The 115,343-nt window shown below is 45.4% G+C and carries 106 protein-coding genes and 1 tRNA gene (2 of these 107 cut by a window edge); 52 read left to right on the forward strand and 55 right to left on the reverse strand.

Annotation, left to right across the window (positions count from 1 at the left end; genetic code table 11):
* Positions 1–403, reverse strand: the beginning of a protein-coding gene (cysK, locus tag L1076_RS10010) for a cysteine synthase A (protein ID WP_038865751.1). The gene continues 566 nt to the left of window position 1, outside the view; 403 of the gene's 969 nt are visible here — the first part of the coding sequence; its start codon is at positions 401–403; its stop codon lies off the left edge, out of view.
* A gap of 164 nt (positions 404–567) precedes the next feature.
* Complete coding sequence (gene cysZ, locus L1076_RS10015) at positions 568–1,311, reverse strand: sulfate transporter CysZ (RefSeq protein WP_237303560.1); 744 nt, start codon at positions 1,309–1,311, stop codon at positions 568–570.
* 250 nt (positions 1,312–1,561) lie between these two features.
* Here cysZ and zipA point away from each other — a divergent pair, with 250 nt between their 5' ends.
* The 3 genes from zipA to L1076_RS10030 all read left to right on the forward strand — a co-directional run bounded on the left by zipA (position 1,562) and on the right by L1076_RS10030 (position 6,517).
* Positions 1,562–2,497, forward strand: a complete 936-nt coding sequence (gene zipA, locus L1076_RS10020; protein ID WP_237303561.1) for a cell division protein ZipA — start codon at positions 1,562–1,564, stop codon at positions 2,495–2,497.
* A 90-nt stretch (positions 2,498–2,587) separates the two neighbouring features.
* The gene (gene ligA, locus L1076_RS10025) at positions 2,588–4,600 is read left to right on the forward strand and encodes an NAD-dependent DNA ligase LigA (protein WP_038865748.1); all 2,013 of its coding nucleotides are present in this window, start codon (positions 2,588–2,590) and stop codon (positions 4,598–4,600) included.
* Positions 4,601–5,110: 510 nt separating this feature from the next.
* Positions 5,111–6,517, forward strand: a complete 1,407-nt coding sequence (locus L1076_RS10030; RefSeq protein WP_038865747.1) for a porin — start codon at positions 5,111–5,113, stop codon at positions 6,515–6,517.
* 40 nt (positions 6,518–6,557) lie between these two features.
* Here L1076_RS10030 and L1076_RS10035 read toward each other — a convergent pair whose 3' ends face one another.
* The 6 genes from L1076_RS10035 to bcsE all read right to left on the reverse strand — a co-directional run bounded on the left by L1076_RS10035 (position 6,558) and on the right by bcsE (position 12,300).
* Complete coding sequence (locus L1076_RS10035) at positions 6,558–6,740, reverse strand: hypothetical protein (RefSeq protein ID WP_038865745.1); 183 nt, start codon at positions 6,738–6,740, stop codon at positions 6,558–6,560.
* A 634-nt stretch (positions 6,741–7,374) separates the two neighbouring features.
* Positions 7,375–7,836: an NfeD family protein gene (locus L1076_RS10040; protein WP_045409083.1), complete on the reverse strand. Its 462-nt coding sequence runs from the start codon at positions 7,834–7,836 to the stop codon at positions 7,375–7,377.
* A gap of 3 nt (positions 7,837–7,839) precedes the next feature.
* Complete coding sequence (locus L1076_RS10045) at positions 7,840–8,760, reverse strand: SPFH domain-containing protein (protein WP_038865742.1); 921 nt, start codon at positions 8,758–8,760, stop codon at positions 7,840–7,842.
* Between the two features lie 161 nt (positions 8,761–8,921).
* Entirely contained in the window at positions 8,922–10,544 is a 1,623-nt protein-coding gene (gene bcsG, locus L1076_RS10050) for a cellulose biosynthesis protein BcsG (protein WP_237303562.1), read from the reverse strand.
* The gene (locus L1076_RS10055) at positions 10,544–10,720 is read right to left on the reverse strand and encodes a hypothetical protein (protein ID WP_237303563.1); all 177 of its coding nucleotides are present in this window, start codon (positions 10,718–10,720) and stop codon (positions 10,544–10,546) included. Before L1076_RS10055 ends, bcsG begins: the two co-directional genes overlap by 1 nt.
* Entirely contained in the window at positions 10,717–12,300 is a 1,584-nt protein-coding gene (gene bcsE / locus L1076_RS10060) for a cellulose biosynthesis protein BcsE (RefSeq protein ID WP_237303564.1), read from the reverse strand. Before bcsE ends, L1076_RS10055 begins: the two co-directional genes overlap by 4 nt.
* Positions 12,301–12,778: 478 nt before the next feature.
* On the opposite strand from bcsE, the gene L1076_RS10065 reads away from it, so the two are divergent.
* From L1076_RS10065 to L1076_RS10090, 6 genes are read left to right on the forward strand one after another with little or no spacing between them, the layout of a single operon-like run.
* Complete coding sequence (locus L1076_RS10065; RefSeq protein ID WP_038865736.1) at positions 12,779–12,976, forward strand: hypothetical protein; 198 nt, start codon at positions 12,779–12,781, stop codon at positions 12,974–12,976.
* Positions 12,973–13,746: a cellulose biosynthesis protein BcsQ gene (bcsQ, locus tag L1076_RS10070; protein ID WP_237303565.1), complete on the forward strand. Its 774-nt coding sequence runs from the start codon at positions 12,973–12,975 to the stop codon at positions 13,744–13,746. The genes L1076_RS10065 and bcsQ overlap by 4 nt, the downstream gene beginning before the upstream one ends.
* A gap of 3 nt (positions 13,747–13,749) precedes the next feature.
* Entirely contained in the window at positions 13,750–16,383 is a 2,634-nt protein-coding gene (gene bcsA / locus L1076_RS10075; protein ID WP_237303566.1) for a UDP-forming cellulose synthase catalytic subunit, read from the forward strand.
* Complete coding sequence (gene bcsB, locus L1076_RS10080; RefSeq protein ID WP_237303567.1) at positions 16,373–18,664, forward strand: cellulose biosynthesis cyclic di-GMP-binding regulatory protein BcsB; 2,292 nt, start codon at positions 16,373–16,375, stop codon at positions 18,662–18,664. The genes bcsA and bcsB overlap by 11 nt, the downstream gene beginning before the upstream one ends.
* Positions 18,661–19,767, forward strand: a complete 1,107-nt coding sequence (gene bcsZ, locus L1076_RS10085) for a cellulose synthase complex periplasmic endoglucanase BcsZ (RefSeq protein WP_237303568.1) — start codon at positions 18,661–18,663, stop codon at positions 19,765–19,767. Before bcsB ends, bcsZ begins: the two co-directional genes overlap by 4 nt.
* The gene (locus L1076_RS10090) at positions 19,758–23,525 is read left to right on the forward strand and encodes a cellulose synthase subunit BcsC-related outer membrane protein (RefSeq protein WP_237303569.1); all 3,768 of its coding nucleotides are present in this window, start codon (positions 19,758–19,760) and stop codon (positions 23,523–23,525) included. The genes bcsZ and L1076_RS10090 overlap by 10 nt, the downstream gene beginning before the upstream one ends.
* A gap of 104 nt (positions 23,526–23,629) precedes the next feature.
* Here L1076_RS10090 and L1076_RS10095 read toward each other — a convergent pair whose 3' ends face one another.
* The 3 genes from L1076_RS10095 to L1076_RS10105 form a co-directional block, all read right to left on the reverse strand.
* Positions 23,630–24,484: a co-chaperone YbbN gene (locus L1076_RS10095; protein ID WP_038877553.1), complete on the reverse strand. Its 855-nt coding sequence runs from the start codon at positions 24,482–24,484 to the stop codon at positions 23,630–23,632.
* A gap of 455 nt (positions 24,485–24,939) precedes the next feature.
* Positions 24,940–25,767: an SDR family oxidoreductase gene (locus L1076_RS10100; RefSeq protein ID WP_045409070.1), complete on the reverse strand. Its 828-nt coding sequence runs from the start codon at positions 25,765–25,767 to the stop codon at positions 24,940–24,942.
* Positions 25,768–25,804: 37 nt separating this feature from the next.
* Positions 25,805–26,722 carry a TIGR01777 family oxidoreductase gene (locus tag L1076_RS10105; RefSeq protein WP_045409068.1) on the reverse strand — a complete coding sequence of 306 codons (918 nt, stop codon included), beginning with the start codon at positions 26,720–26,722 and terminating at the stop codon, positions 25,805–25,807.
* Between the two features lie 258 nt (positions 26,723–26,980).
* On the opposite strand from L1076_RS10105, the gene L1076_RS10110 reads away from it, so the two are divergent.
* The 6 genes from L1076_RS10110 (at position 26,981) to yfcE (ending at position 30,236) form a co-directional block, all read left to right on the forward strand.
* Entirely contained in the window at positions 26,981–27,715 is a 735-nt protein-coding gene (locus L1076_RS10110) for a DUF1538 domain-containing protein (protein WP_038865727.1), read from the forward strand.
* Positions 27,712–28,503, forward strand: coding sequence for a DUF1538 domain-containing protein (locus tag L1076_RS10115; protein WP_038865726.1), 792 nt, complete (start codon positions 27,712–27,714; stop codon positions 28,501–28,503). The genes L1076_RS10110 and L1076_RS10115 overlap by 4 nt, the downstream gene beginning before the upstream one ends.
* The gene (locus L1076_RS10120) at positions 28,493–28,843 is read left to right on the forward strand and encodes a P-II family nitrogen regulator (protein WP_045409063.1); all 351 of its coding nucleotides are present in this window, start codon (positions 28,493–28,495) and stop codon (positions 28,841–28,843) included. The genes L1076_RS10115 and L1076_RS10120 overlap by 11 nt, the downstream gene beginning before the upstream one ends.
* Positions 28,840–29,247 carry a CBS domain-containing protein gene (locus L1076_RS10125; protein WP_038865724.1) on the forward strand — a complete coding sequence of 136 codons (408 nt, stop codon included), beginning with the start codon at positions 28,840–28,842 and terminating at the stop codon, positions 29,245–29,247. The genes L1076_RS10120 and L1076_RS10125 overlap by 4 nt, the downstream gene beginning before the upstream one ends.
* A 163-nt stretch (positions 29,248–29,410) precedes the next feature.
* Entirely contained in the window at positions 29,411–29,620 is a 210-nt protein-coding gene (locus L1076_RS10130) for a hypothetical protein (RefSeq protein ID WP_080774343.1), read from the forward strand.
* 70 nt (positions 29,621–29,690) lie between these two features.
* Positions 29,691–30,236, forward strand: a complete 546-nt coding sequence (gene yfcE / locus L1076_RS10135) for a phosphodiesterase (protein WP_038877557.1) — start codon at positions 29,691–29,693, stop codon at positions 30,234–30,236.
* A gap of 59 nt (positions 30,237–30,295) precedes the next feature.
* Here the strand turns inward: yfcE and L1076_RS10140 are convergent, their stop codons facing one another.
* Genes L1076_RS10140 through L1076_RS10155 form a run of 4 tightly spaced genes read right to left on the reverse strand, consistent with a single transcriptional unit; the run spans position 30,296 to position 32,800 of the window.
* On the reverse strand, positions 30,296–30,574 hold the full coding sequence (locus L1076_RS10140; RefSeq protein ID WP_005436938.1) for a SelT/SelW/SelH family protein: 279 nt from the start codon (positions 30,572–30,574) through the stop codon (positions 30,296–30,298).
* A gap of 23 nt (positions 30,575–30,597) precedes the next feature.
* On the reverse strand, positions 30,598–31,353 hold the full coding sequence (locus L1076_RS10145) for a sulfite exporter TauE/SafE family protein (protein WP_237303767.1): 756 nt from the start codon (positions 31,351–31,353) through the stop codon (positions 30,598–30,600).
* A gap of 47 nt (positions 31,354–31,400) precedes the next feature.
* The gene (gene toxS, locus L1076_RS10150; RefSeq protein WP_038865718.1) at positions 31,401–31,916 is read right to left on the reverse strand and encodes a transmembrane regulator ToxS; all 516 of its coding nucleotides are present in this window, start codon (positions 31,914–31,916) and stop codon (positions 31,401–31,403) included.
* Between the two features lie 11 nt (positions 31,917–31,927).
* On the reverse strand, positions 31,928–32,800 hold the full coding sequence (locus L1076_RS10155; RefSeq protein WP_038865717.1) for a transcriptional regulator: 873 nt from the start codon (positions 32,798–32,800) through the stop codon (positions 31,928–31,930).
* A gap of 271 nt (positions 32,801–33,071) precedes the next feature.
* Between L1076_RS10155 and htpG the strand changes: the two genes are divergently transcribed.
* From htpG to hemH, 3 genes are all read left to right on the forward strand, one after another.
* Entirely contained in the window at positions 33,072–34,976 is a 1,905-nt protein-coding gene (gene htpG / locus L1076_RS10160) for a molecular chaperone HtpG (protein ID WP_237303570.1), read from the forward strand.
* A 318-nt stretch (positions 34,977–35,294) separates the two neighbouring features.
* Complete coding sequence (gene adk, locus L1076_RS10165) at positions 35,295–35,939, forward strand: adenylate kinase (RefSeq protein WP_038865715.1); 645 nt, start codon at positions 35,295–35,297, stop codon at positions 35,937–35,939.
* A 141-nt stretch (positions 35,940–36,080) separates the two neighbouring features.
* On the forward strand, positions 36,081–37,043 hold the full coding sequence (gene hemH / locus L1076_RS10170) for a ferrochelatase (protein WP_042604281.1): 963 nt from the start codon (positions 36,081–36,083) through the stop codon (positions 37,041–37,043).
* An 85-nt stretch (positions 37,044–37,128) separates the two neighbouring features.
* Here the strand turns inward: hemH and L1076_RS10175 are convergent, their stop codons facing one another.
* A complete protein-coding gene (locus tag L1076_RS10175) occupies positions 37,129–38,517 on the reverse strand; it encodes a peptide MFS transporter (RefSeq protein ID WP_237303571.1) in 1,389 nt (462 codons plus the stop codon).
* 332 nt (positions 38,518–38,849) lie between these two features.
* On the opposite strand from L1076_RS10175, the gene rfaH reads away from it, so the two are divergent.
* A complete protein-coding gene (rfaH, locus tag L1076_RS10180) occupies positions 38,850–39,350 on the forward strand; it encodes a transcription/translation regulatory transformer protein RfaH (protein WP_038865712.1) in 501 nt (166 codons plus the stop codon).
* A 104-nt stretch (positions 39,351–39,454) separates the two neighbouring features.
* Here the strand turns inward: rfaH and asnB are convergent, their stop codons facing one another.
* From asnB to nagA, 4 genes are all read right to left on the reverse strand, one after another.
* Positions 39,455–41,119, reverse strand: coding sequence for an asparagine synthase B (gene asnB, locus L1076_RS10185; RefSeq protein WP_038865711.1), 1,665 nt, complete (start codon positions 41,117–41,119; stop codon positions 39,455–39,457).
* Between the two features lie 229 nt (positions 41,120–41,348).
* A complete protein-coding gene (locus L1076_RS10190; protein ID WP_038865710.1) occupies positions 41,349–42,938 on the reverse strand; it encodes a cation:proton antiporter family protein in 1,590 nt (529 codons plus the stop codon).
* A gap of 81 nt (positions 42,939–43,019) precedes the next feature.
* Positions 43,020–44,234: an ROK family protein gene (locus L1076_RS10195; RefSeq protein ID WP_038865709.1), complete on the reverse strand. Its 1,215-nt coding sequence runs from the start codon at positions 44,232–44,234 to the stop codon at positions 43,020–43,022.
* Between the two features lie 2 nt (positions 44,235–44,236).
* Positions 44,237–45,373 carry an N-acetylglucosamine-6-phosphate deacetylase gene (gene nagA, locus L1076_RS10200; protein ID WP_104027674.1) on the reverse strand — a complete coding sequence of 379 codons (1,137 nt, stop codon included), beginning with the start codon at positions 45,371–45,373 and terminating at the stop codon, positions 44,237–44,239.
* Between the two features lie 489 nt (positions 45,374–45,862).
* Between nagA and nagE the strand changes: the two genes are divergently transcribed.
* Positions 45,863–47,437 (forward strand): N-acetylglucosamine-specific PTS transporter subunit IIBC, encoded by a 1,575-nt coding sequence (nagE, locus tag L1076_RS10205; RefSeq protein ID WP_038865705.1) that lies wholly within the window; start codon positions 45,863–45,865, stop codon positions 47,435–47,437.
* Positions 47,438–47,673: 236 nt separating this feature from the next.
* Entirely contained in the window at positions 47,674–49,344 is a 1,671-nt protein-coding gene (gene glnS, locus L1076_RS10210) for a glutamine--tRNA ligase (RefSeq protein ID WP_038865703.1), read from the forward strand.
* 53 nt (positions 49,345–49,397) lie between these two features.
* Here glnS and L1076_RS10215 read toward each other — a convergent pair whose 3' ends face one another.
* Positions 49,398–49,985, reverse strand: coding sequence for a type II secretion system protein (locus tag L1076_RS10215; RefSeq protein ID WP_039976314.1), 588 nt, complete (start codon positions 49,983–49,985; stop codon positions 49,398–49,400).
* A gap of 71 nt (positions 49,986–50,056) precedes the next feature.
* Positions 50,057–50,506 carry a ferric iron uptake transcriptional regulator FcrX gene (gene fcrX, locus L1076_RS10220; RefSeq protein WP_010643296.1) on the reverse strand — a complete coding sequence of 150 codons (450 nt, stop codon included), beginning with the start codon at positions 50,504–50,506 and terminating at the stop codon, positions 50,057–50,059.
* Between the two features lie 199 nt (positions 50,507–50,705).
* Here fcrX and L1076_RS10225 point away from each other — a divergent pair, with 199 nt between their 5' ends.
* On the forward strand, positions 50,706–51,209 hold the full coding sequence (locus L1076_RS10225) for a DUF4442 domain-containing protein (RefSeq protein ID WP_038877569.1): 504 nt from the start codon (positions 50,706–50,708) through the stop codon (positions 51,207–51,209).
* A gap of 54 nt (positions 51,210–51,263) precedes the next feature.
* Here the strand turns inward: L1076_RS10225 and fldA are convergent, their stop codons facing one another.
* From fldA to L1076_RS10240, 3 genes are all read right to left on the reverse strand, one after another.
* Entirely contained in the window at positions 51,264–51,797 is a 534-nt protein-coding gene (fldA, locus tag L1076_RS10230) for a flavodoxin FldA (protein WP_038865696.1), read from the reverse strand.
* A 48-nt stretch (positions 51,798–51,845) separates the two neighbouring features.
* Positions 51,846–52,067, reverse strand: a complete 222-nt coding sequence (locus L1076_RS10235) for a DUF2788 domain-containing protein (protein ID WP_005446406.1) — start codon at positions 52,065–52,067, stop codon at positions 51,846–51,848.
* Between the two features lie 112 nt (positions 52,068–52,179).
* Positions 52,180–52,947 carry an alpha/beta fold hydrolase gene (locus tag L1076_RS10240; protein ID WP_038877575.1) on the reverse strand — a complete coding sequence of 256 codons (768 nt, stop codon included), beginning with the start codon at positions 52,945–52,947 and terminating at the stop codon, positions 52,180–52,182.
* Between the two features lie 92 nt (positions 52,948–53,039).
* On the opposite strand from L1076_RS10240, the gene seqA reads away from it, so the two are divergent.
* Both seqA and pgm read left to right on the forward strand, forming a co-directional pair.
* Positions 53,040–53,582 (forward strand): replication initiation negative regulator SeqA, encoded by a 543-nt coding sequence (gene seqA / locus L1076_RS10245; RefSeq protein ID WP_038865694.1) that lies wholly within the window; start codon positions 53,040–53,042, stop codon positions 53,580–53,582.
* 92 nt (positions 53,583–53,674) lie between these two features.
* Entirely contained in the window at positions 53,675–55,321 is a 1,647-nt protein-coding gene (gene pgm, locus L1076_RS10250; RefSeq protein WP_186175037.1) for a phosphoglucomutase (alpha-D-glucose-1,6-bisphosphate-dependent), read from the forward strand.
* Between the two features lie 203 nt (positions 55,322–55,524).
* Here pgm and L1076_RS10255 read toward each other — a convergent pair whose 3' ends face one another.
* Entirely contained in the window at positions 55,525–56,277 is a 753-nt protein-coding gene (locus L1076_RS10255) for a DUF1853 family protein (protein ID WP_186175038.1), read from the reverse strand.
* Positions 56,278–56,409: 132 nt separating this feature from the next.
* On the opposite strand from L1076_RS10255, the gene L1076_RS10260 reads away from it, so the two are divergent.
* The gene (locus L1076_RS10260) at positions 56,410–57,168 is read left to right on the forward strand and encodes a Nif3-like dinuclear metal center hexameric protein (RefSeq protein ID WP_038877579.1); all 759 of its coding nucleotides are present in this window, start codon (positions 56,410–56,412) and stop codon (positions 57,166–57,168) included.
* 201 nt (positions 57,169–57,369) lie between these two features.
* Here L1076_RS10260 and L1076_RS10265 read toward each other — a convergent pair whose 3' ends face one another.
* Positions 57,370–58,659, reverse strand: a complete 1,290-nt coding sequence (locus L1076_RS10265; protein ID WP_038865686.1) for a citrate synthase — start codon at positions 58,657–58,659, stop codon at positions 57,370–57,372.
* Positions 58,660–59,054: 395 nt separating this feature from the next.
* On the opposite strand from L1076_RS10265, the gene sdhC reads away from it, so the two are divergent.
* The 8 genes from sdhC to sucD all read left to right on the forward strand — a co-directional run bounded on the left by sdhC (position 59,055) and on the right by sucD (position 68,680).
* Positions 59,055–59,447, forward strand: a complete 393-nt coding sequence (sdhC, locus tag L1076_RS10270; protein ID WP_005446421.1) for a succinate dehydrogenase cytochrome b556 subunit — start codon at positions 59,055–59,057, stop codon at positions 59,445–59,447.
* Complete coding sequence (sdhD, locus tag L1076_RS10275; protein ID WP_038865684.1) at positions 59,441–59,785, forward strand: succinate dehydrogenase, hydrophobic membrane anchor protein; 345 nt, start codon at positions 59,441–59,443, stop codon at positions 59,783–59,785. Before sdhC ends, sdhD begins: the two co-directional genes overlap by 7 nt.
* A complete protein-coding gene (sdhA, locus tag L1076_RS10280; RefSeq protein WP_038865683.1) occupies positions 59,786–61,552 on the forward strand; it encodes a succinate dehydrogenase flavoprotein subunit in 1,767 nt (588 codons plus the stop codon).
* A gap of 18 nt (positions 61,553–61,570) precedes the next feature.
* A complete protein-coding gene (locus tag L1076_RS10285) occupies positions 61,571–62,281 on the forward strand; it encodes a succinate dehydrogenase iron-sulfur subunit (RefSeq protein WP_038865681.1) in 711 nt (236 codons plus the stop codon).
* 93 nt (positions 62,282–62,374) lie between these two features.
* The gene (gene sucA, locus L1076_RS10290; protein ID WP_038877581.1) at positions 62,375–65,200 is read left to right on the forward strand and encodes a 2-oxoglutarate dehydrogenase E1 component; all 2,826 of its coding nucleotides are present in this window, start codon (positions 62,375–62,377) and stop codon (positions 65,198–65,200) included.
* Between the two features lie 28 nt (positions 65,201–65,228).
* Positions 65,229–66,437 carry a 2-oxoglutarate dehydrogenase complex dihydrolipoyllysine-residue succinyltransferase gene (odhB, locus tag L1076_RS10295; protein WP_237303572.1) on the forward strand — a complete coding sequence of 403 codons (1,209 nt, stop codon included), beginning with the start codon at positions 65,229–65,231 and terminating at the stop codon, positions 66,435–66,437.
* A 204-nt stretch (positions 66,438–66,641) separates the two neighbouring features.
* Positions 66,642–67,808, forward strand: a complete 1,167-nt coding sequence (gene sucC / locus L1076_RS10300; RefSeq protein WP_038877583.1) for an ADP-forming succinate--CoA ligase subunit beta — start codon at positions 66,642–66,644, stop codon at positions 67,806–67,808.
* Positions 67,808–68,680, forward strand: coding sequence for a succinate--CoA ligase subunit alpha (sucD, locus tag L1076_RS10305; RefSeq protein WP_038877586.1), 873 nt, complete (start codon positions 67,808–67,810; stop codon positions 68,678–68,680). Before sucC ends, sucD begins: the two co-directional genes overlap by 1 nt.
* Positions 68,681–68,741: 61 nt before the next feature.
* On the opposite strand, the gene znuB is transcribed toward sucD, so the two are convergent.
* Both znuB and znuC read right to left on the reverse strand, forming a co-directional pair.
* Complete coding sequence (znuB, locus tag L1076_RS10310) at positions 68,742–69,527, reverse strand: zinc ABC transporter permease subunit ZnuB (RefSeq protein ID WP_038879265.1); 786 nt, start codon at positions 69,525–69,527, stop codon at positions 68,742–68,744.
* Positions 69,520–70,308, reverse strand: a complete 789-nt coding sequence (znuC, locus tag L1076_RS10315; protein ID WP_038865671.1) for a zinc ABC transporter ATP-binding protein ZnuC — start codon at positions 70,306–70,308, stop codon at positions 69,520–69,522. Before znuC ends, znuB begins: the two co-directional genes overlap by 8 nt.
* A gap of 78 nt (positions 70,309–70,386) precedes the next feature.
* Between znuC and znuA the strand changes: the two genes are divergently transcribed.
* From znuA to L1076_RS10340, 5 genes are all read left to right on the forward strand, one after another.
* Entirely contained in the window at positions 70,387–71,268 is an 882-nt protein-coding gene (gene znuA / locus L1076_RS10320) for a zinc ABC transporter substrate-binding protein ZnuA (RefSeq protein WP_039975575.1), read from the forward strand.
* Between the two features lie 211 nt (positions 71,269–71,479).
* Positions 71,480–74,854 carry an AraC family transcriptional regulator gene (locus tag L1076_RS10325; protein WP_237303768.1) on the forward strand — a complete coding sequence of 1,125 codons (3,375 nt, stop codon included), beginning with the start codon at positions 71,480–71,482 and terminating at the stop codon, positions 74,852–74,854.
* Positions 74,855–75,616: 762 nt separating this feature from the next.
* Entirely contained in the window at positions 75,617–75,844 is a 228-nt protein-coding gene (locus tag L1076_RS10330; protein ID WP_033005426.1) for a FeoA family protein, read from the forward strand.
* Positions 75,844–78,120, forward strand: a complete 2,277-nt coding sequence (gene feoB, locus L1076_RS10335) for a Fe(2+) transporter permease subunit FeoB (protein WP_042606115.1) — start codon at positions 75,844–75,846, stop codon at positions 78,118–78,120. The genes L1076_RS10330 and feoB overlap by 1 nt, the downstream gene beginning before the upstream one ends.
* Positions 78,117–78,347 (forward strand): FeoC-like transcriptional regulator, encoded by a 231-nt coding sequence (locus L1076_RS10340; protein WP_038865666.1) that lies wholly within the window; start codon positions 78,117–78,119, stop codon positions 78,345–78,347. Before feoB ends, L1076_RS10340 begins: the two co-directional genes overlap by 4 nt.
* A gap of 92 nt (positions 78,348–78,439) precedes the next feature.
* Here L1076_RS10340 and L1076_RS10345 read toward each other — a convergent pair whose 3' ends face one another.
* The 3 genes from L1076_RS10345 to argS all read right to left on the reverse strand — a co-directional run bounded on the left by L1076_RS10345 (position 78,440) and on the right by argS (position 81,441).
* Positions 78,440–78,961 (reverse strand): YqhA family protein, encoded by a 522-nt coding sequence (locus L1076_RS10345; protein WP_237303573.1) that lies wholly within the window; start codon positions 78,959–78,961, stop codon positions 78,440–78,442.
* Positions 78,962–79,111: 150 nt separating this feature from the next.
* A complete protein-coding gene (locus L1076_RS10350) occupies positions 79,112–79,540 on the reverse strand; it encodes an HIT domain-containing protein (RefSeq protein WP_054756977.1) in 429 nt (142 codons plus the stop codon).
* Positions 79,541–79,707: 167 nt separating this feature from the next.
* Positions 79,708–81,441 carry an arginine--tRNA ligase gene (gene argS / locus L1076_RS10355; RefSeq protein ID WP_038865662.1) on the reverse strand — a complete coding sequence of 578 codons (1,734 nt, stop codon included), beginning with the start codon at positions 81,439–81,441 and terminating at the stop codon, positions 79,708–79,710.
* Between the two features lie 220 nt (positions 81,442–81,661).
* On the opposite strand from argS, the gene L1076_RS10360 reads away from it, so the two are divergent.
* Entirely contained in the window at positions 81,662–82,261 is a 600-nt protein-coding gene (locus tag L1076_RS10360) for a VOC family protein (protein ID WP_237303574.1), read from the forward strand.
* A gap of 75 nt (positions 82,262–82,336) precedes the next feature.
* On the opposite strand, the gene purU is transcribed toward L1076_RS10360, so the two are convergent.
* Complete coding sequence (gene purU / locus L1076_RS10365; protein WP_038879279.1) at positions 82,337–83,170, reverse strand: formyltetrahydrofolate deformylase; 834 nt, start codon at positions 83,168–83,170, stop codon at positions 82,337–82,339.
* 217 nt (positions 83,171–83,387) lie between these two features.
* On the opposite strand from purU, the gene L1076_RS10370 reads away from it, so the two are divergent.
* The 7 genes from L1076_RS10370 to rnd all read left to right on the forward strand — a co-directional run bounded on the left by L1076_RS10370 (position 83,388) and on the right by rnd (position 90,867).
* On the forward strand, positions 83,388–85,313 hold the full coding sequence (locus L1076_RS10370; RefSeq protein WP_038879281.1) for an ATP-dependent DNA helicase: 1,926 nt from the start codon (positions 83,388–83,390) through the stop codon (positions 85,311–85,313).
* A 45-nt stretch (positions 85,314–85,358) separates the two neighbouring features.
* Positions 85,359–86,060, forward strand: a complete 702-nt coding sequence (gene tsaB, locus L1076_RS10375) for a tRNA (adenosine(37)-N6)-threonylcarbamoyltransferase complex dimerization subunit type 1 TsaB (RefSeq protein ID WP_038879283.1) — start codon at positions 85,359–85,361, stop codon at positions 86,058–86,060.
* Between the two features lie 53 nt (positions 86,061–86,113).
* The gene (locus L1076_RS10380; RefSeq protein ID WP_005428720.1) at positions 86,114–86,419 is read left to right on the forward strand and encodes a hypothetical protein; all 306 of its coding nucleotides are present in this window, start codon (positions 86,114–86,116) and stop codon (positions 86,417–86,419) included.
* 25 nt (positions 86,420–86,444) lie between these two features.
* The gene (locus tag L1076_RS10385; protein WP_038865656.1) at positions 86,445–87,002 is read left to right on the forward strand and encodes a Slp family lipoprotein; all 558 of its coding nucleotides are present in this window, start codon (positions 86,445–86,447) and stop codon (positions 87,000–87,002) included.
* Positions 87,003–87,008: 6 nt separating this feature from the next.
* Entirely contained in the window at positions 87,009–87,863 is an 855-nt protein-coding gene (locus L1076_RS10390) for an alpha/beta hydrolase (RefSeq protein WP_045409026.1), read from the forward strand.
* Between the two features lie 106 nt (positions 87,864–87,969).
* Positions 87,970–89,661, forward strand: coding sequence for a long-chain-fatty-acid--CoA ligase FadD (gene fadD, locus L1076_RS10395; RefSeq protein ID WP_038865654.1), 1,692 nt, complete (start codon positions 87,970–87,972; stop codon positions 89,659–89,661).
* Between the two features lie 87 nt (positions 89,662–89,748).
* Complete coding sequence (rnd, locus tag L1076_RS10400) at positions 89,749–90,867, forward strand: ribonuclease D (protein ID WP_038865653.1); 1,119 nt, start codon at positions 89,749–89,751, stop codon at positions 90,865–90,867.
* Between the two features lie 108 nt (positions 90,868–90,975).
* Here the strand turns inward: rnd and minE are convergent, their stop codons facing one another.
* The 3 genes from minE to minC are packed head-to-tail and all read right to left on the reverse strand — an operon-like array spanning position 90,976 to position 92,734.
* Positions 90,976–91,239 (reverse strand): cell division topological specificity factor MinE, encoded by a 264-nt coding sequence (gene minE / locus L1076_RS10405; RefSeq protein ID WP_005437690.1) that lies wholly within the window; start codon positions 91,237–91,239, stop codon positions 90,976–90,978.
* Positions 91,240–91,241: 2 nt separating this feature from the next.
* Positions 91,242–92,054 carry a septum site-determining protein MinD gene (gene minD / locus L1076_RS10410; protein WP_005437688.1) on the reverse strand — a complete coding sequence of 271 codons (813 nt, stop codon included), beginning with the start codon at positions 92,052–92,054 and terminating at the stop codon, positions 91,242–91,244.
* 17 nt (positions 92,055–92,071) lie between these two features.
* A complete protein-coding gene (gene minC / locus L1076_RS10415) occupies positions 92,072–92,734 on the reverse strand; it encodes a septum site-determining protein MinC (protein ID WP_038865652.1) in 663 nt (220 codons plus the stop codon).
* Positions 92,735–92,931: 197 nt separating this feature from the next.
* Here minC and L1076_RS10420 point away from each other — a divergent pair, with 197 nt between their 5' ends.
* The 4 genes from L1076_RS10420 to L1076_RS10435 all read left to right on the forward strand — a co-directional run bounded on the left by L1076_RS10420 (position 92,932) and on the right by L1076_RS10435 (position 96,686).
* A complete protein-coding gene (locus L1076_RS10420) occupies positions 92,932–93,213 on the forward strand; it encodes a YcgL domain-containing protein (protein ID WP_038865650.1) in 282 nt (93 codons plus the stop codon).
* Between the two features lie 51 nt (positions 93,214–93,264).
* Positions 93,265–94,236, forward strand: coding sequence for a lytic murein transglycosylase (locus L1076_RS10425; RefSeq protein ID WP_038865648.1), 972 nt, complete (start codon positions 93,265–93,267; stop codon positions 94,234–94,236).
* Positions 94,237–94,306: 70 nt separating this feature from the next.
* Entirely contained in the window at positions 94,307–95,251 is a 945-nt protein-coding gene (locus L1076_RS10430) for a LysR family transcriptional regulator (protein WP_038879297.1), read from the forward strand.
* 235 nt (positions 95,252–95,486) lie between these two features.
* Complete coding sequence (locus L1076_RS10435) at positions 95,487–96,686, forward strand: NupC/NupG family nucleoside CNT transporter (RefSeq protein WP_042606107.1); 1,200 nt, start codon at positions 95,487–95,489, stop codon at positions 96,684–96,686.
* A 373-nt stretch (positions 96,687–97,059) separates the two neighbouring features.
* Here the strand turns inward: L1076_RS10435 and L1076_RS10440 are convergent, their stop codons facing one another.
* Together L1076_RS10440 and folD are read right to left on the reverse strand one after the other, a co-directional pair.
* Positions 97,060–97,356: an endonuclease domain-containing protein gene (locus L1076_RS10440; protein ID WP_042606119.1), complete on the reverse strand. Its 297-nt coding sequence runs from the start codon at positions 97,354–97,356 to the stop codon at positions 97,060–97,062.
* A 1,195-nt stretch (positions 97,357–98,551) separates the two neighbouring features.
* Positions 98,552–99,412, reverse strand: coding sequence for a bifunctional methylenetetrahydrofolate dehydrogenase/methenyltetrahydrofolate cyclohydrolase FolD (folD, locus tag L1076_RS10445; protein WP_042602204.1), 861 nt, complete (start codon positions 99,410–99,412; stop codon positions 98,552–98,554).
* A 203-nt stretch (positions 99,413–99,615) separates the two neighbouring features.
* Here folD and L1076_RS10450 point away from each other — a divergent pair.
* Together L1076_RS10450 and L1076_RS10455 are read left to right on the forward strand one after the other, a co-directional pair.
* A tRNA-Arg gene (locus L1076_RS10450) sits at positions 99,616–99,692 on the forward strand.
* 113 nt (positions 99,693–99,805) lie between these two features.
* Positions 99,806–100,399, forward strand: a complete 594-nt coding sequence (locus tag L1076_RS10455) for a hypothetical protein (protein WP_038865642.1) — start codon at positions 99,806–99,808, stop codon at positions 100,397–100,399.
* A gap of 38 nt (positions 100,400–100,437) precedes the next feature.
* Here L1076_RS10455 and L1076_RS10460 read toward each other — a convergent pair whose 3' ends face one another.
* The 17 genes in view from L1076_RS10460 to L1076_RS10540 are tightly spaced (at most 20 nt apart) and all read right to left on the reverse strand, a layout consistent with a single transcriptional unit that may run on beyond the window.
* Complete coding sequence (locus L1076_RS10460; protein ID WP_038865640.1) at positions 100,438–101,661, reverse strand: beta-ketoacyl-ACP synthase; 1,224 nt, start codon at positions 101,659–101,661, stop codon at positions 100,438–100,440.
* Complete coding sequence (locus L1076_RS10465; RefSeq protein ID WP_237303575.1) at positions 101,658–102,383, reverse strand: 3-ketoacyl-ACP reductase FabG2; 726 nt, start codon at positions 102,381–102,383, stop codon at positions 101,658–101,660. The genes L1076_RS10460 and L1076_RS10465 overlap by 4 nt, the downstream gene beginning before the upstream one ends.
* A complete protein-coding gene (locus L1076_RS10470) occupies positions 102,380–102,844 on the reverse strand; it encodes a hotdog family protein (protein ID WP_237303576.1) in 465 nt (154 codons plus the stop codon). The genes L1076_RS10465 and L1076_RS10470 overlap by 4 nt, the downstream gene beginning before the upstream one ends.
* Positions 102,837–104,024: a beta-ketoacyl-[acyl-carrier-protein] synthase family protein gene (locus L1076_RS10475; RefSeq protein ID WP_054756892.1), complete on the reverse strand. Its 1,188-nt coding sequence runs from the start codon at positions 104,022–104,024 to the stop codon at positions 102,837–102,839. The genes L1076_RS10470 and L1076_RS10475 overlap by 8 nt, the downstream gene beginning before the upstream one ends.
* Before the next feature lie 20 nt (positions 104,025–104,044).
* Complete coding sequence (locus tag L1076_RS10480; protein ID WP_042602236.1) at positions 104,045–104,656, reverse strand: DUF3261 domain-containing protein; 612 nt, start codon at positions 104,654–104,656, stop codon at positions 104,045–104,047.
* A gap of 11 nt (positions 104,657–104,667) precedes the next feature.
* Complete coding sequence (locus L1076_RS10485; protein WP_237303577.1) at positions 104,668–107,010, reverse strand: MMPL family transporter; 2,343 nt, start codon at positions 107,008–107,010, stop codon at positions 104,668–104,670.
* The gene (locus L1076_RS10490; RefSeq protein ID WP_038865630.1) at positions 106,982–107,593 is read right to left on the reverse strand and encodes an outer membrane lipoprotein carrier protein LolA; all 612 of its coding nucleotides are present in this window, start codon (positions 107,591–107,593) and stop codon (positions 106,982–106,984) included. The genes L1076_RS10485 and L1076_RS10490 overlap by 29 nt, the downstream gene beginning before the upstream one ends.
* Complete coding sequence (locus L1076_RS10495; protein WP_038879318.1) at positions 107,593–108,039, reverse strand: acyl-CoA thioesterase; 447 nt, start codon at positions 108,037–108,039, stop codon at positions 107,593–107,595. The genes L1076_RS10490 and L1076_RS10495 overlap by 1 nt, the downstream gene beginning before the upstream one ends.
* Positions 108,039–109,592, reverse strand: a complete 1,554-nt coding sequence (locus L1076_RS10500) for an aromatic amino acid ammonia-lyase (protein ID WP_039975609.1) — start codon at positions 109,590–109,592, stop codon at positions 108,039–108,041. The genes L1076_RS10495 and L1076_RS10500 overlap by 1 nt, the downstream gene beginning before the upstream one ends.
* Complete coding sequence (locus L1076_RS10505) at positions 109,576–111,309, reverse strand: glycosyltransferase (RefSeq protein ID WP_237303578.1); 1,734 nt, start codon at positions 111,307–111,309, stop codon at positions 109,576–109,578. The genes L1076_RS10500 and L1076_RS10505 overlap by 17 nt, the downstream gene beginning before the upstream one ends.
* Position 111,310: 1 nt before the next feature.
* Positions 111,311–111,670 (reverse strand): 3-hydroxyacyl-ACP dehydratase, encoded by a 360-nt coding sequence (locus L1076_RS10510; protein WP_045463721.1) that lies wholly within the window; start codon positions 111,668–111,670, stop codon positions 111,311–111,313.
* A gap of 13 nt (positions 111,671–111,683) precedes the next feature.
* On the reverse strand, positions 111,684–113,054 hold the full coding sequence (locus L1076_RS10515) for an AMP-binding protein (RefSeq protein WP_237303579.1): 1,371 nt from the start codon (positions 113,052–113,054) through the stop codon (positions 111,684–111,686).
* Positions 113,055–113,059: 5 nt separating this feature from the next.
* Positions 113,060–113,620 carry a hypothetical protein gene (locus L1076_RS10520; RefSeq protein ID WP_237303580.1) on the reverse strand — a complete coding sequence of 187 codons (561 nt, stop codon included), beginning with the start codon at positions 113,618–113,620 and terminating at the stop codon, positions 113,060–113,062.
* Positions 113,620–113,877 carry an acyl carrier protein gene (locus tag L1076_RS10525; RefSeq protein WP_038865615.1) on the reverse strand — a complete coding sequence of 86 codons (258 nt, stop codon included), beginning with the start codon at positions 113,875–113,877 and terminating at the stop codon, positions 113,620–113,622. The genes L1076_RS10520 and L1076_RS10525 overlap by 1 nt, the downstream gene beginning before the upstream one ends.
* A gap of 15 nt (positions 113,878–113,892) precedes the next feature.
* Positions 113,893–114,165 (reverse strand): phosphopantetheine-binding protein, encoded by a 273-nt coding sequence (locus tag L1076_RS10530; protein ID WP_038865613.1) that lies wholly within the window; start codon positions 114,163–114,165, stop codon positions 113,893–113,895.
* A gap of 10 nt (positions 114,166–114,175) precedes the next feature.
* Complete coding sequence (locus tag L1076_RS10535) at positions 114,176–114,937, reverse strand: lysophospholipid acyltransferase family protein (RefSeq protein WP_039975620.1); 762 nt, start codon at positions 114,935–114,937, stop codon at positions 114,176–114,178.
* Positions 114,934–115,343, reverse strand: the 3' portion of a protein-coding gene (locus L1076_RS10540) for a beta-ketoacyl synthase chain length factor (protein ID WP_237303581.1). It continues 331 nt past the right edge of the window; 410 of the gene's 741 nt are visible here — the last part of the coding sequence; the start codon falls outside the window, past its right edge — the gene reads right to left on this strand; the stop codon is at positions 114,934–114,936. Before L1076_RS10540 ends, L1076_RS10535 begins: the two co-directional genes overlap by 4 nt.

Genomic DNA, 115,343 nt, shown 5'->3' on the forward strand with positions numbered 1-115,343 from the left:
GGTTGCTTGCTACGATTTCTTCGGCTTTCGCAATCGCACCTTTCATGCCTTTTGCTGCTTCAGTTAGCTCCAGATTTGCACCGAGTGCTTTTAGCAGTTTACGACGCTCAAGACTCATTGACTCTGGCATCGTTAGCGTTAGCTTGTAACCGCGAGCGGCCGCTACGAATGCAAGCGCAACACCTGTGTTACCACTGGTCGGCTCTACTAGCTCAACACCAGGTTTAAGCGTGCCTGCTTTTTCCGCTTCCCAAATCATGTTGGCACCAATACGGCACTTAACGCTGAAGCTTGGGTTACGTGCTTCGATTTTCGCCAAAACTTTACCTTTGCTCACTTTATTCAAGCGAACAAGAGGCGTATTACCAATAGTAAGAGAGTTGTCTTCGTAGATCTTGCTCATAGTGATGTTCCTTCATTACACGATTTGTGAATATGACTAGAAGAATATGCGGTATGAAAAAAAGGGAAAAGGATTAAAAAGTTATATCTTATGAGGTTGGTCGAGAATTGAACAAAATAACAGAGGAGGCTTATTCGGCCTCCTCTGATTGATTCAAAACTGCGCTATTGCTGGTGTTTAAACTCAGCTACCCACATTGCAGTTGCACCACATACAGCAACAGGCATAACAATGAGGTTGAGAATTGGAATGGTGGTAAATACGGAAACCAAAACACCAAACCCATAAGCTTTACCTTGCTTTTGTTTCAATTCGTAACGCATGTCATTGAACGGCACTTTGTGGTTATCAAATGGATAGTCGCAGTATTGGATCGCCAACATCCAGGCTGTGAAGAAGAACCATAAGAAAGGTCCAACCGTTTGACCCAGAGCAGGAATCAACAACAACAGGAATAAACCAATCGCTTTTGGCAATACATACAGCAGTTTTCGCCATTCACGAGCCATAACACGAGGTACATCTTTGACCAATGCTGCAAACCCATCGTCATTGACTTTCTGACCAGTCAGCGACTCTTCTACTTTTTCAGCAAGCAATCCGTTGAATGGTGCGGCGATAAAGTTCGCTAAGGTGCTGAAAAAATATGAAAAGGTGGCGAGAATCGTTAGGACGAGAATTGGCCACAAGAGGTAAGTCAACCAAGACAGAAACTCAGGGAGTTGCCCAATCCAGCCTTCAATCCAAGCGTCTAAGTGAGAGAAAAGATAGAAGATAGCACCACCAACTAGCAATATATTCGCCAGCAGAGGGAGAACGACAAAACGTCTGATCTCTGGAGAGAGCGCCAATTGAATTCCGTATAGGAAATAACCAAAACCGGTTCTTTGTTGAATGTTCGACTTCATATCTATTTTATTTCTTGTGAGTGAAAACTCATTGTACCTGTCGATACTTTTCTTTCAATGCCCTAACAAATGAGGTCTTGTAAAGTGGAATCGTGGCAAGAATCACAACAAAAAACGGAACTTCTTGCATTAAGTTGTTCTAAACCTGCATATAGTTTTGGTAAAGTAAACGCATCATTCAGATTTATTGCACTTGGGTTACTGCTCAAGGATGTGCGAGTAGTAAGAACAGGTAGATTGAGAGTAAATAATGCAGGAATTGCGATTCGTACTCATTGTTGTTGGCGCATTAGCCATCGCCGCATTGCTTTTTCATGGCCTATGGACAAGCAAAAAAGAAGGCAAAGCGAAGTTTGGTAACAAACCACTTGGTAAGTTGGATGTTGACCAAGAAGAAAAAGAACCTCAAGAACAAGAGCGAGATTTTGCTCCTGCTCCAGAAGATGATTTCGAGATTATCCGTAAAGATCGCAAAGAGCCAGACTTTGGGATGGAAACCTCGTTTGACAACAAGTTCGCCTCAGACCCTCTGATTGATGATGTTCTTGATGTAAAAGAGAAAGAGCATAAAGAAGAACCTGAGATCCCTGCTTTTGTTGCAACTAAAGCGGAACAAGAGCCTGAGCCAGAAATTGTTGAGCCTGTTCAAGCGACGTTCGAAGAAGAGATTATCGAGCCAGTGTTCGAAGCACCTGAAGTTGTCGAACCAGAAATCGATGTTGCACCAGTTGTTGTAGAGCAACCTGAAGAGCCAAAACCAGAACCTGAAATGCAAGTCATTGTGTTGAACGTTCACTGCGCTGGCGATGAGCCGTTCATCGGTACTAAGTTGTTCGATAGCATGCAGCAAAATGGATTGATTTACGGTGAGATGAATATCTTCCATCGTCATGTTGATTTGTCTGGTAACGGTAAAGTGCTCTTTAGTGTCGCCAACATGATGCAACCGGGCACATTAGAACATGGTGACCCTGCTGAATTCTCTACCAAAGGTATCTCGTTCTTTATGACATTACCTTGCTACGGTGAAGCAGATCAAAACTTCAACCTAATGCTGCGTATTGCACAACAAATTGCAGACGATATGGGTGGTAATGTCCTTGATGACCAACGAAACCTAATGACGCCGGACCGATTGGCATCTTATCGTCGTCAAATAGTTGAGTTTACTGCCGCTAGCGCATAATCTTAACACCAAATAAAGAGAGGGCTCCGTTAGGAGCCCTTTTTCATAGAATTCTCAACCTCATTTATTGAATACACACGGGGCTTTAATATGTCTGAACCAGTACTTCAGCGACTAGAAGAACTCAAAGAATCGTTGCATTACCACGCTGTTCGTTACTACGTGGAAGATAACCCTGAGATTCCAGATGCAGAATACGATCGTATGATGCGCGAGCTTATGGATATTGAAGCCGAACACCCAGATCTTGTTACAGTGGATTCTCCAAGCCAGCGTGTAGGTGGTCAGCCGTTATCTGAGTTCAGCCAAGTGACGCACGAAGTTCCAATGCTGTCTTTAGACAATGCTTTCGACGATGGTGAACTGGATAGTTTTCATAAGCGCGCTCAAGATCGTGTTCCTGACCAAACTATCAAGCAGTATTGCTGTGAACCTAAGTTAGATGGATTAGCTGTAAGCTTGCTGTACGAGAACGGTGTACTTGTACAAGCAGCAACGCGTGGTGATGGTGCGACAGGTGAAAATATTACTGAAAACGTACGTACTATCAGCGCGATTCCACTTAAGTTGCAAGGCAAAGACTGGCCTGCTCGTCTTGAAGTTCGTGGCGAAGTATTCATGCCGAAAGCAGGTTTTGACAAACTTAACGAGACTGCTCGCAAAAAAGGCGAGAAAGTGTTTGTGAACCCACGCAATGCAGCTGCGGGAAGCCTGCGTCAATTAGATTCGCGCATTACTGCTTCACGGCCATTGAGCTTCTACGCGTACAGTGTTGGTGTTGTGGAAGGCGCAACGTTAGCATCAAGCCATTACGAGCGATTCCTTCAAATCAAATCTTGGGGTTTGCCAATGTGCCCTGAAACCAAGCGAGTCGATAGCTTGGAAGAAGTGAAAGCCTACTATCAAGATATTCTGACTCGTCGTGAAGCATTAGCTTATGAAATCGACGGTGTCGTAATAAAAGCTGATGACATTGCTATTCAAGAGCGATTGGGCTTTGTTGCTCGAGCACCTCGTTGGGCTATCGCATACAAATTTCCGGCTCAGGAAGAAATTACAACGTTAAACGAAGTCGAGTTCCAAGTGGGTCGTACCGGTGCGATTACTCCAGTAGCGAAGCTTGAGCCTGTCTTCGTTGGTGGTGTAACCGTCAGTAATGCAACCCTACACAATGCAGACGAAATTGAACGTTTAGAGGTAATGGTTGGTGATGAAGTTGTGATTCGTCGTGCTGGTGATGTTATCCCACAAGTTGTTTCGGTGATCAAAGAGCGTCGTCCTGAAACTGCGCGAGAAATTATTTTCCCTGAAGCGTGTCCTGTATGTGGCTCTCATGTTGAACGTATTGAAGGGGAAGCGGTAACACGTTGTACTGGTGGATTAGTGTGCCAAGCACAACGTAAAGAAGCACTAAAACATTTTGTTTCTCGTAAAGCCCTTGATGTTGATGGTCTTGGCGACAAAGTGATTGAACAGCTCGTTGACCGAGAAATGGTTGAGACACCAGCAGATCTGTTTAAGTTGTCGGCCGGAGTGTTGACAGTCCTAGAGCGCATGGGCCCTAAATCGGCAACCAACGTAGTTAATGCTCTTGAGAAATCAAAATTGACAACATTACCGCGTTTCTTGTACTCGCTAGGTATTCGTGAGGTAGGGGAGGCGACGGCTGCCAACCTAGCGCAACACTTCAGGTCACTGGATTTGATTCAGGCAGCGACAGAAGAACAGTTAATTGAAGTTCAAGATATTGGCGTTATTGTTGCCAAACACATCACGACCTTCTTTGGTGAAGAGAAAAACCAGGTTGTTGTACAGGATTTGTTGAATCAAGGTATTAATTGGCCTGAGATTGCCGCTCCGCAACAAGGTGTTGAGTTGCCGTTAGAAGGCAAAGTTGTTGTATTGACGGGCACGCTTTCACAGCTGGGACGTTCTGAAGCGAAAGAAGCGCTGCAGAATCTAGGTGCAAAAGTGACGGGTAGCGTTTCAAAGAAAACCGATATTCTTTTTGCTGGAGAGAATGCTGGCTCTAAGCTAGCGAAAGCTCAAGAGTTGGGTGTTGAGGTTAAAACCGAACAAGACTTGCTCAATTTGATGAAATAACTCCCATCAAAAAAGATAAAAAATAACTAAAAGCCCTAAATGACAGTCATTTGGGGCTTTTTCTTGCCAATTAAAAAGTGACAAAATTAGCGCTATTTTCCTATTGAAATCATTTCAGTGATCAAGATCTCTCCTTTAATTTTTCCTCGTATCTAGCAGTAACTCTGCGATCAACTTCAAATTGACGTTTCCGTATTGGCCATAAGTTATTGATAAATAGCATCTTTGTGTCGCTCTGTAGTTTGGGTGTTAAAAATAAGATCTGGATCAACAAGTTATATGGAACTTTGGCGTTGGTCATATTTTTTTAGAAAAAAAATAAGTTCCGTTTGGATGTTTTTAGATGCGAAGTTAGTCTTAGAAGCGTGGATACACGGTGTGTATGCAGGAACTAAAAAGAACCAATTTAGAAATATTGAGGTTCACTCAGGAATTTACTTCTCTCCTTCGGCGGCCAACTTAAGGTGAGATAGAAAAATACAGCTATATCCATTTTTAGGAGTTTTTTCCATGGACAAATTTTTCAAGGTTTCAGCACTAACCGCAGCAATGTTTGGTGCAGTAGCGGTAGCTCCAGCTACGGCTTCTACTGAAAGTGCTGCTGGTGGTGAGTATGTAGAGAAAGTTAACGAGTTTATGAGCGACTCATCATTGAACGCAATGTTCGTTGTTGATACTCGTTCTCGTACACGTACTAGCGGTAAGCCTGGTGGTGAAAATGGCGATCGTTGGAGTCGTCTAAACTACTCATCTTACAATGCAATTATTGACTTCACTTCTGGCTACCATGACGGTTGGTTAGGTGCTGACGTCGCTGCTTACTACTCTGGTGACCTATACAATGATAGCTTGAAAGGCGCAGACGGCTACCTATGTAACGAAATCTCTACGTGTACTAACCTAGACTGGGGTGCAGGTGACGGTGATCAGCTTAAAGTTTACAAAGCGGCTCTGAAATTTAAGACTGGCGAAAACTTTAACGCTCGCGTCGGTATGCTACAAGCTGGTGGCAACGGTACAATCGGTAACGTTTGGAGTTTTGTACCTGGTACGTACCGTGGTTTCGAGCTAAACGCGAAACTTGGTGATTTCAACCTAAGCTACTTCGGTGCAGACCAATTCACAGCACCTTGGTTACTACATGAAGATGATTACGCGCCAGCGCTATGGTCAGACACTTCATGGAGCTACCTACACTCTCTAGGCTTGAACGGTAACATCACTGACGCTCTATTCTTCCAAGTTGGTCTTGGTCAAGCGACAGGCGTTAAATACGCGAACGGTATCGATTGGGGTGCAGGTCAAGTAACTAGCTACCATGACGACACTGATAACACATCATACAAAGCTTACTTGAAGTACACAGTAAGTGACCGCACTACTCTTGCATTCGACTTCTACGGTGTTGATGATGATGTGAAATACGATGGTCTAGGTTTCCATACTGGTCTATCTCTAAACCAATCTTTCGGCAAGCTATCTTGGATGTCTGAGCTACGCTACACAGATACAGACAACCGTTCGGATTTCGTTCCACGTACTATCCATACTTACGGTATGAACAACGGTACTTGGTCACAATGGTGGGATGCACTATCTGACTGGAACAAAGCTGGTGAGCTAGCTTGGTACAACCGTCTTTCTTACAACCAAGGTAACGGTTGGAACTACTACCTAGGCTTGGGCTATGGTTCTGGTGCAGATTCTGCAGCGAGTGGCGCATCAGGTGACTGGGATTACGAGAGCGAGTACGCAGTTAACGCAACGGTTTCTTACTCTCTACAAAGTGGTTCTCTTAAAGGTACAACCGTTCGTCTACACGGTACTATCCTAGAGCGTGACGAGTTTGCTGGTGCAGCAGACGCGGACGAGACAGATCTACGTCTACAAGTTCTTATCCCATACAGCTTCCACTAATATTCAGAAGCTAAGAAAAAGGAGCCATTCGGCTCCTTTTTTATTTCACTTTTTTTCCGTCATACATTTTGCAATAGAGTGGCGGCAGCATGTGTACGTTGCCATTAGGCAGTTCACATTTTATTTCTGGTGCTAATGTTCTACCACCTGAAGCTCCATTTGCTAGCGAGGTCAAAGGCATTAAAGCTGCAATCGCGATTAACAATCCAGTTACCAGTTTCATATTATTTACCTTGTAATCTAGAACGTATTTTGCTTTTTAAATTCAATTTAATTACTTGGAATAGGCCTACAAACTAAAAGTAATTAGAGCAGAGAGTTTTACTCGTTTTCATGCCCTGATTTTAGTTGTCCCATGATCCACCTTGAAAGCGGCACATCTCGCTAGGAATATGGGAAATATCTCCACTTGGTAGAGTACACTCGACAATAGGCCCCAGGTTGGTGGTTCCTCCATTCCCGTTGTTATAGGCGAATGAAGAAAACGCAAATATGCTGCACGCTAAAAATAAAAAAAACTTCTTCATAGTACTTCCTCTTACTTACCTTAAAAAAATATAAGCACTTAATAGACATGCTTATGCGTTAAGTATGTATAGAGACCTAGAAAGATCAAAATTAAATTCAACAAGGTTTTATTTTTTAAAATAAATTTAGATTTTGAAAAAGTAATTATATTTCGCTATGTGTTTGAATTATTAAAATTGAAAATTTAAAATTAGGTAGAAAAGAGAGGATGTTGATAATATTTCTATCACTTAATTTACATAATTAATTTAAATAAGTGGATGAAATAAAAGAGGTAGTGGGATTAGGAATAGAATAGGGCGCATAGCACCCTATTATTTTGACAAACATCATCGAGAAATAGGTTTTATCTTAAGAATTATGCCATCAACAGCAATAATTTCGACTCGAGTTCCTGTTGGTAAATCGTGTTCTGACTCAGCAGACCAAGTAGTATCTGCCACTCGTAAGCGGTTCATCCCCACCGTGAAGTCTTCATCTAACGTCACGATACTGCCGACTAATTGCTTCTGTTTTTGGTTAAGATCGCGCGCACTGTCGCTCTTGCGATCTTTCGACCATTGTTTTCGCCACCATAGCCAAGTTGTCACCAAGCTGAATGCCGCAAAGGCTAACCACTGCATTTGCCAGCCGATTGGTAGCACAGATAAAATCGCACCTACGATCAATGCAGAGATGCCAAGCCATAGGAAGTAGCCTGCTGTGCCGAGTAACTCAACAGCTAACAATGCGAGGCCGAAAGCAATCCAATGCCAGAAAGTGATGCCTTCTAATAAACTAAATAAGTCCATAGGCTAGCCTTTGTCTTTGCTTTGTTGGAACATTTCAGCAATACCAGCAACAGAGCCCATTAAACCAGTTGCTTCGATTGGTAGCATGATGATTTTCCCATTTTCTGCTTGGCCAATACTCTTCAATGCGTCGGTATAGCCTTGAGCAATAAAGTAGTTCACCGCTTGAACGTCACCTTTAGCGATGGCTTCTGACACCATGTAAGTCGCTTTTGCTTCCGCTTGCGCCGCACGTTCGCGGGCTTCTGCGTGTAAGATCGCAGACTGCTTTTCACCTTCCGCTTTTAAGATCTCTGATTGTTTTTGACCTTCTGCTCGTAAGATTTCTGCTTGGCGCACACCTTCAGCTTCTAAGATCTCTGCACGTTTATTACGTTCTGCTTTCATCTGAGCATTCATTGCAGCAGTCAGATCTGCTGGTGGCTGAACGTCTTTGATTTCTATACGAGTGACTTTCACTCCCCATGGGTTTGTTGCTTGGTCAACAATAGAGAGAAGCTTGGTGTTGATCATGTCACGCTGGCTGAGCATTTCGTCCAGCTCCATTGAACCAAGTACGGTACGGATGTTGGTTAATGTGAGGTTACGAATAGCATGTTCTAGATCGTTAACTTCATAAGCCGCTTTGGCTGCGTCGATAACTTGAACAAAGCCGACTGCGTCGATGACGACATTCGCATTATCTTTAGAAATAACCTCTTGAGCTGGAATGTCGAGAACGCGTTCCATCATATTGATCTTCTGACCAATTCTATCAATAAACGGAATAATTAAGTTCAGGCCCGGTTTAAGTGTGTGGGTATAACGTCCAAAGCGTTCAACCGTCCAGTTGTTCCCTTGAGGTACAGTCTTAATCGCAGAGGCAAGAATAATAACGGCTAGAGCAACGAAAATACCGATGGTGATCAATGAGTCAATTGGCATGTGCTATTCCCTTAAGTGCATAATGTTTAATCCATTCTTACTTATTTATGCGTATTAAACAATCGTAGAAATGAGAGCTTGGATAGATAACAGGCAGAATAAAGGCCGGAATACACCAGCCTTTATTGTTGCTAAAAATTCATGCCGTTAACATGTGAATGCTATTTAGTTGGGTATTCAATCCAACTGGTACCATCTAATGAGACGTAGTACTTACCATTTACCTCAATTACGGTTGAGCCAGAGTTTTGAGCGACCACACGGGTTTCTGGTAAGTTGCCAGCCAATTCGCTCGGGTTGAATGATTCCTTATCATAAATGTTTTGTTCAAGAATATTCGATACCAATTGTGATAGAGCTAAGTAGCTTGAAGGCGCTTTAACGTGCTTAGTATTGCCTTGGCGTTGAATTCCTTCACCGAAGACTTTAATCCCAACCGGTGTGTGAACGATGGTCGGCGCTGGAATTTCACGCATACCAGAGATCTGCATTCTATCACCTCGCATACCGGCGCCATGTTCTGGCACTAATGCAACAACAATATTACGTTTGGAGGCTTTTAGCTCTTGGAAGAACGAGTAAAGATCATCAAGAAGATTCTTTAGGCGTTTCTTGTAACTCACCATAGACGTTGTCGAGTTTGCATTGATGATGCGGTTACCATCATGCAATGAAATAGTGTTATACAACGCAACCACTTTCTCATCATCGCTTTTGATTCGTTGCTGCCACCAGTCATCAAGCACCTGTTTATCACGGAAGATAGAGGAGCCATCGAACGACTTTTGGTAAGGCTTGAACCCTTCTTGAGACATCAGGTTCGTTTTTAGATCGCCATCTTTTTTGATCAGTTCTAAGAAGCTATCGAACACACCGTTGTGGTTCATCAACAGATTTTCTTTGAAGCCGAGATCTTTCAGGTTATCGAACAAGTAACATTGCTTTGGAGCAGGCTCGAACAATTTACTGTGTTCTTGCTGGCCACAACTTGCTCTCAGCAGCCTTACAACGGCTGGTCCGCTGTAGGATGTTGCCGCGCTGAAGTTATCAAACATGACATCAAATTCTTTGAACAACGGGTGATCGGCCAAACCAGCAATCTCGATGTCATCCCAAGCGACGGAACAGATGCTCAAGAACAGCAAATCAAACGGAGCATCTTGTGCACTATCAGGGCTGAACGAGACACGTCGTGACGCTTCTTTCGCAAAGAAATCTGCTGTCATACTGTTTAGCGACTCATCGTTGATTTCTGTGACTTGAGGTTGTGCCGTTTCCGCCACTTCCGTAGTTGCTGGTAGCGCAGGTTGAGTTGTCTCAACGGTGACTGAACTCTGTGGCGTTTTTGGAATGCTGACGTAAATCATCGCGATGACAACGAATACAGAAACACGTAAAAACTTACTCAGAATGAAATACGCTGCGCACAAAGCAAACAACCCAAGCAATGCTTGAACAGAGATGAAGCGTCCCATGAGTTCGACAAGATAGCTAAACTCAAACTGCATCAACTGACCCGCCTGAGCCCATAATCGCTCTAGCGGGGGTAAGAAAGAGTCATAATGCAGTAGCCATGCAGCGATGATCACTGCGATAACATGTCGCAGGACATTCAATGCTTTGATTGGCACTGGTAACAGAATAAAGAGCAAGAGCGCAAAGTTTTCTAGCGGATGGAAATCGATGGTCCCTTGGAGGAAAAGGGCTACTTTGGCAATAAAATAAATGTTCCACCAACCCAATCCAATTGTGAATTGAGCAGGCTGTTTAGAGTGTGAAGTCATCACTTAAGCTTCTTGTTTTTGTTTACAGAAAGATCTTGCTCAAAGTACTGAGCGCGTTTTAAGTATCTATCGTAGAATCGCTTTATCGCGCTGACTGCATCACGCAGAAAGTAGCCTAGGATTAATCCGATACAAAGGCTAATGCCTACGGTGAGCACAAAGTCATCAATGTTCATTCCTGCTCCTTAATGTTGATGGCTTTCTTTACTGCGAACAAAGCAGGTACCTCGCTCATCGGCTTTTTCGTTACCGCGAAAATCTGCTTCTCAGTGGTCAAGCTTGATACCTCCTCAGAGATGCTGACTTCATCCTCTAGGATGTATTTTAGTTCAGCTTCGATGTCATAATGGGTATCGAAGGTGCGCGTTGAGTGAAACAGATCTCGAGGTGGAAACTCGAAAATATTATTAAGAGCAACATCGATGTCGTTATGACGAATAGCACTGAACAAAACATAAAGTGCTTTGTTACACGCGGTGACGACATCACCATCTCGTCGGATGTGGCACAAACGCAGACATTCTTCAGGGCTCATTCCCGGCAGCAAATTCAACTTAATCAGAGCAAAGTTGACGTTAGAACGGCTCGAACTGGCGATCACATCTGTACAGTATTGACTGAAGTCTCTGTTATGCAGGTAACCTTTGCTGCCAAATTTAACGTCGTACTTTAGTAAGGCCTCTAAGCTTTGAGGTAACGCACGCGTCAGCATTTGTCCTTGTATGGCCTCTACCTGAGTCATAAAGCGCATCTGAGGCACCTGCACCGGTGAAATCAGGTTTACGCCAGCACGAAGTAGAAACTTTTCGTCCGCATATCGTAAACATTGTTGTGTTTCTCTGATCACGAGCTTGAGTTGTCTGCCCGCTTTCGTGCGCAGTCGGTAGCAATCCAATGCCAACTGTTGTACTTCGCTTTGGCTTGAGCAGTTGAAAACAATGGTTGATGCTCTTGGGCTGTCTAACATCTCTAATAGCTGTTGGTTATTTTCTGCTAGGTGCATTCCTTTCGGAACTTTTGTGCTATCACCTAAGGCTTCTTTCGTAATGTAAAGTCGTTCGCTATCGGCTTTGTCTTCTGTAACGTCGTTCGTTTGCAACTTCTCATAGGGTGTCGCGAGCAAGTGGCCGTCATCATCAAAAGATAGGATGTATTCTTCTTCTGATTTCACCCCATGCTTGTTGGACCAAAAGTCGACAAAGTAACTGTATCGTGTTTCATCTAATGCGCTCATCGTCGCGAGACCGGCGAGGTATTGATTATTCGTCAACAACTTAGGCTTAAGTATCGATGTCGCCAAATGACCATAGATACATATATTGATTATGAGCGATTTTTTATGAGCGAATTCATTAATTGTTTTTAGGAATATGCCTACATCTTTGTCGCTGCAGTGAGATAAAATCGAGTCGGGAATAAACAAAATATAGTTAGAGTTCTTAATGATATTTATTTTGTGAATGTCTTTGGCGAGAATAATTGGGTTTAACTTCTTTTTATGGTTTTTATTACTTACAAAGTAGACCTTATCAAGATAACTATCAGATAAGTCATTGAATTTTTGTGATGCTTTGCGATTTAGGCCGGATAGGAAGGTTTCTTTATTGGTGAAACTTGTAAGCGAAGTGTTGTGACTTTGGTCTGATGCACTAGTTAAGAATTCAATTGTCATGTGTTTGTGAGAAAATAAATTGACGTATACCGATTTACTTGCTCGATCACTGGTAATTGCGGACAGACCGTTTATTAATGACATCAAAATAGCCTTTTAATCAGATGGTTATGTTCAATCTTGGTTGTCTTTATCGTTGTGCTGTATGTAAAACGTTACAGAAAAAAATGCCAGTGTGACAATAAAATGACGCGAAGATATTAAACGAAATTGATCAAAAATAAAATTAGATATAGCATTATCTGCCTTGATGTTTATAAGTTTAAAATTAGGCATTTGCAAATCAATATATTTAAAGTTCGCCTATAGTTTTATCTTATATGTCGTAAACGGATAATTACAACTCATCTTCATAACCTCAGTTTCTGAAGCCTAACATCGTATAGGAATTTAATAATCATGTGATCAATGACTTAGGTTGTTCACATTTTTTCTCATTCTATAAATATGTGATGCACGGGTTAGGTGCGTCAAATTTTCATCATCGTATTTGATAAAAATTTAAGCAAGATAGGAATGTCTTAGCGCTTTATCAGATACGTGGATAACGTGGAAAGATGTCGTGACAGAGCCAGCAAAAGACATTAATTCGATCTACTCTTCATATGACTTAACTCAGCATCAATATGTTGAGACGACAGAAAACGAGTCGTATCTCAATGTGAAAAGTAAATGGTTGGTTTTTCAATCTCAATCGACCAAAGACAGTGGCGTTGGGATCAAAAACAAACAAGCAGGTATTGAAACGGAAGCGATATGAAGCGCCTTCTTTTTGTTAGCCTGAGGTGCGGGTGTGGATCAACCACGGTAACCGCAAACTTGGCTCAAGCTTTAGTCAAAATTAACAAGCAGGTTCTTGCGATCGACGCAGTGCCTGAGAATCTGTTACGCCTTCATCTTGGCCTTCCTTATGAAGAGCAAGACGGTTGGGCAGCACGTGTGTTGTCTGGCGATGCTTGGGTAGAGGCCGGGTATCAAAGCCCGCAAGGCGCTCTGTTGCTGCCATTTGGCGAATTGGATGCCGATCAAAAGGGTCAGTTCGCTCAATCTTATCAATACCTTCAAGCGCTTGGTCGCTCAACGTTGCAAGTCACAGATGCAGAGCAATGGCAGTTGTTCCATGGTGATATGTCTTACCTCATGACTCCAGAAATGAACGCGTTTGTTGAGTCGATGGACATGGTGTTTGTGGTTATTAACGCTGACGCAATGAACTACGCAGCGTTACAAACGGCGCTTAGCCACTCGCCTCAACTCAGCAACCTGCTTGACTCTGGTAAGCTGCGTTACATTCTCAATCAATATCAGCCTGAGACTGAGATTGGTCGAGATTTCATGCTGGTGTTTAAGAAGGAACTTCAAGCGTCGTTAGTGCCTGTTCTCATGCACCGTGATACGGCATTGGCTGAATGCGCCGCCAATTTGACGACCGTTCAGCATTACTCTCCGACGAGCCAAGCAGCGAAAGATTACCAGTCTTTGGCATTTTGGTGCGTTTCTACGCTTGCTGCTGCAACTTCTCAGGGCTAATGCATGCGTAGCCTTAACCTTATCTTCCAAAGCTGGATAGTCGACCAATTTCAGTCGCACAAGCAGGCGTATGAGCAAGCTTGGGAGTGCAAAACCAATTGGTTGGGCAACATTGTGCTTTCTGTTTGGTTTTCATTGAGCTTTGTTTTCCTAAAACCTGTGATTTCTGGTGTTCCCTCTTGGAAGCTGCCTCTGGTCTATTTCCCACAAGTTAACTATGCCGCTCCTCGCTTGTTTGACCCGATTCGATTTGTTGTCCAGAGCGTTTGGTTACTGTGTTTTAAGCAAAGTGTGGCGTCCGCTTGGTCTCATCAAGCCAGTAGTGTCGTGATGCATCTTGCTGAGAAAATCCGCAATGCTTTCTACTTGTCGTTTGAGCTGGTGGCGAAAAGTGTTCGTTGGTTAGAAAAGGCCGCAAACCAAGTTAAAGATCCTGAAGTTCGTGAACGCATGAAAGCCAGCAAGTCTGCGATGGCCTTGAACTACGCATTGTTGTTCCTCGTTGTGTTGATCGCGTTGCTCTGTTTTACAGTGCCATTCGGTTACCAAGCACAGACTGTATTTGTGCTTTTATTGTGGGCACTTGCCATGATGGTGCGACGCATGCCGGGACGCTTTCCGACCATGTTGCTCATCATTCTTTCGGTGACAGCATCTTGCCGTTATCTCTGGTGGCGTTACTCATCAACCTTAAACTGGGACGATCCTATTGCACTGATCTTAGGGGGTATTTTGCTTTTGGCAGAAACCTATTCTTGGATCGTGTTGATGCTGGGTTACTTCCAGAATATATGGCCGCTTAACCGTAAGCCGCTTTCGATGCCACAAGATCAATCGACTTGGCCAACCATCGACTTGATGATTCCGACTTACAACGAAGATCTCGATGTGGTTAAAGCGACGGTGTACGCCTCAATGGGTGTGGACTGGCCAAAAGACAAATTAAAAATTCACATTCTCGATGATGGTAAACGAGACAGCTTCCGTGACTTCGCAAAGAGCGTAGGGGTTAACTACATTCGCAGGCCAACTAACGAGCATGCGAAAGCAGGTAACATCAACTATGCGTTAAAGCAGACGGATGGTGAGTTTGTGGCGATCTTCGACTGTGACCACATTCCAACTCGAGCATTCTTCCAGCTCACTATGGGCATGTTCCTCAAAGATCCGAAGTTAGCGCTGATTCAAACTCCGCACCACTTCTTCTCTCCGGATCCGTTTGAACGTAACTTGTCGAACTTCCGCAATGTGCCTAACGAAGGCAACTTGTTTTATGGGTTGATTCAAGATGGTAACGATTTGTGGGACGCGACGTTTTTCTGTGGCTCGTGCGCTATTTTGCGCCGTGAACCGCTTGAAGAAGTAGGTGGGATTGCAGTTGAAACCGTAACGGAAGACGCACATACGTCACTGCGCATGCACCGATTGGGCTATCGCTCTGCTTACCTTAAGCAGCCGATATCAGCGGGTTTAGCGACAGAAACCTTATCGGCACACGTAGGGCAACGTATTCGCTGGGCGAGGGGCATGGCGCAGATCTTCAGGGTCGACAACCCGCTCACCGGTAAAGGGCTGAAGTTGTCGCAGCGGCTTTGTTACGTCAATGCCATGCTGCATTTCTTATCCGGTATACCGCGTATTGTGTTTTTGATTGCACCTCTGGCGTTTTTGTTGCTGCACTCTTACGTCATTTACGCACCAGCATTGGCGATCATCCTGTACGTTTTGCCGCATATGATCCACGCCAGTATGACCAACTCACGCATGCAGGGTGACTATCGTTACTCCTTCTGGGGAGAAGTGTATGAAACCGTGCTTGCTTGGTACATCGCAAGACCAACCACCGTCGCTTTGTTTGCGCCTCATAAAGGGACATTCAATGTAACGGCGAAAGGGGGCTTAGTTGAAAAATCGCATTACGACTGGGTGATCTCTCGACCGTATTTGGTGCTCGTGGCACTGAATATTCTTGGTTTTGCCGTGGGCCTGTATCGAATGGGGTGGGGGCCCCAGGATGAGGTCGGCACTGTCATCGTGAACTTAGTATGGACGATGTACAACTTGCTGATCTTAGGTGCAGCGGTCGCGGTTGCGGTAGAAGCGAAACAGGTACGAAAAGATCACCGCGTAGAGGTGGCAATTCCTGTTGCGGTGAGATTGCATTCTGGGCATTTGATTCAAGCTCAGATGAAAGACTTTTCATTGGGGGGCGTCCGCATAGAAATCGATGGCGTTGACGAACAAACTTGCCAGTACTTACTCGGTCAGTCACTCGAAGTGATTCTGAATCGTGGTGGACAAGAATTCGTGTTCCCGATGACGGTTGCCTATGCTCATAAAGGCATGTTCGGTATGCAACTCAATGAATTGTCGCATCAACAACAAATCCAATACGTCCAATGTACATTTGCGCGAGCAGATACATGGGCGAAATGGCAACAAGGCTATCAAGCAGATAAGCCACTATCGAGTATGCAAGCCGTTCTACAAGTCGGCTTTAATGGATACAAGCGCTTGCTACAACACTGCCCGAAATTTGTCGTGGTCAGTGTGGATGCACTTTTATTTTGTATCGAATTTATTTGGTCACTTCGACCTCGCTATGTCCCAATCAGGACCACAAGTCATGCTAAATAATAAAAAACTAACAGCGTTGACGACGGCAATCACTCTGATGTGTATGTCGGGCAGTCTCGCGGCACAAGAAGTAAAACAGCAATTGTCGGAACCCCAAGCTCAGCAACAAGGCGCGGAAAATGCCACCGTCTTTAAGCGAGTTGTTCCATTTACTCAATTGGGCTACAGCGGCTCAATTGCGATTCAGGGCAGTGAAGCGAACGCTTATGTTGGCTTTGGCTCTCGCCTTGATGAGGTGGTTTCAAAAGCCACGTTGTACTTTGATATTACGCCTTCGCCAGCGTTACTTGCCTTGGTTTCACACGTCAAAGTGTATTTGAACAACGAGTTGATGGGCGTGGCGTCTATCGTTGATGGCCAGCAGGGTAAAAAGCTCAGTCTTTCTATGCCGCTGGATACGCGTTACTTCAGTAACTACAACCAAATTCGTTTTGAGCTGATTGGTAATACTCAAAAAGACTGTGCCAACCCGAATGATTCCAGTATTTGGGCCGAGATCAGCCAAAGCAGCCGCATCGAAATGTTTGTGCAAAAAACGCAGCTAGAAAGCGATTTGAGCTTATTGCCTGCGCCTTTCTTTGATGTTCGTGACTTTAGCCAACTTAATTTGCCTGTTGTGATGGGCGATAAATATGACTTAGACGAAGTCAAAGCCGCTGGTGTTTTGAGTTCCTACTTCGGTTCTTTAGCGGCTTGGCGTGGTGCGCAGTTCCCTCTGAGTTTCGACACTTTGCCAGAGCGCAACGCCGTGGTGTTTATCACCAACGACAACAAACCTGAATTCCTAAAAGACTTCCCAGATACGGATGGCCCGCGTGTCCAGGTGATTACCCACCCAACCGACCCATACGTGAAGCTATTGCTGGTGATTGGTCGTGATAGTGCTGACCTAAACACCGCAGTACGTGGCTTGGCATTGGGTAACCAGATTCTTACCGGCCCAATTGCCAAGATCAACGAGGTGAAGCAAATCAAACCTCGCGTACCTTACGATGCACCAAACTGGGTGAGCACAGATCGCCCGGTTGCGTTGTCTGAATTGGTTGAGCAAAAGAGCATGCTGCAAGTAGAAGGTCGCACACCACCGCCTATCAGCGTGAGCCTACGTTTGCCACCAGATCTGTTTACTTGGCAGAGCCGTGGTATTCCAATGGATCTGAACTACCGTTACTCACCGCCGACGGAAGACCATTCTGGCTCCCGTCTCACGTTGAGCATTAACGACCAGTTCATCGAAGCCTTTAACCTGACGACTGCTGGCCAAGGTGGCGACTCTAACCGCGTCCGTGTGCCATTGTTGGATGACAGCATTCTGAGCAGCGACGACCGTGTTCGTATTCCGGCATTCAAAGTGGGTAGCAAAAACCAGATCGATTTTGAATTTGGCTTTGCCTCTGTCACAGATGGTCAGTGTCAGGTCACTCAACCAAGCAAACAATATGCCGTGGTTGATGGCGACTCTACGCTCGACTTTAGCGGCTTCCCGCATTACATCGAAATGCCAAACATGCGTGCGTTTGCAACGTCTGGTTTCCCGTACACACGCATGGCGGATCTGTCTGAAACCGCTGTTGTGGTGCCAAAAAACGCACCAAAAGAAGCACTGCAAACCTTCTTGAATGTGATGGGATCTTTGGGCGGTGATTCTGGCTACCCAGGCATCCAAGTATTGTTGACCGATAAGTGGGATGCACAAGCGCTAAAAGACAAAGATATCTTGAGCATTGGTGTGGTGCGTTCATTAGAAGAAGCTGCGAACGACCCAGACCAAGTGAATTTGGTGGTTGAAGCGGGCGAGCGTCAAATTCGTCTACCAAGCAAGAATGAACAGCAGCTTGGCATGAACTGGATGGACCCAAGCGATGCGAACCAAGTGCCGGCTGATTATGTTTCGGTGGAAGCAGGCGGCTCCTTTGCTGCGATTTATGGCATGGAATCACCTTACACAAATAATCGCAGTTTAGTGTCTATCATGGCTGCTCATCCTGCCGATTTTGCTACGGTTGATGAAGCTCTCGCGGATTCGGGCAAAGTGGAGCATATGTTTGGCTCTGTGGTGACACTAAGAAACGATGAGGTCGCGAGCTATAACGTCGGTTCTCACTACTTTGTGGGTGAGCTGCCAGTGTGGCAATTAGTTTGGTTCCACTTCTCAAATCACCCAATTATCGTGGCATGCTTTGCTGCGCTATTGATGGTGATCGTGACTATTGTGCTTTGGCGTGTTCTGCGTCAGGTTGCTTCAAAACGTCTAGAGAAGACAGAGGAGGAAGAGGAATGAAAAAGCTGATTGCACTTATCATGCTACTGACTTCTCCTCAGCTGTGGGCAAACACCTGTGACTGGCCACAATGGGACACATTCAAGTCGGTTTATATCGAACAAGGCCGAGTCGTGGATGGTAGCGATGAGCGTATTATCACCACATCGGAAGGCCAGTCCTATGCGTTGTTCTTTGCTTTGGTTGCCAATGATCAAAAAGCGTTTGCCGAGGTATTAAACTGGACTCAAGTGCATTTAGCTGGTGGCGACCTTACGGCAAGATTGCCAGCTTGGTTATGGGGCAGAAAAGCGAACGGCAGTTTTGGTGTGTTAGATTCCAATGCTGCATCGGATTCCGACCTTTGGATTACTTACGCTTTGGTGGAAGCGGGTCGACTGTGGGATAACTATTATTACCAATCGCTTGGTCATCTGCTTGCTAGTCGTATTCTACGGGAAGAGACTGTGACCATTGACGGTTTGGGCACCGTGTTACTGCCTGCACCAACAGGGTTTGAGTTTGGTGATCGCTACCGTGTGAACCCGAGCTATGTGCCGTTACAGTTGATTGCACGAATGGAAGCTCTGTATCCGCAATATTCATGGGACGGCATGTATAAAGCAAGCGTGCAAATGCTAATGCAAACCATGCCAAAAGGTTTCAGTCCTGATTGGGCAACGCTCAGCCAAGGTCAGTACAGTGCTGACTCGGTGACTGGGCCAATTGGCAGTTACAACGCCATTCGTACCTACTTATGGGCGGGTATGCTTGATGACCAAGTCGCAGAAAAAGCTCAGCTGATTCAGCAAGTACAGCCCTTTGTCGCAGCGACTAAAGCGCTCGGCGCACCACCACGAGAAGTGAATACAGAAACGGGTGAGTACACTCAAGTTGGCAGTGCAGGGTTTTCTGCTGCTGCATTGCCTTTGTTGGCGGCGTCTGGTGAGTCTGAGCTGCTCAAAGCACAAGCAAGCCGAGCGCAGCAAGAGCTTATCTCGGACAGAAACGACCATTACTACGACAATGTTTTGAGCTTGTTTGGCCTAGGCTGGCATCAGGCACGCTACCGCTTTGGCAAACAAGGTGAACTGTTGCCTGCATGGAGCGAGCAATGCCAATAGCAAGACGTGCTTCGTGGTTGATCTCGCTGGCCATGATGGCGAGCGGGATTGCTCCTGTTTATGCACAAAGTTTTAGCTCAAAGCCGCTTAGCAAAGCGCAGTTAGCCGCAGTGTACCAACCAGTTGAAACGGTTCAGTTCTCGACGTCTCTTGCTCGGGTAAATTCGGTGGAGTGGCTGGTTGAACAACTGAAACTGGCGGATGCAATAGGACGCGACGACATTGTTGAAAGTACATTAGAGCGATTGTTTGCGATTGAGGAAGGCAACCCGATTGGCTTGTATTACCAAGCCAATATGTACTTAAAGCGTAAGCAACCTGAGTTGGCGAAGCAGACGTTTCAGCGTTTAACTAAAAAATCGCCAAATTCTCCACAAGCCAAAGACTTGGCTGCCATCATGTCTCTTCAAGGAGATAAGAAAGGCGATTACCAACGAGCTAAGCTGCTTGCTAAATCTGGCCGTTACGAAGAAGCCATCCAAGCGTATAAAGTCATTTTTCCAAACGGCATGCCTTCTGCTGCATTGCAGTTAGAGTTTCTTCAGCTGCAAAGCAATCTTGATGGAAGTTGGCAGGTGGTAAAACAAGGTTTAGAGTGCTTAAATGCAGATTACCCGGGTGTGCCTCAGTTTCAACTCGCATTGGCGAATCACATCCGCAAAGAGAACCCAGCTGACCCATGGATTTTGGATACCTACAAAAAGCTCGCTTTAGCGCCAGTCATTGGCAGCAGTGCAGCGACATCTTGGCTGCGTGCTCTCGATCAACTGCCGATCTCAGAACAAGTGGTTCAACAATACGCGATTCTTGCGAGTTACTATCCATCAGATCTTGAGATTCAACGCGCCAACCAAGGCGCGAAGAAGCGCTGGGAAACCGAGCAAGATCTACGTAAGGACCCAACCTATCTTGCCAAATTGAAAGGTCTCAAACTGCTGGATGAAGACAAAACCTTGCAAGCTGAGAAGCAGTTGCGTTATGCGATGACGACGCGTCCGAACGACCCAGAAATATTGGGTGGTATGGGCAAGGTCTATCTGCGTAAAGGTCAGCAACAAAAGGCGCTTGAGTACTTTGAACGTGCACAGCAGTTAGATAAAGACCCGGATAGCGCCTCGAAATGGGCCACTCTGATTGAAACCTCGCAATATTGGGCTTATTTGGATCAAGGTGATGCACTGGCTGAGAAAGGGCAGTTTAAACAAGCTGAAAGCCTTTACCGTAAAGCCATTCAGTCGGATAAAACACAGCCTTATGCTTTTACCTCTTTAGGGGCGCTTTACTTAGCACAAAAGAATTATGCCGCAGCAGATAGATCTTATATCCAAGCACTAAAACTGGAAGCGCTGAACGGATCTGCCTTACGTGGACGACTCGATGTTCGTATTGAGCAGCAGGACTGGGCGGGCGCGGCTTCGCTTGCACAGCGTTTTTCTCCAGCACAAAAACAGGTGGTGTCTGAGAAAATCAATGGCATTCAATCTGAGATCATTCTGGCGAGATTGCGCATTGCAATAGCGAAAGATGACCAAGTAGGTATGCAATCTGCAGTGGAAGAATTGATTGAGCTAAAACCAACATCGCCTTGGTTGAGACTGGACATCGCCGATGTGGTTCACTCTATGGGTGATAAACGTCGTGCCGACAGGCTGATGTCTGAATGGGCGACGAACAGCACTGATCCGGAAATGAAGTTCGCGTATGCCTTGTATCTCGCTCAAGATTTTAAAGTCGATGCGGCGATTTCTGAGTTAGAGAGTGTGCCGAAGCGCGAGGTTACCCCAGCCATGGAGCGTAACCTCACACGCTTAAAGCTCAATGCCGATTTACAAGATTTATCCTCGCGTTATCAGGCCTCACCGAAGACGGTTACTACCATGTTGACGTCGCTTGAGTCTCAATATGCTGGGCAAGTTCAACCTCTAGCGAGGCTTGTAAGTGCTTGGGTAGAGATTGAAAAGGTCAATGAAGCGCAGCGTATTTATCAAAGTATTCGCCCCTCAAGCAAATGGTCTACCGACGAAAAACTCGCTTACGGCAGTATGATGGTGAGCCTGAATCAGTTTGACGATTTCGACCAATGGTACGAAGGCTTGGCGTTGAGTAAAGACCAGCAAGCAGTCAGTGCCTCTGAAGCGCTGCAATTTGATGAACTCAAAACACGTCGTACTTTAGCGCAAGCGGATTTGTTACTCGCGAATCAACGACCAGAGCAAGCAATGGCTTTATATGAACGTATCTCATCAAAACCTGAACCATTCAAGACGCAAGCTCAGGTGGGGTTGCTGCAAGCTAGCGCACAGAGTGGGGATGAGGCAACCTATCACGACTTGCATCTGATCTTGAATAAGAAGCGTGACACGCTGAATGCTGTTCAGCTGATGACGGTTGCTTCGGTATTCAATCAACTTGGTTACCGCAATGATGCGAACACCCTGAACCGCTTGCTCGATGATACACAGGGCGCTGACGCTCTGGCGTATCGCAACAGCATGTCTATTGCGATGGACAATCAGCAATGGACGTTAGCGGAAGAGCGCGGACGTCAGGCATTGAATAGTGATCGAATTGAAAAAAGTGCAAAACCAGATGAAGCAAGTCTAGAGACGCTTACTTTGCGTGAGTTGTATGACACAGCAGATGACTACTGGCTAACGCGAAATGTTAAGTCGGACATCGATACGCTCCATGACCGCAGTGATGGTCATGTACTTATCGGTTGGGATTACAGTGCGCGTGATGGGCGTAACTCATCCAACCAAGTGCCAATCGAAGCGCGTATTCCGATTGAATCACTCGATGGGCATCTGTTGCTGAGAGCGGATTACGTATCTATCGATTCAGGCGAGCTAGATTACTACGAGAAGGAACCTGAAAAATTCCCAACTACAACAACGGTTCAAAATGATGCATCGGGTATGGCGCTTGGTGTGGGTTGGCAAGCCAAAGATTGGCAAGTGGATATCGGCACTACACCGATTGGTTTTGACCATACTACTTGGGTAGGCGGGGTCAGTGTGGATGGTGATCTCGGGGACTTCGGATGGACAGCAGAAGCGTCTCGCCGACCTGAAACCAGCAGCACACTTTCTTATGCTGGAATGACAGTACCGAGTGGAACCAGTGATCCTCAAGGCAAAAAATGGGGTGGTGTAGTTCGAACTGGCGTTAAGCTCAATTCGAGCTGGGATATAGGTGGCCCTTACGGTTTTTGGAGCAGCCTGCAATACCATACACTGACGGGTGAAAACGTTGAAGACAACACTCGCCTCGGTGTGCTTGGTGGGGCTTACTACAAACTGATCGCAACGGATGATCAGCGCCTGAGTATTGGCACTAACTTGATGTACCTCGACTATGACAAAAACTTGGGTGAATACACACTTGGTCATGGTGGCTACTACAGCCCGCAAAGTTATTTCTCTGTGTCATTGCCAGTCAACTATTACGGTCGCTACGACAGCACATGGTCGTATCAATTGAGTGCTTCCATTTCTAACTCATGGACAGAAGAAGATGCGCCTTATTTATCTTCTGGTGATAGTTCTGAGCGTGGTGGCGGCTTTGGTGCTTCGCTGCAAGCAGCCGTTGAGAAGCGAGTGAGTAAACGTTGGTATATCGGTGCGCTGGTGGATCTACAGCGTTCAGAGTTTTACACGCCAAACCATTTCATGCTGTACGGAAAATACACCTTCAATGACCGCTGGCAGCCGATTGAATACCCACCTGCGGTACCTACGCTGTACAGTGATTTTTAGTACCAGTCTCTCTCGCAACGAGTATTGCAGGAATGGTAGAAACAACAAAGGCCGGAGGTTTCCGGCCTTTTCTATTTGAGCTGTCCTGCTTTAAATCGATTCGCTTAGTACAAGATCGAGTAAAGTTGACGGCGGTACTTACTTGCCAGTGCGTTGCCTTGGCCAAGTGCGCTCAAGATATCCATAAAGACTTTCTTCACTTCACCATCTTGTGCGCCTAGGTTGGTCTTAAGAATGTTCCAAAGTAGCTCTAACGCTTCTTCATCGCGGCCCACTTGGTTGTACTGAACGGCAAGTTCACACGCCAATTCAATGTTATCAGGGTTTGCTGCTAGCTCTTGTTCAAGACGCTGAAGCTCTGGGCTTTCCGCTGCTTGAAGATGCAGGTCTAACTTCGCGATCAAACCTTTGTAGTAGTTGTCTTGGTATTCCAGTGGAATCGCGCTTAACAGCGTTTGTGCCAATTCAAACTGTTTGGTTTCCAGCAAGCAATCTGCCATCGCCAGTTTCACGTCGCCGCGGTTTTGAAGCTCTTCCGATAGCGTTTGTAGAATCGCTAACGCCTGAGCATGTTCACCTTGTTGGAGCAATTCACTTGCTTGCTTCAACTGCATCTCATCTTGGCTTGGTAGATGCTTTTGCAGCATTGCTGTAATCGCATCAATAGGCTGAGGACCACCCATACCATCGACGGCTTGGCCGTTCATGAATAATGCGATGGTTGGTAGCACTTGCACGCCAAATTGAGAAGCAAGAGCAGGTTGCTGTTCACAGTTCAATAGAGCAAGGGTAAATGCGCCGTTGTATTGCTGAGTCAGCATTTGTAGATCAGGAATCACTTGTGCGCTTTCTGGTTGAGCGCTCGCCCAAAAGTGGATCAATACAGGCGTGTTCATTGACCCTTCAAGCGTTTCACGGAAGTTTTGTTCTGTTAACTCAACGATAAATGGGGATTGCATCAGAGTATCCTTGCTTTTTGTTTCTTGTCGTTGATTGTAGATATGGAGTTGATATTTGGGAAATTCAAGCGATAGAAAGGAAAAACGCTGCCGAAGCAGCGTATTCCTGATAGCAAGCGAAAGTGCTATTAAATTTGGCTAGTCCAGCACGCTTTAGAAAGTCTTGTTAGACGTTATAGTGGTGTGCTGGGTGTGGTATCAAAATAGGATGAACATGGTCAACACTACACCCACACTAAGCCAGTTAAGCTGATTTAATGTCATTATTGTCTCGCGAAAATACAAAACAGAAAGGGTGGCGATACCAAATCTAAAGTGAGTATCCACATCGCGTTCAGGCACGATGGATGAAGATACTAACCTAGAAATTGATTCGAACATTGAGGCTTTCTTAACCTACATGCTCATAATGACATCACATTGTTACGGTAAAATTACATCGTGATAAAAATTTTTTATGCTGCTTGTCGCAAAATCTTATCAAGAATACGAGTTGGTAACAGGCGCTTCAATACCGCAAAAACTTTGGTCGGTGTGGTGATTCGGTAACGGATTTTGGGTTTATCACTGGTGAGTGCGTGGAGCACCGGCTCAATACAAGACTCAGCTGGAAGGACAAATTTGTTGTTCGACTTGTCGTTATCCAAACGCTGCTTTTGTCCTTCGTAAGCCGCTCTGTGGGCACTGTTTTCCACATCAATCCACTGCTCAAAAGCTTTTAAGGCATTTTGTCTAAACTGGGTTTCTATTGGGCCAGGTTCGATCAGTGCAACTTTGATGTTGGTGTCCATCAATTCCAAACGTAGCGTGTCTGTCCAGCCTTCAAGAGCGAACTTAGAGGCGTTATAGGCACCACGATATTTCATCGCCGCAAACCCTAGCACAGAGCTGTTTTGGATGATTCTTCCTTCACCCTGTTTGCGCATGTGTGGCAACACTTCTCTTACGAGTTGGTGCCAGCCAAAAAAGTTGGTTTGAAACTGCGCTTGAAGTGCTTCTGTCGGTAGATCTTCTAATGCGCCAGGTTGTCCGTAAGCGCCATTGTTAAACACGGCATAGAGTGTCCCCTCGGCCAGTTCCAGAGCTGTTGAAACTCCAGCAGAAATACTTTGAGGATCATTAAGATCTAACTGAATGCAGATTAAGCCTTCACTGGTTAAGCGTTGAACGTCTTGCTCGTTGCGACACGAGGCAATAACGTGAAAGCCCTCTTTTTGTAAAGCGTGGGCACACACGTAACCGATGCCTGTAGAGCATCCGGTGATTAAAACTGACTTTTTCATAGTAAGGGGCTCACTGGGAGGTAGTGAGCCTTATGATTCAACAACTTCTGTCTTGAAGCAAGTTCTTGAGTGCGGGTTCAACTCTTGAGTAGCTGAACTTGAAACCAAGCTCGGTCAGTTTCTTAGGCTTAGCGCGAATGCTATCGAACAGTAAGCACGATGACTCTCCCATCGCCATGTTCATCACCCATTTAGGAGTAAACAGGATATGCGGTCGCTTGAGGGTTTTCGCCAGTGTACCGCTAAAGATTCGGTTGCTGACAGGGTGGGGGGCGCACAAGTTGAACTCACCATGAGCATGTGGGGTTTCAAGTAGGTACATGATAGCGCGAACCATATCCAGAATATGAATCCAAGGCATGTACTGTTTACCGCTTCCCATCGGCCCACCTACACCTAGTTTGTAGGGCATCAGCATTTTTGCCAACGCGCCTCCATTTTGACCGAGGACAACACCAGTACGAATTAAACACACTCGTGTTTGTTCAGATTCTGCACGTTTGGCAATTTGCTCCCAACGAGCACACACAGAGTGAGCGAAAGCATCGCTATTCACGTGTAAGCACTCATCAAACGGGTGGTCTTGCTGGTCACCGTAATAGCCAACCGCAGAGCCGCTAATAAATACCACTGGTGGCTCGGTACTGGCGTGAATCAATTCAACGATCCGCTCGGTCACTTTCCACCGACTGTTACAAATGACCTCTTTCTGCTCCTTGCTCCAGCGTTTATCTGCAATCGGTTCGCCGGCAAGGTTAATCACCGCATCGACGTCATTGAGATCTTCAATCGAATCAAGGGAGTCGAGGTATTCTATATTACCGACATCAGCATGCTGTAGGCGTTGCTTCGCCTGCTCTGGGGTGCGAGTAAGCAGCATGATTTGATGCGTGGTAAGCAGTTTAAGTAACTCAGAGCCAATAAAGCCTGTACCACCGGTCAGTAATATCTTCATGTTATCCCTTTGATTGTAAAACTATTCAAACATTATAGTCGTTAACGGCCTAGCATGATCATTTCAATGACTTGCGTTGTCGATTTTATTATTAGTTCCTAAGCAGTTAGAAGCGTTTTGTTGTGAAGCGATGTGAAGCTCACAATTTGAATAAATGTAACAAGATGTTATTAATCATCGAGTGCGGCTCACACTTAGTTGCAGGAAACTGTGTCATGCTGACTTTAAAGGAAGATGACATTAGGGTAGGAGGCGTATATGGAAGCATTTTTTGCTCTGTTTCGAGCCTTACTCAGCAGTGCTCGCGACCTACTACCTATCGTTCTTGTTATTACCTTTTTTCAGCTCGTTGTTTTGCAAGAGCCACTCCCTAATCTTGTCTCCATTCTATTTGGCCTTCTTTTGGTTATTCTCGGCTTGACCTTCTTTATCTTTGGTTTGGAGCTTGGGTTATTCCCGATTGGCGAAAACATGGCGCAAGCTTTTGCCAGTAAAGGCAGCGTGTTTTGGCTGCTGATTTTCGCATTCTGCTTAGGCTTCGGTACAACCATTGCTGAACCAGCATTGACTGCTGTAGCGGAAGAAGCTTCGGAGGTGGCGGCTGAGGGAGGGATGATTGCCAATACTGAGCAATCAATGGAGGAATACGCAGATGGCTTGCGCTTAACGGTTGCTTTGTCGGTGGGCGTGGCGATTGTATTAGGCGTACTTCGGATTCTAAAAGGTTGGCCGATTCAGTACATGATCATCGGAGGCTACATCGGCGTTGTGATACTGACGGGATTTGCGCCGGAATCTATCATCGGTGTGGCTTACGATTCTGGCGGTGTGACGACTTCTACCATCACGGTGCCTCTGGTTACTGCTCTTGGGGTTGGGCTCGCATCGGCGATCAAAGGACGCAATCCCATGATTGATGGGTTTGGACTTATCGCTTTTGCCTCCTTGTTACCGATGATGTTTGTGATGGTTTATGGGATGGTGGTGGCATGATTTCCTTTGCACATTTCATCGATACTTTTATCTCAACCATCACTGATGTGGTTCCTATCGCGACCATTATCTTCGGTTTTCAGTTGGCAGTGCTGCGCCGTCCAGTTTCAAACTTACCCAAAGTAATACTTGGCTTTGGGTACGTTATTTTAGGGTTATCGTTATTTTTGCTTGGTTTGGAAATGGCGCTGTTTCCACTTGGTGAAACCATGGCGACTCAATTGACTGCACCAGCCTTCTTGCTGGAATTTAAAGTCTCAATCGGCCAAGCCTTGAGTTGGGTTGATTATTACTGGGTGTACATCTTCGCTTTCTTTATCGGTTTTAGTACCACCATAGCGGAGCCTTCTCTTATCGCGGTCGCCATTAAAGCTAATCAAGTGTCTGGTGGCAGCATCAGTGTGAACGGGTTACGTGTTGCTGTTGCTTTAGGTGTCGCGGTTGGCATTGCGTTGGGCAGTTACCGAATCGTAGTGGGCGATCCGATTCATTATTACATCATTGCAGGTTACATCGTGGTGGTGATTCAAACCTTTTACGCGCCGAAGCTAATCGTTCCTTTGGCTTACGATTCGGGTGGCGTGACGACGTCTACGGTCACAGTGCCTTTGGTGACTGCACTTGGCTTGGGGTTGGCATCGACGGTTCCGGGACGAAACCCCATGATAGATGGCTTTGGTTTGATCGCCTTTGCCAGTTTATTCCCAATAATTTCTGTCATGGGCTATGCCCAAATCACCCAGTGGTTAAACAAAGAGACTGCGGAGGAAAAAGAGAATGCGCTTTAAACTAATACTGGCCTTTGTAGAGGATAGCAAGACCGACAAAGTGCTGGATGCGGCTCGTGATGCAGGGGCAACGGGTGCTACGGTGATTAACAACGCTCGAGGGCAAGGTTTAAACCAAAAACGCACCTTCTTTGGATTGACTTTAGAAGTGCAAAAAGACGTGTTGTTGTTTGTTGTTGAAGAGCATTTATCCAGGCACATACTAGAGACAATCAGCGAGGTCGGAGAGTTCGACCAAGAGTCAGGCCAAGGCATTGCCGTACAAATTGATATCGAGGATGCGGTTGGCGTCGCGCACCAAGTAGAAAAACTGACCAAAGTGGTAGAGGACGAATTATGAGTAATCACGAGTTAATTCGAGTCAGAGACGTGATGGCTGCAACGTATATCATTGTAGATGGGTTAATCACGGTTCATGAAGGTATTACGTTAGCGAAAAGGAGTGAAGTTAAAGCGCTGGTGATTAATAAGCGTGATAGCGATGATGAATATGGCATTGTTCTGATGAACGATATCGCTAAAAAAGTACTGGCAAAAAATCGTTCTCCGCAACGAACCAATCTTTATGAAATCATGACTAAACCAGCACTGTCCGTCGATCCCAATATGAATGTGAAATATTGCGCACGCTTATTTGAACGATTTGGTATTAGTCGCGCACCAGTGATTGAAAATGGTGAGGTCATTGGCATGGTGAGTTACAACAACATTGTGATTAATGGTATGGCGAGAGAAGAGGTATAGGCGGCTCTTTTCGTTAATGGCTCAATAGAGGGTAAGAACGGAAACATTCTCATCACAGCGACAAATAGCAAACCGAGTAATAATTACTTATTTGTGCCATTGCATATCCGTAAACTGAGGCTTATTCTTTGAGAATTAAAGAAATAATTGAGGATGTCATGTCATGCCGCTAGTTGCTTGCCCTGTGTGCGAGAAGCAAATATCAAAACGAGCTCACACCTGTCCAGGATGTGGAGAGCCAGACCCACTAAACCACCTAGCCAAGTCTAAGTTTTTATCGATGATATTTTGGGCTGTAATCCTTGTGGGGGCCGGTTATTTTGCTTGGTTCTACTTGGTGCCAATGTTGGTTGAAATGCTTCGTAATCACTAGTTTTGTACTTTGGTTGAGCTTCTATAAGAATGCCGTAGAATACCCTCATACATTTTGAGGAGACGATGTCGTGAAACTATTTTTTGCCTCAGACTTGCATGGCTCTTTGCCGGCAACCGAAGAAACTATCCAGCTTTATTTGGCCTCTGGTGCTGACCATCTCATCTTATTGGGTGATACGTTAAACCACGGGCCAAGAAATCCAATCCCAGAAGGTTACAACCCGCCACAAGTCGCAGAGTTACTTAATCAATATAGTGAGCAGATCATCTCTGTTCGTGGTAATTGTGACAGTGAAGTTGACCAAATGCTGTTGAACTTCCCAATGATGACGGAATACGCATGGCTGCTATTGGAGTCGGGTAAGCGTATGTTCCTCACTCATGGTCATTTATACAACAGTACAAAACGCCCGCCATTGCGTGAAGGCGACATCATTGCTCATGGTCATACTCATGTTCCAGTGGCAGAGATGCAAGAAGGTGCGATCATCTTTAATCCGGGATCAATGACCTTCCCAAGAAATGGCTTGTCACGTAGCTATGGTTTGATGGAAGGCAACACACTAACGGTGCAAACGCCAGAAGGTGAAGTGTTAGCTCAGACTACGATTTAATTTTCGTGTCATTGAATAAATCGGTAATTAGATAAGTAATCAAGGGGGCCATTGGCTCCCTATTTTGTATCTGAATGACCTAAATCGCGTTCTGGATCGATGATATCTCTTACGCGTTGCTTTAGGATTTTGGCTTCAGGGAAACCTCCGTCTTTTTTACGTTCCCAAATCTGGACGCCATTGCAAAAAATCTCAAAACGGCCACCCGTATCAGGATGTAAGCTGACGGTTTCAATCTCTTCACTGAATGTATGAAGCAATTCTTGCGATAGCCAAGTTGAACGCAACATCCAATTGCACTGACGACAGTAGTGAATGTCTATGATGGCTTTATCCATTTCTAATTTCCTTTCTTTAAATACTAAAGCAACAGCTTGATGCCGACTGCAAAGGTGAGGATTTCAAACGCGATTTTGATAACTCGATTGCTGTACTTTGTCGCCGCCCATGCACCTAAGCTGCCGCCTAAAAATGAACTCACTAATAAAACCGGTAACCAGGCCCAATGAATTGGCGCTCCGGCTTGTACCACTGCGACGCCACCGATACCATTCCAAAACAGACCGACACAAATCATTGTATAGGCCACCGCTTGCTTGTAGTCGTAACCAAACCAACGCACAAGGAAAAGGGTAACAAACAAGCCAGAGCCAGCAGTCAACGAGCCATTCACTATACCAATGAACATCAAACCTAACCCGCCGACTATCCAGCCAAAGGTATCACGATGAGTTGGTATCTCTGTCTGACCTAGTTGTTTCTTAAAGCGAGAGTAAATTCCAAGAGCAAGGATCATCGCCCCGAGCATTTTCTCGGCGATGTTATCAGGAATTTGGACAATCAGGTTTGCGCCAATTACAACGCCAATGCTGCCCACCAGAATCAGATAAAGCGCGACTTTAGGTTTTATAGTCCCGGCTTTTAGATGCGTACTCGCAGCACCAAGTCCAAGGGCAACGGAAGCGACTTTATGCGTTCCTAGTGCGACGGAGAAAGGCAAGCCAAGGAAGATCAATAACGGAAATTGCAGTAACCCAGCGCCACCACCAGAGAGGGAAGCGAGCGTATTTGCGATAAGAGAACCAAAGAAGAGGGTAAGGGTATCTAGCCAGTCCATGTCCAAAATAAAAGGGGGCATCTTGCCCCCTTATCATCGAATCAAAATCAGTTTCTAAACAGTACCGTAGAACCGTGGTTCAGGCTAGTCAGTAGTAACGTTTTTTCGTTCACGACATCAATGCGACGGCTCTGTTCGGCATCTAGCTTAAAGATTTGAGTAATGAGACGAAGTTGCGATTCAGAGAAGTCTTTGGACTGAGAGGCCGAAATATCTTTGAACTCAGCAGGCGATACCAACAAATAATTGTCGCTCACTTCCCATCGACCTTTTTCCGAAATGTTGATGGTTGACTCCGCCGTTGAGTCTTGCGCAAACAATCGAATATTTGCTACACGGATGTAGTCACCGTTTGGTAAATACTTCACGTTCGATTCAACATTGACTTTGCGTAGTGGTCCTACAGTATCGTCTGGCAAGTTATCAGTGATCAGTGTGACCATGGTAGATTGCCACTCGTTTGCTGTCAGTACTTGTTCTACTTTTAGGTCACTGCCCCAATATAACCAGCCACTAAAAAGGATAGATACGGCTAAAACCGCAGATGCTATTTTAATCTTCATTTCAGCCTCCTTTAGTTGCAGATGTCTGTTGGGTCATTACGACCAGCGAAGATTCGCAGCGTCACATTCTCGTATGAATGGTCGCTATCATGAATATAGTTAAGTATCAGTTGATTGTTCTGGCCGCCAGTGGCGATAACTTCGACTGGCGAAGACTCTTCCGCATGATGCTCCACATAACGTTTGATGCACTGCTCAATGGATGGCAGCCAATCGTTCAATTGTGGGTGATTAATGGGTGTCATAACGGGGACGTTATGGTACTCACCAACTTGACGGAATTGAGACTCTGCAGGATTAGTTAGTAACAATACGCACACTGGCAATAGCAGAGCGACAATAACAAGCACGCGCGCGATCCAGTGGTTTGTTTTTGGTGCTGGCGTTGTTTTTGGTGTTTCTAATGACGCTTCAAGTTCAACAGGTGCTTCAGCAATTGTTTCCGTCGAAGATTCTGTGAATTGCTCTAAATCTACGACAGGTGCTTCGTTTTCATTCTCTGGATCATCAAGTTCAGGGAGAGAATCAGAAGACAACGGGCTTAAACGTTCAACAGAACAAATCAATTGGTAACCGCGTTTAGGGACTGTTTTTACGAATTCTGGCGATTTAGTTGAATCCTTCAACATTTTTCGCAGGGTAGAAATTGCTTGAGTTAGGCTTGAGTCATCCACCTCGAAGCCTTGTTCGCGCCAAACAAACTCATGCAACTCGTTACGTGTTAATACTTCGTTAGGTCTCTCTGCCAACAACAGGAGTATACGGCTTTCGTTGCTTCCTAATCGTACAACTTCGTTGCCACTTTGTTGGTCAGCGAGCGAATTACTATTTGGGTCAAAGACAAATCTTTGAGCAAGCAGAAATTTGGTGCCGATGTTAGTCATTTAGTTCTTCTTAGATGGATGATTCTGAAATTATAGTGATTTGCGTCACAAAAAATGGCGTACGCAAAAGGACATGTGCTCGTTTTAGATGCTTTTAGACAAATAGGATAATTAAAATTTTCTAAAAAAACACCGTTTTTAGCAATATTGACCTTGAATTTACATTTGTCAGCCACATGTTAAATGACATCGTGGTAAAGCTGTTTTTATAAGGCAGCGGTTAGGACTTTGTCATTTAAAGTCTTTTTAATTTAGAAGTTATGGAGCAAACATGAGCGACACCGTATCCCCAAACAAAGAAACTCGTGGCTTTCAATCAGAAGTAAAGCAGTTACTTCACCTGATGATCCATTCTCTTTATTCAAACAAAGAGATTTTCCTACGCGAGTTGATCTCAAATGCATCTGATGCATCTGATAAATTACGCTTCCAAGCGCTATCTAACCCAGATTTATATGAAGGGAATGCCGACCTTGGTGTAAAGCTTGCGTTTGATGAAAAGGCTAACACACTTACGATCTCTGATAACGGCATCGGCATGACGCGTGACGACGTGATTGAGCACTTAGGTACTATCGCGAAATCTGGCACGGCAGAATTCTTTTCGAAGCTGTCTGATGATCAAAGTAAAGACTCGCAGCTGATTGGTCAGTTTGGTGTTGGCTTTTATTCAGCGTTCATCGTTGCTGACGCGGTGACTGTGCGCACTCGTGCTGCGGGTACTGCTGCTGACGAAGCGGTTCAATGGCAATCTGCGGGTGAAGGTGAGTACACCATTGAAACCATTACGAAAGACTCTCGTGGTACCGACATTGTTCTTCATATGCGTGAAGAAGGTAAAGAATTTCTAAATGAATGGCGTCTGCGTGATGTCATTAGTAAATATTCTGATCACATTGGTATTCCAGTTGCAATTCAAACCACTGTTCGTGATGACGAAGGTAATGAAACGGGTGAGAAGAAGTGGGAGCAAATCAACAAAGCTCAGGCACTTTGGACCCGCAGCAAGTCGGATATCTCTGAAGAGGAGTATCAAGAGTTTTACAAACACGTTTCTAACGATTTCGCCGATCCGCTTACGTGGAGTCATAACCGTGTAGAAGGTAAGAACGATTATACCAGCCTGCTTTACATCCCAGCGAAAGCGCCATGGGATATGATGAACCGCGACCATAAGTCGGGTCTAAAGTTGTACGTGCAGCGCGTATTCATCATGGACGACGCTGAGCAGTTTATGCCATCTTACTTGCGTTTCATCCGTGGTTTGATTGACTCGAATGATCTGCCATTGAACGTGTCTCGTGAAATTCTTCAAGATAACAAGGTCACTCAGTCACTTCGCAACGCATGTACCAAGCGTGTACTTACTATGCTTGAGCGTATGGCGAAGAATGATGATGAAAAATACCAATCATTCTGGAAAGAGTTCGGCCTTGTCATGAAGGAAGGCGTTGCAGAAGACATGGCAAATAAAGAGAAAGTTGCTGGTCTATTGCGCTTTGCGTCTACTGAAGTGGACTCTGCTGAACAAACCGTTGGTTTGGCTTCTTACATTGAACGCATGAAAGAAGGCCAAGATAAGATTTACTACCTAACGGCAGATAGCTACGCAGCCGCGAAGAACAGCCCGCACCTAGAGCAGTTCAAAGCGAAAGGCATCGAAGTTATCTTGATGTTTGACCGCATCGATGAGTGGCTGATGAACTATCTAACCGAATTTGATGGTAAGCAATTCCAATCGATTACCAAAGCGGGTCTTGATCTGAGTAAGTTTGAAGACGAAGCAGAAAAAGAAAAGCAGAAAGAAACGGAAGAAGAGTTTAAGTCTGTAGTTGAGCGAACTCAGTCATACCTTGGTGACCGCGTGAAAGAAGTTCGTACGACTTTCAAGCTTGCTACTACGCCTGCAGTTGTCGTGACTGACGATTTCGAAATGGGTACACAGATGGCGAAGCTTCTTGAAGCGGCCGGTCAAGCAGTACCAGACGTGAAGTACATCTTCGAAATCAACCCAGAGCACGCACTTGTTAAGCGTATGGCAGATGAAGCCGATGAAGAAGCATTTGGTCGCTGGGTGGAAGTGTTGTTGGGCCAAGCGATGCTGGCTGAACGAGGTTCGATGGAAGACCCGACGCAATTTGTCGGTGCCATCAACAAGCTTTTGACTAAGGTTTAATAACCAAAAATCAATGAAAAGCTCGCGAAATGCGAGCTTTTTGTTTGTAAACGCATAGATTCACACTTTGATTGTTGAGTTAGTAATCAATAAAACTCGAAAGCAGGCATCGCTAACATTCTTTAGTCTTAATCTGCTCATTGCTTAGTGAACCTGTGTTAGAATCTCGAACTTGAATGTGAGTAATAAGGCGTGTATTTTGGCTCGCCTAAATGTTATACCGAAACTTATCGTTGCGACTGCCTCGACGGGTTGCGGCCCAAGAAGCCAGCTATTGTGAGCTTCGGTATAAATCTTAAATATTAAAGAGGATAAATCATGCGCATCATTCTTCTAGGTGCTCCAGGTGCTGGTAAAGGCACACAAGCAAACTTCATCATGGATAAATACGGTATTCCACAAATCTCTACTGGTGATATGCTTCGTGCTGCTATCAAAGCAGGTACAGAGCTTGGCAAACAAGCTAAAGCTGTTATCGACGCTGGTCAGCTAGTTTCTGATGAAATCATCCTTGGCCTTATCAAAGAGCGTATTGCTCAAGACGATTGCGCGAAAGGTTTCCTACTAGATGGTTTCCCTCGTACTATCCCTCAAGCTGATGGTCTAAAAGCAATGGGTGTTGATGTCGATTACGTAATCGAATTCGACGTTGCTGACAGCGTAATCGTTGAGCGTATGGCTGGTCGTCGTGCACACCTTCCATCAGGTCGTACTTACCACGTTGTTTACAACCCACCAAAAGTGGAAGGTAAAGATGACGTAACTGGCGAAGATCTTGTTGTACGTGATGACGACAAAGAAGAAACAGTACGCGCACGTCTGGGTGTTTACCACGAGCAAACTGCACCACTTATCGAGTACTACGGTAAAGAAGCAGAAGCAGGTAACACTAAGTACCTTAAGTTTGACGGTACTAAGCAAGTTGCAGAAGTAAGTGCAGATATTGAGAAAGCACTAGCATAATTTGCTAGCGGCAAAATTTAATATTTTGATATATTTAAAAGCGACCTTAGGGTCGCTTTTTTTTATTCAGCTTGTTTGAACGGTGAACCAATTTCTTATACTCATCGTACAATCAACGCCGTTTACCATGAATAGGATGTTATGAAAAACAATAATAAGCAAGGGGTGTTACTGGTTAACCTTGGCACTCCCGATGAGCCGACCGCACCGGCAGTAAAGCGTTTTCTCAGTCAGTTCCTTCATGATCACCGTGTTGTCGATATGACTCGTTGGCTGTGGTGCCCAATCCTTCACGGTATTATTTTGCCAGTACGCGCGCCGAAAGTTGCAAAACTCTACCAATCTGTATGGATGGAAGAAGGCTCGCCTTTGATGGTGCACTCTAAGCGACAAGCAGAGAAGCTCGCAGTCGCGTTAGACATGCCTGTGGAATTAGGAATGACTTATGGTACCCCAAGTCTTCTAAGTGGTTTTGAAGCCCTGCAAGCGCAAGGTGTCGAAGAAGTGGTCGTGTTGCCGCTATATCCGCAGTATTCGGGGACGACGACAGCTGCAGTCTCTGATGGCATGACGAAAGCGTTCAAAAAAATGCCAGTGATGCCAGAATTTAGCTTTATTCGTGATTATCACAACCACCCCAAGTACATCGCAGCATTAGCGCAATCAGTACGTGAACATTGGGAAGAGCATGGGAAAGGGGAGTACCTGCTGTGTTCTTACCATGGTATTCCAAAGCGCTATGCCGACAATGGTGATATCTACCCTAAACATTGTGAAGAAACGACGCGATTGCTAGGTGAAGCATTAGGGTTAACTGATGACCAGTTCGGTATGACGTACCAGTCTCGATTTGGCCGTGAAGAGTGGTTACAACCTTACACCGATAAAACGTTAGAAGTATTACCAAGCCAAGGTAAGAAGAAGTTAAGTATTCTAACGCCTGCATTCTCGTCAGATTGTTTGGAAACGTTGGAAGAGATTTCAGAAGAGTGCCGTGAGATTTACCTTGAAGCAGGCGGGGAGAGCTTTAGCTACATCCCTTGTTTAAACGACAATGATATGCACATTGATATGATGGTCGATTTGGTGCGTTCTAAGCTTTAATCTTTCAAGCCTTCGAGCTTCTGTTTTGTTTACAGAGAACAAAAAGGGTCGCGATTGCGACCCTTTGTTTTATTTGTACTTTATATTAAGCAATTTGAGTTTGTTGCTCTTCAATTTGTTCTGCTGTGCTGTGTGTATTTTCTGCACCGTGCATCCAACGAACTAGCGTGTTAGAGAACAACAGTAGAATTACACCAGAGATAGTCGCTGTTACTGCAATACCACTGAAGATTGCTAGTGCACCTAGTTCACCTACGTGAGAGCCAACATAACCAGCAACGTAGTTTGCGATTGCGTTACAACCGAACCATGCACCCATCATAAGTGATGCAAGACGTAGCGGAGCGAGCTTCGTTACTAGAGATAGACCAATAGGAGATAGACACAGTTCACCCAACGTATGGAAGAAGAATGCACCTACTAGCCATAGCATTGATGTTTTAACCGCAGTATCACCACCTTGCTCCATAACGGCACCAACCATACATAGGAAACCTAGTGCTAGGAAGAACATTGCGAAGGCAAATTTCATTGGCGAGTTAGGTTCACGTTTACCCAGCTTCACCCATAGAACGGCTAATACAGGTGCAAGAGTAATAATGAAGAATGGGTTTAGTGATTGGAACCACGCAGCAGGCACTTCAAAACCACCGATCATACGATCTGTGTATTGTTGTGTGTAGATGTTCATTAGACCGCCGGCTTGTTCGAAGCCCGCCCAGAAAACGATAGTGAACAAGCTCATCACAAGGATAACTTTGATTCGGTCGACTTCTTCTTTAGTTAGAGGCTCTTTCTTCGCAGATTTTTTAATCGCTAGGTCACGTTTTGCTGCTGGTACACGGCCAATATCACCTAACCAAGATTGAGCCATGGTCATTTGCATCACAAGGCTGACAATCATACCAACACCAGCGGCAACGAAACCGGCTTTCCAACCAAATTCATTGGTTACTGAGCCAGATACCACACCTGCAAGTAGTGCACCTAGGTTAATACCCATGTAGAAGATAGTGAATGCGCCGTCACGACGGTTATCACCTTCGTTGTAAAGGTCACCAACCATTGTTGAGATGTTTGGCTTAAATAGACCGTTACCACAAATAAGCAGAGCAAGACCTAGGTAGAAAGTGTGTAGAGAGCCAAGACCGAGCGCATCAGCTGGCATTGCTAGCGTAAATTGGCCGATAGCCATTAATGCACCACCAATGAGGATCGAACGGCGTTGACCTAGATAGTTATCCGCAAGGTAGCCACCAATAAGCGGAGTGATGTAGACAAGTCCAGTATAGATGCCGTAAAGGTCTAGGGCATCTTTAGTCGACCAGCCAAGGCCACCGTTCATGGTTGTGTCAGTAAGATAAAGTACTAGAATGGCGCGCATTGCGTAGTAAGAAAAGCGTTCCCATAGTTCTGTACCGAACAATAAGAACAAGCCACGTGGGTGACCAAAGTATTGATGTTGGTTTGACATAAGCTCTTCTAATAGTAGTTATTACATTTTTTAACGAAATCTACGTATACATGGCAATTTTATGTCTGACAAACAATAAAATTTTATGTGACGATTCATTTACCTTATGAAACGACTGCTTAGTGTTGAAATGGCGGGGTTTTTGTCGGTGATTTGGTCGTGTTACAAACTTACTTTTCATTTTTGCCTATAGACTTATTTTCTTAAGCTGATGAAAAGGTGTAAGTTGTATGTGCAATATAAAGTGGCTTATTGATAGGTTACTTGAATATCCATGACTCATCTTGGGCTTAATGCTAGGATGAGAGAAAAATATAATTGGCTAGTAAAAAATGAAACGTTGGTATTTACTTTATTGTAAACGTGGAGAACAAGTTAGGGCAAAACAGCACCTAGAAAATCAGGGTGTAGAATGTTTTTACCCAACTGTTGAGGTCGAAAAGATCTTACGGGGTAAGCGACAGAAAGTCGAAGAGCCGTTGTTCCCGTGTTATGTATTTGCTCGATTTGATTATGAAAAAGGCCCTAATTTCACCTCAGTACGTTCTACACGTGGTGTTGTGGATTTTGTGCGTTTTGGTGCGCAGCCTAAAGAAATCCAAGGTGATCTGGTTTTTGAGCTTAAACAGCTGGAAACCTGCACAGACGATCATTCTGATTCTGAATGTATGCCACAGCCTGGTGATGAGGTTCGAGTTAAAAGCGGGCAGTTTGCGGGTATAGATGCCATCTTCCAAGAGCAAGATGGTGAGAAGCGCTCAATCATGTTAGTGCAGATGATCACTAAGCGAGTGCCGGTAAGCATAGACAATAATGACCTCGATTTAAAATAACCAACAGTCATTCTGGTATAAAAAAAGAGGTGCTTTTGCACCTCTTTTTGATCTTTGTGCCTAAAGACTGAAAGGCAGCTGGTGGAGCCAGTCCTACCTTAGAATTAATATGCGTCGTTATGAACGGCTTGCACAGCGCGTCCTGATGGGTCTACACAGTTTTGGAAAGACTCATCCCATTCAATCGCTTTCGCTGAAGAACACGCTACTGAAGGGCCTCCAGGAACACATTCAGCTGCAGAAGGCAGCGGGAACAGCTCTTCAAAGATCTCGCGGTACACATAACCTTCTTTTGTGGTTGGTGTGTTATAAGGGAAACGGAACTGCGCTGTTTCCATTTGCTGGTCTGTCACTTTCTGCTCAGCCACTTCTTTTAGAGTATCGATCCAGCTATAGCCTACACCATCAGAAAACTGTTCTTTTTGACGCCATGCAATTGACTCTGGTAGGTAGTGCTCGAAACACTCACGTAGAATGTGTTTTTCCATTTTACCGTTGCCACACATCTTGTCCGCTGGGTTCAGGCGCATTGCAACGTCAATAAATTCTTTATCTAGGAATGGAACACGACCTTCTACACCCCACGCCGCTAGCGATTTGTTAGCACGTGCGCAGTCAAACATGTTTAGAGCGAGAAGCTTACGTACCGTCTCTTCGTGGAACTCTTGAGCGTTTGGTGCTTTGTGGAAGTACAAGTAACCACCGAAAATCTCATCCGCACCTTCGCCAGACAGTACCATCTTGATGCCCATTGCTTTGATCTTACGACCCATAAGGAACATCGGAGTAGAAGCTCGAATCGTTGTTACGTCGTACGTTTCAATGTGGTAAATCACGTCACGAATGGCATCCAAACCTTCTTGGATGGTGTATGTCATTTCATGGTGAACAGTCCCAATTTGGTCAGCAACTTCACGAGCAGCTTTCAGATCGGGCGCACCTTCTAGGCCGACAGCGAAAGAGTGCAGTTGTGGCCACCAAGCTTCAGACTTCTCATCATCTTCAATACGCATCGCTGCAAAGCGTTTCGCTACCGCAGACGTAATAGAAGAATCTAGACCACCTGAAAGAAGTACACCGTAAGGCACGTCAGTCATTAGTTGGCGCTTGACCGCTGCTTCTAGAGCTTCAGTCAATTCTTCTTTGCTAGTGCTGTTACCTTGTACGGCTGCGTATTCATTCCAGTCACGAGTGTAGTAGCGTTGAGGCTCTGCATCTGCACTGCCGTAGTGACAACCTGGAGGGAACTCGCTCACGGTCTTACATACTGGTACTAGTGCTTTCATTTCTGAAGCAACATAGTAGTTGCCGTGCTCATCGTAACCTTGGTAAAGCGGGATGATACCGATGTGGTCACGGCCCACTAAGTATTCGTCTTTTTCTTCATCGTAAAGTACGAATGCGAAAATACCGTTTAGTTCTTCAAGAAGGTCTGCGCCCATGTCTTGGTATAGCGCTAGGATAACTTCACAATCTGAATCGGTTTGGAATTCGTATTTACCTTCGTAGCGAGCACGAATCTCTTTGTGGTTGTAGATTTCACCGTTTACAGCAAGGATGAGTTTTTTATCAGGGCTGTATAGTGGTTGCGCACCACTATTTAGACCAACGATCGCTAGACGCTCATGCGCAAGAATTGCGCGTTCTGATGAGTAGATTCCAGACCAGTCTGGACCGCGATGACGAAGCTTTTTCGACATCTCAAGTGCGATAGGGCGCAATGCTGCTGCATCACTCTTAATGTCTAAAATGCCAAATACTGAACACATACAACATCCTTTTTAAACTAAACAATTTTTAATCGGTATGGCTTCAATTTGCCATTGTGAGTAAAAAAAGCAACGTTTTATGATTAAAAAAATGATAAAAAGGCTTGTCTATTAGATAGTGTTTAAAATAAGTCTTGTTTTGATGAATGAGATTAAGGTTTGGTATAAAAAACACACAAAAAAGCCCTCTTATTGTTAGAGGGCTCAATAAAAATATTGTTTTTGATGCTTATTTCATCGGGGTGAACTGAGGTTGAAGTTGCTCGCAAACATGACGCGCAAAACCGCTACCGGCTTCACTATAAATGTTCAGCGCCGCATCAACACCACTTTCTAGTAATCCTTCTAGCTGATCGGGATATTCAGCAATCGCTGCAATTTGGCCTTTATATTTTCGGCTTTGTAGTTGCTCTAATGCGGTTTGGTTTCCTTGGTGATGTGGCATCGCCAGTAAGACCAACTTTACATTGGCTGTGTCTAAAATTCGTTCCCAGAAATCGGGGTCGGTCGCGTCGCCAGAAATTACATTGCGTCCTTCAGAACGGTGTTTATGCGCTGCTTCTTCACGGACTTCTACACCAAGAGAAATCTTGCCATAGCGAGAACGCAACTCATCGTAGGCACCAGTGCCAATTCGGCCCATACCTAAAATCAGGACTTGAGCATGGCCCGGGTTGATAAGTTGGTCGCGTTGATTGAGCTTTTCGGCTGCTGTTTCTTGTAGCCATTTCCCAGAATGCTGGTAGATCTGGTGACCCAAGCGGTTCAATGGTGCAGAGATAATGAAAGAAATGGAGACGGCAACTGCAATCGCAGCAAGCATATCACTTGGCATCCAACCCATTTTGTAGGCCAATCCACCGACGATCAAACCAAATTCACTGTAGTTGAATAATGATAGTGATGTCAGCAGTGAGGTACGTACGCGGAATTTGAAATAGTTGATGGTTAGGAAGTAAAGCAGACCTTTAATTGGCAGTAGTAAAATAAACAGCAACGCCAAACCAATGCCTGTGAAGCTCAGAGATGCCGACAAACCAATATTCAAGAAGAAGCAGACTAAGAATAGTTCTTTCATATTGAATAGAGATTTGGATAATTCAGATGCTTTACGGTGTCCTGCCAAGAGCATACCGAGGATAAGAGCACCGAGGTCAGGCTTCATACCTACAAGCTCAAATAGGCCTGCGCCAACGACTAACGCAAAGAAGATACCGAAGAGAACCAGCATCTCGCCATGGCCTACCTTGTCTAAGAGTTTATAGAACAATGGACGAAGAAGAGGCAATGCAAACAAACCTATCGCATACCACTCCGGAATTTTACCTGTTGAAGCGGTAAGGAAAACCACGGCAAAAATATCCTGCATAACCAGAATACCAATAGCTAGGGTCCCGTAGGTCGCGTTCATCTCACCTTTTTCTTGCAGTGTCTTAACGGCAAATACAGTACTGGAAAATGATAAAGCAAAAGCGAGAAGTAGAATTTGCGAGCTATCCATGCTTGTCAATGAGGATAAGCCGAGCAGTTTTAGTCCAATAAGAACAAGCGCAAAGAAAAGAGTTGAAAGAACGTTGTGCGCCGTGGCTCCTCCCCAAATTTCTTTAGAGAGTAGGGTTTTGACATCTAGCTTTAAGCCAATTGTAAAGAGGAGAAGCGTAACACCAAGATCTGCAAGGGTAACAATGACGTCATTACTTTGGTAACCAAACGCGTGCAAGCCAAAGCCGGCAAGTAGAAAGCCAACCAATGGAGGGAGGTGGCATTTGAGCGCAATAAAACCGGCGATGAAGGCCGTTGTAATTAGAATAATTTCCATACTGTTGAGCTATATTCCTGATATACAAAAACGGGCTGTGAAATCACAGCCCGAGATTGTAACTCAATTGGTTGTATAAACTTAGTCTTCTAGTAACTTTTGTAACAAAACTCCGTTCAACATGGCGCGTTTAATCATCGCAAATGCGCCCATTGTTGGGTGTTTATCAATATGAGAAGCAACAATTGGAAGTTCGTTATGGAAGGTCTTCAAAGATTGGTTTTCTACGTTTCGCTGAATCGCTGGGAAAACAATTTCTTCAGCGGCAGTAATGTCACCAGCAATGACAATTTTTTGTGGGTTGAATAAGTTGATGGTAATTGCAATCGCTTTACCAAGTTGATTACCCACACGAACCAGGCTTTGTTTCGCCAGTTCATCACCATTCATTGCGTGGTTACAAACATCTTCAATCGTGATGTGTTCAAGCTGAGTTAAACTAGATTCGTAACCTTGTGCAATCAGTTTTTTCACACGTTGAATGATTGCTGGATTTGCCGCTACGGTCTCTAAGCAACCAAAGTTACCGCATTGGCATTGCTCACCGAGTGGGTCAATTTGGATGTGGCCGATTTCACCTACGTTGCGGTTAAAGCCCAAGAAAACTTGACCATTTACGATGATGCCCGCACCAGTACCGCGGTGAACACTGACCAGAATTGAGTCTTGGCAATCTTGGCTTGCACCAAAGTAGTGTTCAGCCAGAGCCATACCACGTACATCGTTACCAACGAAACACGCAGTATTGAACTTCTCACGGATGATTTCGCCAAGCGCTAAGTTATCGATATCTGTGTTTGGCATGTATTCAACAACACCTGTAGTTGGGTTTACCAAGCCAGGTAGGGTGATGCCGATAGCAATAAGTTGGTCGATTTTATCTTGGCAGCGATTTACGAAGTCTTTCAACAGATCAATCAAACCAGCGATCAAGTCAGCCTGATTGGTGTAGTGAAGTTCGTGTTGGTCTTCTGCCAACGCCGTGCCACCTAGATCGTACAAACTAAATTGCACGTAGTCTCGGCCTAATCGCACAGCGATAGAGTGGAAGGGTTTTACCTCAGTGGTCAACGATATCGCTCGGCGACCACCGGTAGATGCTTGTTGCGCGACCTCTTTAATTAAGCCGCGCTCTAAGAGTTGGCGGGTTATTTTGGTAACACTCGCAGGGGCGAGCTGACTAACATCCGCGACTTGAATACGGGAAATTGGACCTTGTTGGTCAATCAGCCTGTATACCGCAGCGCTGTTGAGCTGTTTTACTAAATCTACATTACCAATCTGTCCGCCATTCATGCTTAATTTTGCTCGTATTGTCCGTTAACAACCGTCGCTTTTACATTGAAGTCACGATCGAAAATAGTCAGGTTTGCCACCATTCCTTTTCGAACTCGGCCAAGACGTTCCTCAACACCGATTGCGGTCGCTGGGTACAGTGTAGCCATTCGTAGAGCTTCGTCTAAAGCGATGCCTGCGTGCTCAACTGTATTCTGAACTGCTTCTATCATAGTCAGAGCTGAGCCGCCTAATGTGCCATTTTCATCAACACATTTACCATCTCGGTAATATACTTTCTTACCAACAAAAATAAAGTGATCCATGTTAGCACCTGCTGGAGCTGTGGCATCCGTCACCAAAACAAGCTTTTCACCTTTGATTTTATGAGCAATTCGGATGTTTGCGTAGTCTACGTGAAAACCGTCAGCAATGATGCCGGCGTAAACTTCCGGAGTGTCATAAATCGCACCAACAACACCAGGTTCACGGCCAACCATTGGCGTCATTGCGTTGAATAGGTGAGTAGCAAAGGTGATACCTGCTTCAAAACCTTCACGCGCTTCTGCGTAAGTCGCATTTGTATGGCCGATTGATACGACGATACCTGCCGCTTTAAGACGTGCAATGTGTTCAGGATCATTTTGCTCTGGTGCTAGTGTTACTTTTGCTACGAGATCTGCATTCGCACAAATAAGGTCAATCATGCCGTCGTCAGAAGGGCGGATGAAGTCCACGCTGTGGATGCCTTTCTTCGCAACGTTAAGGTAAGGACCTTCAAGGTGAAGACCTAACGATTGGTTTTGGTATTTGTTGTGGTATTCACGAGCCGCAGCAATCGAAGCACGCATGTCTTCGTCTGAAGACGTGATAAGAGTTGGTAGGAAGCTAGTACAACCCGACTTTAGGTTGGCTTCGTGCATGATTTGCATGGTTTCAGGTGTGATTTCGTCGTTTAGCATCACACCGCCACAGCCGTTTAGCTGAAGGTCAATAAAACCAGGGCTTAGATTTGCACCGCCCAGATCTTTGATCTCAATACCTTCTGGTAATTGAGTTACTGGCACAACTGATTGAATCTGGTCATTGTCGATGATGACCGCATGATCGGTAAGAACATCACTACCGGTATAGATTTTACAGTTACTTAGCGCGTACATAGTCAGCTAGTCCTTATAGATGAGAATTCATTTTCTGTCCCGTTATCTAACTGGTGACTGCATGAGTCATGCTGGTACTTAGTTTGTATCACTGAATTAGATAACGAGTCACATACAGCAAGTCGCGTTTTATCGATGTCATTATCAGAGTAACTAACTGAAAAATAATAAATGAATTAGTTTTTATGATTGTTTTCCAGAGCGAAGTTACTGCGAATCATCTGTAGAGATACCAAAATAACACTGATTCTGTCTTGCATAAAGTGCGAGAATCTTATCTCTAAAACGCCATTTTTTCGTATAATAAAATAAGTTTTATGATCTCGCTAGCAAAAACCTTCCCAAAGGGCTGTTTCTGGTGATTATGATCACAAACAATGAGCTTTTAATTTGCGGAGCAAAATTAATATCATAAACTGGTAGCGACTAAATTGAACGACTGAAATAAGTCATTCGACAAAACATAAAATCCTATAGGGGGAACTTAAGGTGAATATTCTTGGATACGCGCAGAAGTTAGGTAAAGCTCTTATGCTTCCTATCGCAACGCTTCCAGTTGCAGCGCTTTTACTACGTTTGGGTCAACCTGACCTTTTAGACATTGCGTTTATGGCATCAGCTGGTAATGCAATCTTTAGTCAACTACCACTACTATTCGGTCTAGGTATCGCGATCGGTCTTTCTAAAGACGGTCAAGGTGCTGCTGGTCTAGCAGGTGCAGTTGCTTACTTCGTGCTAACTGCTACTGCAGCGACAATTGATGCAAGTGTTAACATGTCATTCTTCGGCGGTATCATTGCAGGTATCATCGCTGGTCACTCTTACAACGCTTTCCATGCTACTCGTCTTCCTGAGTGGTTGGCATTCTTCTCTGGCAAACGTCTAGTACCAATCATGGCGGGTCTATTCTCGCTTGTAGCTGGTGCTCTTGCTGGTGTTGTATGGCCAACAATTCAAGGCGGTCTTGACGCGCTAGCGCACGCAGTTTCTACTTCTGGTGCTATCGGTCAGTTCGTTTACGGCACGCTTAACCGCGCACTTATCCCTGTAGGTCTACACCACGTACTAAACTCGTACTTCTGGTTCGGTATGGGTACGTGTCAAGAAGTTCTAGTATCTGGCGCAACTGCTGCTGGTCAAGCACTTCCTGCTCTACAACAGCTTTGTGTTGACCCAGCTCTAGCTAAGACTCTTGTTGCTGGTCAAACTCACACATTCGAATTCGCTAACTCTGTAACTCCAGAAATCACTGCAACAGTTAAAGAAGTAACTGAAACGCTTAAATCTGGTGACCTACATCGCTTCTTCGGCGGCGATAAGAGCGCTGGTGTATTCATGAACGGCTTCTTCCCTGTAATGATGTTCGGTCTACCAGGTGCGGCACTAGCTATGTACCTAGCAGCACCAGTTGAGAAACGCAGCCAAGTTGGTGGCGCACTATTCTCAGTAGCGTTCTGTTCATTCCTAACAGGTATTACAGAGCCTCTAGAGTTCATGTTTGTGTTCCTTGCTCCTGCTCTATACGCAATGCATGCCGTATTTACTGGTCTATCTCTAGTACTTGCAAACATGCTTGGCACGCTACATGGCTTTGGTTTCTCTGCGGGTCTAATCGACTTCGTACTGAACTACGGTCTAGCTACTAAGCCTCTAGTGCTTCTTGCTCTAGGTCTAAGCTTCGGTGCTCTATACTTCTTCACATTCAGCTTCGCAATCCGCGCATTCAACCTGAAATCGCCAGGTCGTGAAGATGACGATGAAGATGCATCTGCTGCTCCAGCTGGTGATGCACCAAAAGGTGACCTAGCTCGTCAATACCTGAAAGCACTAGGTGGTCACGACAACCTAACTTCAATTGACGCATGTATCACTCGTCTACGTCTTACTCTTAAAGACCGCTCAGTCGCTGACGAAGCTGTTCTTAAGAAACTTGGTGCGAAGGGCGTGGTTAAGCTAGGTGAAAACAACCTACAAGTTATCCTTGGTCCTCTTGCAGAAATCGTTGCTGGTGAAATGAAAGCAATCGGTGCAGGTGAAGACCTATCAGATGTAAAACTTCCTTAGTAACATCTTAAAGACTCTCTATAAAAGACCTCCTTCGGGAGGTCTTTTTTTGTTTCAAGCGTTTCAATATGCTTTGGTTTCCACCTAAGTAGAGAAATATTGCCTTTTTAACGACGGTTCTTGTTGTCTAATCGCTAAGAATTGTGGATCATTAGGAACAATGCACTCTGCAAATCCAACCTTGGTTGTGGAGTTCTGTTTTCTCTGACAATACTAATATTTTTGAGGTGCTATAGATGAGTGAAGCTGATGCTCGTCCATCAAACTTTATTCGCCAGATTATTGATAAAGATCTAGCGGATGGTAAACACACTAGCGTGCATACTCGATTCCCGCCGGAGCCGAACGGTTACCTGCATATCGGTCATGCTAAGTCTATCTGTTTGAACTTCGGTATTGCTCAGGACTACCAGGGTCAATGTAACTTGCGTTTTGACGATACAAACCCTGAAAAAGAAGACATCGAATACGTTGAGTCTATCAAGAAAGATGTAAACTGGTTGGGCTTCGAGTGGGATGGTGAAGTATGTTACTCATCAAACTACTTCGACAAGCTTTACGAATATGCAATTGAATTGATTAATAAAGGCTTAGCGTATGTTGATGAGCTAAGTCCTGAGCAGATTCGTGAATACCGCGGTACGCTAACGGCTCCGGGTAAACCAAGCCCATACCGTGATCGCCCAATCGAAGAAAACCTAGCGCTATTTGAAAAAATGCGTGCAGGTGAGTTCGAAGAAGGCAAAGCGTGTCTTCGCGCTAAGATCGACATGGGTTCTTCATTCATGGTAATGCGTGATCCAGTTATCTACCGTGTACGTTTTGCGACTCACCACCAGACTGGTGATAAGTGGTGCATTTACCCAATGTACGACTTCACACACTGTATCTCTGATGCATTAGAAGGCATTACGCACTCTATCTGTACTCTTGAGTTCATGGATAACCGCCGTCTGTACGACTGGGTTCTAGACAACATCACGATTGATTGCCGTCCACACCAGTACGAATTCAGTCGCTTAAACCTTGAATACACAGTGATGTCTAAGCGTAAGCTAAACCAACTAGTGACTGAGAAATTGGTTGATGGTTGGGATGACCCACGCATGCCAACCGTATCTGGTCTGCGTCGCCGTGGTTTTACTTCTGCATCTATTCGTGAGTTCTGTAAGCGTATCGGTGTAACGAAACAAGAGAACATGATTGAGTTCGGTTCACTAGAATCTTGTATTCGTGATGATCTAAACGAAAACGCACCACGTGCGATGGCCGTTCTAGATCCAGTTAAGATCGTTATCGAGAACTTTGAAGAAGGTGCGGTAGAAACTCTGACGGTTGCTAACCATCCAAACAAACCTGAAATGGGCGAGCGTGAAGTGCCATTCACTCGTGAAGTTTGGATTGAGCGCGAAGATTTCCGTGAAGAAGCAAACAAGAAGTACAAGCGCCTTGTTCTAGGTAAAGAAGTACGTCTACGTGGCGCATACGTGATCAAGGCTGAACGCATCGAGAAAGACGCGGAAGGCAACATCACGACAATCTTCTGTACTTACGATGCTGAAACGCTAGGTAAGAACCCTGCAGATGGCCGTAAAGTGAAAGGCGTAATCCACTGGGTATCAGCAGACAAAGCATTGCCTGCAGAAATCCGCATGTACGATCGTTTGTTCACAGTACCAAATCCAGCGGCTGCGGATGACTTTGCTGCGACGATCAACCCAGAATCACTAGTGGTTCTAAACGGTTTTGTTGAGCCAAGCCTAGCAACGGCAGAAGCAGAAACAGGTTATCAGTTTGAGCGTATGGGTTACTTCTGTGCAGATTCAAAAGATTCTTCAGCAGATAACCTAGTATTCAACCGTACGGTTGGTCTACGTGATACTTGGGCGAAAATCGAGAACCAATAATCTCAATACCTCGCTAACAAAAATGCCAGCAAATTGCTGGCATTTTTTATGTCCTATGGTAGACGAGAGGGCTTTGATGTCGTCACTGTGCCCGCTTTTGAGTCGTACCATATGACAAAGCTTGAGTTCTCGGGAGTTCGTTCGTAACCTTTTTTTGTATACGTGTAATAGCAAACGGATTGGTGGGAGTCATTGTCTCTGATACGGCGCGTTATAAAATCAAACCTATCGTTCGCATTCCGATTATTCGATAGCGAGTATTCATCACCTAATAGAGCTTGCCATACGGCAATACATCCTGCGTTCCCTTGGCCAATATTGTATGGGTTACCAATATTCCCACTGGCGTTGCCTTTGTTTGTTCCTAAAGGGTAGCCAAATTCATTGACATCCAATTCTCCGCCACCATAGCCATCTATATTTTGCTGTGCTGCTGGTGTCCCCCCGTTAACTAACCACTGGCTTTGGGTGAACTTAACTGCCGTTTCAAATTGGTCTGCGATGGCTTCCATCTTGGCTTCGTAGGCGTCATCCTGAAGGTTTAGGAATCGCGGTGCGGCTACAACAGCCAGTATCCCAAGAATAACAATTGCAATAATCAGTTCGAGTAAGGTAAAGCCACAAGAATTCCTTTTCTTCATTGCTTGTCTCCATAAAAAAACGCCAGCCGAAGCTGACGTTTAGAGTCTTTATTAATAAAAAGCGTTACTTTTTATTTTGCAGGCTTGTGCGCGTCAGGATTCGTCTTACAAGAACCATCGCTACATTTACCGTATAGGTACAAGCTGTGGTTAGTAAGCGTAACATTGTACTTAGCTGCGATTTCTTTTTGACGTTCTTCAATCACGTCATCTGAAAACTCAATTACTTCACCACAGTCTAAACATACTAAGTGATCGTGGTGATGTTGAGTTGACAGTTCAAATACTGATTTACCGCCTTCGAAATGGTGGCGAGTAACAATACCAGCATCATCAAATTGGTTTAATACACGATAAACGGTTGCTAGACCAATCTCTTCACCTAGATCGATTAGCTTTTTGTACAAATCTTCAGCACTGATGTGCTGGCAGTCTGGCTGCTGAAGTACTTCTAGAATTTTTAGCCTTGGAAGGGTTACTTTTAAGCCCGCATCCTTCAGCGCCTGATTATTATCTGACATATACTTTCCCGTTGGATCATCTGCAGCGATTTAACAGAATTCAATATTCCTACCATTATAGGCGAAGCGTACTGAACATTAAACCACGAACTTCAAAGGGTTAATAGATTCTTTTTGTAAATTAGAAACAGGTCGATTATATTACAGATCAGACCAGTTACATTTTTATAACATTGCATCGCAAAGGCTATGGATAGGTATGAATAAGCGACTTGCCAAGATTTATAAACCAGGGATTGTTAAGTTTGCGCTTAATATTTGGCCGCCATTTTGGGGCTCAGGTATCAAAATCTTACATATTTCTGAAGACTTTCGAACGGTTAACGTTCGTTTGAAGCTCCGTTGGTGGAATAAAAACGCAAATCGTACCCAGTATGGCGGTAGTATCTTCTCGCTTACGGACCCAATTTATTCTCTGATGTTGATGGGCATTTTACGGGAAGAGTATTTTGTGTGGGATAAAGAGGCGAGTATCAACTTCATCAAACCGGGACAGAGTGATTTATTTGCCGAGTTTGAAGTAACAGAAGGAATGCTAGCTGACATTTACCAAATGACTCGTAACGGTGAAAAGTGCTTTCCAGAGTTTATTACCTATGTGAAAGACAAAGAAGGTAACGTTGTATCGGAAGTGCAACGGAAGTTGTATGTGAGGAAGAAACCTCAATATCGAGAAGAAGAGGTCGCAACGGAAGCTTCTTGATAGACAGATACAAAAAGACCTCCAAGGTGGAGGTCTTTTTCAATAGGTGCTGTATTAGCCTTCAAGCTCAGCTAGGCACATCTCTTCATAGATTTGCTTAACCCAGTTTTCGACACGTTCATCAGTCAATTCTGGTTGACGATCTTCGTCGATACATAGGCCAACAAACTGGCTATCGTCGCCTTCTACAAGTGCTTTAGACGCTTCAAACTCGTAACTTTCAGTTGAAGTGTGGCCAAGGATAGTACCGCCTTTTGCTTCAACGATGTCACGAACTGTACCCATCGCATCACAGAAGTACTCTGCGTAATCTTCTTGGTCACCACAACCAAAGATAGCGACTAGCTTTGTTGAGAAGTCTACTTGCTCAAGCTCAGGGAAGAAATCATCCCAATCACATTGCGCTTCACCGTAGTACCACGTAGGGATACCTAGAAGAAGAAGATCAAAGTTATCAATGTCTTCTTTGCTGCTTTTTGCGATGTCTTGAACGTGAACTAGTTGTTTACCTAGTTGCTTTTGAATCATCTTTGCAACGGCTTCAGTATTACCTGTGTCGCTACCGAAGAAGATACCTACACTTGCCATAGAGTCTATACCTTTACATTGTTTGTTACTGGCGATGGGGAGAAGAGCTTAACCAAGCCCTGTGCCTTCCCAACTGAGCTGAATCAGGCCTTTCGCGATGAAACCAGCGCAGCCAAGGAAAAGAACCAACCACACAATACGACGACCGAAAACAGGTACGTTACCTTGTTTTAGCACATCTTTTATTGCCATCCCGATGAAAAAGAAGATAGCAGCAAAAAGCAGATCGAGCCCAATCGACTCGAGCATGTCCATATAGTCGTATAGCATTGTCGTCCTTCATGCCAAAAATTCTTGGGCGCACTATACCACTGTTAAACAGTAAAGTTAATGCACAACAAGAAGGGTTATTTCAATAATCTGGCGTTGTTTTTCGAATTTGTTAACTCGAAATATATTTCCTGATCACACGCATTACTTCAGCAGGTTTCTCTGCATGTAACCAGTGTCCGGTATTGGCGATAATGTGTGCTTTTGCGTTGTTAAACTGACGCTTAACAGCAGGCTGATGCTCAGGCATTAGGTAGTCTGAATCACCACCTTTAACAAACAGAGTTGGAATATCTGTGGTCGCAATTTCTTGCCAGCCAATAATCTGATCATAATTGTTGAATAAGCTTGCGACATTAAAGCGCCAATCCATTTTGTCACCGTTCCTATACAGCGACTTCGACAAAAATTGTCTTACGCCGTCCATTTCAATGTGTTGAGCAAGAATATCCATGGTTTGTTGGCGATTACTTGGTTGTTCTTTGACTACCGCTTGTAGACCACGAAATACATTGTCGTGACGATTTGTGTTGTAGGCAACTGGTGCCATGTCTAAAACGATCAGCTGTTTTATTAATTCAGGAGCGACATCTGCTAGTTTCATTGCAACCTTACCACCCATAGAGTGGCCGATTACTAACGCAGGCTCGATGTCGATATTGCGAAGTAAATCAGCAACATCTTGCGCCATGACTTCATAGTTGTGTGTATCTGAATGGAAAGAGAGACCGTGATTTCGTAGATCAATGCTGATCACGGAATGATCTTGGACGAGGTCGCGAGCCAGTAAACCTAGATTACTGAAACTGCCAAACAATCCATGAATCAAAACAACCGTTTGGCCTTGGCCTTCCTGCTTATAGTTGAGTAATGCTGACATTTTATCTTATTCGTGATGGGTTTAACGTGGAGTATCCGCGAGGATCTCGTTATAATCCCCCAGAGTTTAAACATTGAGAATGTGAAAAGCGAATGAAAACAATTGAGGTTGATGAGGATCTATACCGTTACATTGCGGGTCAAACCAAGCATATCGGTGAAAGTGCCTCGGATATTTTACGACGCCTTTTGAACCTTGATGGTCAGTTGCAGGAAGCCGTCGTGGCACCTGTAATCGAGCAGCCACAAGGGATTGTAGTAAGTAAAGATGCTGGTAAAACAGAATCAGTGGATACCGTAAAAGAAATGCGTTCTCTACTGATTTCTGATGAGTTTGCTGGCCTTAAGAAAGCGATTGATCGCTTCATGTTGGTTCTATCAACCTTACACACGTTAAATCCAGAGAGCTTCTCTCAAGCAACGAAAGTAAAAGGGCGCAAGCGCGTTTACTTTGCTGATAATGAAGATACTCTGCTAGCAAACGGCAATACCACCAAGCCTAAAGCAATTCCTGGTACGCCATTTTGGGTAATCACTAATAACAACACCAGTCGCAAGCGACAGATGGTTGAGCAGGTGATGACTCATATGGAATTCCAGCCTGACTTGATAGAGAAAGTAACAGGTTCAATCTAAGAAACCTGATAGAAGCCTCATAATGTGTAGCGTATAGCGGATATTATGAGGCTTTTTTGATTTTATTTGTATTTAAAGAAAGGATGTCAAACATGGCTATGCACCCTCGTGCTGGGCAAAAAGCGCAGCAGGAAGATCTTCATAATATCCCAGCACTCGTTGCTAACTACTTCTTACTTCAACCTGATGCATCAAATGCAGAGCATAACGTTCAATTTGGTACTTCTGGTCACCGCGGTACCGCGGACAAGCACACCTTTAACGAAAACCACATTTTAGCGATCGCTCAAGCGGTAGCAGAAGTTCGTGCTGAGCAAGGTATAACAGGCCCATTGTTTGTGGGCAAAGACACGCACGCGCTATCTGAACCAGCGTTTTCAAGTGTGATTGAAGTATTGATTGCAAACGGTGTGACAGTGATTGTCCAGCAAGACAACGGCTACACGCCAACGCCTGGTATTTCACACGCGATTCTGACTTATAACATCAAGCATGATGACAAAGCAGATGGCATCGTGATTACCCCATCTCATAACCCACCACAAGACGGTGGTATTAAATACAACCCGACTCACGGTGGTCCTGCAGAAGCTGAACTGACTCAAGCGATCGAAGATCGTGCGAACGCTCTGATTGCAGAAGATTTACAAGGTGTTAAACGCCTACCACTGGCAGAAGCGAAAGCATCGGATCTGTTTGTTGAGATGGACTTGGTGAAACCATACATCGATGATCTCGTGAACGTTATCGATATGGAAGCAATCCAAAAAGCAAACCTGAAGATTGGTGTAGATCCATTGGGTGGCAGCGGCATCGATTACTGGCGTCAAATTGGTCAGGCATACAACCTAGACCTAACGCTAGTAAGTGAAGCGATTGATCCTTCTTTCCAATTCATGTCATTAGATAAAGACGGCGTTGTACGTATGGACTGTTCTTCTCCTTACGCAATGGCGGGTCTATTGGCACTGAAAGACGAATACGATCTAGCATTCGGTAACGACCCTGACTATGACCGTCACGGTATCGTTACGCCAAAAGGTTTGATGAACCCGAATCACTTCTTAGCGGTTTGTATCGATTACCTATACCGTCACCGTGACGCGTGGGGTAAAGATGTCGCTGTGGGTAAAACGCTAGTATCAAGTGCTCTGATTGACCGTGTTGTTGCGGACCTTGGTCGTGAGCTATGTGAAGTACCTGTTGGTTTCAAATGGTTTGTAGATGGTCTGTACACTGGTAAGTTTGGCTTCGGCGGCGAAGAAAGTGCTGGTGCGTCTTTCCTTCGTAAAGATGGTACGCCTTGGTCAACAGACAAAGATGGTATCTTGCTATGTCTTCTAGCGGCAGAGATCACTGCGGTAACGGGTAAGAACCCTCAAGATTACTATGAAGAGCTAGCGGCGAAGCACGGTGAGTCTAAGTACAACCGTATTCAAGCTGTAGCAAATGGCCCACAAAAAGACGTACTGAAGAAGTTGTCACCAGAAATGGTTGCGGCTGAGACTCTAGCTGGTGATGCAATCACTGCTCGTCTGACGCACGCTCCAGGTAATGGTGCAGCGATTGGTGGTCTTAAAGTAACGACAGCGAATGGTTGGTTCGCTGCACGTCCATCAGGCACTGAAGACATCTACAAGATTTACTGTGAAAGCTTCAAAGGTGAAGAGCACCTGAAACAAATCGAAGCCGAAGCACAAGAAATCGTTAATCAAGTATTTGCAGCCGCTGGTTTGTAATTCAAACGATTAAGGTTCGAAAGGGTCGACATTGCGTCGGCCCTTTTTGTTTGTGAAGAGGGAACGCTGCGCTTCGAGAGTCGGGAACGCTTCGCTCTAGGAATCGAGAGGTGCTCGTTGAGAGTATAGCGGAAAGGTATTTTGATTAAGGAGGTGTTGACGGAACTTGTCCCTAGAAAAGCAAAATAAAATCGTTTCCCGTTTTAGTTCGGCCACGCATCAGGTACAACAAACCAAAATTGACCACTCTTTGTTTGAGCGTGAATAAACCTATCTGATGGTTTATCGATGGGTTCCAAGAACTCCTCATTGCCAATTGCCCATAGTGGTTTGGAAAGAGCATATAAAGGTTCTTTAATCCCTTCCCATTGGCTTTGATAACACCAATTGCCGGATATTTGGCTTTGGTTCAGCTCGTAACCTAAACAGGTTGTAGGGGTTGGCTCGTCTGAAAAAGGATTTACATAGAGGCGACCTTGCATCAGCAAGTGTTCGCTCGGTACAACGTCTAACGGTAACTGCTGGTGGAACTCTTCTCTCTGGCTCATTTTTAGTTGGTGGGTAAGCATGCGATCGAGTTTCTTATGCAGTTGGTCGTGTGCATTCGGGCCATACCAAATGCCTTCATTCAGTAAGTAAAATTTGATGGCCACTTCCCAATGCTCGTATTGTTTGGTTTCCTGATTCTCGAGGATCAAATCGACGGCGCCAATTGTGCGGCCAGTCGTGTCGTTGAGTTGAATCTCTTCAGCAACCAGTTCATATCGAGGTGAGCAAGTCAGTAGCTTGGTGCAAAGGTGTTGGTAAAGGAAGCCAAGTCGTGGATTGCCATCGTAATCTTCATTGTCCGATAGAGGTGGTGTCAGAATGTCTTCGACGGTGACAAAGGGCGTTTGAAGTTTAAAAAGTGGTGGGGTGCTAGCAATCCATTGATAGAAACGTTGTAGAGAATTCATCCATTATCCTTGTTGTCGCAGGCAGAGCCTCTCTATTGTATCGAAATTTATTCTGGTAGGGGATGCCACAACTAGCATCCTGATCGCGGTTCGATATACACTTTGTTTAAGCCACAAGTATTGGAAGTAACAATGAATAATTTACAGCTGGAAAAGATCCTTAACGAGAAATTATCGCCGCAACTTATTAAAGACTACGCACCGAATGGAATGCAAGTTGAAGGTAAATCAGAAATCAAACGCATCGTGACAGGCGTAACGGCCTCACAAGCATTGATCGATAAAGCCATCGAGTTAGAGGCTGATGCACTGCTTGTTCACCACGGATACTTTTGGAAAGGTGAACCAGAGCCAATTCGTGGTATGAAAGGAAAGCGTATCCGCAGTTTGATCAAAAGTGACATCAACCTTTACGGCTACCATTTACCGCTAGATATTCATCCTGAGTTGGGTAACAACGCAGAGTTGGCACGCTTGCTAGACATTGAAGTGGAAGGTGGCTTAGAAGGACACCCTCAATCTGTCGCTCTGTTTGGCCGCTTAAAACAAGCAATGACTGGCACTGATTTCACGAACAAAATCAATCACGTATTAAACCGTGAACCTTTGCATATCGCGCCTGACAATGCAGAAAAAATGATTGAGACGGTAGGTTGGTGTACCGGTGGTGGTCAAGACTTCATTGAGCTTGCTGCTCAACATGGATTAGATGCATTTATTTCGGGCGAGATCTCAGAACGTACGACTTACACCGCTCGTGAATTGGATATTCATTACTTCTCTGCAGGTCACCACGCAACCGAACGTTACGGCATTAAAGCGTTGGGTGAATGGTTAGCGCAAGAGCACGGGTTAGACGTCACGTTTATCGATATTGATAACCCAGTATAAAAGGGACAGGCTTCGCCCTGTGAGATGCGAAAGTGTTAAGAAATTATCTCTCGCATTCCGAAGCGAAGCGTTCTATGGGGCGTAGCTCGTTCGCGTCTCTTCAAAAAAGAAAGGGTTGACGCTTTCACGTCAACCCTCATATTTATTCGATTCTCGATTCTCGATTCTCGATTCTCGATTCTCGATTCTCGATTCTAACGCCTACTCACGCTCGTGCAGTGGAGAGAACTCACGTTGAGTTTCACCAGTGTATAGCTGACGAGGACGACCGATACGGTTTAGTGGGTCGCTGTGCATTTCGTTCCAGTGAGCAATCCAACCGATAGTACGAGAAATCGCGAAGATAACCGTAAACATCGATACAGGAATACCGATTGCTTTTAGGATGATGCCTGAGTAGAAGTCTACGTTCGGGTATAGCTTCTTAGACACGAAGTATTCGTCAGAAAGAGCAATACGTTCAAGTTCCATTGCAACGTCTAGCAGTGGATCCTTGATGTTTAGCTCTTTTAGTACTTCGTGACATGTTTCACGCATTACCGTTGCACGTGGATCGTAGTTTTTGTAAACGCGGTGACCGAAGCCCATTAGACGGAATGGATCATCTTTGTCTTTTGCACGCTCTACGTATTCAGGGATGTTATCTACGCTTCCGATTTCTTCAAGCATCTTCAGACACGCTTCGTTTGCACCACCGTGCGCAGGACCCCATAGAGAAGCAATACCTGCGGCAATACATGCGAACGGGTTCGCACCAGAAGAACCGGACAAACGAACCGTTGATGTCGATGCGTTTTGTTCGTGATCTGCGTGAAGCGTGAAGATCTTATCCATCGCACGAGCAACAACAGGGTTTACTTCGTATTCTTCACATGGGTTTGCGTACATCATGTGTAGGAAGTTTTCTGCGTAGCTTAAGTCGTTACGAGGATAGATAAATGGCTGACCGATAGAGTACTTGTAACACATCGCCGCCAATGTTGGCATTTTAGACAGTAGACGGTACGCCGCGATCTCACGGTGCTCGTCGTTGTTGATATCGAGTGAATCGTGGTAGAAGGCCGCTAGTGCACCAACCACACCACACATTACTGCCATTGGGTGTGCATCACGTCGGAAGCCATGGAAGAAGCTTGCGATTTGTTCATGCACCATCGTATGGCGAGTAACCGTTGTTTTGAATTGCTCGTATTGCTCACGGGTAGGGGCTTCACCATAAAGCAGGATGTAACATACTTCCAAGTAATCTGCGTTATTGGCTAATTGATCAATCGGGTAGCCGCGGTGCAAAAGAATACCTTTGCCGCCGTCGATGTACGTGATTGATGATTCACAAGATGCAGTGGCAAGAAAACCTGGGTCAAAAGTAAAGTAACCATTGGCTCCCAGTTTACGAACATCAATCACAGGTGTACCTAGCGTACCGTCCATAATTGGCAGTTCGATCGGCGCATGACCTTCAACGTGAAGGGTAGCTTTCTTATCCGCCATAACAATCTCCTTTGTTTATTATTTAATCCGTCCAGGATGTTTATGTGCCATTTTTGTACTGTTGTTAAAGCTTAAAGTCAATTTTTCTCCATTTTTGTGTGCACTTGTTATGATTTTTCTCATGAAAATCGTTAAAAATCTGTTCTATGTAGCATAATTTGTTACATCAATTGTATTAGAATGTTGCTGGCCGTATATTGGCACAGAAAATTTTAGTTAAATCCTTATAAATTCGGGGCTGGAAACAAAAGTGAGGTTTGTTTACTGACTCCGTTTGTTAACAAAGTGTTTACAATTATCTCCGGACATATTGCGAGTATTTGTTAATCAAATGTTAACTTTTGTACGTTTGGAAGCTGAAATTGGTTATAACAATAAATGCTCAATGGAGCTGAGTGAGCAAGCCCGTGAAAGAAAGAAAGTCAAGACCTGTTAATTTAGATTTACAGACCATCCGCTTTCCCATCACAGCAATCGCGTCCATCCTACATCGTGTGTCGGGTGTGATTACGTTTGTTGCGGTGGGCATATTGCTTTGGTTACTGTCCATTTCTCTGTCATCCCCGATGGGTTTTATGGAAGCCGCTGATATCGTCGATAGCTTCTTCGTGAAATTCATTCTGTGGGGAATTCTAACTGCACTTGCCTACCATATCGCTGGTGGTGTCCGTCACCTGTTGATGGACCTAGGCCATTTCGAAGAACTCGATTCAGGCGCGATGAGCGCTAAAGTCGCATTTGGTGCTACTGCAGTATTATCACTATTGGCGGGGATCTTGGTATGGTAAAACACGTCTCTTCATTTGGTCGTAATGGTGTCCACGATTTCTTATTGATTCGTGCATCAGCAATCATTATGACGCTATACACGATTTATCTGATTAGCTTCTGCGCTTTCTCAGATATCTCTTACGCATCTTGGACCCAATTCTTTGGTGGTACGTTCACCAAAGTTTTCACCATGTTGGCCTTAGTCTCAATCCTAATTCACGCGTGGGTTGGTTTGTGGCAGGTGTTAACGGATTACATTAAGCCCGCGATACTTCGTGGTGCATTGCAACTTGGTGTTATTGCCGTTTTATTCGGCTATGTCTTCTCTGGTCTATTTATTCTGTGGGGTGCGTAAGTGTCTATTCCAGTTCGTGAGTTTGATGCCGTAGTAATCGGCGCTGGTGGTGCGGGTATGCGCGCTGCACTACAAATTTCGGAGCAAGGCCTGTCATGTGCGTTGCTATCTAAAGTTTTCCCAACACGTTCACACACTGTTTCTGCTCAAGGTGGTATTACGGTTGCGCTAGGTAATGCGCACGAAGATCATTGGGAACAGCACATGTACGATACGGTTAAAGGTTCTGACTATATCGGTGACCAAGACGCAATCGAATACATGTGTAAGAACGGCCCTGAATCTGTTATCGAGCTAGAGAAAATGGGTCTTCCTTTCTCTCGTTTTGATAACGGCACTATTTATCAACGCCCGTTTGGTGGCCAGTCAAAGAACTTTGGTGGCGAGCAAGCTGCGCGTACAGCGGCAGCGGCTGACCGTACTGGTCACGCACTCCTGCACACGCTATACCAACAAAACATCAAGCACAAAACAACGGTATTCTCTGAGTGGTATGCTCTTGATATCGTTAAAAATGAAGATGGTGTTGTTCTAGGCTGTACGGCGCTATGCATGGAAACGGGTGAAGTGTGCTACTTCAAATCGAAAGCAACCATCTTAGCAACGGGTGGTGCAGGTCGTATTTACGCATCAACGACTAACGCGCACATCAATACTGGTGATGGTGTTGGTATGGCACTTCGTGCTGGTGTCCCAATGCAAGACATGGAAATGTGGCAGTTCCACCCAACGGGTATCGCTGGCGCAGGTGTTCTTGTAACCGAAGGTTGTCGTGGTGAGGGTGGTTACCTTCTAAACAAGGACGGCGAACGCTTCATGGAGCGTTACGCACCAAACGCGAAAGACCTTGCCGGTCGTGACGTGGTTGCACGTTCAATGATGATTGAAATCCGTGAAGGTCGTGGCTGTGATGGCCCTTGGGGTCCACATATTAAATTGAAACTTGATCACCTAGGTAAAGATACACTGGAGTCTCGTTTACCGGGCGTTTGTGAGTTGTCTCGTACATTTGCGCACGTTGATCCGGTCAAAGAGCCAATCCCAGTAATTCCTACGTGTCACTATATGATGGGTGGTATTCCTACTCAGGTATCAGGCCAAGCGATTAAGCAAGATGAAAGCGGCGCGGATGTTGAAGTTCAAGGCCTATTCGCTTGTGGTGAAATTGCATCAGTATCAGTACACGGTGCTAACCGTCTTGGCGGTAACTCACTACTAGACTTGGTGGTATTTGGTCGTGCAACAGGTCTGCACTTAGGTGAAACTCTGCTTAAACAAGCTGATGCGAAACCTGCAACTGAAGCAGACATTGAACGTTCACTAGAGCGTTACAACCGTTGGGAAAATAGCACTGACGGTGAAGATCCAGCGCAAATTCGTAAAGACCTACAACAATGTATGCAAAACAACTTCTCGGTATTCCGTGAAGGTGATGCAATGGCTAAAGGTCTTGAAGAGCTTAAAGTTATCCGTGAGCGTCTGAAGAACGCACACCTTGCTGACAAATCGACAGAGTTCAACACTCAACGTATTGAGTGTCTAGAACTAGAGAACTTGATGGAAACAGCATACGCAACAGCTGTAGCAGCAAACTACCGCACAGAAAGCCGTGGTGCACATGCTCGCTTTGACTTCCCAGACCGTGATGATGAGCAGTGGCTATGCCACTCAATCTACAACCCGGAAACGGAAGCAATGGCTAAACGTGGTGTAAACATGGAGCCAATCCATCGTGAAGCATTTCCGCCAAAAGCACGTACGTACTAAGGAAAGGAGGGTAATATTATGAAACTGAATTTCTCTTTGTACCGCTACAACCCGGATGTCGACCAAAAGCCGTACATGAAAGACTACACGCTTGAGGTTGAAGAAGGATCAGACATGATGCTTCTGGATGCCTTGATCCTTTTGAAGGAGCAAGACCCTAGCATTGCATTCCGTCGTTCATGTCGTGAAGGTGTGTGTGGTTCTGATGGCCTTAACATGAATGGTAAAAACGGATTAGCGTGTATTACACCTTTATCTGCTTTGAAAGGCGATAAGCTCGTCATTCGACCATTACCTGGTCTGCCTGTTGTACGTGATCTTATCGTTGACATGACTCAGTTCTACGATAACTATGCGAAAGTTAAGCCTTTCTTGATTGACGATGGTGCTCTTCCACCGTCTCGTGAAAACTTACAATCGCCTGATGAGCGTGCGCATCTAGATGGCTTGTACGAATGCATTATGTGTGCATGTTGTACGACATCTTGTCCGTCTTTCTGGTGGAACCCTGATAAATTTATCGGCCCTGCTGGTCTTTTAGCGGCCTATCGTTGGTTAATTGATAGCCGAGATACAGCGACTGATGAACGTTTGTCCGATCTTGATGATGCATTTAGCGTTTTTCGTTGCCATGGCATCATGAATTGTGTAAGTGTTTGTCCTAAGGGGCTAAATCCAACGAAAGCCATCGGTCATATCAAGTCGATGTTGGTCAATCGTTCGATTTAATTAACAACAAAAAATTGCCGACCTAAATGGGTCGGCTCTTAATAGCTCGGCGCAGACCGCAGCAAACGTGAAAACTACTGGTTAAGGGAAAATATGCACAACGGCGTGATGAAGGCATGGCTCGAGTCTTCACACTTGGCTGGCGCCAATGCAACGTATGTAGAAGACCTCTACGAACTGTATCTAAGTGACCCCGATCTGGTAAGTGAGGAGTGGAAACGTGTATTCGATGAGTTGCCAAAGAACTCAGAAGAAGTGGCTGATCAGCCACACTCGCGTGTCCGCGACTACTTCCGACGACTCGCTCAAGAAACAAAGCATTACAGTGTCCAAGTTAGTGATCCAGATGTCGACGCTAAGCAAGTAAAAGTTCTCCAGCTTATCAACGCATACCGTTTCCGCGGTCATGAAGCTGCAGAGCTCGATCCTCTAGGTCTATGGCAACGTCCACCTGTGGCGGAGCTAGACCCTGCATTCCACAATCTCACCGAAGATGACTTCGCAGAAACTTTTAACGTAGGTTCTTTCGCCGTCGGCCAAGAAACCATGCAGTTAAAAGATATCTACTCAGCACTTAAGAAAACCTACTGTGGTTCGATTGGTGCAGAATACATGCACATGACAGACACAGAACAAAAACGTTGGATTCAACAGCGTTTAGAGTCTGTCGTTGGTCAGCCATCTTTCGATAAAGACGAAAAGCGTACATTTCTTGAGGAGCTTACGGCTGCTGAAGGTCTAGAGCGTTACTTGGGCGCAAAATTCCCAGGGGCGAAACGCTTCTCGCTAGAAGGTGGCGATGCACTGATTCCGATGACGAAAGAACTGATTCGACATGCTGGTACAAGCGGTATGCGTGAAGTTGTGATCGGTATGGCTCACCGCGGACGTTTAAATATGTTGGTTAACGTTCTAGGTAAGAAGCCACAAGATTTGTTCGATGAGTTTGCGGGCAAGCACGATGATACATGGGGTACTGGCGATGTTAAGTACCACCAAGGTTTCTCTGCTGACTTTGCGACGCCAGGTGGTGATGTTCACCTTGCGTTAGCCTTTAACCCATCTCACCTTGAGATTGTAAATCCAGTAGTTATTGGCTCTGTACGAGCTCGTCAAGATCGCTTAGGTGATTTTGAGGGCAGTCGCGTACTTCCTATTACTATTCATGGCGACTCTGCGATCGCAGGACAGGGTGTGGTTGCCGAGACGTTCAACATGTCTCTTGCTCGTGGCTTCTGTGTTGGTGGTACGGTGCGTATTGTTGTAAACAACCAAGTTGGTTTTACAACATCAAACCCTCGCGATACACGCTCTACCATGTACTGTACAGATATCGCTAAGATGGTACAGGCTCCGATTTTCCACGTTAATGCTGATGATCCAGAAGCGGTAGCATTCGTTACCCGTATAGCACTGGATTACCGTAATGAGTTCAAACGTGATGTTGTCATTGACTTGGTTTGTTACCGTCGTCATGGTCACAACGAAGCCGATGAGCCAAACGCAACTCAGCCATTGATGTACCAAAAAATCAAGAAGCACCCAACGCCTCGTAAGCTTTATGCAGATGTACTGATCGATAAAAACGAATCAGACATTGAAGTCGCGACGCAATTGGTCAATGAATACCGCGACGCGCTAGATAAAGGCGAAGTTGTGGTGAAAGAATGGCGTCCAATGGCGTTGCATTCGGTTGACTGGTCTCCATACCTTGGTCACGACTGGGATGTGGATTGGGACAACAAATTTGATGAGACTCGCCTTAAAGAGCTTGGTCAGCGCCTAATTCAATACCCAGATAGTCATAAACTGCAAAGCCGCGTAAACAAGCTTTATAACGATCGTTCTGCAATGATCAGTGGTGAAAAAGCAATTGACTGGGGCATGGCTGAGACACTGGCATACGCTACGATCGTTGATGACGGCAAGCGTATTCGTATCTCGGGTCAGGATTCTGGCCGTGGTACGTTCTTCCACCGTCACTCTGTTTTGCATAACCAAAATGATGCAAGTACATACATTCCGCTAGCAAATATTCATGACAAACAAGGTCCATTCCAAGTGTTTGACTCTGTGTTGTCAGAAGAAGCGGTATTGGCGTTTGAGTACGGTTATGCAACAGCAGAACCAAGTGGTTTGACTATTTGGGAAGCTCAATTCGGTGACTTTGCAAACGGCGCACAAGTCGTGATTGACCAGTTCATCTCATCAGGTGAACAAAAATGGGCACGCCTATGTGGTCTAACGATGTTGCTACCTCACGGTTACGAAGGTCAAGGTCCTGAGCACTCATCTGCGCGTCTTGAGCGTTATCTACAATTATGTGCTGAACAGAATATGCAGGTTGTAGTGCCATCTACGCCAGCACAGGTTTATCACATGATTCGTCGCCAAGTGGTACGCCCTATGCGTCGCCCACTGATTGTTATGTCACCTAAGTCGCTACTGCGTCATCCACTTTGTACTTCAACGTTGGAAGAATTGTCTGATGGCACATTCCAACCAGCGATTCCTGAGATTGATAATCTGGAACCGAGCAAAGTGAAACGTGTTGTGTTCTGTTCAGGAAAGGTTTACTTCGACCTTCTAGAACAACGTCGCAACAACGAACAAGATGATGTTGCTATTGTACGTGTTGAGCAACTGTACCCATTCCCTCTGGATGAAGTACAAGCTGCCATCGAACAATACACGAATGTTGAAGATTTTGTTTGGTGTCAGGAAGAGCCTCAAAACCAAGGTGCTTGGTACTGCAGTCAACACAACTTCCGTGCTGCAATTCCAGCAGGTGCAGATCTTAAATACGCAGGTCGCCCAGCTTCTGCTTCGCCAGCAGTAGGCTACATGTCGGTGCACTTGAAACAACAAAAAGCGTTGGTTGAAGACGCTCTGAACGTGAACTCAAAAACTTCGAATTAAGAACTAGAAGTTAAAGGAAGAAACAGATATGACAATTGAAATTCTGGTTCCAGATTTACCTGAATCAGTTGCTGACGCAACCGTAGCGACATGGCACAAACAACCAGGCGACGCGGTAGAGCGTGATGAAGTTCTGGTTGATATCGAAACCGATAAAGTGGTGCTTGAAGTTCCAGCTCCGGAAGCTGGCGTTTTAGAAGCCATTATTGAAGTAGAAGGTGCGACGGTACTTTCTAAACAACTGCTTGCAAAGCTTAAGCCAGGCGCGGTAGCGGGTGAGCCGACAACAGACTCAACAGAAGACAAAGAAGCGTCTCCTGATAAGCGTCACAAAGCAACGCTGACAGAAGAGAGCAACGATGCGCTGAGCCCAGCGGTTCGTCGTCTTCTTGCTGAACACGGTCTTGAAGCTAGCCAAGTGAAAGGCTCTGGTGTTGGCGGTCGTATTACTCGAGAAGACATTGAAGCGCACCTTGCAAATGCAAAAGCGGCACCAAAAGCGGAAGCTCCGGCAGCCGTTGAAGCGCCTGCAGCGGCTCGCAGCCAAAAACGTGTTCCAATGACGCGTCTGCGTAAGACAGTCGCAAACCGTCTTCTAGAAGCGAAGAACAACACGGCAATGCTAACCACGTTTAACGAAGTGAACATGAAGCCAATCATGGACCTTCGTAAGCAATACAAAGACCAGTTCGAAGAACGCCACGGTACTCGTCTTGGTTTCATGTCTTTCTACGTGAAAGCAGTAACAGAAGCACTAAAACGTTACCCAGAAGTGAACGCATCTATCGATGGTGATGATATCGTTTACCACAGCTACTTCGACATCAGCATGGCAGTTTCTACGCCACGTGGTCTAGTGACGCCAGTTCTAAAAGACTGTGACACACTAGGTTTCGCTGACATCGAAAAAGGCATCAAAGAGTTAGCAATCAAAGGCCGTGACGGCAAACTAACCGTTGATGAATTGATGGGCGGTAACTTCACTATCACCAATGGCGGTGTATTTGGTTCATTGATGTCTACGCCAATCATTAACCCACCACAATCGGCAATCTTGGGTATGCACAAAATCCAAGAGCGTCCAATGGCGGTTGATGGCAAAGTAGAAATCTTGCCGATGATGTACCTAGCACTATCTTACGACCACCGTTTGATTGATGGCCGTGAGTCAGTGGGCTTCTTGGTAACAATTAAAGAGCTACTAGAAGATCCAGCGCGTCTGTTATTAGACGTTTAATATCGCTAAAACGTCGAGTTATCCTTGATGGCTCGACGTCTACAGCATCCAAGGCTAGACTGGCTCAGCGTCTGGCCTTCATTTGAACTGCTCCCGATATAAAATTATAAGCAGTTGATTTGAGAAGACCCTACAGACGTACCGCATGAAGCGGCGTTATGGAAATAATAAATCCCCTAAGGGATAAACAAACGGAATATCAAAATGAATTTGCACGAATACCAAGCCAAACAGCTGTTTGCAGAATTCGGTTTGCCTGTACCAGAAGGCTACGCATGTGATACGCCACAAGAAGCTTTCGAAGCGGCGGGTCGCATCACTACTGAAAAGAAAGTCGTTAAATGTCAGGTTCACGCTGGTGGTCGCGGTAAAGCGGGCGGCGTAGAACTACACGATACAAAAGACGGCGTAAAAGAATTCGCACAAAAATGGCTAGGTAAGAACTTGGTTACTTACCAAACAGACGCAAATGGTCAGCCTGTTACTAAAATCCTTGTAGAAGAAGCATCTAACATTGCGAACGAACTTTACCTTGGTGCGGTTGTAGACCGCGCAACTCGTAAGATCGTTTTCATGGCTTCGACTGAAGGTGGTGTAGAAATCGAAAAAGTTGCGGAAGAAACGCCGGAGCTAATCCATAAAGCGGCAATCGATCCACTTGTAGGTCCTCAAGCTTACCAAGGTCGCGAGCTAGCGTTCAAACTTGGCCTTGAAGGCGATCAAATCAAACAATTCGTTAAGATCTTTATGGGTCTTGGCGCGATGTTCTCCCAGTACGACCTAGCGCTACTAGAAATCAACCCGCTTGTCATTACAGGTGAAGGTAACCTTCTTTGCCTTGACGGCAAAATTAACATTGACTCAAACGCAATGTACCGTCAGCCAAAGCTTCGTGAAATGCACGATCCTTCACAAGAAGACGAGCGTGAAGCACACGCAGCTCAGTGGGAACTGAACTACGTAGCTCTTGATGGCAACGTTGGCTGTATGGTTAACGGTGCAGGCCTTGCAATGGGTACGATGGATATCGTAAACCTACATGGCGGCAAGCCAGCAAACTTCCTTGATGTAGGTGGCGGCGCGACAAAAGAGCGTGTAGCTGAAGCATTCAAGATCATCCTTTCTGATGACAATGTTAGTGCAGTACTAGTAAACATCTTCGGTGGTATCGTTCGTTGTGACATGATCGCTGAAGGTATTATCGGTGCGGTTAAAGAAGTAGGCGTAACAGTTCCTGTAGTTGTTCGTCTAGAAGGTACAAACGCAGACCTAGGTCGCGAAGTACTTGCGAATTCTGACGTTGATATCATTGCAGCTGAATCTCTAACAGATGCTGCTCAGAAAGTTGTTGCTGCTGCGGAGGCTAAATAATGTCTGTATTAATTAACAAAGACACTAAAGTAATCTGTCAGGGTTTCACTGGCGGTCAAGGTACATTCCACTCAGAGCAAGCTATCGCATACGGTACGCAAATGGTTGGTGGTGTATCTCCTGGTAAAGGTGGTCAAACTCACCTTGGTCTTCCAGTATTCAACACAGTACGTGAAGCTGTAGAAGTAACTGGCGCGACAGCAACCGTTATCTACGTACCAGCACCTTTCTGTAAAGATGCAATCCTAGAAGCGATTGACGCAGGTATCGAGCTGATCGTAACGATCACTGAAGGTATCCCAACAACAGATATGATCGACGTTAAAGTGAAGCTAGAAGAAACTGGCGTTCGCATGATCGGTCCTAACTGTCCAGGTCTTATCACTCCAGACGAGTGTAAGATTGGTATCATGCCTGGTCACATCCACAAGAAAGGTAAAGTAGGTATCGTGTCTCGCAGCGGTACTCTTACTTATGAAGCAGTTAAACAAACAACAGATGAAGGCTTCGGTCAGTCTACATGTGTTGGTATCGGTGGTGACCCAATCCCAGGTTCAAACTTTATTGATATCCTAAAACTGTTCCAAGAAGACCCGGAAACTGAAGCAATCGTAATGATTGGTGAAATCGGTGGTACTGCGGAAGAAGAAGCTGCGGCGTTCATCAAAGAGAACGTAACTAAGCCAGTGGTTTCTTATATTGCAGGTGTTACTGCTCCTCCTGGTAAACGTATGGGGCACGCAGGTGCGATCATCTCTGGTGGTAAAGGTACTGCTGAAGACAAATTCGCAGCTCTAGAAGCGGCAGGCGTAAAGACTGTTAAATCTCTAGCAGAGATTGGCAAAGGTCTACGTGAAGTGACTGGTTGGTAAGAAGCCAAACCAATACAAAAGCATTAAAAAGCCTGCGATTTCGCAGGCTTTTCTTTTTGTCTTACGCTTTGCGCCTAATCAGTTGGCTAAGCATAAATAGGGATGTCGCGCTAATCACAACAGAAGGACCTGCGGGTGTATCGAAATGCCAAGACAGACTGAGTCCCATTAATACAGCAACAGAGCCAATGATTGAGGCGAAAAAGGCCATTTGTTCCGGCGATGAAGAGACTTTACGTGCGGTTGCTGCAGGGATGATCAATAGGGAAGTCATAATCAGTGCCCCAACAAACTTCATACCTACTGCGATAACAATACCGACCATCAGCATTAATACTAAGCGCACTAAATCTGTATTTACGCCTTCGACAGCAGCTAACTCTTCACTTACGGTGCTCGATAACAATGGACGCCAGAAAAAGTACAAACATGCACTTACAGCCACAACACCTGCGTAAATGAACATTAAGTCTTGTGGAGAAACGGCGAGTAAATCACCAAATAGGTAGCTCATCAAGTCAATGCGAACATTATCCAAGAAGCTCACAGAAACTAAGCCGATGGAAAGGGCGCTATGAGCTAAAATACCTAGTAGGGTATCGGTGGCAACGAGTTGCTGTTTTTGTAGCGTTACGAGCAACACCGCAAGGGCTAAACAGCACACTAAAAGAGCCAGATACAAATTTACATTAAGCAGAAAGCCAAGGGCGAGTCCCATTAGGGAAGCATGCGCTAACGTATCACCAAAGTAAGCCATTTTCCGCCACACGACGAAAGAGCCTAATGGTCCTGCAATAATGGCAATACCAATGCCAGCAAGAATAGAAGGCAGTAAAAACTCAATCATGGTGGTGATGTCCGTGGTTATGTTGTGAGCAAGATGTCGCATCGCCTGTTACAGGAGAGCCAGCAAGATCGTGATGATGGTGTTCATGATCATGATGATAAAAAGCAAGCGATTCACGAGTCGCGTTACCAAATAGAGCGATGTACGACGGATGCTGAGTAATCGTCGCTGGTGAGCCAGAGCAACAAACATGATGGTGCAAACATATGACATCATCTGTTTTCGCCATTACCAGATGCAGGTCGTGCGATACCATGAATACACCACAATCGAAGCGATGACGAATGCTTTCGATTAAATCGTATAAGTCAATCTGACCTTGAATATCAACGCCTTGAGCTGGTTCATCAAGTACTAAGAGTTCTGGTCGCTGGAGTAGAGCACGAGCGAGCAATACCCGCTGGTTCTCACCACCAGACAAGCGATGCATATTGCTATTTAGTAAGTGTTCCGCTCCAACTAATCTCAAAGCATCTAGGCATTCTTGTTTGCTGTATTTCCCAGCAAGATTAAGGAATCGAACGACATTGAGAGGCAGAGAGTCGTTGAGTTTCAGTTTTTGAGGAACATATCCAATCTTCAGCTTTCGTTTGTTCGTAAGTTTGCCACTTGTCGGTTTTTGTAACCCTAAAATGACTCGAACTAAAGTGGATTTTCCCGCTCCGTTGGGACCGATAAGAGTAGTGATTTTACCCTTTTCTAATTCCATGCTGATGTTATCAAGAACCCTACGACCATCGAATTCGACGCACAGCTGTTCAAGACGGACTAATGAAGACATGAATGAAACTCATTTGCAAACTGATAATGTTATAATGTAACATTATCTCACTTTCAACGCCATATCCCAAGTAAAACTATGAAAAGAGCACTAATTCTTGCTGCTTCAGCAATACTAACTTTACCTGCACACGCAGTGACCGTGTTAACTAGCATCAAACCTATTCAAATGATCACAACTGAGCTAACGGAAGGTGTAACAACACCGGATGTGTTACTTCAGAATAATGCCTCTCCTCATGATTATGCTTTGCGTCCTTCGGATGTAAAAAAAGCGGCTGCGGCTGATCTTGTTATTTGGTATGGGCATGATTTAGAACCCTTCCTTGAAAAAGTGGTAGCAGACAAAGACAACACGCTTACCGTAAGTAAAATCCCAGACCTTAAATTGCGTGAATTTGGTAGCGAGCATGCTCACGACCATGATGGGCACGATCACGGTACCCATGATCCTCATTTTTGGCTTGGTATTGAAACCGTTCAACAAGTCGCTAACGCTATCGCCCATAAACTCGCTGAAATCGATCCTGCTAATGCCAGCACTTATGCAGCAAACCTGAAAAAATTTGATGAACATCTGAAAACGACAGACGCAGAAATTAAGCAAGAGCTTACGCCAGTTAAAGACAAGGGGTACTTCGTTTTCCATGATGCCTATGGTTACTTTGAAGAGCGTTATGGGCTAAACCAAATGGGCCACTTTACTGTCTCTCCTGATCGCAAGCCTGGCGCAAAAACATTGATTCATATCCGTAAAACACTAGGGACGGGCGATGTAGCATGTGTCTTTTCTGAGCCACAGTTTACTCCTGCAGTGATCGAAAGTGTTATGCGTGGGAATGATGTGAACACTGGCGTACTTGATCCGCTAGGCAGTGAAATTGATGTACAGTCAGGCAGTTACTTTGCATTTCTGAAACAAATGTCGAATAGCTTTAGTCAATGTTTGAGCGAAAAGTAACAAATGTGTTGTTACTCCTTACACTGAATTCGTTTTTAACGTGATCCAACAGTAAGAATTGCAACCTTTGGCGCAGTGAGTCTTTCCTATTAAAGGATTTGAAGTATCATTATCAATAATTAGCGGCTCGAAATAACCATATTGACACTTAGCTATGGAAGGCATGAGTGTACAAGAGCACGCACGTATTGATACATGTAAGGATTTCAACTTGCTGCGCCCATTAGCCCTATTTTTTGGGTTTTTTATCCTCTCATTTCAAGCGTTTGCTTCAAGTGAAGCGAATGCGATCTTCTACCCTTTGCCAAATCAGGTTAAGGGCACTTTTATTGCGGCGAAAAAATTGTTTCCTGGTGAACAGGGCGGGCTATGGATCCATGATGTTCACGGCAGAGTATTGTTCTATGACGGTCAAACGACGCTTCCCAAATCAGGCAGTTTCCTGCCAGCGAGAGAAGAACAATTAGCCTATCACAAAGGGTCATTTTGGACCTTTGTTGAAAATGAAGTTTATCAAACCTACCCAAATCGAGATCGCCGGCTAGTCTTTAGCCTCAATCCCGGCTCCCAAATACGTAAAATTGGTTCCTCGGGTCAATATATTTGGGTCAGTGATGGTGCGCATTTCTATACGTATAACATCGACACCAGCGAGCTGAATTCCTTCTCATTGCTCCAGCTTTATCAGCACAGCAACAATAGTTATGTCTACATCAACGATGCCATATTTGTTGAAACAAAATGGGCCTTGGCGACGACATCAGGTGTCTACCTTTCTGAAGGCAATTCGTTTAACCACGTCGTTTCCTCAGGTAAGCACTACATAGAAAAAGTCTATTATTCGCATACTCGAAGGGAAATACTCATCGGAACGTTGAAAGGTGCGCTGATTTTCAATATTTACGAGCCTAACAAACCCGTGATCAGAATCGGAGCCTCCCATGTTTTGACGTTTGCAGAGACGAACCAAGAGTATTGGGTTGGTACGGAACAAGGGTTATATCTGTACTCTTTTTTGACTGGTGCTGTGACTCAGGTGACGCCTGCAAGTTTCTTGGAGATCGAATTAGCGAGTACCAAAATTTACTCTTTGTTGAACGATAATATGGGTGGAATGTGGATCGCGACGAATCAAGGGATTCGCTATTACTCACTATTCAGCAAAAAGTTTGAACGTATTACTTTCAGCAGTTATGACTCACAAACACTTTCTGGCCGTATTCGACAAACATTAACTGGCCCAGATGGCGTGTTATGGTTTGTCGATGACCACAACTTATATCGTTCTAGCTCTAAAGGTGTCATGAAAGTGATGAATTTAGCATCACAAATCAATGAGTTTGCTTTCCAAGGCGACAGATTATGGCTGGCGACGTCTTCAGGATTAGAGATCTACAATTTAAATGATTTAGAACGTGTTAGTTATCCCTATTTAAGGGTTATGGCTGGTCGACCTATCGATCATATCGTTGCTGATGGTTCAACAAGACTGTGGGCTTCAAGTGGGTATCAATTATTTAATATTGATGTTTCTAGCCAAGAAGTTAGGAACTTTGGTAGTGATTGGTTAGTCAGCCAATACCTACCTGCTAAGATCACCCGTCTCTACGACAAAGAAGAACTGTTATTGATTGGTACTGACCACGGTGTGTACGAGTTCGATGGAGAACGAATCCGATTCAACCGTTTCTCAGAAAAATACGGTGAATCCTTAGACATGATTACAGCAATCGATGGTTCTCAGTGGTTTGCCTCTGCATACGGCGTGTTTAAAACGATGCCAGGTAGTGATTCAAAGCAAGTCATGGAAATGAGTGTTTCCAACTCTCGTCCTGCATGCATGATCAGTGACTCTGAAGGCGTCTGGCTCGCATCGTCTGTTGGCCTGAGTTATTACCATTTGTCTGGTCAGTTAATGAAACATTATTCCTCTTCATCCGGCTTGATAAATAATGAGTTCTTGCCTGGTGTATGTAATACGATCAGGCGTGCTGAGGATAGTGACCGCCAACTTATCTTTGGTTCGCAATATGGGTTGGTCAAGGCTGATGCTTCTAAGCTTCTGGTGTCTAATACGCCAGAATCCAAGCTTATTGTTAGCCAAGTCATGTTAGAAAATGATGTGGTTCAAGTCGGAAGCGCCGATCTTTTGGAGATGAAGCTACCGTATGGGTCTTCTTTAAGTTTCCTTTTTGGTGTCATGCCTAAACCTGACAATCAGAATTTGTATTATCGCTTGCACGAAAATGAGAAGTGGCAAACTTTAGAAGGTGGGCAACTGACTCTAGAGCACCTGAATTCAGGAGAGTATCACTTACAAGTGAGTAATGACTCACAATTAGCCTCTGGAATGATAGGGCTTGATTCGAAATTTACTGTCTTGGAACCGTGGTATTTATCTAAACTCGCGATCACGGGTTTTACCATGGTGGTTATTGTCATTCTTGCTTTGATTATTTACTGGCGTTCTCGCTATGTACTACAGGCCAACCGTGATCTCGCTGCTCAAGTTACATTGAAAACAAACCAATTACGCCATCAAAGTCGTGTATTACTCACCAGTAATCAGCAGTTGAGAAAGCAAATACAGGTAAGAAACTTATTAGTCGACCATGTTGCCCAATCGATTAAGACAAGCGTCGATTCCATTGCCAATAGGTTGCCTATAGATCTGGACTCAGCAACCCAAGACCATCTTTCGAAAACCTACTGGCAACTTAACGAATTAAAGAGCTCGCCAGAAGATAGCAGCGGTGGCAGCCAAAATTACAACCTAAGCCAAATAACGCAGTCTGTCGTTGACGTATGGCGAGAGGATTTCTCGAAAGCTGGCATTGTTGTCGAGTTGGAAGATGCTAATAAATCCAGTCGAATCGCACTTGAGAGTTTTAATCTCGATGTTATCTTCAATAGCATCTTTGCTAATGCGATAAAGCGTTCATTCCGAGGTCAGTCAGTTAAGCTGGTCTTAGAGGAGGGAAATGACATTGTTTCGCTCAGCTTTATCGATTACGGAACTCAACTGCCTAGTAAAGTGTCGACGATGCGTCCTTCTAATACTACAAATGTAGACTTAAGTATGGACAACCTGCCTCAACTGGTATCGGTGAGTGGAGGACATTTATCAATGTTCGCCTCTGATGCTCAGAATAAAATCGAAATCACTTGGCCATGTGCGCAAGAGCTGAGTCATGTTGAGGAATCATTACCGGAATTTACCCAATCAGAACCAATATCGGAGAAAATGTCACCGGAGCAAGAGTGGCTGATGAAAGTTTATCAATTAGTTGCAGAAAATTATCATGATGCGGAATTCGGTACCGCCTCTGCGGCGAAGTTGCTGTTTATGTCTGAACGTAGCTTACAGCGTCGTTTCAAATCCGCGTCATCGAGAACTTTCAAAGATTATCTTACAGAGGTGCGCTTAGAAACAGCATGTGAGCAGCTATTAGCGGGTGAAAAAATCAGTGAAGTTGCATTTAATTGCGGCTTTAATGACCCTTCCTACTTCAGTCAAAAGTTTAAGCACCACTTCGGTCTGCCTCCGTCTAAGTTTGCTATGACGCAAGAGAATCAAGTTAGCTAGATTCATTAGCTTTTGATGCTCTGCTATTAAATTGTTAAGCCCAGCTCGTTTTGATGCTGGGCTTTTTATTACGCCAAGCATCGAATCGACTTGATTTGACGCGGCCTGTTAGAGGCATGCTTTGAGATGCGAGCGATGACTATTTATCACATGATCTTCTGGTTGTGTGTGGTTGAGTGTGCTCGAGGTAGTGCAATTAAGTTCGGGAAACTAACAGTGAACAATGGAGTGTTGATGTATTGAGTATTAAGGGGAGTAAAGCGTTAAGTGGATAAAGAAAGAGAAGAAAAAAAATATCGTGGTATAGCCGGGGGGACTATACCACGGGTGTCAATGACACCTTCGCTTGCTGCCGGAGTGACATGTTGCCATGTCACCTCTGGAATTCTTTTGAGTGGCTGTTGCCTCTCGATGGGTTAACTATACGAGACCTTACTTATTTTTCTTATAAAAATAACGACAGGTTGATGTGAGAAAAGCGACAAAATGCCAAGCTTGATATAAATATCTGTTTTTACTCATTATTTTGTTTGAATGGTATTGGCTTGTTGCGATTGTGTTAATTGCTGTATTGCTGAAAATATTCAATTTTGACGAAAATGACGAGAGATTGATTAACGGAGTTGACGTGGTATTTCGTCAAAAGCATTAATGAAATCTTTGATTTCACACAATGAATGCAAGGAAATGGCGGAGTATCATCTGCTTCCTGTATACTATTAATAATAATATTTCTCATTAGCACTACCCTTAAGGGCCATTATGAAGTTATCAGAGATTAAACCCGGCGAAACGGTGACTATTCGTTTATTGGAAGGTCTTACATCGGATGTCAGAAAAAAGCTTATGGTGATGGGTTTACTTCCCAATACTGAAGTGAAAGTCATTCGACGTGCTCCAATGGGTGACCCACTGCAAGTTGAAGTTCGTGGTGTTTCTGTTGCATTGCGAGAGGCCATTGCGCAGAACATTGAAGTGGAGCGAGCATAATGCAATACCAAATTCTTACGGTCGGTAACCCAAACAGCGGTAAAACGACACTTTTTAATGGCCTTACTGGTGCAAAACAACAAGTCGGCAACTGGGCTGGTGTAACGGTTGAAAAGAAAACCGGTCAGTTTAAACACGCTGGCGATGAATTTTTGCTGACAGACCTTCCGGGTATTTACTCTCTAGATAGTGGTAATGACAGTAATAGTATTGATGAGTCTATCGCGTCTCGTGCGGTTCTGACGCACCCTGCTGATCTGATCATCAACGTAGTCGATGCAACAAGTCTTGAACGTAGCTTATATATGACACTGCAGCTGCGCGAGCTTGGTCGTCCTATGATTGTTGTATTAAATAAAATGGACGCACTTAAGCGTGAACGCCAAATCATCAACGTTGCAGAACTAGAAAAAACGTTGGGTTGCCCGGTAGTTAGCCTGTCAGCGACAAACAAAGCACAAGTAGCAGAATTTAAAGAGAAGCTGCACAAGTCTGTGGTTCAAGGTGTCGCGTTAAAAGAAGTCGCTTTGAATTACGGCGAACAAATGGAAGCGGCGATCGGCAAAGTTTCGGCTCTTTTCAATGATCAAACCGTTTCTCACCGAGCATTGGCGATTCGCGCACTAGAAAAAGATGCACTGGTTCTTAATAGCATGTCGGATGCAGACCGCAATAGTGTTGAAAATACGATTGCCGAGCTAGATCTTGATGTTGACCTGCATGTGGCTGACACCAAATACACACATCTTCACGAAGAGTGTAAGAAAGTACGCCGTAGCGAAGGTAAGCTAAGCCGCAGCGTGACTGAAAAGCTAGACCAATTCATTTTGAACAAGTGGGTGGGCATTCCATTCTTCTTCGTTGTGATGTACCTAATGTTCATGTTCTCTATCAACATTGGTAGTGCGTTCATCGACTTCTTCGATATCGGTGTTGGTGCTCTGTTGGTTGATGGTGGTCACCACTTGTTAGACGGTCATTTGCCTGTGTGGTTAGTGACGGTTCTTGCTGATGGTATCGGTGGTGGTATCCAGACGGTTGCAACCTTCATTCCGGTTATCGCTTGTTTGTACCTGTTCCTAGCGGTACTTGAGAGCTCAGGTTACATGGCTCGTGCAGCATTCGTATTAGACAAAGTGATGCAGAAGATCGGTCTACCGGGCAAAGCATTTGTACCGTTGGTTCTTGGTTTTGGCTGTAACGTTCCGTCAATCATGGCAACTCGTACTCTAGACCAAGAACGTGAGCGTAAACTGGCTGCATCTATGGCGCCATTTATGTCATGTGGTGCTCGTCTGCCTGTATACGCGTTATTCGCAGCGGCATTCTTCCCTGGTTCTGGTCAGAACATTGTATTCGCACTTTACCTACTTGGTATTGTGGCAGCGATCTTCACGGGTCTTTTCCTTAAGCACACGCTTTACCCAGGTAGCAGTGACAGCCTAGTAATGGAAATGCCTGATTACGAGCTTCCGACGCTACAAAACGTGGTGATCAAAACTTGGCAAAAGCTAAAGCGCTTTGTACTTGGTGCAGGTAAAACCATCGTTATCGTTGTTGCTATTCTGAGTTTCTTCAACTCATTGGGTACTGATGGCAGTTTTGGTAACGAAGACAGCGAAAACTCTGTGCTTTCTAAAGCAGCGCAAGTTGTGACTCCAGTATTCTCACCAATCGGTGTTCAAGAAGACAACTGGCCAGCGACGGTAGGTATCATTACCGGTATCTTCGCAAAAGAGGCGGTAGTTGGTACGCTGAACAGTCTATACACTACGCCAAGCGACGGTGAAGACGCAGAATTTGACCTAATGGGCAGCCTAGAAGAGGCAGTAATGAGTATCCCAGAAAACCTAGCCGGTTTGAGCTACTCAGATCCACTAGGTATTGAAGTGGGTGACTTAACTGACTCAAATGCAGTTGCAGAAGAACAAGAAGTCGATGCTTCTATCTTCGGTAACATCAAATCGCAGTTTGCTTCTGGCAATGCAGCGTTTGCTTACCTAATCTTTATCTTACTGTACACACCATGTGTTGCAGCAATGGGTGCTTACGTACGTGAGTTTGGCCATAAGTTCGCTCGATTTATTGCAGTATGGACAATGGGACTGGCTTACCTATGTGCGACGTTCTACAACCAACTGACACATTTCGCAGATAGCCCAGTGACCAGTGGTATTTGGATTGCGGTAATTGTAGCAATCTTCTTTGGTACATACCGTGTGTTCAAACGAGTTGGTAAGAAGCAAAACGGTGCATTAGAGGCGCAAGTAGCATGATTTTAAAAGAGCTTTATCAATACATTGCAGACAAAGGAATCGTCTCTCAATCAGATCTGGCTAAGCAGTTTGGGATGAGTGAAGATGGCGCCGACGCGATGTTAAGCGTGTGGATCAAGAAGGGAAAAATTAACCGTCTAGTCGACACCAATAAAGCTCATGATGTGACTCGAGTACGTTACTCAGTAACTAAGCAAGATGGTTTATCACTGACAGTGACCATGTAGCAATCAAACATTATCATGTAAAGACGACAAAGCCGCATCAGTAACGATGCGGCTTTTCTTTTGCTAGTTATTGTATTGTTAATACAGCGGAATCAATGCTCTTCAGAGTGTTTAGTCGCACCTAACCCTAGGAACTTCAACCCTAGACTTAAAACTAAAATCGAAATAGGTAAGGTCAAGATCGTCCAACTTAAGCTGTCGAAGTTAATCAGTACGAGTTCCAAGAACTTCACAAACAAAATCACAATGATGACTTCAGCCAAGATATTTTTCAGGTGGCCGATGTTTGGGGTTCTGATCCAATGTAAAACCGACTGTTCTTGTGTTTTCGCTTTAGCTTTGTTGGAAATAAATAGTGTGTAGATGCCGTGAGCAAAGATGAACAAAACTAGCGCAACAAGAAATGTATCCAGTGACTTGATCAAATAAGCGATCGCGATATCTGCTTTATCTAAATGTGCGAGTGCTTCCGGAGGTGTTTGATTAAGAATGAAGACTGCAAACGCCGAATAGGTTTTCGCTGCGCCCATAACAAAAAGCAAGAACGAAGCAGCCATAGAACAGATGATGGCGATCCAGCTGACGTATCGGAATGTGTTGAAGACTTGTTTCATGATGACCCTCTCTAATTGAGCTGGCAGTCTAAACAAGTTTGATTTAAGTGATAATCCCAGAAAAATGAGAAAGATTGTTACAAATATGCATTAATCTTCCTCTACTTATCTCGTGTGTATTCAAAGGCGGATGATTTTTACTCGCGGTGCTTATGCCTTTTGGAAAATAGAGCTCAGTGACAGCACGTTCTTAATGCGCCCAAGTAGCTCGTTTTGCTCTTCTTCTGTACGGAATTTACCTTTGGTGTTACCCCAAACCGGTCCAGGCCATGCGACGTCATCTTTGAAGCGAGCGATATGGTGAATGTGCAGCTGTGGCACCATATTACCTAGCGCACCAAGGTTTAACTTGTCTGGACGGAATGTGGCTTCCAGTGCTTGGCTTACCGCTTGAGACTCTAGCAAAAATTGTTGCTGTTCTTTCATTGGCAAGTGGTGAAGCTCTTTTAGGTTTGCACGTTTTGGTACCAAGATAACCCATGGCACGGCATTGTCTTTATGCAGAAGCGCCACACACAGTGGGAAGTGACCGATAACGGTGGTGTCTTTTGCCAATTGAGGGTGCAGTTCAAAACTCATTATATTATCCGATTTGAATTGAATGACATCAGTATACGCCAGATAAAACAAAAGGTTGACGCTTTCACGCCAACCTTTCTAAATCATCTCGATTCTCGATTCTCGATTCTCGATTCTCGATTCTCGATTCTCGATTCTCGATTCTCGATTCTCGATTCTCGATTCGCTTACATGCGCTCTAGAGTATCGATACCTAGTAGAGACAGACCCTGCTTGATAGTCTTCGCTGTTAGCGCTGCTAATTTCAGACGGCTTTGTTTCACTGCTTCGTCTTCTGCAACTAGGATAGGGCACGCTTCGTAGAAGCTAGAGAACTGACCTGCTAATTCGAATAGGTAGCTACACATGATGTGTGGTTGACCTTCGCGAGCAACAGATTGAACCGCTTCTTCGAACTGCATAAGCTTTGCAATAAGCGCTTTTTCTTTCTCGTCAGTGATTTTGATTTCACCTTGTAGATCATCCATAGAAACGCCAGCTTTAGCGAATACAGATGCTACACGAGTGTAAGCGTATTGCATGTACGGTGCAGTGTTACCTTCGAACGCTAGCATGTTGTCCCAATCGAACACGTAGTCCGTTGTACGGTGCTTAGAAAGGTCTGCGTATTTAACCGCTGCCATTGCAACAGTATTTGCGATCGCTTTCTTCTCGTCTTCAGCTAGCTCAGGGTTCTTAGATTCGATCAGCTGTGCTGCACGAACTTCTGCTTCATCAAGAAGATCTGCTAGACGAACAGTACCACCAGCACGAGTCTTGAATGGCTTACCGTCTTTACCTAGCATCATGCCGAATGCATGGTGTTCAAGAGAAACAGATTCTGGAATGTAACCCGCTTTACGAACGATAGTCCAAGCTTGCATTAGGTGTTGGTGCTGACGAGAGTCGATGAAGTAAAGTACGCGATCCGCGCCTAGTTCCTCGTAACGGTATTTCGCACATGCGATGTCCGTTGTTGTGTATAGGAAGCCGCCGTCGCGTTTCTGAACGATAACGCCCATCGCTTCGCCGTCTTTGTTCTTGAATTCTTCAAGGAACACAACTTGCGCGCCGTCATCTTCAACCGCAAGACCTTGTGCTTTAAGGTCTGCTACGATCTTAGGTAGCATGTCGTTGTACATGCTCTCGCCCATTACGTCATCACGAGATAGAGATACGTTTAGACGATCGTAGTTGCGTTGGTTTTGGATCATGGTAACGTCAACTAGCTTCTTCCACATTTCTGCGCAGAACTCGTCACCGCTTTGCAGTTTTACAACGTAGCCACGAGCTTTTACTGCAAACTCTTCGTCTTCATCGTACAGCTTTTTCGATTCACGGTAGAAACCTTCAAGATCCGCCAGTTCCATAGAAACTTCGCCAGACTCTTGTTGTACACGCTCAAGGTTTGCGATAAGCATACCGAACTGAGTACCCCAGTCACCGATATGGTTCGCACGGATCACTTTGTGACCTAGGAACTCAAGAGTACGTACTACTGCATCACCGATGATGGTTGAACGTAGGTGACCAACGTGCATTTCTTTAGCAACGTTTGGTGCAGAGTAGTCAGCAACGATAGTTTGAGCTTCGTCTGCTGCAACGCCAAGACGTGAGTCAGCCAGTGCTGCTTCCGCTTGTTTTGCTAGGAACTCTTCGCTTAGGAAAATGTTGATGAAACCAGGACCAGCGATTTCTGTCTTGCTCGCAATACCATCTAGGTCTAGAACATCCAGTACTTTCTGTGCAAATTCTCGTGGGTTAGTACCCAGTTTTTTAGCAACGCCCATTACGCCGTTTGCTTGGTAGTCACCAAATTGTGGCTTTGCTGATTGGCGTACTGCCGCAGGGCTGCCTGCAGGTGCACCAGCGGCTTCTAGAGCCTGAGATACTTTGTCATTAATAAGTGCTTGGATATTCACACGCGTTTCCTTCAATTCAAGGACGAAGAACTCGGCGAAGTAAGTGCCGAGTTCTGTTGGAGTTCACAAAAATGGGGCTAATGATAACAACTTTATTGCTTTTCATACAGAGAGGAATTGGGGAAATTTATACTTTTTCGATTGAATGGAAATGTGGCTTGGTTTGCGTTTACTATTGCGCTCAGAGTAATGAGATAAATCGCCCCATAAGAGAGCCACAATGACGACTCAACTAGTTGAAAAACGCCTAGCGCCTGAATTGATGATCCAAGATCTGGATGCATTCATGGCGAAGATTGAAGAGCTTGCATCCCTGTTAAAACTGGATCTGAGCTTTGCTCAAGCTGACCATATTGCGCTGCGTATTAATGATACTGAAACAGCGAAAGCCGCGCATGAAGCATGGAGCCAATACGGTAAGGTTATCTCGCAAGCGGAAATCAACGGTCGCCCAATTACTGTTATCGAATTCGACAAAGCGTTGGAAAGCCGTGGCTGGAAGATAGAGTGTTTGGAGCTACCATACCCAGCGGAAGGCAAAATCTACTCAACTGAAAGCTGGGAACATGTGGAGTTTGTGATTCCGTCTCATGCTGAAACCGCCGATGAGTTTTTAGCGGATTTGAAACACACTTATCCTGCGTTTGGTGCGCGTTTTGATGAGTTAGGAGAGCTGGGCGTGAAGATCAAACTATCGAGCCCAAAAGGGGAAGGCGAACGCTTGAACAACCCAACCGTGGCGTTTAAGTATCAAGGCATTTGTATCAAGCTGCACCCACATTCACTCAAGCGTATTGTGGAGTCAGAGCAGGCTGAATAAGTTAGCTTTTAACGATTAGAAAGAAGAAAGGGTTGCCCAATGAGCAACCCTTTCTTTTATTGAAATTCGATAAACTTAAAGAATAACCGTCTTATTGCCGTAAACAAAAACGTGATCATTGATCACTTTATTCAAAGCCTTGCTCAATACGTTCTTCTCGACATCGCGACCCGCTTGCGCCATATCTTGTGCGCTGAACGTGTGATCCACTGGAATAACGTCCTGCTTGATGATTGGACCTTCATCCAAGTCATTCGTCACGAAGTGCGCTGTTGCACCGATGATCTTCACACCGCGGTCGTAAGCTTGTTGGTACGGTTTTGCGCCGATAAACGCGGGTAAGAAGCTGTGGTGGATATTGATGATCTTGTGACGGTATTTCTCTACGAAAGTTGGAGTGAGAACACGCATGTATTTCGCTAGCACAAGATAATCGGCATCGTATTGATCAATCACTTCAAGCATCTTCTGCTCGTGCTCTTCACGGCTAAGATCTTCGTGTGTCACGTGGTGATAAGGGATATCAAAACGTTCGGTCAGCGTTTGCAGTTTGTCGTAGTTACCAACAACCGCAGCAATTTCAACATCTAAGCTGCCGTCATAAGTCTTCATCAGAATATCACCCAAACAGTGCGCTTCTTTCGTCACTAGGATAACGATGCGTTTGCGGCGAGAGCTGATCAACGTGCGCTTTGCTCCTTGCGGCAGTGCTTGATCTAAATCAGCGAGAAGCGTTTGATCGTTGAAGTATCCCTCCAACTCAGTTCTCATGAAAAAGTGCCCACTGGTGTTATCAACAAACTCGTTATTATGAACGATATTCAGCTGATGCTTGTAACAGATATTGGTGATTTTTGAGATTAGACCCGGTGCGTCGCTGCAATGAGTCAACAGTGTTTTCTTTTCCATAAATCAGATACTTCCATGCATTATTTTTCTAGCGTACGAATAAAGTTCTCACTTTAGAAGCGTGAATCGTACGGCAATCTGACTTCATAAATAATCTATTCTTGGCGTGGTTTCAACAAATTATCCGCATGATGCTAAAACCTAGTGCTTTTGTTGGCTGATGTTTACGCTCAACTCCTGATATACTCTCGACAATTTTTCCAACCAGATGTCAGGCATGATCGCAAAAACATTCTCCTCTGAGGGCGCGTTAGGTAAAGCCATTCCGGGCTTCCAAGCTCGCCAGCCACAAATTGATATGGCAGAAGCTGTCAGCAATGCGATCAAAGACCAAACTCAGTTGGTGGTTGAAGCGGGAACGGGGACCGGCAAAACCTTCGCTTACCTTGTGCCTGCGTTATTAAGTGGCAAGAAAGTCATCATCAGTACCGGGTCAAAGAACCTACAAGAACAGCTGTATCACCGTGATTTGCCTTTGATGGTGAATTCGCTGGGCTTCTATGGTCAAGTGGCACTTTTAAAAGGTCGTTCTAACTACCTTTGTTTGGATCGTTTAAGTCGTCAAATGGTTGAAAGCCATACGAATCAAGCTGACCCAACACTGCTTACCCAATTGGTTAAGGTTCGTAGTTGGTCGTCTGAAACTAAAACGGGTGACTTGGGTGATTGCGATGATCTGCCAGAAGACAGCATGATTATTCCGACGATTACGTCAACGAATGATAACTGTCTGGGTAAAGACTGTCCGAGTTACACCGATTGTTTCGTCTTGAAAGCACGTAAACGTGCGATGGATTCAGACATTGTTGTAGTCAACCACCACTTATTCCTTGCGGACCTTGCGATCAAAGAAACTGGCTTTGGTGAATTGATCCCAGAAGCTGACGTGTTTATCTTCGACGAAGCTCACCAGCTTCCAGATATTGCCAGCGAATACTTCGGTCAATCGATCTCTAGCCGTCAGATCCAAGAGCTCGCCAAAGACATTGAGATTGCCTACCGTACAGAAGCAAAAGACATGCGCCAGCTGCAAAAAGTGGGCGATAAGCTGATGCAAAGTGCGATGGACATGCGCATCGTGCTGGGTGAGCCGGGCTTTCGTGGTAACTGGCGTGAAGCGATGCAATCTGAGTCCATTAAACGTGAATTGGTGCGTTTAACTGATAGCTTAGATCTGGCGATTGATGTGTTGAAACTGGCTCTGGGTCGAAGCCAGTTGCTGGATACTGCGTTTGAACGTGCAAATCTAATAAAAGGTCGAATCGACCGTGTTTGCGATGTCGACATCACAGGTTATTCCTATTGGTTTGATACATCTCCGCGTCATTTTGCTCTGCACATTACGCCGCTTTCGGTGGCGGATAAATTCCATGAGCAAATCGAAATCAAACAAGGCGCGTGGATTTTTACCTCAGCAACCCTAGCGGTTTCGGGTGACTTTAAACATTTTACCGACCGTCTTGGATTAAAGCCGAAGCAACAGTTTTCGTTGCCATCTCCGTTTGATTACGAGAAGCAAGCACGCTTATGTGTGCCTCGTTATCTACCAGAGCCAAACAGCCCTGGCTTAGCCGACAAACTGGTGCGAATGCTTGCTCCTGTGATTGAAGAAAACGATGGGCGTTGTTTCTTTCTGTGTACTTCGCACAGCATGATGCGTGAGCTTGGTGAACGCTTTCGTGAAGTGCTGGATTTGCCAGTGCTAATGCAAGGCGAAATGAGCAAACAAAAGACCCTTGCCGAGTTTATGGAGCTAGGTAATGCATTGCTGGTGGCGACGGGGGCATTCTGGGAGGGGATCGATGTTAGAGGTGATGCGCTGAGCTGTGTTATCATCGACAAATTACCGTTTACTGCCCCTGATGACCCGCTGCTCAAAGCCCGAATCGAAGATTGTCGATTACGTGGCGGTGAGCCGTTTGCAGAAGTGCAAATCCCAGATGCGGTTATCACGTTAAAGCAGGGTGTAGGACGTTTGATTCGAGACCAAAAAGACCATGGTGCCTTGATCATTTGCGACAACCGTTTGGTAACGCGTGATTACGGTGGCATCTTCCTCGGCAGTTTACCGCCAATCCCAAGAACACGGGATTTGGAACGAATCAAAACATTCCTAAAAACAGAACAACCTGCCGCAGATTAATACGCTGTGGCATCAATAAATTAAAGAAGAATTGTAGAGAGTTACATGAGCGCAAAAATTCTTGCTATCGATACGGCAACTGAAAACTGTTCAGTTGCGCTACTGGTTAATGACCAAGTGATTTCACGCAGTGAAGTGGCTCCTCGTGACCACACTAAGAAAGTGCTGCCTATGGTAGACGAAGTACTGAAAGAAGCGGGCCTGACTCTACAAGATTTAGACGCATTGGCGTTTGGTCGTGGTCCGGGCAGTTTTACTGGCGTTCGTATCGGGATTGGTATTGCACAAGGTTTAGCGTTTGGTGCTGATCTGCCAATGATCGGCGTTTCAACGCTGGCTGCGATGGCGCAAGCAAGCTACCGTCTACACGGCGCAACGGATGTAGCTGTTGCGATTGATGCACGCATGAGTGAAGTTTACTGGGCACGTTACACTCGCCAAGAAAACGGTGAATGGGCCGGTGTGGATGCAGAATGCGTTATTCCACCCGCACGTCTAGCGGAAGAAGCGCAAGCAGACGACAAAACGTGGACTAAAGCGGGTACTGGTTGGGATGCTTACCAAGACGATCTTGGCAAACTGCCATTCAACTTAACGAGCGGTGATGTGCTTTACCCTGATTCGCAAGACATCGTGATTCTTGCTGAGCAGGAGCTTAAGAAAGGCAACACAGTCCCAGTAGAAGAATCGAGCCCGGTTTATCTGCGTGATAATGTGACGTGGAAGAAACTTCCGGGTCGCGAATAATTCATCACTACTAGAATATACGAGGCGTTTGCCCTGTATTTTTATGGAACGTTATGGCGTCTATCAATGGTTTACCTCCTGCGTTAATACCGGGTGCAAATCGCACCAATAAAGTCGGTAAAAAAGGGCAGGTAAAGAAAACTCAAGATAAGCAGTCCGTTGGTCAACCTTCTAAGGTGGCGAACGCCGTCGCGCATTCCATTAAGCAAGTGGATGAGTCTCAGATTCATCGTGCTCAAGTGCAATACGATTTGCCTGAGGGTCATGCTCGCAAAGCAATGGAACAGTATATGGACGTCATGAATCGAGCAAAGAAAGAGGAACTTGCTCAGTTACTTGGTGTCGATATCTATGTGTAAAACAACGAATTTATAGTGGGGGTTTATGAAACTTTCTGGACGTATTTTTCTGGTTATTATCGCGGCATTCGGGCTTTCTGCCTGTAGTTCTCTTCCTGAAGAGCTGAACGCAAGCACTGAGCAGGTTTTGACGGATTACAAAGCCTTTGCTGAAGACCAAGGACAGGCTGCTAACGATGTTCGCCTTGGTGGTGTTATCGCGAAAGTGGATAACTTGAAAGACCAAACGCGTCTTGAGATCGTAAACCTTCCAATCAGCAAATCTGGCAAGCCAGATATCGACCAAGAACCAACGGGTCGCTTTGCGGTGTATTTTGATGGTTACTTAGAGCCAGTTTCTTTTAGTAAAGGTCGAATCATTACCGTTGTTGGTAAAGGTTCGGGCGAAGAAGAAGGCAAAATTGGTGAGCACCAATACATCTTCCCAGTCATCAAAGGCGATGGCTACCGTTTATGGAAGATTGAAGAGCGCGTACGTATGTACGACACACCAACCTATTACTACCCTTGTTACTCTATTAACTGCCGCATGTGGCGAAATGACTTCCCTCAAGATGGCAAGGTGATTAAGAAGGTTAAATAATCTGTGATGAATGAGCGCCGTTTCGAACTCCCAAATGGGAGCATGGCTGCCTTAGAGATCGGAAACGAAAAAACGACTGCTTGTTCAGTCGTTTTTCTTCATGGGTGGATGGATAACGCGGGCAGCTTCAAAAGTTTGATGAATGCCATCCATCAGCGAAACCCTGACCTTCATTTATTGGCGATTGACCTATTTGGTCATGGCTTATCCAGTCATAAATCCTCGGACAATTACTACCCCTTCCACGACTACATTGCTGATTTACACCAACTATTGGATGAATTATCGCCAAACAGACTGATGTTAGTAGGGCATTCACTAGGCGCCTTAATCGCAAGTTGCTATAGTGCTGCCTTTCCTGAACAGGTCGAAGCGTTAGTGCAAATTGAAGGAGCGGGTCCACTCGCTGAACAACCTTCCAATAGTGTGAAACGACTGCGAGATGGTGTCCTTGGCCGACAACGTCAACGCAATAAACCGGAGCGAGCTATCGCTTCTTTCGATCTGGCGTTAAAGCTACGCATACAAGCGAATCACCTGACCGCCGAGCAGTTGATGCCAATCGTAAAGCGCGGAACTGAATGTCGTGAGAACCAGTGGTTTTGGCGACACGATGCCAAATTAAAGTGCGATTCTCTTTATCGTATGGCACAGGACCACGCGAACTCGATCACCAGCCAAATACGCTGTCCGCACCTGATCATATTGGGTGACAAAGGATTTCAGCATTTACAGTCTAACCAAGTCGATTGGGGCGAAAATCCACCGAATGTGGTTTCTGTCGCGGGTGGGCACCATTGCCATTTAGAGCAAACACTCGAGGTCGCAAAGCGAATTCTTGGTGTAGTTAACAAAATTTAAACAAGTGTTTGAGAGTTACGTGCTCAAGCACGTTTGCTGTGCTGTAATAGTGTTCAAAATAAAAAGGACGCTATTTTTTAGCCAGTTATAAACGAGGAGTAACATCGTGGATAAACCATGGCTTTCACGTTATCCAAGTGACGTACCTGAAACCATTAATCCAGAGCAATATGAGTCTTTGGTAGAAATGTTCGAACAGTCTGTTCAAAAGTACGCAGACCAACCGGCATTCATGAACATGGGCTCGGTCATGACCTTCCGCAAGTTGGAAGAGCGTAGCCGCGCATTCGCCGCATACCTACAAAACGAACTTAAGCTGAAGAAGGGCGATCGTGTCGCGCTTATGATGCCAAACCTGCTGCAATACCCTGTCGCGCTATTTGGTGTTTTGCGTGCTGGCTGTATCGCTGTGAACGTGAACCCACTTTATACTCCACGTGAGCTTGAACATCAGCTAAACGATGCTGGTGCAACGGCGATCGTTATCGTTTCTAACTTCGCGAACACACTTGAGCAGGTTGTAGAAAATACACCAGTGAAACACGTAGTCTTGACCAGTCTTGGCCAAATGCTACCACGCGCGAAAGGTACGCTTGTTGACTTCGTCGTTAAGTACGTGAAAGGCATGGTACCTAAGTACGACTTACCTGGCGCAATCTCAATGCGTAAAGCACTGCACAGAGGTCGTCGCCTTCAGTACGTGAAGCCATTCATGTCTGGTGATGATATCGCATTCCTGCAGTATACCGGTGGTACAACGGGCGTAGCGAAAGGCGCAATCCTGACGCACCGCAACATGATTGCTAACGTTATGCAGGCGAAAGGTGCATACGGTCCAGTACTGTCTCCAGGTCGCGAGCTTGTTGTTACGGCACTGCCGCTTTACCACGTATTCGCACTGACGGTGAACTGTCTGCTGTTCGTTGAAATGGGTGGCAACAACCTGCTTATCACTAACCCGCGTGATATTCCGGGCTTTGTGAAAGAGCTGCAAAAATACCAGTTCACTGCAATTACTGGTGTTAACACCCTGTTTAACGCGCTGGTGAACAACGAAGATTTCCATGAGCTAGATTTCAGCAACCTTCGCCTAGCTGTAGGTGGTGGTATGGCAGTACAACGTGCCGTGGCTGAAAAATGGCAAAAGACCACCGGCTGTTACCTACTAGAAGGTTACGGTCTAACAGAATGCTCTCCGTTGGTGGCGGCTTATCCGCACGACCTAGTGGAATACAACGGTTCTATTGGTCTGCCTGTACCATCAACTGAAGTACGTATTGTTGATGAAGAAGGTAATGCACTTGCAAACACAGAGACAGGTGAGCTTCAAGTTCGCGGTCCTCAAGTGATGCAAGGTTACTGGCAGCGCCCAGAAGCGACCAAAGAAGTGATCAACGAAGACGGTTGGCTATCGACGGGTGACATCGTTAAGTTTGATGATGAAGGCTTCTTGCACATTGTTGATCGTAAGAAAGACATGATTCTTGTATCAGGCTTCAACGTTTACCCGAACGAAATTGAAGACGTAGTAGCACTGCACGGCAAAGTACTGGAAGTCGCGGCTATCGGTCAGCCTCACGAAGTGTCTGGCGAGTTGGTGAAGATCTACGTTGTAAAACGCGATCCAAGCCTGACCAAAGACGAAGTGATTGCACACTGTCGCCAACACCTAACGGGCTACAAAGTACCGAAGTTGGTTGAGTTCCGTGAAGATCTACCTAAGACCAACGTAGGTAAGATCCTTCGTCGCGTATTGCGCGAAGAGAACGACGCAGAGCTCGCGAAGAAGAGCGCATAAGCGGATTTCTTTGTGCAACAATCATTTATTGCCAAATAGTGTTAGAATGCCAGCGTTTTGCTGGCATTTTTTTATAGCGAGAAGCATGTGAACTATCAGATCATTACGAAAAACAAAGACCTAGAAGAAGTCTGCGCTCTAGCAAGAGAAGCCGACGTAGTTATGCTGGATACCGAATTCGTCCGAATCAGAACTTACTATCCGCAACTAGGTTTGATTCAGCTTTTCGATGGCAAACAACTTTCCCTTATCGACCCGACTGAACTGACGGACATGACGTCGTTCGTCGAGTTGCTAAAAGACACCTCAGTACTCAAAGTACTGCACGCGTGTGGTGAAGATTTAGAAGTCTTCCAAAATGCCTTTGGCTGCACACCATTCCCAATGGTTGACACTCAACTTATGGCGGCATTCCTAGGTCACGGCTTATCGACGGGCTTTGCTACGCTGGTGGAAGAATACCTAGGCGTTGAGCTCGACAAGAGCGAGTCTCGCACTGACTGGATGGCACGTCCATTGACTCAAAAGCAGCTTGATTACGCCGCAGCTGACGTTCATTACCTAATGCCTCTTTACGAGAAGCTATTCGATAAAGTCAATGAAGCTGGCTGGTGGGAAGCGGTTCAGCAAGAGAGTGATCTGCTTGTTTCAAAGCGTATTCGCAACGTGAACGAAGAAAACGCGTACCTAGACATTAAAGGCGCATGGCAGTTAAGACCGGCTGAACTTGCGATCCTTAAGCCGCTAGCAACTTGGCGTTATAAAGAAGCAATTAAGCGCGACCTCGCATTAAATTTCATCTTCAAAGAAGGTGACTTACTGACGGTTGCTCGTCTTGGTTTGACTGGCTTTAAGAAGATGGAAGCGGAAGGCATCGACATCCGCGCGATTAACCGCCACGGTGCGAGGATTGCGGGTATCGTGAAAAGTGCAAAGCAAATACCTGCCGATGATTACCCAGCGAAAATTGAACGTTTGATGGATTACCCAGGCTACAAGCAAATCTTCAAGAACATGAAAGATGTAGTGAAGGTAGCATCGCAGAAGTCAGGTTTGGCGACCGAGTTTTTGGCTTCTAAAAAGCAGATCAATCAAATCATTAGTTGGGTATGGAAGAAAGATCGCGACCCAGCACGCCTACCAGATGTCATGCAAGGCTGGCGCCTTGAACTTCTCGGAAAGAACATGGATAAGCTTCTGAAATAGGAGCAAATAAAAAAGGTTGGCATTATCGCCAACCTTTTTTGTAACACGCATTTGTTTTTGTTTTGAGTACTCAAGTGTTTAGAGCGCTCAAGCAAAGTCGAAAAGTAATTACTTCTCGTCTTCTGGCAACTTCACGTTGAGCTCAAGAACTGAAATATCATCGTCCTTGTGTTCAAACGTCAAATCCACCATGTTTGGATCAATCGCAACGTACTTGCTAATTACCTTCAAGATGTCCTCTTTCAATTGAGGTAGGTAAGAAGGTGCAGGATCGTTCTGGCTACGACGCTCAGCAACGATGATCTGCAAACGCTCTTTGGCTAGATTCGCAGAAGTTTTCTTTTGTGGGCGGAAAAATTCTAGTAGTGACATGTCTAGCCTCCGAATAGTCGTTTAAAGAGTCCTTTCTTCTCCTCAGTAAGGAAACGAAATTCAACCTGATTGCCCAGTAGGCGGTCTACCGTATCAGAGTAAGCCATACCTGCGTCGGTGTTCTCGTCAAAGATCACAGGTACACCTTTGTTTGATGCATTCAGTACCGCTTGGCTCTCTGGAATCACACCCAATAGAGAAATGTGTAGGATCTCTTCCACGTCTTCAACGCTTAGCATCTCACCCTGTGTTACGCGAGAAGGGTTGTAACGCGTCAGTAGTAGGTGCTGCTTAACTGGCTCAAGACCTTGCTCTGCGCGTAGCGACTTCGAATCCAAAATACCTAGGATACGGTCGGAGTCACGTACCGAAGATACTTCCGGGTTCGTCGTTACGATCGCTTCATCTGCGTAGTACAGCGCCATCAGAGCACCTTGCTCGATACCTGCTGGCGAGTCACAGATGATGAAGTCGAAGCCCATCTCATCCAACTCAGTGAACACACGTTGTACGCCATCTTTCGTTAGCGCGTCTTTATCACGTGTTTGAGAAGCTGGAAGAATGAATAGGTTATCTGTGCGCTTGTCTTTGATCATCGCTTGGTTAAGCGTTGCTTCGCCGTTGATGACGTTAACAAAGTCATATACCACGCGGCGTTCACAGCCCATGATAAGATCGAGGTTACGCAAGCCGATATCAAAATCGATCACCGCAGTCTTTTTACCCTTTAGAGCCAGACCCGAGGCGATGGCTGCGCTTGAAGTGGTTTTACCAACGCCACCTTTGCCAGACGTTACTACAATAATGCGTGCCATTTTATTTCCTTTTTAGACTAAATCGTGAGTGTTTCTAGATGTAATGATTCTTCGGCTTTACTGATCATTACTTTCTTTTGCCAATACTCACTCTCAATTTGATCGCTCAACCAGTAATCTCCTGCAATGGAAACCAGTTCAGCTTGTAAATCGTGACAAATAATTCGTGCTTCTTGTTGGCCACTCGCCCCGGCAATAGCACGTCCGCGTAGGGTGCCATGAATGTGAATAGAGCCATCAGCAATCACTTCTGCACCAGCGCTTACGTGTGCCAGTACAACCAAGTCACCGTCTTTCGCATAGATTTGCTGGCCAGAACGAACTGGCGTACGCACGATCTTCGTTGGAGCCATTTTGGCTGGTGCTTGAGTTGGAGATTTGCTCGCAGACATGATGGCGAAGCCCGCTTCTGAAGCAAGGTTTTGAACGCGTTTATCTTTACAGCCAGTCACACCAACCGGAATAAACCCTGCGTCAGCGATGCCTTGTTTAAGTGCGAGGAAATCAATATCACCTTCTACTTTTGCTATATTGATAACCAGAGGTGCGGATGCGAAGAAAGAAGGCGCTTGAGAAACCTTTTCTTGCAAAAATTCGACAGTCGTAGCGATCTCATTGTCAGAAAGGTGTAAAACTGACAATGTAAAACTGCTACCTTTAAGGTCAGGTGAATGGGTCATCGTGGACTTCTTGCCTTTATTGAAAGAGCGTTGCCTTAAACTAGGTCTGTCATGTTATATTTCATCCTTTAGCGCAGCAAGTTCTCAAGCGAGCAAATAAGTGAATTAATCTCAAATTTGCAATCAAGTTTGCGAGAATTTTACGTTTTCAACAAAATCCGCACTCAAAGCGGGTAAATCAGCACAAAAGGCTCGTCATGCTTTGTTCTATTTATAAAAGTTCTAAAAAAGAAGGCACTTATCTCTATATTCCGAAAAAGGATGATTTCTCACAGGTTCCTGACATGCTTATGCAAATGTTCGGTAAGCCTATGCCGGTGATGACAATCAAACTTGATGGCCGTACTTTGGCACAAGTTGATGTCGAGAAAGTGAAAGCTTCATTAATTAATGACGGTTTCTTCCTACAGGTTCCGCCTCCGCCGGAAAACCTACTCGATAAATACAAAGAACAAAAAGCCCAGCAGAAAGGCGAATAAACTCGCAACTTTTCATCTGGGAATTCTGCCTCGCTCATAAAGGAGGGCGATATGAAAAAATTACTGGCAGCCATGCTCAGCGTTGGTATGTGTACTTCAGCCTTTGCAAGCAGCGACGGCTTTGATGAATACCTAAATAAATTGCGTGCAGAAGCGCGTGATAAAGGTATTTCTGAGCAGGTGATCAGTGCCGCTTTTTCTGATGTGGAATACAAACCACGAGCAGTAAAAGCAGACCGTAACCAGCCAGAGAAGAAACTGACGTTAGACGAATACATTCCGCGTGCGGTGCCTGAGTGGAAGGTCAAGCAAGCGAAGCAACTGTATAAAGAACACTACGCTGAACTAAAACGCATTGGCGATGAGTTTGGTGTACAGCCGCGCTTTATCGTTGCACTTTGGGGCGTGGAAAGTAACTTCGGTAAGTTCACCGGTAACTTCCGCGTGATCGACGCGTTGTCGACCATGGCATTTGAAGGTCGTCGTGAAGAGTTCTTCCGTAAAGAAACCATGGCGGCGCTACAAATCCTAGATGAAGGTCATATCGAGCTAGAGAACTTCAAAGGTTCTTGGGCTGGCGCGATGGGTCAATGTCAGTTTATGCCAAGCTCATTCCTGCGCTTTGCCGCGGATGGTAACGGTGACGGTAAGAAGGACATCTGGCAATCAGAAGCAGACGTGTTTGCTTCTACTGCGAACTACCTAAGCAAATCTGGCTGGGATGATAAGTTCACTTGGGGGCGTCAGGTTAAAGTGCCACACGGCATTGACCACAACCTGCAAGGTCGCGAAGCAGAAAAAGGTAAGTACCTTCAAGAATGGAGCAAGCTTGGTATCACCAAATACGATGGCAGCCCACTTCCTAAGCTGGACGAAGACATTAAAGCTTGGCTGATCATGCCAGACGATGAGAACGGCCGTACTTACTTGGTGTACAACAACTACAATGTGCTGATGAAGTGGAACCGCTCTTACTACTTCGCACTGGCGGTAAGTCATTTAGCTGACCGCATCACATTCTAGGTTGAATGTATAAACGAATAAAAAGGGCTCTTCGGGGCCCTTTGTTTTCTCTATTTTAAACGAGGTTTGCGTGTTATCTGAACGTGCTGCACAAATGGTGATCTTCTCGGCGTTGATCAAACATAAGAATTTTACCGCTGCGGCAAAGAGCCTTGGTGTGTCTGTTTCTCACGTCAGTAAACAGCTTAGCCAATTAGAAGCTTCATTAGGCATCAAGCTTGTGCAACGTACCACGCGCAGCTTCACGCCAACCGAAGCGGGGCAAACCTTCTACCACCACTGTGAGCAAGTGGTACAAGCCGTTAGCAGTGCCACGTTAGAGATGGAAAGCCAACGCGATGAAGTCGCCGGCTTGGTTCGTCTTGGGTTGTCGCAATCTTTTGGCACACTCCACATCATTCCTGCTATCCAAGAACTTCGCGAGCAGTACCCACAACTGCAAGTTGAAGTGCATTTGTTCGATTACAAAGTCGATATGCTCGAAGAAGGCTTGGATCTGTGGATCACCAATAATGAACATTTGCCAGAAGGCTACATTGCTCAGCGCTTAGCAGATTGCCAATTCGTGGTTGCGGCATCGCCGGATTACTTACTCAAGTACGATACACCAACCGAACCGAATGACTTGTCGCAACACAACTGTCTTATCTACCGCAGTTGGGAGCGTGACTACACCAGTTGGGCGTTCACCAATCGCGAGCAAGAACTCAACGTGAAAGTCTCTGGCAACTACTCAGTCGATTTGGCAGAAGCGGTACGTGATGCTGCGATCGCAGGGTGGGGGATTGCTTACTTAGCCACTTACTTGCTAGGGGATGAATTCCGCTCAGGTAAACTGATTCAGCTTCTACCAGATTGGAGAGCCAGCCAATCGATGCCGTTTTATGCGGTGTACCCAAGTCGTCAGCATATGCCGAAAAAGATCTCTGCAGTGATCGATTTCATCAAACAGAAGATCGGATCGCCTTGCCATTGGGATCAGCGATTAGCTCCTTATATCTCGATTCCTAAGTAGCGAGTACATAAGGTGATTTTAGTCACAAAATTTTTCCAAATTCAGAAACATCTTTTCCATTTGGAAATAATTATTTTAGGCAAACGTTTATCTTCATTTAATTCAATGGGTTATTTGGCTGGTTAAATTGCAATCAGCTGACTTATTCAGCCTGTTAACATCTCCAACTTGCAGCATTTATTATGCTCTATACAATCCGACGCCTTTCCTGTTCCCCCTTTGTCGGATTCATTTTATGAACTCAATTCTTGGTATCGTAGCCATCCTATTCGTAGCATGGCTGCTTTCGACTAACCGCAAGAACATTCGTCTACGAACGGTGTCTTTGGCTTTTGCTCTGCAAGTTATCTTCGCGCTTTTGGTATTGTATGTACCAGCGGGTAAAGAAGCGCTTAACGCAGTAACTGGCGCGGTTTCTAATCTGATCAACTACGGTCAAGAGGGCATCGCGTTCCTATTTGGCAACCTAGCAACAGGTGGCTTTACCTTCGCGATTAACGTACTTGGTATCATCATCTTCTTCTCGGCACTGATTTCTGGTTTGTACCACATCGGCCTAATGCCAAAAGTGATCAACCTAATCGGTGGTGGCCTACAGCGCTTGTTAGGTACTGGCCGAGCAGAATCACTGTCTGCTACAGCGAACATCTTTGTGGGCATGATTGAAGCTCCACTAGTCGTTAAGCCATATCTTAAGCACATGACGGACTCTCAGTTCTTCGCAGTAATGACTGGTGGTTTGGCATCGGTTGCTGGTGGCACGCTAGTAGGTTACGCATCACTGGGTGTGGATCTGAACTTCCTAATCGCAGCGGCATTTATGTCTGCGCCAGCGGGTCTTCTGATGGCAAAAATCATGATGCCAGAGACAGACACCACAACTCCAGATATCGACCTAGACCAAGTAGAAATTCCACGAGCAACCAACGTGGTTGAAGCAATGGCAGACGGCGCAATGTCTGGTCTACGTATCGCAGTAGCGGTAGGTGCAACGCTATTGGCGTTTGTGAGTGTTATCGCGATGCTAAATGGCATTCTGGGCTGGTTCGGCGGTCTGTTCGGTATGGAATTGAGCTTCGAGCTAGTACTTGGTTACCTGTTCGCACCAATCGCATGGTTGCTAGGTATTCCTTGGAATGAAGCTATCGTGGCAGGCTCTCTGATCGGTAACAAGATTGTGGTAAACGAGTTCGTAGCCTTCATCCAACTGATGGAAGTGAAGTCTCAGCTAAGCGCACACTCACAAGCTATCGTAACCTTCGCACTGTGTGGTTTCGCAAACATCTCAACTATGGCGATGCTGATTGGTGGTCTAGGCTCACTCGTACCAGAGAAGCGTTCATTCATCTCGAAATACGGCTTCCGCGCAATCGCAGCAGGCGTAATGGCAAACCTGATGAGTGCATCAATCGCTGGCGTGATTTTGAGTTTGTAACAGAACCCCTCCCTAACCCTCCCCTTAAAAAGGGGAGGGGACTAGAGCGGAGTGCGCTTAGTGTGAAGCGATAATCGACAGTTAATATAATGTCTGTAGCGATTGCATTAGTTGAATCGATCTCTTTCCGGTCCTCCCCATTTTCAAGGGGGAGTTAGAGGGGGTTGCTGCTCCGAACTAAATCCGGTCGCTGCATTTGAATAAGTTAGTGAACGAATAGCGATCTCAGTCAGGTCCTCCCCATTTTCAAGGGGGAGTTAGAGGGGGTTGTTACTCCAAACTAAATCCGGTTGCTGCATTTGAATAAGTTAACAAACGAGTAGCGAGCTCAGTCCAGTCCTCCCCATTTTCAAGGGGGAGCTAGAGGGGGTTATTACTCCGAACTAAATTGAATAATCCTTTCCAAAACAGACTCGGTTTGCTTCATTACTTCTTCGTTGGTAAATCGCAGAACCTTAATCCCCAACGCTTCTATGAATGCATCCCTCTTTGTATCTTTCTCTTTTCCCTCGGTAGAGAAATGACTATCGCCATCAATTTCTATTACGAGACTCAGTTCTGCACAATAGAAGTCAACGATGTAGCGACCAATGCCGTGTTGCCTACGAAACTTTACACCGAGTTGTTTTCGTCTAATTTTTTGCCAAAGTACTTCTTCAGGTTTTGGCATATTCGAGCGTAGCTGGCTTCTGATTTTCTTTTGATACTTCAAGTTAAACGTTCGTTGTTGCACTTGTGCTTCCTTTGCGTTCTCAACCCCTCCCTAAACCTCCCCTTAAAAAGGGGAGGGGACTAGAGCGGAGTGCGCTTAGTGTGAAGCGATAATCGAGAATTCGTATAATGTTTGCTTTGATTGCATCTGTTAGAGCGAGCTAGAGGGGATTATTACTCCAAACTAAATCCGGTTGCTGCATTTGAATAAGTTAGCGAACGAATAGCTATCTCAGTCAGGTCCTCCCCATTTTCAAGGGGGAGTTAGAGGGGGTTGTTACTCCAAACTAAATCCGGTCGCTGCATTTGAATAAGTTAGCGAACGAATAGCGATCTCAGTCAGGTCCTCCCAATTTTCAGGGGGGAGCTAGAGGGGATTATTACTCCGAACTAAATCTGGTAGCTGCATTTGAATAAGTTAGCGAACGAATAGCGATCTCAGTCAGGTCCTCCCCATTTTCAAGGGGGAGTTAGAGGGGGTTGTTACTCCAAACTAAATCCGGTAGCTGCATTTGAATAAGTTAACAAACGAGTAGCGAGCTCAGTTCAGTCCTCCCCATTTTTAAGGGGGAGTTAGGGGGGATTGTTACTCTGAACTAAATCCGATTGCTGCATTTGAATAAGTTAGCGAACGAATAGCGATCTCAGTCAGGTCCTCCCAATTTTCAGGGGGGAGCTAGAGGGGATTATTACTCCGAACTAAATCCGGTTGCTGCATTTGAATAAGTTAACAAACGAGTAGCGATCTCAGTCAGGTCCTCCCAATTTTCAGGGGGGAGCTAGAGGGGATTATTACTCCGAACTAAATCTGGTAGCTGCATTTGAATAAGTTAGCGAACGAATAGCGATCTCAGTCAGGTCCTCCCCATTTTCAAGGGGGAGTTAGAGGGGGTTGTTACTCCAAACTAAATCCGGTAGCTGCATTTGAATAAGTTAACAAACGAGTAGCGAGCTCAGTTCAGTCCTCCCCATTTTCAAGGGGGAGTTAGAGGGGGTTGTTACTCCAAACTAAATCCGGTAGCTGCATTTGAATAAGTTAACAAACGAGTAGCGAGCTCAGTCCAGTTCTCCCCATTTTTAAGGGGGAGTTAGAGGGGGTTGCTGCTCCAAACAAAAAGGGCTCCTTTCGGAGCCCTTTCAGTATCGGTAATTTTTTATTTCTTCGTATGGAACTGCTCGCAAGCCAGCATCGTGTTCTCAATTAGGCTTGCTACTGTCATTGGGCCGACACCGCCTGGTACTGGAGTAATAAAGCTCGCGTTCTCACGTGCTTTATCGTATTCCACGTCGCCGACTAGCTTGCCAGATTCAAGACGGTTGATGCCTACATCGACCACAACAGCCCCTTTCTTAACCCACTCGCCAGGAATGAAGTTTGGCTTACCAACCGCAACCACAACAAGATCAGCTTGGCGAACGTGGCCTTCTAGATCTTTCGTAAAGCGGTGACAAGTTGTCGTTGTACAGCCTGCAAGTAGCAGCTCAAGTGTCATAGGACGACCAACGATGTTTGATGCGCCAACCACAACCGCGTGCTTGCCACGTAGTTCGATGTTGTAACGATCAAGAAGAGTAATGATGCCTTTTGGCGTGCAAGAGCGAAGCTTAGGAATACGCTGCGCTAGACGACCCACGTTATAAGGGTGGAAGCCATCCACGTCTTTCTCTGGGTGAATACGTTCAAGAACATGCGTTGCATCGATGCCAGCAGGAAGTGGCAACTGAACAAGAATACCGTCGATTTCTGCATCATTGTTCAACTCGTCAATGAGAGATAGCAACTCTTCTTCCGACGTAGTCGCAGGAAGGTCAAAAGACTTAGAGACAAAGCCAACTTCTTCGCACGCACGGCGTTTGCTGCCAACGTAAACTTGAGAAGCGGGATCTTCACCAACTAGAACAACTGCAAGACCTGGTGCACGTAGGCCCGCTCCAACGCGAGCTTTCACTCGTGCTGCAACTTCGGATCGAACAGTTTGGGAAATGAGAGTTCCATCTATATTTTGAGCAGTCATGACTTTCCTTTTAAATTGAGAAGGGAAATTATTTGCGGCGCATTGTCGCAGAAAATCTATTTAACATCCACACGCAAACGTTTGCTTTGTGGTGTTTTTGAACATTTATCGTTTCAATGCCCTTTTTTTAGGCATTCAGATCAGAATGTTATGAAAACACGTTGATTTAAGCGCTTGAACTCGTATAATCCTGTCCCTGTAGCGCGCCCTTAGCTCAGCTGGATAGAGCACGTCCCTTCTAAGGATGTGGTCATAGGTTCGAATCCTATAGGGCGTGCCATTTATTCAAAAGCCCCGATAACTCCTCGAGTTATCGGGGCTTTGTCGTTCTGGTGATGTCTAAATGACTCATTTCAGAGATATTTGTTCTTTTCTCTCTTTAGCTCTTGAATCATGAAAAAAATCATTCTTACAGCCGTTGTGCTTTCTCTTTTAAGTGGCTGCGTTACTCGCAAAGTGCGCGTTCTTCCTCAAGCTACCAATATTTCCCCGATTACAAAAGTTGCGGTTCAAAACCTTGACTGTCAAATGGTGGACTCTTACATCATTGAAGATGCACACCCTAACAATGTCGACCGAATGCTGAAGAACCAGACCTATGCTTCTGGTGGAAACCGCTACCATATTACTAAGGTTCTTGATACCAGTCGTGGTCGTCCTTCTAGTGTGGTTGCCGAACTATTCAATTGCCCATCAGCGCCGAGTGTGAGCGTGGCAAAAGCGACAAAGATTATGTTGTTACCTGGTGCTAATGAAGTGCAACCAATCTCGTTTGCTGAGATCGAAAATAATGAATGTAAGGTGATTGGTAATAAAGTTGTGGCAGAGCAACAGCAAGGTACTCTATTTGATGAGTTATCAAACCAAGTTTACATGGCTGGTGGAAATCGCTACCACGTAGTCAAAGTTATCGAAACTGACGGCCAGAATCCGACGTCGGTATCTGCGGACGTTTATCGCTGTAAGCACCGCTCAGTCGCATACTAATAAAAAAGCGCTAGTCTCTACTAGCGCTTTTTAACGGGTTAAATCTTCTTAAAAATGATCGAAGTGTTGATGCCACCGAACGCGAAGTTGTTACTCATTAAGTATTCCACTTCCAGTTCACGGCCTTGACCGGATAAGTAATCGAGATCACCACATTGTGGATCGAGATTATCTAAGTTGAGGGTCGGGCTAAACCAACCTGTATGCATCATCTCAAGACTTAACCAGGCTTCGATAGCGCCGCAAGCGCCCAGAGTATGGCCAAAGTAGCTCTTTAAAGAACTGATTGGCACCTTACCGAGTGCATTGGCAGTCGCGTTACTTTCTGCGATATCTCCTCGGTCGGTTGCCGTTCCGTGAGCGGAAACATAATCGATTTTATCCGCAGGAATACCTGCATTCTGTAACGCCATTTCCATACAGATCTGCATGGTTTCCATTTGAGGTTGCGTCACGTGTGCCGCATCGCAGTTACTTGCAAAGCCGATAATCTCTGCATAGATTGTCGCACCACGTGCAACGGCGTGTTCGTATTCTTCTAAAACCAACGTACCCGCACCTTCACCGATCACTAGGCCGTCGCGGTCAGTGTCATAAGGCCTCGGTGTGCTTTTCGGCTCTTCATTTTTTAGACTGGTCGCAAAAAGGGTATCGAAGACAGCCGATTCTGTCGGACAAAGCTCTTCAGCGCCACCTGCAACCATAACGGTTTGGTAGCCGTGTTTGATAGCTTCGTAGGCGTAACCAATCGCTTGACTGCCAGAAGTGCAGGCGCTGCTGGTCGGAATCACTCGACCACGTAAGCCGAAGAACAGGCCAACGTTAACTGCAGTCGTGTGCGGCATCATTTGTACGTAGGTGGTTGCAGTGATGGCTTTGGTGGTTTTCTCGTTAAGCATGACGCCAAAGGCACCAATCGCATCGGTACTGCCTGTTGAAGAGCCGTAAGCAATGCCAGTTTGACCGTTTGTCAGCACTTCGTTGCCAATTAAGCCAGCTTGGTTTAATGCGTTTTCGGTGGCTACGGTAGCTAGTTTAGAAACACGACCCATGCCGCGAACTTGTTTGCGCTTGTAGTGCTTAGGCAGTTCAAAATCTATGACTGGGGCTGCCAGTTTGGTATTCAAACCATCATATTGCTCGTAAGAGGGCATGTATTGAGTGGCGTTTTGACAATCGCGTAGTTTAGGTTCTACTGCAGACCAATCGTTACCAAAAGCAGTAACGCCGGACATACCTGTTACAACGACTCGACGACTCATACTAAGCCTCCGTTTACTGAAATGACTTGGCGAGTCACGTAGCCCGCGATGTCTGACATTAAGTAACTCACAAGGCCAGCGACCTCCTCTGGTTCACCCATGCGGCGCAGAGGGATTTGTGGCATCGCGTGCTCTTTTACGTGCTCGTCAACCATGCCAGTATCGATAAGACCGGGCGCCACGCAGTTTACGGTGATCTTGCGTTTTGCTAGCTCAAGAGCCAATGACTTAGTTGCACCAATCACGCCTGCTTTTGCTGCGCTGTAGTTGGTTTGGCCGCGGTTGCCCATCAAGCCAGATACCGAAGCTAGCGTTACAATGCGGCCGCCTTTGCGTTTTTGTACCATTGGCATCACACAAGGGTGCAGCACATTGTAGAAGCTATCTAAGTTAGTATGAATCACACCGTCCCACTCTTCTTCTGTCATTGCAGGGAAGGCGGTGTCGCGAGTAATCCCAGCATTGTTAACTACGCCGTAGTATGCGCCATGCTCGGCAATGTCCGCTTCTAGCTTGTTGCGGCATTCTTTACGGTTACTGATATCAAACTGAATTAGGCGGCCGTTGCCACCATTTTGTTGGATAGTACCTAAAGTATCTTGTGCGCCTTGTTGATCGCCCATGTAATGCACGACGATGTCAAAACCGTCTTTCGCAAGTTGAACGGCGATGGCTTTACCGATGCCTTTACTAGCACCTGTTACGAGGACTTGTCGGGTCATTGTTGACTCCTGATTTTCATTTCTTTTAATTTTTCTTCTGATGGGACGTAAACGTTCAGTTGGCAGGTCGCAATGGTATTTTCTTGCCACTCAATTCGAGCCGAAAATACTGCCATACCATTGTCTTCCATCATTTTTTCTGCGTATACGTCGAGTATTTGCCCCTGCATAAACGCATCGCAATTTGCCACGTAGCGTCGGCTGCCAAGCAAAAAACCGATGGGCGGTTCTTCACCTTGACTAAGCGCGTGATAGCCGGACCAAGCGGCGACAGATTGAGCCATGAACTCGATACCGACATAAGCAGGCACCGAGAAGCTTTCTTGGTTGAAGAATGGATTGTGGTCACCGATATCAACTTGGCAATGAATGGTGTCTTGCTGAACGTCTAAAGCACGATCAACCAGAATCATCGGTTTATCGTGCGGAAGCAGTTGTTCAATAGGGGGAAGTTTAGTCATGAGCGTAACCAAAAATGAGACTAACGTTATTACCACCAAAAGCAAAAGAGTTGCTTAAAATGGCCTTACCATTCAGTTTCGTTGCTGTTTCTACCAACGAAATCTCGATGTCTTCGGCTTTATTTTCACAAGACTGAATCGGAAGGTCGAGGTCGTAATTTAAAATATGCCACGCAATGGCCGCTTCTGTGGCGCTGGCTGCACCCAACGTGTGACCTGTTAACGGTTTGGTTGAGCTGACAGGGACTGCATCGCCAAAGCAACGATGGATGGCTTTGCTTTCCATCGAATCATTCAGTGGTGTTGCTGTGCCATGGGCGTTGATGTAACCAATGTCACTTGGTGATAAGCCCGCGTTTTCGAGTGCCTTCATCATCGCTTGTTCTGCGCCAACACCTTCAGGGTGAGGGGCGGAGATATGATGCGCGTCAGAGCTGTCACCTGTGCCAAGTAAGGCCACTTTGGTTGGAGATGTACTTAGCAACATAACAGAAGCCGATTCGCCAATGTTGATGCCATTACGGTCAGCACTGAAAGGTGCGCAGTGCTGTTCTGAAAGAGCTTCTAATCCGTTGAAGCCGTTAAGTGTTAGGCGACAAATCGTATCGACACCACCGACAATCACCGCATCTACAAGCCCGGTTCGAATCAGGCGTTGAGCAGTAATAAATACGCGGCCACTCGAAGAGCAAGCTGTGGAAACTGCATAACACGGTCCGGTTAAACCAAAGTAAGCGGCGACAAAGTCACTGCAATTGCCAAGTTCTTGCTTGCGATAGTGGTAGCTTGCAGGGAAGTCTCCTTCGGATAGTTTTTCTGCAAATGCCACCTCGCCATCGGTGATGCCTGACGTGCTGCTACCGATAACAACGGCAACACGTTCTGCGCCATACTGTTCTATGGCGTCGCGCACAGGCCCTTCAATCTGACGAAGAGCAGATAGTGCCAGACGATTGTTGCGAGTATCAAATGGGACTAACTCAGGCGGCATCTCTGGTAACGACTCTGCCACTCGGCCAATCACTGTTTGGCGGCCAGAGTTCAGAATATCCGCATCAATGACCATGTTAGATGGTTGAATTCCAGCTAGGCAACGATGAATAACGTTTTCATCTTTGCCCAATGCGGAATGAAAACCACAGGCCTGAATATACAAAGGTTGAGGAGAGCGAGTTGGCATATAGATTTACTAAGGTCGTTCTAGTTTAATTGATATTGCAGTGTTTGAATGGAGATTGAAAACCCATGTTTGAGGTGGTGAAAATCAATCTGACCTTTTAACTTGTCAGCGTTTGCATAGCGTATCTCTATGACCTTTTCACCGTCGCTATCAAATACGGTTCGGGAATATCCATCATCAATCATTCGCCACCTTACCTTATTTAGCGGCGCTTCCCAAGCGGAACTCGGCCACAGCGTGATCATTAGATTGAATAGTACCTGCTCTGGTTCCGGTAAGGTGCCTTGTAGCCCGTTTAAAATTTCAGTATTGATTTGCGTGCCATCGTATTGCAGTGACAAGACGCGAGTTCCCCATGAGGAAAAACCAGCCAAGACCACATCAGCGTCGCTGACTTGCAGTTGTACGGGTAATTGTTCTTGCTTGTCTTTGCCATCAATCGACCAAGTCGCGGTGATCAATTGGCTTGCTGTGAGCTGGTAGCCTAGTGCGCTCGGGGCTGGAAGAGAGACTTGGGTGCCTTTGGCTATTTCCACCGTTGGCGTTGACTGCTGAGGAACTAAGCTACACGCACTGAGCAGAATGCTTAGAGTGAGGCCAACAGTAACTCGGAGCATCGTGGTTATCTTCATCGTTCTGAGCTTCATTGTGATTTATCTTCCGTCATGATGGCGATAGGAGAGAGCAGCCAAGCGATAAAAATACCGCTTAATACCGTGATACCAAAGCTATGGATGGCATGCGTTTGGCTCAACGAGAGCAGACCAAAAGATAAGACCGTGGTAATGGCTGACAACGTAATTGCAAGCAAGGTGCTGAGACTGCGAGCCTTCTCGGCAAAGAACAAGGTGTAGTCGATACCAATACCAAGAATCAAAATCAGGCCAAGTAAGTTAAACAGATTGAGCGTTGAACCCGCGGCCACGGCTGCCGCCAGGCCCCCGGCACAAGCAATGGCAGACGGTAACAAGATTCGCCAAGCGTGTTTAAAGCCGTAGCGTTTGACTAATACCGCAAAAATTAAGGCTGTCGCTGCCAGTAATAGCTCCATGATTTTGATTCGGTATTCACCAAACAGGGTAGAAATTTCTTCTGCTTTGTTTAGGTAAGTCACGTCAGCTTGTGATTGAGCGAACGCTTGCACCAGACCGAGATTCTTAACTTCATTCAGTGTAATCACGGCGGCTGATTTACCTTCAATCTCACCTAAATGCAGAAAGCGAATCGGTTCTGATACCGGGTTACTGAGGTACTGTGCTAGGGTGATCGGTGCAAATTCAGCTTGTAACTCTGGCACTTTAGTCAGTTGTAATCCTGCTGCTAATGCTGGCCCCTGAGTTTGGTACAAGTGGCTGATTAAGCTGAAATCTTGTTGTTGGCGCTGATTCGAACCTAAGTATTGAGCCAAACTCTGATGGCCTTTGATAAGGCGCTCTTTTTGCCAGTTAACTAAAATCAGCTCAAGGCTTTCCAAGCGCTGCATTAAGGCTTCATCTGAGTCAGCACTAACGACCAACATTTGTTGTGATGCCTGCATGCCACTCACTTGTGTTATCAAGGCTTCTTGTTGCTTTAACGTCGCTGGCATGGCTTGCAGTTGGCGAATATCATCATCGTATTTGAGTTGAGCAAGATAGTATCCGCTGATGGCTAAACACAACACAGGCAAACCGAATTTGAAAGCAGGGCGCTGCCATAAGTTTAACCAAACTGAGAGCAAGCGTTTACCCGGTAAAATTGCGGCCGATTGAGAGGGCTGTGTCGCCAATATCGGATACCAAGCCACGACGGTCGCATAGGCGGCAATCAAACCAATCGATGAGAACAGAGCCAACTGCTGCAGCCCAGGAAAAGGCGCGACCAGCATACCTAAATAGCCAATCAAACTGGTGACAAGCCCAAGTGTGATTGCAGCAAAGATGTGTTTCAGCCCCAAGCGGCTGTCCCATTGATTACCAGCGGCTAATCGTTCTGTTAGATAATGGAAAGCGTAGTCAATGGAAACGCCAATCAGACTCGCGCCAAAAACCAAGCTAAACAGGTGAACTCTGCCAAAAATCCATGCCGTGATACCTAGTGCGACGGCAAGTCCAACCGAGATAGACAATAGTGCTAAAGCCAATGGCGTTACACTACGGAAGACGACAAGAAACAGCACCACAATTCCTAGCAGAGAGAATACGCCGATGGTACTGATTTCTGACTTCGCGCTTTGAGTTCCAAAGTCGGCATAAAACAGCACACCAGTATGTGCCGTTTGTACGCCATATTTGTTAGCAATGGTGTGTTCCAATTGGTCAATTTCAGGCACCGCCAATTGGGTTGATAATGCGTAAGGTGAGCCACCTAATGTCGCCGTGATCAACAAATAAGGTTGGCCGTTCTTCTCGGTAAACAAATACCCATTTTCTAAATGAAACGCTGAGGTTTGTTGAGTTACCTGACCTAAATAATCACGGAAGAGTAAGAACGGGTCGGTTTGTAACTCTTGTCCTGTCACACCAGAAAAGGGATTGTAGAGAGATTGAATCACATGCTGAACTTGCGCTTGAGGATTTGTTGTTAATCGTACGCGTTGTTCAGGAGTGAGTTGCTGAAAGCGATGGTTGAAGTAGTAACTTGCCCATGCTTTTTGCTTGTCTGGTGAGATTTTGCCGACAACTTCAGTAAAGTGCTGAGTTTGTTGTAAGCCTTGCTCAAATGCTGCCGCAGCCTGAAAAAGTTTGGCTTTATCTGGCGCCGACAAAACAAAAATAACCTTATCACTCATGCTGCTAGAAACCGCGTCGAAGGCTTGCTCTGCAGTTGGGTTTTGCTGATTTTCTGGCAATAGCTTCAGAATGTTAGTTTCAATTGGTGAGTGCTCGCTACCAAGCCATTGCGTCAGCAACAGCGAACTTGCAAGCACTACAACCCCCAACCAAACCAAAGCCAGTGAGTGCGAACCTAGCCGGAATTTAGAAGTCAAATTGAGCCTTTTCAGCATCCGTCATTTCCAGTGGTAGTGAAGTCTGTTGAGTGAACTCGATTTCTGTTTTGTCACCACGCAGTTCTTCTAGCATTAATTGGTCGATATGTTGTTCACCAGAAAGGGTAATCACTTTAAATACCGCATTGAGGGGCGCTTGTTTAGGCGTTAGAGCCAGTTGCCATTTACCGTTTTCTTGAGCAGAGAAATTAAGCGTAAATTGCGCTTTTAGTGCTGCTGTATCGCCATGGAATACCGAAAGAAACACATGGCTGAAGTAAAACGCCATTGGGTTTTCTTGGGCCGTAATGATCTTTGAAACTTGATCCCCAAACGTTTGACGCAACTTGTTTTGAGTAAGCACTAAGTTCACAGCAAATGGCACTTGTTGTTGCCACAATAAGCCATGCGATTTACTGAGCGTAAATTTACCGGTTGATGTTAGCGGTTGATTGAACATTTCAAGGTGGCGGCTTTGTTTAAAGTCACCACGTACTATCTCGTTCTGAGATAACTGCTGTTGAAGGGATTCTAAATCAGTCACTTGAGCCCAAGCAGAAACAGAGAACAGCATCAATAAAGAGCATAACCATTTGCGCATTAAGCAAGGCTCCCATGCTTGTGCCATTGTTCGATTTTGTCCATGAATACGGCAGGTGAAGCAAAGCACATCTCTTGTTTCTCAATCGATACCGCGACTTGGGTCGTGTGCGCTTTACACATACGTTGGTCAGTGTTGGCATCGTAGATCACGTAGTCGACGCGCAAGCGGTTCTCCCACTCTGTCAGCTTTGCGGTAATACGAATTTCATGATTGAACGGAATCGCTTTTACGTACTTCACTCGCGTATCAATGATTGGCCACATGTAGCCAGACTCATTCATATCGCGGTAGCTGTATTCAATCTTTTCCATTAGTACACGACGTGCTTCTTCAAAATAGCGAAAGAAGTTTCCGTGATAAATCACTCCCATTGGATCTGCATCTTGAAATGAGGTGATCATCGTCACCTCAGCTTCCAAAGGGTAAAGAACTTGTTCTTGCATTACGCCTCCGCGTACAACGACCATTGACGTTGCTGAATTTTAGCAATGAAGTTACGCAGATCATGCTCTAAAGGACGATCTTCGACAACAAACTCAAACTCTTCCAGTACCGCATCGCGAATCATCTTCAAGTTACTGCTCATGTGGTGCTCATCAAGCTCGTTATGGCGACGACGAATTTCTACCGCTTGCACACTTGCCAGCAATGACGCGGCTGCAACTTGTTCGGTTAGTTCCAGTACACGCATACAATCGCGTGCAGCAATGGTGCCCATGCTGACTTTGTCTTGGTTGTGGCACTCTGTTGAACGAGAGAACACGCTTGCAGGCATGGTGTGTTTCAGCGCCTCTGCTGTCCATGCGGAGATGCCGATTTGTACTGCTTTGAAACCGTGGTTGATTGGTTTACGTTCACCCTCTGCACCGGTCAGGTTAAACGGGAGGCCGTTGTTGAACTTGTAATCCATCAGCTGTGCCATTTGACGATCCAACAAATCAGCAAGGTTAGCAATGTTCGCTTTTAAGGTATCCATGGCCATTGCGATGTGGCCGCCATAGAAGTGACCGCCATGCAGTACACGTTCGTTGTCACCATCAATGATTGGGTTGTCGTTAGCACTGTTGAGTTCGTTTTCGATCAACTGACGTAACCAAGGCAGAGAATCTTGCACCATACCAATCACATGCGGAGCACAACGCAGAGAGTAACGGTCTTGAAGACGGTCGCTATTGCGTGGTGGGCGCTCGGCTTTAAGGTCGTTACGCAGCCAAGCGGCAACTTGTTGTTGGCCTGGGTGCGGCTTCACGGCGAACAAGGCTTCATCAAAGTGGAAATCATTCCCTTGCATGCCCACCGATACCATTGCCGTTATCTTGGTACACAACTGCGCAAGATATTCTGCGCGTTTATAAGCGATACAAGCCAGCGCAGTCATGACCGATGTGCCATTCATCAGCGCCAACCCTTCTTTTGGTTTGAGCGTAATTGGGTTAATACCTAATTCGGCAAACACTTCTTGGGTTGGACGTACTTCACCTTTGTAAAGCACATCGCGTTCACCAATCAATGCTGCAGCAAGGTAAGAAAGCGGCGTTAGGTCACCACTTGCGCCTACTGAGCCTTCTTGCGGAATACGTGGAGCAACATCATGGTTGATTAGGTTTACGATCTGGTTAAGTAGATCGTGAGAAACACCCGATACACCTTGCGATAATGAACACAGACGCGTTGCAAGAACGGCTCTTGCTTGTTCGTGGGAAAGGATTTCACCTAAGCCACAACCATGAAAGCGAGTTAAGTGCAGCGGTAACTCATCAACCAATGCTGGTGGAATCGCGACGGTACACGAGTCACCGTAACCTGTGGTCACGCCGTAAATGACGCCTTCTTCTTTCAGCAATTTCTCTAGAAAAGCGACGCCACGATCGATCTTGGACGTAAATTCTGGTGACGCATTCATGCTTGCGTTTGCGCCTTGTGCAATCGCAACCACATCTTCGATAGAAAGAGCTTGTGCGCCGAAGGTAATGTTTTGATTAGTGTTCGTTGTCATGTTGCTGATTACTTAAAGTCCAGAAGTTGAAAAAGTTATACCACTGCAACGGTGCTTGCAGAGTATGGTGCTCCAATCGTTGCGCGTATTGCTGTACCACAGTATCTAACGCTGCTTGGCGCGTTTTGCGTGGTAGGACGATTTGGTCACTAAAATGTTCGAAGTACACATTGAAGTGCGGGGTGATGGCATTGTCGTCTCGTAGGCCAAACAGCAAATAAACCGGCGCTTTCAGTACCGAGGCCAACATAAATGGGCCTTGAGGGAAGGGGGCGGATTTACCTAAAAAGTCTGCCCAAACCACGCGGCTTTCAACGCTGGTTGAAGTGCGATCTCCCACAATCACAACCCATTCACCTTGCTCAATTTTTTGTTGTAGCAAAATGGCGGTGTCTGGCCCCATTGAGCTGACTTGAATCACGTTGAGTTCTGAGCTCGGGTTTACGGCTTTCATGACCGCATTGAACTGCTCAGCGTGTTCGGTGAACACCAAAGCATTAATTTTGACATGAGAATGGCGACGACCCAGTGCGCGGCACAGTTCGATGTTGCCTAGGTGTGAGCCCAGAATGACCACACCTTGTTGTTTCTCTGCCATTGCTTCGAAGTGGTGCTGACCGTGAATGGTGAGATTACTCACGTCAAAGTCACCTTGCCACGCGGCCAGCTTATCCAGCATGGTGCGGCCAAATGACAAAAGATGATGATAGCTATCGAGTGGCTGTGGTAACACTAAACTTTGCTGTTTCGCGTAAGTCTGTAATTGGTTGAGATAAAGCTCAGATGCTTGACGTGAAGACTTACCAGTAAGGTGGTAATAGCGCATCACTAACTTCAGGATGAAGTCGAACGCTTTGCGGCCAAACAGACGGTAGATCGCCAGAAGCGTCTTGATGCCTAAAACGGTGCCTTGCTCTTTGCGTTTCGACCAATGCGCATCGCTTTGATTGTGCTTTTGTTCGATGTCTTTAGATTGACGTTTTCGAGCTAACAAAGATGGAATGCGTGGCAACATGCCAAAGAACAAGCGAGTATGCATCCAACTGATTTTGACGTTGTCCCACAACGCGTCAAAGTGGGAAATACCGCCTTCAGGGTAAATCACCCGAGTCGGAACAAAGTCGATATCAGTGCCATCCCAATACATGCGAACAAGGATCTCGATATCGAAGTCCATGCGTTTACCAATCTCATTCTTCTTGAGGACTTTGGCCGTAGCTTCGAGAGGATAAGCACGAAAGCCGCACATGCTGTCTTTAATCGACAGAGACAAGGTTTCAATCCATACCCAGATATGGGTCGCGTATCGGCCATACAGACGCGATTTTGGTACGCTGTCGTCGTAAATCGGTTGACCTGAAATCAAGTTATCTGGCTTATCTTGTGAAGCTTGAAGCAGGTTAGGTAGAGCATCAAGATCATGTTGACCGTCGGCGTCGATTTGAATCGCGTGACTAAAGCCATCCGCGTAGGCTTGTTGAATGCCAGCCATCACCGCTCCGCCTTTACCTTGGTTTTCGGTCAGACGAATTAAGGTGATTTTCTCTTCGTTTGCTAACGCATCCAGTGTTTGTTTTGTCGCCTCTTCACTGCCGTCATCCACGACCAAAATGGGCATGGAAAATGACGCGAGAGAATCTACAACGGCAGCGATGGTGCTACCATGGTTATAGCAAGGGATCAGAAAGCACGGTTGATAGGGGTTTGCGCCGCTCACACTAGCTACCCAATTTCATTTTGCCAGATGAGTGAACAATCGTCTGTTCAGCGGATTGAGAAGTATATTTGAACGCCAGCTTTTCACGTTCAGAATCCCAAGACAGCGATAAGCTAACCTGCATATCTGGCAGGATAGGTTCTTGGAATTTGATCACTTCCATCCCTTTAAATACTGCAGGCGTATTGAGGTATTCGACGGCATAAAACAGCGCCCAATCGATTTGAGTTACGCCCGGCAGTAGGGGGAAATGCGTAAAGTGCCCTTGGAAATCCATGATGTCAGCGTCGACAAGCATCTCAATGGTCGCTGTCTTATCTAACACGTCTATGTTCTTGAGCGTTGGTTTTCTTTTGTCCATGTTCGATGCTTAATTATTCTTGGAATAGTTTTTCTATTTCAGCGACTTGTCGCTTACCTTGGCTGTTAAGTGGTACTTCATCCAGCACTCGGAATTTGCGTGGTATCGCAATCGGCTCTAACCAGTTACGTAGCGCTTTTCTCAGTGCAAGCCAAAACTTGCCTTTGCCCAGTTCACTTAATGTCTGCTGGCCTTGCTCGTTCAATACTATGACAGCAAAAAGCGACAATCGTCCTGCTTGCTCCATAGGAATAACAGCACTTTCCTTAATCCAAGGCAGTTGTTTTAAACGTTTTTCTACTTCAACCAAAGACACACGTTTTTCTTCGACCTTAACGATTCGGTCTGTGCGGCCGCGTAATTCGAAAGAAATACTATCATGGAAATAGCATTCATCTGCGGTTTGATACCAAGCGTTTTCATCGATGTGCGGTGAGCGAAGCTTTAAACAATTTTCATGGTTTAATGCCGCTTCAACTCCAGGGAACAGCGTCCAAGGTTGTGTCGCAGTAAGTTGTTGACGATAAGCAATACCGCCCGTTTCTGTACTACCAAATACTTCGACTGGATAGTCACCAAAAATCTCAGCACTGTGTTGTGCGGCGTCATTCGGTAATGGGCCACCAGAGGAGAAAACGCAGCGCAATGCCGTCGGTTTATGCTCCTCGGTGAGACGCTTGAGCAGAGCAGGGCTGCTAATTAAAGCGATATTGCTGGTGGCATGATTCACAATTTGCTCTGGAAACTCCAGATTGTGGGTAGCAAAAGCGCGACCAGCACAAAGTGGCCAAAGCACACGGAAAAGTAAGCCATAAATATGCTGATGAGAGACCGTACTTTCAATCTGACAGCCAGCGATTTTCTCTCCCCATAAGGATTGAAGAATCGCAATTTCGACATCCAGTTGTTTAAGTGTTTTCGCGATGGCTTTAGGTTTACCGCTAGAACCGGACGTAAACAAAGTGATGCTCAGAGCGCTGGCGTTAAGCGAGTGCCACTCCATCGAGCGGTCATCTGCTTCTTCCGTCACGCAACGTGTGGCCAAGCTGTCTGGTACCGAAACGTCAGCATCATGAAGGACGAGGTCGTAATGTTCATCAAGTTCTTTTAATGCTTCTGGTTGGTAGTTCCCTGGCAAAACGATGGCTTTATTGGCATGGCAACAAGCAAGAAAACTGATGGCAAACAGGTAGCTATTGGTAAAGCAAAGAGCAATACGCAGCGATGGATTGGCGTCGAGTTGTCTTTTAAGAGCGGAAACACTGCGCTGAAATTCATCCCATGTCTTTTCTTGAGCGGACTCGAAGGCGACGACCGATGGTTCAGGACGTTGAGCGCGCATTAACATGGCAATAGAAGAGAAGTCAGAAGAACGGGTGTTCATACGATCTAGTGTTCCTTTCGTACAAATTGGCGCACTATCCATTCACCGGCAAATAAACTGCCTGCAAGTAGGTAGCTGATCAGGCCGTTGTATAACGTCCAAATCTCGATGGATTCAAAGCAGGTATACAGTGCAGTTGCCGCATTCATAATAAAAAATGCGCACCACATCAGAGTGACTTTACGTGTGTAGAGTACGCCGCTTTCAGGCAAATCTGGTTCTTGAAGCCGAGCCAATCGCTCAATGATGGTTTGAGGCTGTCTTAAGCTAAGGGCGAATACCCCAAGCATGCAAAGGTTCACCACGACAGGATAGAACTTTAGCCACCCGTGTTGCTTAAATACAACCCCAAGGGTGACCAGAACGATACCAACAATGCCAGTGGTGAAAGCAAGAAACTTAAATTCTTTCAGCGGGGTCTTGTTTGCAACCAATAATCGCAAGAGCAACGCTGCAATTAACAAGCCCCCAACGAGGTTTAAGCCAAATCGATCAATGCCGAAGTAAACAGCAAAAGGGTAGGCAAACAGGACAATTGCAGACAGACCAGTCAGCAATTGGCGCATTAACTTTCCTTAAGAAGTTCAGCGACAGCCGTTACCACGTCATCCACCGTACGAACGGTGCTGAATTCAGCTGGCTTGATTTTCTTACCGGTGACATTTTGCAGGTGAACCACAAGGTCTACCGCGTCAATGCTGTCTAGGTCGAGATCGGTGTAAAGGTGTGCTTCTGGCTGGATATCCGCAGCGTCGATTTCAAACAGTTCTACCAGTGCATCTTTAACTTGTTCAAATACTTGATCTTTATTTACATCTGTCATGAATATACCTAAAAACTATTCATTATCTTGGGAAGAAGTTTGAGAAGAAATGTACTTCGCAAGGTTAGCTACTGAAGCAAAGTGCTCACGTGTATTTGAATCGTCAGCATCAATGACAATGTTGTATTGCTTTTTAATCGCTAAGCCAAGCTCAAGTGCATCAATAGAATCCAAGCCTAGACCATCACCAAACAGCGGCGCTTCGGTTTCAATATCGTCGACGGTTAAATCTTCTAGGTTCAATGCGTCAATAATAAGTTGCTTGATATTGTTGTGTAATTGTTCCACTGGGACCTGCTTATAATTCTGGAAAAATAGTATCAGCTAAATGCTGCTGTAAGCGACGAGCCGCTATTGTTGGGGACGTAGTTTGCTTTATAAAAGGCTCAATCTCAACTTTATCCTTCACTTCCACTTTGAAAAAGGGCTTTGTCGCCGGAACTTGATACCACTTTTTCTCTTTTGTTAAGAAGCTAGGCGTCACCGTAATATGTACAACTCTTAAATCTCGCTGCGTTCTTACTGCTATTTGTGCAGCACCACGCTGTAATTTTGATTTTACCCCAGGAGTGGTTCTTGTGCCTTCCGGAAAAATGAGCAATACATTGCCATTATCAAAACGTTCTTCACACATTGTTAATAAATCATCAGGAGCTTCATTAGGAATATAACCCGCAGCTTTCACAATGTGCTTCATAAATGGGTTGGCCCAAATCGCTGACTTTACTAAACAATCACAACGCTTTAATTGAGATGCGATAAGAACGTAATCAATTAAACTTGGGTGGTTGGCAACAATAAGGCAATTTTGATCTTGTTGAATAATATCTGCGCCGATGATCTTATAATCGATTGCGCCAGTAAATTTCATCAATTTACAGAAGGTATTAAAAGCAAACTGTATCGCACCTTGGACTTTATATTCCTTGGCGGTTTGATCGGAGGTGGTTAAACCAATGAGTGGAATGACGATAAAACTGAGTACTAGACCGCCAAGCCCAAATACGGAAAAACAAAAGCCAGTAGCAAAGACACGCCAATATTGATTCAAAACCCTCATCGACGATGCCATTCCCACGTTTGCTGTGGCGAATGAATCAACCAGCTTGGATCTTCACAAAGATAGTGTTTTAAGAAAGCTAATCCTTGTGGGAGCGGGCAAGGTTGGGACGTGTCTCCGCTTTTTTCTGTTGCGACTTGCTCTATCTTAAAATCGTCACCAGCAGACAACACCATACCGACGGCATAACCTTGATACTGCTGGGTCTCAAACTTCGAGTAAGCATCAGGCAAGGGTTCATCAAAGTCGATAAACAGTACTTTTTTGTCTGGGTTCTCTGCGAGAAACAACCACGCTTCAATCAATGCGCTTTGAAAAGTGTTCTCTGATGCCGCAATCGACGTCAATGGGATAGGTTGCTTAGTCGCAATGGTTGCCAAGCCCGCTGCGGTATTGTGCACCGACT

It is taken from the genome of Vibrio sp. MMG023 (assembly GCF_021654215.1).
Classification (GTDB): domain Bacteria; phylum Pseudomonadota; class Gammaproteobacteria; order Enterobacterales; family Vibrionaceae; genus Vibrio; species Vibrio jasicida.

Bases quoted from the DNA above. Each gene is read 5' to 3' on its own strand.
- cysZ (WP_237303560.1), bottom strand. From the start codon at position 1,311: ATGAAGTCGAACATTCAACAAAGAACCGGTTTTGGTTATTTCCTATAC.
- zipA (WP_237303561.1), top strand. From the start codon at position 1,562: ATGCAGGAATTGCGATTCGTACTCATTGTTGTTGGCGCATTAGCCATC.
- ligA (WP_038865748.1), top strand. From the start codon at position 2,588: ATGTCTGAACCAGTACTTCAGCGACTAGAAGAACTCAAAGAATCGTTG.
- L1076_RS10030 (WP_038865747.1), top strand. From the start codon at position 5,111: ATGGACAAATTTTTCAAGGTTTCAGCACTAACCGCAGCAATGTTTGGT.
- L1076_RS10035 (WP_038865745.1), bottom strand. From the start codon at position 6,740: ATGAAACTGGTAACTGGATTGTTAATCGCGATTGCAGCTTTAATGCCT.
- L1076_RS10040 (WP_045409083.1), bottom strand. From the start codon at position 7,836: ATGGACTTATTTAGTTTATTAGAAGGCATCACTTTCTGGCATTGGATT.
- L1076_RS10045 (WP_038865742.1), bottom strand. From the start codon at position 8,760: ATGCCAATTGACTCATTGATCACCATCGGTATTTTCGTTGCTCTAGCC.
- bcsG (WP_237303562.1), bottom strand. From the start codon at position 10,544: ATGACTTCACACTCTAAACAGCCTGCTCAATTCACAATTGGATTGGGT.
- L1076_RS10055 (WP_237303563.1), bottom strand. From the start codon at position 10,720: ATGAACATTGATGACTTTGTGCTCACCGTAGGCATTAGCCTTTGTATC.
- bcsE (WP_237303564.1), bottom strand. From the start codon at position 12,300: ATGTCATTAATAAACGGTCTGTCCGCAATTACCAGTGATCGAGCAAGT.
- bcsQ (WP_237303565.1), top strand. From the start codon at position 12,973: ATGAAGCGCCTTCTTTTTGTTAGCCTGAGGTGCGGGTGTGGATCAACC.
- bcsA (WP_237303566.1), top strand. From the start codon at position 13,750: ATGCGTAGCCTTAACCTTATCTTCCAAAGCTGGATAGTCGACCAATTT.
- bcsB (WP_237303567.1), top strand. From the start codon at position 16,373: ATGCTAAATAATAAAAAACTAACAGCGTTGACGACGGCAATCACTCTG.
- bcsZ (WP_237303568.1), top strand. From the start codon at position 18,661: ATGAAAAAGCTGATTGCACTTATCATGCTACTGACTTCTCCTCAGCTG.
- L1076_RS10090 (WP_237303569.1), top strand. From the start codon at position 19,758: ATGCCAATAGCAAGACGTGCTTCGTGGTTGATCTCGCTGGCCATGATG.
- L1076_RS10095 (WP_038877553.1), bottom strand. From the start codon at position 24,484: ATGCAATCCCCATTTATCGTTGAGTTAACAGAACAAAACTTCCGTGAA.
- L1076_RS10100 (WP_045409070.1), bottom strand. From the start codon at position 25,767: ATGAAAAAGTCAGTTTTAATCACCGGATGCTCTACAGGCATCGGTTAC.
- L1076_RS10105 (WP_045409068.1), bottom strand. From the start codon at position 26,722: ATGAAGATATTACTGACCGGTGGTACAGGCTTTATTGGCTCTGAGTTA.
- L1076_RS10110 (WP_038865727.1), top strand. From the start codon at position 26,981: ATGGAAGCATTTTTTGCTCTGTTTCGAGCCTTACTCAGCAGTGCTCGC.
- L1076_RS10115 (WP_038865726.1), top strand. From the start codon at position 27,712: ATGATTTCCTTTGCACATTTCATCGATACTTTTATCTCAACCATCACT.
- L1076_RS10120 (WP_045409063.1), top strand. From the start codon at position 28,493: ATGCGCTTTAAACTAATACTGGCCTTTGTAGAGGATAGCAAGACCGAC.
- L1076_RS10125 (WP_038865724.1), top strand. From the start codon at position 28,840: ATGAGTAATCACGAGTTAATTCGAGTCAGAGACGTGATGGCTGCAACG.
- L1076_RS10130 (WP_080774343.1), top strand. From the start codon at position 29,411: ATGCCGCTAGTTGCTTGCCCTGTGTGCGAGAAGCAAATATCAAAACGA.
- L1076_RS10140 (WP_005436938.1), bottom strand. From the start codon at position 30,574: ATGGATAAAGCCATCATAGACATTCACTACTGTCGTCAGTGCAATTGG.
- L1076_RS10145 (WP_237303767.1), bottom strand. From the start codon at position 31,353: ATGGACTGGCTAGATACCCTTACCCTCTTCTTTGGTTCTCTTATCGCA.
- toxS (WP_038865718.1), bottom strand. From the start codon at position 31,916: ATGAAGATTAAAATAGCATCTGCGGTTTTAGCCGTATCTATCCTTTTT.
- L1076_RS10155 (WP_038865717.1), bottom strand. From the start codon at position 32,800: ATGACTAACATCGGCACCAAATTTCTGCTTGCTCAAAGATTTGTCTTT.
- htpG (WP_237303570.1), top strand. From the start codon at position 33,072: ATGAGCGACACCGTATCCCCAAACAAAGAAACTCGTGGCTTTCAATCA.
- adk (WP_038865715.1), top strand. From the start codon at position 35,295: ATGCGCATCATTCTTCTAGGTGCTCCAGGTGCTGGTAAAGGCACACAA.
- hemH (WP_042604281.1), top strand. From the start codon at position 36,081: ATGAAAAACAATAATAAGCAAGGGGTGTTACTGGTTAACCTTGGCACT.
- L1076_RS10175 (WP_237303571.1), bottom strand. From the start codon at position 38,517: ATGTCAAACCAACATCAATACTTTGGTCACCCACGTGGCTTGTTCTTA.
- rfaH (WP_038865712.1), top strand. From the start codon at position 38,850: ATGAAACGTTGGTATTTACTTTATTGTAAACGTGGAGAACAAGTTAGG.
- asnB (WP_038865711.1), bottom strand. From the start codon at position 41,119: ATGTGTTCAGTATTTGGCATTTTAGACATTAAGAGTGATGCAGCAGCA.
- L1076_RS10190 (WP_038865710.1), bottom strand. From the start codon at position 42,938: ATGGAAATTATTCTAATTACAACGGCCTTCATCGCCGGTTTTATTGCG.
- L1076_RS10195 (WP_038865709.1), bottom strand. From the start codon at position 44,234: ATGAATGGCGGACAGATTGGTAATGTAGATTTAGTAAAACAGCTCAAC.
- nagA (WP_104027674.1), bottom strand. From the start codon at position 45,373: ATGTACGCGCTAAGTAACTGTAAAATCTATACCGGTAGTGATGTTCTT.
- glnS (WP_038865703.1), top strand. From the start codon at position 47,674: ATGAGTGAAGCTGATGCTCGTCCATCAAACTTTATTCGCCAGATTATT.
- L1076_RS10215 (WP_039976314.1), bottom strand. From the start codon at position 49,985: ATGAAGAAAAGGAATTCTTGTGGCTTTACCTTACTCGAACTGATTATT.
- fcrX (WP_010643296.1), bottom strand. From the start codon at position 50,506: ATGTCAGATAATAATCAGGCGCTGAAGGATGCGGGCTTAAAAGTAACC.
- L1076_RS10225 (WP_038877569.1), top strand. From the start codon at position 50,706: ATGAATAAGCGACTTGCCAAGATTTATAAACCAGGGATTGTTAAGTTT.
- fldA (WP_038865696.1), bottom strand. From the start codon at position 51,797: ATGGCAAGTGTAGGTATCTTCTTCGGTAGCGACACAGGTAATACTGAA.
- L1076_RS10235 (WP_005446406.1), bottom strand. From the start codon at position 52,067: ATGCTATACGACTATATGGACATGCTCGAGTCGATTGGGCTCGATCTG.
- L1076_RS10240 (WP_038877575.1), bottom strand. From the start codon at position 52,947: ATGTCAGCATTACTCAACTATAAGCAGGAAGGCCAAGGCCAAACGGTT.
- seqA (WP_038865694.1), top strand. From the start codon at position 53,040: ATGAAAACAATTGAGGTTGATGAGGATCTATACCGTTACATTGCGGGT.
- pgm (WP_186175037.1), top strand. From the start codon at position 53,675: ATGGCTATGCACCCTCGTGCTGGGCAAAAAGCGCAGCAGGAAGATCTT.
- L1076_RS10255 (WP_186175038.1), bottom strand. From the start codon at position 56,277: ATGAATTCTCTACAACGTTTCTATCAATGGATTGCTAGCACCCCACCA.
- L1076_RS10260 (WP_038877579.1), top strand. From the start codon at position 56,410: ATGAATAATTTACAGCTGGAAAAGATCCTTAACGAGAAATTATCGCCG.
- L1076_RS10265 (WP_038865686.1), bottom strand. From the start codon at position 58,659: ATGGCGGATAAGAAAGCTACCCTTCACGTTGAAGGTCATGCGCCGATC.
- sdhD (WP_038865684.1), top strand. From the start codon at position 59,441: ATGGTAAAACACGTCTCTTCATTTGGTCGTAATGGTGTCCACGATTTC.
- L1076_RS10285 (WP_038865681.1), top strand. From the start codon at position 61,571: ATGAAACTGAATTTCTCTTTGTACCGCTACAACCCGGATGTCGACCAA.
- sucA (WP_038877581.1), top strand. From the start codon at position 62,375: ATGCACAACGGCGTGATGAAGGCATGGCTCGAGTCTTCACACTTGGCT.
- odhB (WP_237303572.1), top strand. From the start codon at position 65,229: ATGACAATTGAAATTCTGGTTCCAGATTTACCTGAATCAGTTGCTGAC.
- sucC (WP_038877583.1), top strand. From the start codon at position 66,642: ATGAATTTGCACGAATACCAAGCCAAACAGCTGTTTGCAGAATTCGGT.
- sucD (WP_038877586.1), top strand. From the start codon at position 67,808: ATGTCTGTATTAATTAACAAAGACACTAAAGTAATCTGTCAGGGTTTC.
- znuB (WP_038879265.1), bottom strand. From the start codon at position 69,527: ATGATTGAGTTTTTACTGCCTTCTATTCTTGCTGGCATTGGTATTGCC.
- znuC (WP_038865671.1), bottom strand. From the start codon at position 70,308: ATGTCTTCATTAGTCCGTCTTGAACAGCTGTGCGTCGAATTCGATGGT.
- znuA (WP_039975575.1), top strand. From the start codon at position 70,387: ATGAAAAGAGCACTAATTCTTGCTGCTTCAGCAATACTAACTTTACCT.
- L1076_RS10330 (WP_033005426.1), top strand. From the start codon at position 75,617: ATGAAGTTATCAGAGATTAAACCCGGCGAAACGGTGACTATTCGTTTA.
- feoB (WP_042606115.1), top strand. From the start codon at position 75,844: ATGCAATACCAAATTCTTACGGTCGGTAACCCAAACAGCGGTAAAACG.
- L1076_RS10340 (WP_038865666.1), top strand. From the start codon at position 78,117: ATGATTTTAAAAGAGCTTTATCAATACATTGCAGACAAAGGAATCGTC.
- L1076_RS10345 (WP_237303573.1), bottom strand. From the start codon at position 78,961: ATGAAACAAGTCTTCAACACATTCCGATACGTCAGCTGGATCGCCATC.
- L1076_RS10350 (WP_054756977.1), bottom strand. From the start codon at position 79,540: ATGAGTTTTGAACTGCACCCTCAATTGGCAAAAGACACCACCGTTATC.
- L1076_RS10360 (WP_237303574.1), top strand. From the start codon at position 81,662: ATGACGACTCAACTAGTTGAAAAACGCCTAGCGCCTGAATTGATGATC.
- purU (WP_038879279.1), bottom strand. From the start codon at position 83,170: ATGGAAAAGAAAACACTGTTGACTCATTGCAGCGACGCACCGGGTCTA.
- L1076_RS10370 (WP_038879281.1), top strand. From the start codon at position 83,388: ATGATCGCAAAAACATTCTCCTCTGAGGGCGCGTTAGGTAAAGCCATT.
- tsaB (WP_038879283.1), top strand. From the start codon at position 85,359: ATGAGCGCAAAAATTCTTGCTATCGATACGGCAACTGAAAACTGTTCA.
- L1076_RS10380 (WP_005428720.1), top strand. From the start codon at position 86,114: ATGGCGTCTATCAATGGTTTACCTCCTGCGTTAATACCGGGTGCAAAT.
- L1076_RS10385 (WP_038865656.1), top strand. From the start codon at position 86,445: ATGAAACTTTCTGGACGTATTTTTCTGGTTATTATCGCGGCATTCGGG.
- L1076_RS10390 (WP_045409026.1), top strand. From the start codon at position 87,009: ATGAATGAGCGCCGTTTCGAACTCCCAAATGGGAGCATGGCTGCCTTA.
- minE (WP_005437690.1), bottom strand. From the start codon at position 91,239: ATGTCACTACTAGAATTTTTCCGCCCACAAAAGAAAACTTCTGCGAAT.
- minD (WP_005437688.1), bottom strand. From the start codon at position 92,054: ATGGCACGCATTATTGTAGTAACGTCTGGCAAAGGTGGCGTTGGTAAA.
- minC (WP_038865652.1), bottom strand. From the start codon at position 92,734: ATGACCCATTCACCTGACCTTAAAGGTAGCAGTTTTACATTGTCAGTT.
- L1076_RS10420 (WP_038865650.1), top strand. From the start codon at position 92,932: ATGCTTTGTTCTATTTATAAAAGTTCTAAAAAAGAAGGCACTTATCTC.
- L1076_RS10425 (WP_038865648.1), top strand. From the start codon at position 93,265: ATGAAAAAATTACTGGCAGCCATGCTCAGCGTTGGTATGTGTACTTCA.
- L1076_RS10435 (WP_042606107.1), top strand. From the start codon at position 95,487: ATGAACTCAATTCTTGGTATCGTAGCCATCCTATTCGTAGCATGGCTG.
- L1076_RS10440 (WP_042606119.1), bottom strand. From the start codon at position 97,356: ATGCCAAAACCTGAAGAAGTACTTTGGCAAAAAATTAGACGAAAACAA.
- folD (WP_042602204.1), bottom strand. From the start codon at position 99,412: ATGACTGCTCAAAATATAGATGGAACTCTCATTTCCCAAACTGTTCGA.
- L1076_RS10455 (WP_038865642.1), top strand. From the start codon at position 99,806: ATGAAAAAAATCATTCTTACAGCCGTTGTGCTTTCTCTTTTAAGTGGC.
- L1076_RS10460 (WP_038865640.1), bottom strand. From the start codon at position 101,661: ATGAGTCGTCGAGTCGTTGTAACAGGTATGTCCGGCGTTACTGCTTTT.
- L1076_RS10465 (WP_237303575.1), bottom strand. From the start codon at position 102,383: ATGACCCGACAAGTCCTCGTAACAGGTGCTAGTAAAGGCATCGGTAAA.
- L1076_RS10470 (WP_237303576.1), bottom strand. From the start codon at position 102,844: ATGACTAAACTTCCCCCTATTGAACAACTGCTTCCGCACGATAAACCG.
- L1076_RS10475 (WP_054756892.1), bottom strand. From the start codon at position 104,024: ATGCCAACTCGCTCTCCTCAACCTTTGTATATTCAGGCCTGTGGTTTT.
- L1076_RS10480 (WP_042602236.1), bottom strand. From the start codon at position 104,656: ATGAAGATAACCACGATGCTCCGAGTTACTGTTGGCCTCACTCTAAGC.
- L1076_RS10485 (WP_237303577.1), bottom strand. From the start codon at position 107,010: ATGCTGAAAAGGCTCAATTTGACTTCTAAATTCCGGCTAGGTTCGCAC.
- L1076_RS10490 (WP_038865630.1), bottom strand. From the start codon at position 107,593: ATGCGCAAATGGTTATGCTCTTTATTGATGCTGTTCTCTGTTTCTGCT.
- L1076_RS10495 (WP_038879318.1), bottom strand. From the start codon at position 108,039: ATGCAAGAACAAGTTCTTTACCCTTTGGAAGCTGAGGTGACGATGATC.
- L1076_RS10500 (WP_039975609.1), bottom strand. From the start codon at position 109,592: ATGACAACGAACACTAATCAAAACATTACCTTCGGCGCACAAGCTCTT.
- L1076_RS10510 (WP_045463721.1), bottom strand. From the start codon at position 111,670: ATGGACAAAAGAAAACCAACGCTCAAGAACATAGACGTGTTAGATAAG.
- L1076_RS10515 (WP_237303579.1), bottom strand. From the start codon at position 113,054: ATGAACACCCGTTCTTCTGACTTCTCTTCTATTGCCATGTTAATGCGC.
- L1076_RS10520 (WP_237303580.1), bottom strand. From the start codon at position 113,620: ATGCGCCAATTGCTGACTGGTCTGTCTGCAATTGTCCTGTTTGCCTAC.
- L1076_RS10525 (WP_038865615.1), bottom strand. From the start codon at position 113,877: ATGACAGATGTAAATAAAGATCAAGTATTTGAACAAGTTAAAGATGCA.
- L1076_RS10535 (WP_039975620.1), bottom strand. From the start codon at position 114,937: ATGAGGGTTTTGAATCAATATTGGCGTGTCTTTGCTACTGGCTTTTGT.